The following is a 106898-nucleotide window of genomic DNA, read 5'->3' as shown; positions in this document are numbered from 1 at the left end:
ACCCCGAGCCGGTCCCGCGCCTTCGTGATCGCCGTGGTCGCCGGCACCTTCACCGGCCCGGCACTGTCTGCCAGCCAGTCGTCGGCGACCTTCACCTGCCGCATCACCTCGTCGTAGCCATCCGAGGGGAACAACGCCAACGCGACCACGTACCGGACCATCAGCGCCGCGGGCAGGTCCCGCGTCCGCTTCTCGCGACGACCGGTCTCGGTGACCACCCGGTCGACCAGCGCGTCCGGGAACTGCGCCGCCAGCACCNCCAGCCCGACCCGGTCCACCAACCGGTCCTCGGGCTTCTCCTTCACCTGACCGCGTCTCGGCACCCCTCGAACCTACACGATCAGAACCTAAGTTCCTGGTATTGGGCGCTCGCCACACTCCACCATCACCTCCGCTCGATCCGACCCAGGCGGTGCCAAACCAGGATCTGGATGCCGGCGTGGGCAACTTGACAGAGGTGACATCGCATCCGGGTCCCAGCGCGGACTCTCCTGAAGCGTGAACGCGCTGGCGCCGTAGCGCGGGCCCAACCTTTCGGGGCCGGCGGGTCCTCTGTAGGAATGGAGCCGGTGGCGCCTTTGACCCCGCCGCAGGAACATGGCGCCCGTTCGGCTCCCGGGTTCTCGCGTCCGGACCGCCGCATGCCGGCATGGCGAGGCCCGGCATCCGTTCCCGCCTGGAGAGGTCTCGCCCATGGCAGCTGCCCACCCGGTCACCACCCCGCGTCCGCAGGAGCATCGAGTCCCGTCCACGGCCGCCGTTCCGGTCAGGCAGGTTCCGCCGCACCGGCCCGCTCGGCCCGCTCAGCCAGAACGGGCGGCTCGGCCAGAACGGCCAGAACGTCGCGGGCTCCGGCTGACGCGCCGGGTCGTCCGGTTCGTCGGCAGCGCCGTCGTCGCGGGAATCGCGGGCGCCTTCGCGGCCTATCCGGCCGGGTGCTTCTGGGAGTGGGTCGCGAATCTTCCTGGTTTGCCCATCTGACCAGTGCGTATGCCTGGCTCGGGCGCCGCGCCGGTGACCCGGGCCAGGCGTGGTTGGATGATCTGACTACGACGTCTCCGAATATTTCTTTCGACGCGGCCCAACCTTCTCCGCTCCGCGGTGCTCTGTGCAGGCAGTGGCACAACCGCGAAGCAGCGGGAACGGAGGCCCCAGCAGGATGACGACGACGCACGAACCCGGCGGCGACGCTTCGCCGCAGGCAGCCGGAGCGCCGCGGTGAGCGGCCTGCCCGAGCGATCTCGGGCCCTGTCCTTTCCGAGTGTGTGGCCGAGTGAGGTGGAGAAACTCTTCGACGACAACGCCGCCCGGCTTCGCGGGTATCTGCTCTCCGTCGGCTGCCCCGAACCCGACGTCGACGATGTCATCCAGGACAGCATCCTGATCGTGGCCCGCAGGTATGCGAGTCTCGACCGCCCGGAGATGGTCCGGACCTACTGGTACCGCATCGCCAGCCGCCTGGCGTGGAAGCTCCTGAAGGAGCGGCGCGACCGATCACTTCCCGGTGATCCGGCCGACTATCTTCAGGCACTCCCAGACCCGGTGGAAGGGGCGGTCGATCCGGACGGCCGGCAGGCCGCGCTCGCGCTCGTGCACCGCCTTCCACTGCGACAACGGCAGGTGCTCTGGCTGCGGGTCGTGGTGGGATTCAGCGAGGCCGAGACGGCGGAGGTGCTCCAGATCTCCGTCGGCACCGTGAAGTCGCAGTGCAGTGACGCCAAGAAGAACATGAAGAAGTTCGTGGAGAGCTCCGGGGAAACTCGGGAGGAGGGCACCATCTGATGGACGTCGAATCTCTGCTGAGGACCCTTGCCGACCCCGCAGAGCCGACCGGCGGGGATTCCGGGCGGACTTTCGCCGAGATCATGCAGGGTGCCGACGAGGACCCGCGGGAACGCCGCCGCATCCAGCGCCTCGCCGATCTCCTCGACGTCGAGGACGCCCTCTACGCCCAGGCACTCGAACATCTCGCGGCCGGCGACGACCATGCAGCCGAGCCACTGCTTCGCCTTGCCGCCGACGCCGGCGTCGGCGAGGCCGAGGACCACCTCGCCCGCCTCCTGGCGGACCGCGCTGCCGACGCTGTCACCGCCGAGGCCGGCTCCGACACCCCCCGACCCGGCGGTACAGGCGGTACAGGCGGTACAAGCGGGCAGTTCACCGCACCGGACCGGACCGAGCAGACCTCGGCCGCAGGCGGCCCGGACGATCTACTCCTCTCTGCCGGCCATCCGCGGCCAGAAAGGGAAGGCGCGCCGGAACTTCTGCCGGCATCCCGGTGGACGTCCTGGATCGAGGCGGCGCTGGCCGGACGGCTGGTCAACCCCGGCGGGGTGGAGCACTGTCCCGATGTCCGCGACGATCTCGGCCTGTGGTTCCGTTACTCTGCCGCGACGTTTCTTCCGGTCGATCTCCAAGGATTTTCTCTACTCCGGGTACGGGCATCCAGGGCACGCTCCTTCCGACCCCACGCGGACAGACCTTCCATGCACGTCGTTTGGGCGGAGGAGATGGCAGCCGTTGGGGCGGCATGTACGTTCGACTCCCGTTTTGTGCTGGTTCCGCCGGCCCGCGATCTCCAGCCGATCGATCAGCAGATCCGACGGATCGACCGCGTCAGTCGGCCCGCCGCGAGAACGGTCGCCGACGTCATGCGCAACGACGTCCCCGTTCCGGTGATCACCGCCGGAACGACCGTGCATGCGGCGCTGGAACGGATTTTCGCCGCCGAGGCCCACGTGGCCGCGGTGGAGGCGGGTTCCGAACTCGTCGGCGTCATCCGCCTGTCCGACCTCGCGCAGCGGCTCGCCGCCACGCAGGGCTCCCCGTCGATCGAGCGAATCACCGGCCTGATTCATCCGGCGGACTTCGTGCCTCCGGACGCCCCGCTCGACGCCGTCAGGCGCACCCTCGCCCGCGATCCTGGGGGAATCGTCGTCGTCCGCGGCCGGGATGGCCGCCGGCTCGGATACGTCACCGCCGAACTCCTGCTCACCAGCCCCGACCAGGACGACGGGCCCGCCAACCACACCCTCGACCAGCCGGGCACCGTCACGCCGATTCTTTTTCCGTCGCGTTCACTCCCGACGGGGATCGGTCGCCGCGCAACCGCCACGTGAGGCGGGCGTCAGCGCCTCATGGTCCGGTCGACACCGAGCCGCCCCCACCGACGACGCCCGTGCGTTCGGCGTAGCTGTTGCGGGCAGCAAGCAGGCTGGGCAGGTGTTCGTCGGCCCAGCGGCGGCCGGCCGCGATGAGGTCGAGAAGGCTACGGCCCAGCGACGTCAGCTCGTACTCGACCCGCGGGGGTACCTCCGCGTGGATGGTACGAGTGATCATGCCGTCGCGTTCGAGCGCCCGCAGGGTCTGGGTGAGCACCTTGGGGGTGGCGACGTGCATCGGCACGCGGAGCTCGGAGAATCGGCGGGGGCCCTGCTCCAGGCAGACGATGACCATGGCCGCCCATTTGTCGCCGATGCGGATCGGCATGGCGCCGCTGGGGCAGGCCGGGTGGAACATGTCCGGGCTCAGTGGTTCCATGCTCAGTGGTTCCATCGGTATCCTCGCGGTGTTCGACTATCTTTGCAGTAACCAGTGTTTCACGGGTTACCTTCGCGTCCGCGCCGCCCCGATCAGGCGGTGTCGGCGGCACACAGCCGGACGCGAGGAGATGAACAATGCAGGCCGTCCGCTTTCACGAGTATGGTCCACCCGAGGTCCTGCGGGTCGAGGAGATCGCCGATCCGCGGCCGGGTCCCGGCGAGATGCTCGTCCGGGTCACCGCCGCGGGGATCGGATTCGCTGACGTCCAGATCCGGGCCGGGCTGATGCGCGACGCACTGCCCGATCTGCCGCTGCCCTTCGCACCGGGGTTCGAGGTCGCGGGCACCGTTGTCGGCGTCGGCCATGGCGTCGACCCGGAGGCTGTCGGTCGCCACGTCGTCGGCGCGACGTCCCACGGTGGCTACGCGGAGCTCGCCGTGGTGCCCGCGGCCTCGGTGCTGCGGCGACCCGAGGCATTCGACGACCCGACGGCCCTCGCGCTGTTCGGGCAGGGCTCGACCGCGGTGGGTGTGGTGGCGGCGGCGGGCCTCGGCCCGGCGGACACGGTGCTGGTCGAGGCCGCGACGAGCGGTGTGGGCAGCCTGCTGGTGCAGTTGGCCGCCCGCGCGGGCGCACTGGTGATCGCCACCGCCCGGGGCGCACGGAAACTCGCGCTGGCCCGGGAGCTCGGCGCGGACGTCGCGATCGACCACGACACGCCGGACTGGCACCGGCGCGTCGGCGAGGCCGCGGACAGTGGCGTCTCGGTGGTGTTCGAATGCCTCGGCGGAGTGGCCTCGCGGGCGGCGTTCGACCTGTTGACGCCGGGGCACGGCCGGATGGTGATCTATGGGACGACCAGCGGGCAGCCACCGCGCCTCGACCCGCTCGCCGTGCACCACCGGGGGGTGTCGGTCATCGGCTTCGCCTCGCCTGCGCTGCCTGCGCACCGGCTCACCCAACTGCGGAAACAGGCGTTCACCCTGGGTGGCGGCGACGCGCTGCGGCCGATCATCGGCAGCGTTCTGCCGCTGTCGCAGGCGGCTGCCGCGCACCGGAACGCCGAGGATCGCACCACCGTCGGAAAGAGCATTCTCGTCCCCTGATAGCCCGCTCCTCGATATGCCCGACGGGAATCTGTCGGGCGGACGTTGGCGACGGTCGTCATGCGGCAGCGCGTTCGCCAGGCAACCCGGCTTTTCCGCGCATGTGCACAGCCGCGGCCCGCCGGCGGGACGACGATCCGTAGCCGCGCCCAAAAGTTGGCGAACCGCCGGACCGCCAGGTACGCCGGGGAGGTACCGTGCCGGCGGTCCCGGACCTCGCCCGGGCCGCCCATGACCCCGGTTCGTAGCTTGGAGCGCCTACCTCGTGACGCGTCGCAAGAATGGGACGGCGGCGACCGCCCCGACCGGCAGGCGCCTGCCCGGACCTGCCCTGATCGCGACGCTGACCGCCCTCGTCGGGCTCGTCGACGTCATCGGCGCGATCAGCCACCGGCCGACCCGGTGGACCTGGCTCGGCCGGCTGATCCCCGGGGTGGTGACGCAGGCCGCCACCGGCACCAGCGTGGGCGTAGGCCTGCTGCTCGTCGGTCTGGCCCACGGTCTGCGCCGGCGCAAGCGCCGGGCCTGGCGCGCGGCGGTGGCGCTGTCCGGCGCGGCCGTGCTGCTGGACCTCGCCCGCGGCCTCGCGGTGGTTCCCGCGGCCATCGACCTCGTCCCGTTCGCCGTCCTGGTCGCCGCCCGGCGCCACTTCCCGGCCGCCGGTGACCCACGGACCAGGTGGCGGGCCCTCGGCGCTCTCGCCGCGCTGGGAACCGCGGACCTGATCGTCGGGCTCTCCGTCATCCGGTTCCGCCACGGCGGCGGCGGCCTCGCGGCGCGGCTGGAGCACGTGCTGGCGGGCCTCGTCGGGGTGACCGGACCGGTTCGGTTCGGTCCGGGCGACGGCGACCTTGTCGCGGCGGTCCTGCTCGCCCTCGGCGCGCTCACCGTCGCCGTCCCCGGCTACCTCGCGTTACGCCCGGCCGCCCCGGTCGCCGCGCTGACCGTGGCCGACGAGACCGCGCTGCGGGCGCTGCTGGCCCGCCACGGCGGACGGGACTCGCTGGGCTACGTGGCGCTGCGCCGCGACCGCAGCGTGCTGTGGTCGCCGTCGGGGAAGGCAGCGATCAGCTACCGGGTCGTCGGCGGGGTCGCGCTGGCCGCCGGCGACCCGATCGGCGATCCGGAGGCGTGGCCCGGGGTGATCCGTCCGTTCCTCGACCTCGCCGCCGCCCACGCCTGGGTTCCGGCGGTGCTCGGCTGCGGGCCGGACGGCGGGCGCGCCTACCAGCGGGCGGGCCTGCGGGTGCTGGAGCTCGGCGACGAGGCGGTCGTGCGGACCGCGGCGTTCAGCCTGGACGGGCGGGCGATGCGTGGCGTGCGGCAGGCGGTGGCGCGGGTCGAGCGCGCCGGCTACACCGCCCGGATCGACCGGGCCACGGAGCTGAATCCGGCCGAGCGGGCGGCGCTGGCGGACCGGGCGGCGGCCTGGCGTTCCTGCGGCACCGAACGCGGCTTCTCCATGGCGCTGGGTCGCGTCGGCGCGCCCGAGGACGCCGACTGCGTGATCGTCCGGGCGTTCCAGGGCGGCCGGCTGCGCGGCCTGCTGACCTTCCTGCCCTGGGGGCCGGGCGGCCTGTCCCTGGACGCCGTGCGCCGCGACCGGACCGCCGCGAACGGGCTGACCGAGTTCATGGTCGTGGCCCTGCTGCGCGAGGCCGACCGGCTGGGCGTCACCCGGGTGTCGCTGACCTTCGCCCCCTTCCGCGCCGCCCTGGCCCACGGGGAACGGCTGGGCGCGACCCCCGCACTGCGGCTGTGGCGCGGGTTGCTGCTCGCGGCGTCCCGCAGGTTCCGGATCGAGTCGATCTACCGCTTCAACGCCAAGTTCGACCCTGACTGGCAGCCCCGCTACGGCTGCTACCCGACCACCCGCGACCTTCCCCGCGTCCTGTTCGCCGCCCTGCGCGCCGAGGCCCTGCTCCCCCGGCCCTCGTTCCCCGGACGCCGCCCGCACCTGCCCTCCCCGACAGCCGACGTCAGCAGCACCGACACCAGCAGCACCGACGTCAGCAGCACCACCGACGGGCGCGCCATCGACGGGCGCGAGGACCCCGGCGACGCGCGTGCCGCCGCGCCCGGCACCGCCCCGGGCGCGGGAGCGGAGACGGCCCAGCAGGCGCCGCAGGACTCGTCCGAACGGCCAGGATCCGAGCCCGCGGTGTCCGCGGGATCCGCGCGGGCGGAGTTGCCGGCGCGGTCCACCGGCCGCCGCCGGGAGGGAACTCACCCGACCGACGGTGGCCATTCCCGCGAGGGCCGACACAGCCAGGAGACCGATCAGGCCCACGATGGCGGCCATTCCCGTGACGGCGCCCGCCGCTCCCCACACCGGGCCACCCGACCGCGTTCCCCCCGACCGCGCCACGCCGAGGCCCCCGACCGTTCCCCCTTCAACACCTGACCGCGGTGGTCCGACTCGCCCAGGGGTCAGCTGCCGGTGGGGCGGCAGGGCTTCTGGTCGGCCGTCGAGACTTCGATGTTCGTCGCGGTCGCGGCGAGCGACAGACCCGTGGCGTCGGTCGAGGCGTTGGTGACGGTCAGCTTGAAGGGCAGGTCACCGACGGGAATCGGGATCTGCGGCACGTAGCTGCCGAGGTTGCCGAGCGGGAGCGTCAGGTTGAACAGTCCGCTCAGCGAGATCTCCGACGGCACCAGCGTGACCTTGTTGTCGTGGACGGCGAAGGTGGTCACGCCGCCGACCTGCTGGTCACCGAGCAGCGGGAGGTTCGCGGTCGCGGTGATCTCCAGGCGGCGCCCACCGTCGACCGGGGTGATGTGCACCCGGCCGGGCTGGGTGCGGAGGAAGGCGTTCAGGTCGGCGTACGTCATGTGGACCGCCGCCCTCATGTCGTCGATGCGGATGGTGCCGTCGCCGCCGGTGGCGAGCCTGAAGATCGGGACGTGGACGCCGCGGACGTGTGCGCTGATCCGCTCGATGCGGGGGCCGGTCGTGGGCAGGCCGGTCATGGTCATGCCGACGTCGGAGAATGATCCGGTCAGCACCTGGGTGAGGAACGGGAAGCCGCCGATGCTGACGTCGGAAACCGTCGGCGGGGGGGTGTCACACGGCAGGTCGGCCAGGGCGCCGCTGCGGATCTGGCTGGCCATCTCCCGTTTCGCGAACGCGACGGCGACTCGGTCGGCGACGAGGAACTGCGCGACGAGCGCCACCAGGACGATGAACACGATCCCGGCACGGCGACCGGGGCGCCAGCGCCGGGTGGTGCGGGTCCGACGGGTCGCGGTGACTCGCTCCGGCGAGTCCAACGAGTCCGACGGTTGCGCCGGCAGGTCCGGCGACTCGTCGTCGGCTGCCGTCGCGACGGCTGTGCCCGCGTCGGGATACGCGACGGTGTAACCACCGGTCCGTGACCATTTTTCGCTCCACGGCCTGTCCACCGCATCGTTTCCCTGGTCGGCGTCGACCTCGACCTCCCGTGACCTGGCGGTGTTCCTCAGGCTACCGTCACCGGTGCGCGCGGCGGCCGATTGACATCCTCCTCGGCGTGAACGCGGGGGATTCCAACATCTACCCGTCCGCCAGGAGAGGATGTGTGCAGTGTTGGGGTTCGCGGTTCGCAGGCCGCCTGTTGGCGTCGCCTCCCCGCGCAGTCACCCACGTGGTTGCCCACTGATGCCCCAGGACGCTGTTGCGTGCCGCGTTCACGTCCGCGTGCGCCTGCTGCCCGCAGCCCCGGCAGCGGCAGCGGCAGACGGCTTGACTCTCCCGCGCCGCCCGATCCCGGGTCCCGCAGGTGTTGCAGGTCTGCGACGTCCACGCAGGATTGATCTTCTCGACCCAGTCCTTACGCCGGTCGACCTCCCGGGCTTGCACCCGGGCGATCTGCCCGACCAACCGGGCCCGCCGCTTCGATCCCCGTCTGGCTCGGGCGAGGCGACGCTGCAACCGGACCAGTCGGGCCGCCTCACCGGGGCGCAGCCCGGGGCAGCGCAGCAACTCCCCGGTGCTCAACGCCGCCGACACCGCCACACCCCGGTCGACCCCGACGACCCCACCGGTCCCCGGGGCGCCAATCGGGTCGGGCACCGCGGCGAACGCGACATGCCAGCGACCCGCACGATCCCGCGTGATCCGGTAGGACCTGGCATCCGGAACGGTGCGGCTACGGCGAAACCTGACCCAGCCCACCTTGGGGATCCGCACCTGCGACCAGCGGCGGTTGACCTGCCGCACATCACCCGACCTGACCGCGACGATCCGGAACCCCTCACCCCGCCCGCGCCGACGCCACGTCGGCCGCCGATGCGAACCACCGAAAAAGTTCGCCCTCGCGGCGGCAAAATCCCGCAACGCCTGCTGCTACACGATCACACTCCCAGCAGCCAGCCAGTCACACGCGCCCCGCGCCGCGGTCAACTGCCGGTTCCACTCGGCGTAACCGGGAGCGGGGCCACACCGCGGGTTCCACCACGGCTGCTGCTCCACACACAGGTTCCACACGAACCGCGCATGCCCACAATGCACCAGAAGAGCCTCTTCCTGTGCCACGTCGGGATACAGCCGGAACCTCGACATCAACCGATCCCAACCCACCGGGACCGCGGAGAAGAAGGTCCTGAGATTCCCGGGCGACCCGCACCCCCACATCACCGAAACCATCAAAGAAGACGACTATTCCCCGAACAGGAAAATCATCCACCTGTCACAGGCCGCGTTCGCACAGCAGTTCACCTGATGGTGCATCGCCTATCCCTACCCCGCTCTGCGGGTGCGGGTGCGGGGAGCCGGATTCCTCCCCGGCCTGAAGGCCGGGGCATCCTCCGGAATTCTCGGTGACAGGTGGCGCAACCTTGCGGCTGGCGCTGGTGAGCGCGGCACCGACGTCGGCGCTGCGGGCCGCCCGATTCCCGGTCGACGAGGACCTCGACCCCGATGGCCGGCGCCGCGCCGCGCTCGCGGCCCAGGCCGTGGCGGGCGGCGTGCTGCCCGGCCGGGCGCGGGTGCTCACCGACGGTTCCGCCCGCGCCCGGCAGACCGCTCAGGCGCTAGCCCTTCCCGGCGCCGACCCGCCCGCGGACGTCGACGGGAGCGGGACCGTGCCCGCAGCGGGCATCGAAGCCGCGCTGCGGGACCTGGACGTGGGTGACTGGCGGGGCCGCGGGCTGGACGAGGTGCCCCTGGACAGCCTGCGGCGGTGGCATGAGGACCCGGCGATGACGCCGCCGGGCGGCGAGTCGCGGCTGGACCTGCTCGACCGGGTCGGTGGCTGGCTCGCGCGGTTGGGCGGCGAACCGGGGAATGTCACTGCGGGCAATGTCACTGCGGGAAATGTCATCACGGGCAATGTCATCACGGGCAATGTCATCGCGGTGACCCATCCGGCGGTGGTCCGCGCGGCGCTGCTCCTCGTGCTGCGCTGCCCGCCGGAGGTGTTCTGGCGCATCGACGTCGCCCCGCTGACCGCCACCCTGCTGCACCGTCGCGTCCCCGCCGAACCCGCCGCCGGCTGGACTCTCACCCAGGCCTGCCGTCCCCTCTGACCGTGCCCGGAGCGGCCCGCGCCGGCCGGGCGTGAGGACCGGTGGCGATCAGTGGGCGGCGGCGGGGAGGAAGGGGCGGTTACCGGTGTCGGCGGAGGCAATGGACGCGGGAGCCGGTGCCGCAGCGGGAGCGAACAGGCCGGCGCGGGCGAGCTGCGGCAGGACGCCCTCGCCGAACCAGTACAGCTCCTCCAGATGGGGATAGCCGGAGAAGACGAACTCGTCGATGCCCAGCGCGGCGTACTCGGCGATCCGTTCGGCCACCTCGGCGTGGCTGCCGACCAGCGCGGTGCCCGCGCCGCCGCGCACCAGCCCGACTCCGGCCCACAGGTTCGGGGCGATCTCCAGGGCACGCGGGTCGCGCCAGCTTCCGTCGGCGCGGTGGCGGGCGTGTAGGGCCAGCATCCGCGACTGGCCGATGGATTCGCTGCGGGCCAGGCTGGCCTGCGCGGCGGTGACGACGTCCTCGCCGAGGGCGTCGAGCAGGCGGCGGGCCTCCCGCCAGGCGTCCTCGGCACTGTCGCGGGTGATGACGTGCAGCCGGATGCCGAAGCGGAGGGTGCGGCCGCGCTCCGCGGCGAGCCGTCGGATCCAGGCGATCTTCTCGGTGACGGCGGCCAGCGGCTCGCCCCAGGTCAGGTACACGTCCGCGTGGGTCGCGGCGACGGGGCCGGCTGCGGACGAGGAACCGCCGAAGTACAGCGGCGGGACGGGGTCGGGCAGGGTGGGCAGTCGGGCGGCCTCGACGTCGAGGTGGGTGCCGCGGTGGGTGACGGTCTCCCCCGCCCACAGCCGGCGCACGACGGCGAGGAACTCGTCGCAGCGGGCGTAGCGGGCCTCCTTGTCGAGAGGGTCGCCGTAGGCGCGCTGCTCGTGGGCCTCCCCGCCGGTCACGACGTTGAGCAGCAACCGGCCGGGGGCGTGCGCGCTGAACGTGGCGGCCATCTGGGCGGCGAGCGTCGGACTCAGCAGGCCCGGCCGGAACGCGATGAGGAACGCCAGCCGCTCGGACTCGCGGGCCAGCATCGCCGTCGTCAGCCAGGCGTCCTGACACCACGCCCCGGTCGGGGTGAGCGCGCCGGCGAACCCGAACTCCTCGGCGGCGCGCGCGATCGACGACAGGTAGCCGATGGTGGACCGCCGGTCGCCGGCCGCGACCCCCGCGGGCAGTCCGTGACCCCCGCCGACGATGAAGCGCGAGTCGCCGTAGGTGGGCAGGAACCAGTGCAGCCGCAGCGTCATGTGCGGACACCTCCAGGGATCGCGAGTCCGGCGGGGGCACGCCGGGCGGGGCGTTCAGAGCTGGCCGTGGCGGGGCGGCGGGGTGCCGGACAGCAGCCAGCGGCCGATGTGCTGGACCTTCCAGCGGCTCGGGTCGTGCAGGGTGTGGGTACGACCGTCGCGCCAGTGGCGGGCGAGGTTCAGCGCGCCGGCGGCCGCACGGGTGCCGCCGAGCTCGAACAGCTCCGACGCGGCGCGCACCGCGGCCCGGGCGCCGGCGACCTTGGCCACGGCGGTGGCGACGGACGCCCGCGCGGTGGCCTCGTCGGTCGGGTCGAGCTCGGCGGCGTCGATGGCCGCCGCCGCCTCGCGCAGCAGCGCCTCCGCCGCTCGCACCTCGATCTCCAGCTCACCGGCCTGCTGGACGAGCAGCGGATCGTCGGCGGCCCGCGCCGCGCCGCTTTCGAACCACGGCCGGGCCGTGGCGACCTGCGCGACGGCGGCGTCGAGCGCGCCGCGGGCGATGCCGGTGTCCAGCGCGGCGTGCAGGACCTGCGCGCGGGCACCGTACGTCGTCGGCCCGTCGAACAGCGACGAGAACGGGACGACCTGGCGGGCCTCGACCGCCACCTCGTCGAGACGGACGGTGCCGCTGGCCGTGGTGCGCTGGCCCAGGCCGTCCCAGTCGTCGACGACCTGCACGCCAGCGGCGTCCCGGGGAAGGTAGGCCAGCACCTTGACCGGCGAGCCGTCGGGGCGCGCCGGGGTGTCGGCGAGGACCGCGCGCACAACCAGCCAGTGGGCGAACAGTGCGCCGGTGCAGTAGAACTTCTCCCCGGTGAGCAGGTAGCCGCCGGCGGGGCCGCGGCGCAGCGTGGTGGCGTCGTCGGCGATGGTCCGCCCGCCGCGCTCGGTCTGCGCGTTGGCGAAGCGCCGTCCGGCAAGCGCCTGGGCGAAGTAGAAGGCCTGCTGGTGGGTGTCACCCTGGCGGCGCAGGGCGTCGAGGAAGACGAAGTGGCTGTGCGGGATCTGGGCGAGGCTCGCGTCGGCGGTGGCGAGCAGCCGGAACACCTCGGCCAGCGTCGCCACCGCCACGTCCGCGCCGCCGAAACGGGCCGGCACGGTGATGCCGAGCAGCCCCGAGCTGGACAGCTCCTCGACCTCGACGGCGGGCAGCCGCCGCTCGGCGTCCCGCGTGGCGGCGCCCGCCGCGAACCGTGCCGCGAGCGAGCCCGCGACCTCGACCGCCTCGGCGTCCGAACGCAGCACCGCGGCTGGACGGTCGACGGCCGGCGCGGTCGCGGCGGCGGACGGACGATCGGACACGTCGGCACTCCTGAGGTCGAGGGGCAGCCCTGAGGTCGAGGGGCAGCCCTGGACGGTCGGACCGGTCAGCGGTAGAGCGAGAACTCCGGGGCGCGGCGGTTGAGCGTCCAGTCGCCGACCTCGCGCGCCTTGTAGGCCACCGGGTCGTGGACGGTGTGGGTGCGCAGGTTGCGCCAGTGCCGGTCGAAGCCGTAGGCGCTGGTCGTCGCCCGCGAGCCCTGGATCTCGAACAGCCGGCTCGCCGCCGCCAGCGACACCTTCGTCGTCAGGTACTTCGCCTCGTAGACGGCGATCGCCGCCTCGGCCCGTTCGTCCGCGGTCAGCTCCGGGCCGACGTTCAGGGCGTCCTGCAACGCCGCACCCGCCCGGTCGGCCAGCAGGGCGGCGGCACGGATCTCACTGCGCAGCTCCCCGACGGTCTGCAGGATGTAGGCGTCGTCGGTGGCCCGCTCGACGCCGGCGGTCTCCCACGGCGCGGCGTGCAGGCGGGTCCAGTCGAGTGCCTCCTCCAGCGCGCCCTCGGCGGTGCCGATGTAGAAGTTGACGAACGCGAGCTGCCAGTGCGGCGTGACCAGCGTCTGGTAGGGCGACAGGGTGCGGCCGGTGAGCGGGTCGTCGCCGAGCAGCTCGGCGCGTTCGATGCGGGCGTTGTCGAACACGACGCCGCCGGAGTCGGTGAGCCGCTGGCCGATGTTGTCCCAGTCCTGCAGGGCCTGGAAGCCCTCACGCCCGGCGGGCAGCGAGACGAACACGAGCTCGCCGTCGAGCGCGGCGGTGACGGACAACTGGTCGCCGAGGCTCGCCCCCGAGGCGAACGAACGCCGGCCGGTCAGCCGGAAGGCGTCGCCGTCGCGGGTCAGCACCAGGTCGGAGCCGCCGCGCGGGTTCTGCACGCCGCCCCAGAACAGCTTCTCGGCGCCGTTGCGCCGCGACTGGGCGTCGGCCTGCTCCGGCGTGCCGAACAGCGGAGCGATGCGGGTCTGGGCGTAGTGGTAGCCGAGCAGGTGGGCGATGGACGTGTCGCCGCGGGCGATGCGGCGAGTGAGCTGGGAGGCCTGGGCGTAGTCAAGGCCGTCGCCGCCGTAGGCGACGGGCTCCTGGACGGCGAGCAGGTCGTGGCGGCGCAGCAGTTCGACCTCGGCGCGCGGGGTGCGGTTGGCGCGGTCACGCTCCGCGGCGGTCGCGCGCAGTTCGGCGGCGACGAGATCGGCACGGGCCAGCGCCGCGGTGAAACGCGCCGCGTTGTCGTCGGCGGTCGTGGCGGCGGTCGTCGTGGTGGCGGTCGCGGTGGCGGCGGTCGCGGTCGTGGCTGCGGTTGGGGACGGTCGCCGGTCGGCGTCAAGAGACATGCAGGGCTCCTCGATGAGGGAGATGGACACGTACGTGGTGGTGCGCGTGCACCCCGGAGGCGGAGGCTGGTCACGGACACTGGGCGCTGCCCGTGCGGCGGTAGTCGACGTGGCGCCGCCGGACCAACCGCCGGTGGGCCGCGTGCGGGCGGTCGGCGGGCATCGTCAGGAGGCTCCCCGGACCAGCTCGCCGCGTTCGGCGGCGTCGGCCTCCAGCTCCCGCACGAGCGGCAGGATGCGGCGGCCGAAGTACTCGACGTCCTCCAGGTAGTGCAGGAAACCGAGCAGCAGCAGGTCGACGCCGCGGCGGCGGTAGGCGACGATGCGCTCGGCGATCTGCTCGGGCGTGCCGACGAGGCCGGTGCGGAAGCCGTCGTTGTACTGGACCAGGTCGGCGAACTCCGAGTCCTGCCACATGCCCTTGCCGTCCGAGGTGGACCGGCCTGCCTGCTTCACCGCGGAGCCGAAGCCCTCGACGGCCTCCCGGTCCGCCTTGGCGATGATCTCGCGGAGCACCTCGCGGGCCTCGGTCTCGGTGTCGCGGGCGATGAGGAATCCGTTGAGGCCGAACCGGACGCGCCGGCCGTGGCGGGCCGCCTCGGCGCCGACCTCGGCGATCTGCTCGCTGACGCCGTCGAGGTCGCGGCCGTTGCTGAAGTACCAGTCCGACACCCGGCCCGCCATCGCCCGCGCGGCGGTGGAGTTGCCGCCCTGGAAGATCTCCGGATGCGGCCGGTCGAGGGCCGCCACCGGCTTGGGCTTGAGGTCGAAGTCGTGCAGGCGGTAGAAGTCACCACGGAACTCGGCGTGGTCGTCGGTCCAGATCTCGCGCAGGTAGCGGATGAACTCCTCGCTGCGCCGGTACCGCTCGTCATGCTCCAGCCAGGGCTCGCCGAGCTTGGTGAACTCGTCCTTGAACCAGCCGCTGACGACGTTGACGGCGGCCCGGCCGCCGGAGAGCTGGTCGGCGGTGGCGATGAACTTGGCCAGCACACCCGGATGCCACAGCCCCGGGTGAATCGCGGCGATCACCTTCAGCCGCTCGGTCGCCAGCAGCAACGCCAGGCTGAAGCCGGTCGACTCGTGCTGGTAGGCGGCGCCGTAGGACGCGATGTAGCGGACCTGGCTGAGCGCGTAGTCGAACCCGTTGTTCTCGGCGAGCACGGCGAGGCGCCGGTTGTAGTCGTAACTCCAGTCGGTGCGCTGCTCGATCCTGCTGACCACCAGGCCGCCGCTGACGTTCGGCACCCAGTAGGCGAACTTGATCGGCTCGTGACCGACGTCGACGTCATCTGACATCGGGTAGTACCTCCATGGCGACAGAACGAACAGACGGCAGGACGAATACGAATGACGGCGAGTCCCAGTGCTGCTGAAACGCAGAGTCCCAGGACGGCGTTACCCCAACACGGTGATCTCGCCACGGCGCAACACTGGCGGCACCGCGAAATACCAGCGGTACGGCGCAATACCAGCGGTACGGCGCAATGCCGGTGGTACGGGAATGCGGAGCACGGGAATGCTGGCACTACGCAGAATGCAGCGGCCCCGGAGAAGGGCGAGCCGGCGAGGCCGGCGCGGTGTTACTGACCCGACCGCGGCCGGTGCCGGTGCCGTCGGTCAGGCGGCGGGGCGGGCCCCACATCGTCCGGACCGGCAACAGGGCTCGGCCCGGCGACAGGCACGCCGGGCCAGGGTGGCACGACCAGCGCCCGCATCGACGGACGGCCGGTGCTGCCCGGCGATCCCTATAATGCCCATCGACATGGTGACCAGTCTGACCGCGCCGTCCGGACCGGTCAATCAGGGCTCGGCGAGGGTGCGATAGGGCGGCCCTTGCACCGTCCGGGCAGGAAGGCTGCTGCGGTGCGGATCGAACAGCTCGAGTGCCTCGCCGCGGTCGTCCGCCTCGGGTCGATGCGGGCCGCGAGCGAGGCGTTGCACCTGTCCCAGCCGGCGCTGAGTGAAACCATCCGCAACCTGGAACGCGAGCTCGGCCTGACCCTGCTCGACCGCCGCCGCACCGGCGCGACGATCAGCGCGACCGGCGGCGAGCTGCTGCCCTACATCACCGACGTGTTGGAGTCGGTTGACCGGCTGCGCGCCGCCGCCGACGACCAGCATCGCTCCAGCCGCATGATCCGGATCGGGACAGTGAACGCCGCCACGGTGCCGTTGCTCGCCCCCGCCCTGATCGAGTTCCGCGCCGCCCAGCCGAACACCCAGGTCGAGGTCGTCAACACCCAGCAGGCCGACATCCACCGGCTGCTGCTCGACGGCGGGCTCGATCTCGGCCTGGTCAACCTGATGGACGGCGACGACGTCGCCCCCGACCTGGAGACCGCCGAGCTGTTCCGCGGCCGCGCCGTGCTGTGCTGCCGAACCGACAGCCCGCTGGCGCGCCACACCAGCATCCGACCGGCGCAGTTGCTGTCCGAGCCGTTCATCGCGATGCGCTCGGGCTACCTGATGCACCGCTATGTGCACCGGCTGTTCCGCGACGCCAACCCGGCGCTGTCCTATTCGACCGACGGCGCGGAGATGGGCAAGCTCATGGTCGCCCAGGGCCTGGGCGTGACCGTCCTGCCCGACTACAGCATCGCGGGCGACCCGTTGGAACGCGCCGGCCTGATCACCTATCGCCCGCTCGAGACCGACGACGCCACGGTCATCCTCGTCGTCCAACGCCGCCGGACCCGCCACCTGCCCGCCGCGGTGCGCCGTCTGCAGACCATCCTGCTCACCCAGGCCGCCCAGTACCGAGCCGACCGCCAGGCCGGCTGACCATAAAGCGGCCTTCCTCCGAGCCCCCAGCCGTCCGACGCCTGATCGGGCAGGACCCCTGCCTGTATCAGCTATGGTCAGGCTGGCCGTCTTGATCCTTCTCACCCTTGATCGCCCACAGCCGCACCGTACTATCGTCACTGGCGGTGGCAAGAGTCCGTCCGTCTGGCGAAAACGCCACCGACAACACTCCGTCGGTGTGACCGGTGAGAAGAGCACCGAGCCTGCGCGGGCGACTCAGGTCGGCAACATCCCAAAGCGCAACACACCTATCGTCGCTGGCGGAAGCCAGAGTCCGCCCATCCGGCGCAAACGCCACCGACCACACACCACCGGAGTGGCCAAAGAGGGGCTTTCCCAAAGAACGTGGCCGAGTCGGATCAGCCACATCCCACAGCCGCACCGTCTCATCGTCGCCGGCAGAGGCCAGAGTCCGACCGTCCGGCGCAAACGCCACCGACGACACCCAATCAGTATGGCCAAAGAGAGGATCACCAAGGGCACGCGCTTGACTCGGGTCAGCCACATCCCACAGTCTCACCATCTCATCTCTACTGGCGGTGGCTAATGTTCTCCCGTCCGGCGCAAACGCCACCGACCACACTCCTCCGACATGGCCGGCAAGAGGTCTAAAGATCAGCCTTGGCATAGACTCTTGCGCAACCGAAAGTGGGTCAGGAAAAGATGGTGGCGCGTTCGACACATCACGCCGCGGGAAGGCAGGCTCGGTATCCGGTTTCACCCGACCTTTCAACGAAGCGTTTACAGCCGCAAGAAAACGTAGCCGGGCCACGTCGGCAGGAAGATCGAACAAGTCGATCGACACAACCGTCGCCAGCGTACCCGGACGATCACAGTCGTCGATCCTGACGGGCAGCAACTTCCGGATAAGTCCTTCCGGATCGGCGGCGCGCGCAGCCCTCCACTCCTCGCCTCCATAGACCGACGCAAGATAAGACTCCGAGAGGACCGCGATCGTCCGCGTCGCGCGAGTGACACCCTGTTCCATCTTGACTCGCCAGTCGGATCCAGGTACGAAGTCCCACGCCTGAATCAGCACTCGGTAGTCTGCGGCCTCCAACTGCCAGGCCATCCACTCTGCCCACCGCCGATCAGCAGCGGTGTAGGAGATAAAGAAGTCCCACCCAACCGTGCCGTCATCAACCCCCGACATAACGCAACATCTTCTACCGGATTTGCCGACAGTGGTGCATCACGTCGGATATCGGCGTGGCGTGCGGCGCGTGCGGCACGGTGGCCACCGAGACCGGCACGCGGGGCTAGTAGAAGGCAGGCTCTCGATGCATGAGTACCTTCGGCATGCGCCGCGCCGATCCGAAGGAGATGTCCGCCGTGCCGACAGATAGGGGGAGCCGGATCCGATCCATCGGCACCACCGGCCGCTTGCGGGGGATCCCCGACCGCGGGCCGAACAGCACCGCTCTCCCCCGCGGCCCCAACGACAAACAGGTAAGATCGGCGCGGAGCGCGGAGCGTCGGCCCCGACAGCAAGATCAGAGTTGGAGCGAGGTACTGTCTCGCGAAATACTAAGATTGCAAGAGTGGGAGCAAGAGCCCGACAAGTTGGTGCGGTTCCACGGACACCATGATCGCCGAGGTTCGGATCAGGCGGGACGCTCGGTGTGCGGCTCGTAATCGACTTGCAGCCACTCGGGCTACGGAGCGGCGTCAGCGGTGGCCGACGTCGAGGAGTTCCTCGTGGAAGCCGCCGAAACCGGCGGCACGGTCGACGAGGTGGATCTCCAGGATCCAGCGGCAGGGCCGGCCGTCGACGTCGACCCGCCGCATCGGCTGGTCGCTACCGGGGGTGACGTAGTAGTCGATCTTGTTGCCGGGGATGCGGGCGTGCGGGAACTCGCCGATGAGGTGGCCGGCGAGCGGGCCGCCGTAGGCCCAGCCGGCGTCGGCGGCGAGCTGGCTGACGGCGGCGTACAGCTCGGCGCCGGTGATGTCCGGGCGGGCCTCGAAGTACCGGCGGCCGGCATCGAAGATCCGCGGTAGGTCGGCGAGCAGCCGGTGCTTGACCGGGTCGTCGCCGAGGACGAAGGTGCGGCCGAAGTCGGCCTCCCAGCCGTCGAAGACCGGCCCGAAGTCGCAGAAGACGATGTCGTCGGCGCCGATCGGCCGGTCGGGCGGGTTGTCGGCGTAGGGGTACAGGGTGTTCGGGCCGGCCCGGACGATCCGTTTGTGCCAGTGCCGCTCGACGCCGAACATCTCGTGGGCGAGGTCGCGGATCTGGTCACTGACCTCACGTTCCCCGCGGCCGGGGGTGATCAGGCCCCGCACGGCAACCTCGTCGAACAGCTCCGCCGCGCGGGCCTGCGCGGCGAGCAGGTGGGCCACCCGGTCAGCTTCGAGATCCACGATGGCCCATCGTACGGACGCCGTGGCACCGGCGCCCCAAGTCTCACATGGAGCTGGCAGCCGAGGTGCGCGCGACGTTACCGCCGCCGCCGGCGCGCGCGATGCCCGCGAAACGGGTCGTTCCTACAGTCGGTGCGGACATCGCCCGGCTGTCCCTGGTCAGGGAGGGGACCACCCATGACCGCACCCGCCCATCCGGCCCCGACCCGCCAGGACATGGCAGGTCAGGTGCGGTCGGTCTGCTCCTACTGCGGGGTCGGCTGCGGGATGGTGCTCGACGTCGAGACAGGCGACGACGGCCGGCGCCGCGTCGTCAAGGTCGCGGGCGACCGCGACCATCCGGCCAACCGCGGCCGGCTGTGTACCAAGGGCGCCACCAGCGCGGAGATGCTGGCCGCGCCGGGCCGGCTGACCAGCGCGCTCGTGCGCGGCGACCGGCAGGGCGAGCCGGCGGCGGTCGACGTGGACGCCGCCATCAGCCGGGTCGCCCGGGAGCTGCGCCGGATCGTCGACACCCACGGCCCCGACGCGGTCGCGTTCTACGTCTCGGGGCAGATGTCGCTGGAGGCGCAGTACCTGGCGAACAAGCTGGCGAAGGGGTTCGTCGGCACCAACCAGATCGAGTCGAACTCGCGGCTGTGCATGGCCAGCGCTGGCAGCGGCTACAAGCTGTCGCTCGGCGCGGACGGCCCGCCCGGCTCGTACGAGGACTTCGACCACGCCGAGGTGTTCTTCGTCATCGGCGCGAACATGGCCGACTGTCACCCGATCCTGTTCCTGCGGCTGCTCGACCGGGTCAAGGCCGGTGCCCGGCTCATCGTCGTCGACCCCCGGCGCTCCGCGACGGCCGCCAAGGCCGACCTGTTTCTCCAGATCAACCCGGGCACGGACCTCGCGCTGCTCAACGGCCTGCTCCACCTGCTGGTCACCGGCGGTCACATCGACGAGGCGTTCATCGCCGAGCACACCGAGGGCTGGGCGGCGATGCCGGCGTTCCTCGCGGACTACCCGCCGGACCGGGTCGCGGAGATCACCGGCATCCCGGCGGCGGACATCCGCCGGGCGGCGCAGTGGATCGGCGCGGCCGGGGCGTGGATGAGCCTGTGGACGATGGGCCTGAACCAGTCGACCCACGGCACCTGGAACACCAACGCGCTGTGCAACCTGCACCTGGCGACCGGGGCGATCTGCCGGCCGGGCGCGGGCCCGTTCTCGCTGACCGGCCAGCCGAACGCGATGGGCGGGCGGGAGATGGGCTACATGGGTCCGGGCCTGCCGGGGCAGCGCTCGGTGGTGGCCGCGGACGACCGCGCCTTCGTCGAGCAGCAGTGGGGCCTGCCGGCGGGCACGCTGCGCACCGACGCCGGGCGGGGCACTGTCGACATGTTCGCCCGGATGGCCGCCGGCGAGATCAGGGCCTGCTGGATCATCTGCACGAACCCGGTGGCCTCGGTCGCCAACCGGCGCACGGTGATCGAGGGGCTGGAGGCGGCCGAGTTCGTCGTCGCCCAGGACGCGTTCGCCGAGACGGAGACGAACGCCTACGCCGACGTGCTGCTGCCCGCCGCGATGTGGGCCGAGAGCACCGGCGTCATGATCAATTCGGAACGGAACCTGACCCTGGTGCAGCAGGCCGCCGACCCGCCCGGCCAGGCCATGGCGGACTGGCGGCTCATCGCCCGGGTCGCCGCCGAGATGGGCTACGCCGACGCCTTCACCTACCGCGACGCCGAGGAGGTCTTCGCGGAGATCCGGGCCTTCCACAACCCGCTGACCGGCTACGACCTGCGCGGCGTCAGCTACGACCGGCTGCGCGAGACGCCGGTGCAGTGGCCGGCCGCGGCGGCGGACGGCCCGGCGCGCAACCCCGTCCGGTACCGCAACGACGGGGTCAGCCAGCGCCTCGTCGAACGGCCCGACGGGACACGGCCGCGCCTGGCGTTCGCGACCCCGTCGGGGCGGGCGGTGTTCCATCCGCGTCCGCACCTGCCCGCCGCCGAACTGCCCGACGACGACTTCCCGTTCGTGCTGAACACCGGCCGCGTCCAACACCAGTGGCACACCCTGACCAAGACCGGCAAGGTCGCGAAGCTCAACCGGCTCAACCCGGGCCCGTTCGTCGAGATCCATCCGCGCGACGCCGAGGCCCTCGGGATCGGCGACGGCGACGCGGTCGAGGTCGCCTCCCGGCGCGGACGGGCGGTGCTGCCGGCGGTCGTGACCGACCGGGTGCTTCCCGGGAGCTGCTTCGCCCCGATCCACTGGAACGACCTGTTCGGCGAGTACCTCAGCGTCAACGCGGTCACCTCCGACGCCGTCGACCCGATCTCGTTCCAGCCGGAGCTGAAGGTCTGCGCGGTCTCCCTCATCCGGGTCGCCGCCGCGTCGCCCACCGCGCCGGCCGATCTCCCCGCGGCGAGCGCCCCTCCCGCGGACGCGCGAACCGCGCCGACCGCAGCGGAGACGCCGACCGCAGCGGAGACGCCGACCGCGGCGGAGACGCCGACCGCGGCGGAGACGCTCGGGGAGCTGTTCGGCCTGCGGGCAATCGCCGCGCCGGCCCTCGGCGACGACGAGCGGCGCTACCTCGCGGGTTTCGTCGCCGCCCTGGGCGGTGCGGTCCCGGGGGCACCGGGCGGGGTTCCGGTCCTGCCGCCCGGTTCTCCCCTCTCCCCCGCGCAGGCGGTGTGGGTCAACGGCGCGCTCGCCGGGGCGTTCTCCCGGACCCCCGTGCCCCCGCTCGCCTCCGTGCCCCCGCTCGCCCCCGTGGACGACGCGGAGGACGGGACGGGACCGGGGACGCGGGAGGTCACCGTGCTGTGGGCGTCCCAGACGGGCACCGCCGAGGACTTCGCCGTCACGACCGCCGCCGAGCGGCTCACCACCGCCGGTTGGACGGCGCGGGTGCGGTCCATGGGTGAGTTCTCGCCCGAAGAGCTGCGCGACGGCGGCGACCTGCTCGTCATCACGAGCACCTTCGGCGACGGCGAGGCGCCGGACAACGGCGGCGACTTACTGGAGTCGCTGTCGGCGCCGGATGCGCCCCGCCTGCCGCACCTGCGCTACGCCGTTCTCGCCTTCGGCGACTCCAGCTACGCCGACTTCTGCGGCCACGGCCGACGCGTCGACGAGCGGCTCGGCGAGCTCGGCGCGGTGCGACTGGTGCCCCGGACAGACTGCGAACCGGACTATGAGCAGGACGCCGCGAGCTGGCTTCACGCCGTGCTCGCCGCGCTGGCCCCCGCGGACCACGGCGCCCCCAGGAAGCCGGCCGGCCCTGCGAGGCCCGCCGGCCCGGAGAACCCGGCGGGCACGGCGCCGGCCACCGTCGCAAGCCGGCCCTCCCGCACCGCGCCGACCGCCGCGCCGCTGATCGGCAACGAGCTGCTCAGCCGGCCCGGTTCAGCGAAGGAGGTGCGGCGGTTCGCCTTCCGCACCGCCGGCACCGCGCTGACCTACGAGGTCGGTGACGCCCTCGGCGTCTGGCCGGTGAACGGCGCCGACCTCGTCGCGGAGTGGCTGGAGCGCACCGGTGCCGACCCGGGCCAGCCCGTGCCCGTCAGCGGGGTGGGCGAGATGCCGTTCGCCACGGCGCTGCGCAGCCACCTGGACATCACGGGGATCACTCCGGCGTTGCTGCGGTTCGTCGCCGAGCGCAGCGGTGACCGCGACCTGCACACCCTGCTGCGCCCGGACAACTCCGACGCGCTCGCGCAATGGACGTGGGGACGCCAGGCGGCGGACGTGCTCGCCGAGCTGCCCGTGCGGGCCGGGGCGGCCGAGTGGGCGGGGGTGCTGCGGCGGCTGCAGCCCCGGCTGTACTCGATCTCGTCGAGCCCGCTGGCCCATCCCGGCGAGGTGCATCTGACCGTGTCGGTGGTCCGGTTCGACGGTCGGGGCGGCCGGGCCCGCGGGGGCGTGTGCTCGACGTTCCTCGCCGACGGACCCGGTGAGGCGCCGGTGCCGGTGTTCGTGCAGCGCTCGGCCCACTTCCGTCCGCCGGCCGACCCGGACACGCCGCTGGTGATGATCGGACCGGGGACGGGTGTGGCCCCGTTCCTCGCGTTCCTGCAGGACCGCCGCGCCCGCGGTGCCCGCGGCCGGACGTGGCTGTTCTTCGGCGAGCAGCGCCGGGCCACCGACTTCTACTACGCCGAGGAGCTCGCCGCGCTGCAGGCGGACGGCACGCTGCACCGCCTGGACGTCGCCTTCTCCCGCGACCAGCGGTCGAAGGTCTACGTCCAGGACCGGATGCGCGAGCACAGCGCCCGGCTGTGGTCGTGGTTGCAGGACGGCGCCCACCTCTACGTCTGCGGCGACGCCAGCCGGATGGCCGCGGACGTCGACCGCACGCTGCGCGAGATCGTCGCCCTGCACGGCGGACTCGACGCCGACGACGCCGCCGCCTACGTCCGCCAGCTCACCGCCGACCGCCGCTACCTGCGCGACATCTACTGACCAGCCGCCGCCAACAGGTCATCACGGAGTGTCAACCACGGTCGGACGCGTAGCGCCCTGGACACTGTCCCGCATCTGACGATGCGGCCGTGGGGTGGGGCCGGGACCCGTGGAGAGGACGACGATGCGCTCGGTGCGTACCCTCATGGCCTCCGCCGCTGCGGCGGTGCTGGCGACGATCCCGATGGCGGGGCCGGCGGCGCAGGCCGCGACCGGCGAGCGGGCGGGGCCGCGGCCGGTGGCCGGCGGATCCGACCAACCGGTCGCGCCGGTCGATCTCGGGTTCGCGCCCGACCTGCCCTACCACTCCGCGACGGCGATCAACGACCGCGGGGTGATCGTCGGGACCGCCTCCGGCGGCTCGTACGACCTGCACGGCTTCCGCTGGGCGGCGGGGCGGTCGGCGGCGCTGCCGGACGACGCCCCCGGCCCGTCCGAGATCAACAATGATGATCAGATCGCCGGGTTCGTGCCGCACCGGGACAGGCTCAACACCGGGTTCGTGCTCGGCGCCGGGCGCGGCACCGTCGACACCGGCTTTCCGGTCGGCGGCCAGAACGAACGCGGTGAGGTCGTCGGCGCCCTGCCGGGGCCCGACGGGAACAGGCGCGCGGTGCGCTGGTGGCGCGGCCAGACCATCGACCTCGGCGCCCCGCCCGCAACGTCGAGCGACGGCGTGGCGATCAGCGACGGCGGCCAGATCGCCGTGCGGGTCAGCGACGCGGACGGCAACCACGCCCGCGTGGCCCGCTGGGCCGGCGGCCGGCTCGACGCGCTGCCCACGCTGCCCGGTGGGGGCGCGGCCTGGGCGACGGACATCAACAACCGCGGGGACATCGTCGGCTGGGCGGACACCGCCACCGGCTCCCGTCACGCGGTCGTGTGGCTCGGCCGGCGCCTGATCGACCTCGGCGCCGCCCTGCCCGACCGCACCAGTGAGGCGACGGCCGTCAACGACGCCGGGCAGGTCGTCGGGCAGACGTCCGACGCCGGCGGCCAGCCCGGCCACGGTGTGCGCTGGGACCTCGGGCGGCCGCGAGACCTCGGGACCCTCGGCGGCACGACCAGCGTGCCCATCGCGATCAACGACCGTGGGGACGTGATCGGTGACAGCACCACCGCCGACGGCCACCGCTACGGCTTCCGCTGGTGCGACGGCCGGATGACCGGTCTCGGCGATCTCGGCGGCGGNGAGAGCCACGCCGCGGCGATCAACGACCGCGGTCAGGTCGTCGGCGCCGCGCAGCTCCCCGGCGGCCGTACCCGCGCCGTCCTCTGGCAGTGATCGTCAGGAATCGCGGCCCGGCCTGCCCACGCCCTCGCTGCACGGCCTGGACTCGACGCCCGGACCAGCATCACTACCGCGTGCCGGCCGACGTTGCCCGTCGGCGTCGTCACCGCTATGCGCATCGGGCGCCTCCTCGATGATCCTCTCGGACTGCCGCCCGATCTTTACCCCGACCGGCGGCGCCCCGGGCGCGGGCGGACCGGCCGGGCGGGCGGGGGTGGCGCCGCTCGGCACCGACGCCCCGCGCAGCACCGAGGCGAGGCCGGCGAGCACGCCGAGCCCGGCGGCGACCGCGAACACGATGACGAGCCCGTGGTGGAAGGGCCCGGCGAGCAGCTCGGGGAAGAACTCGCGGCCGGTCAGCGTCGCCCGGTTCGCGGACGGCACGGCGGCCAGTCCGCCGCCGGCCGACAGCAGGTGCTCGACCGGGTTCACGCCGAGGACGGTGGCGAACAGCGACGACACCGGCGGCAGCGCGGCGACATCGTGGGCGACCCCCGCCGGCACGCCCTGCGCGCGCAGGCCGCCGTCCAGCGCGTCCGGCAGGGTGGCCGCGAGACCCGCGATCATCAGCGAGAAGAACACGCCGATGGACAGCGCGGTGCCGGAGTTCTGGAACGTCGCGCGCATCCCCGAGGCGGCGCCGCGCTGCTCCGCCGGCACGCTGCCCATGATCGCCGAGGAGTTGGGGGCGGCGAACATCCCGCCGCCGATCCCGTTCAGCCCGATGAACAGGGCGAACGCCCAGTACGGGAAGTCGACGGGCAGCAGCATCAGGCCGACGAAGCTGCCGGCGAACACGGCCATCCCGGCGGAGGCGAGGCCACGGGCGCCGAACCGGTCGGACAGGAAGCCGCAGACCGGCCCGGCGACGAGGATGCCGACGGTCAACGGCAACAGGTAGATCCCGGCCCACAGGGGCGTGTCCTCGTAGTCGTAGCCGTGCAGCGGCAGCCAGATCCCCTGCAACCAGATGATGAGCATGAACTGCAGGCCGCCGCGGGCGACGGACACGGCGAGCCCGGCGACGTTGCCGGCGGCGAACGCCCTGATCCGGAACAGCCCGAGCGCGAACATCGGATCGGGGTGCCGCCGCTCGACGGCGACGAAGGCGGCGAGCAGCGCCACTCCCCCGACGAGCAGGCCGACGACCGCGGGATTGGTCCAGCCCATGGCGTGCCCGCGGTAGGGCTGCAGGCCCTCGGTGACGGCGATCAGCACGGCGGCCAGGCCGACCGCGAAGGTGATGTTGCCCCACCAGTCGATGCGCCGGGGGCCGCCGCGCGGCGTGGCGGTCTCGCGCAGCCGCCGGTACGCCCACACCGTCCCGAACACCCCGACGGGCACGTTCACCCAGAAGACCGCCCGCCAGTCCAGCACGGCGAGCACGCCGCCGGCGACGAGGCCGACGAACTGGCCGGCGAGCGAGGCGACCTGGTTGATGCCGAGCGCGAAGCCCCGCTGCTCGGCGGGGAAGGCGTCGGTGAGGATCGCGGCGGAGTTCGCGGTCAGCATCGACCCGCCGACCGCCTGCAGCACCCGCCAGCCGATCAGCCACAGCGCCCCGCGGCCGGCGTCGAACGGGTCGAACGACAGCAGGATCGAGGCGAGCGTGAACACCGCGAACCCGGCGTTGTAGATCCGGACCCGGCCGAACAGGTCACCGAGCCGGCCCAGGGCGACGACGAGCACCGCCTGCACAAGCCGGTAGCCCATGATCATCCAGAGCAGGTAGCCGACGTTACCCGGGGCCAGCGGGTCCAGGTGGATGCCGCGGAAGATCGGCGGCAACGCGATGAGAACGATCGACCCGTCGAGCGCGGACATGAACACCGCCGCGGTCGTGTTCGCCAGCACCACCCACCGGTAGTTGTCGTCCACACCCGCCGCCGCGACGGACCTCCCCGCGCCGAACCTCCCTGCGCCGAACCTCCCCGCGCCGAACCTCCCCGCGCCGGATGTCCGCGGCCCGGAGGCCGGCATCAGACGCGTTCCGCGAGGCGTTCGAGCAGCGGCGCGGCCGCGGCGAGCTGGTCCAGTTCGGCCCGGGTGAACCCGGCCGACAGCGCCCCGGTGAGCAGCTCGGTGCGCGCGTCGCGGCGGCTGCGCAGCGCCGCGAGCCCCGACCCGGTCGGTGAGAGGATCACCTGCCGGCCGTCAGCCGGATCGCGACGGCGTTCGACCAGGCCGCGAGCCTCCAGTGCGGCGAGGGTGGCGCCCATGGCCTGCGGGCTGATCTGCTCGAGCCGGGCCAGCGCCGCCGCCGTGGCCGGGCCGCCCCGGTCCAGGCGGGCCAGCGCCGCCGACTCGGGCATCGTCAGCTCCCCCGCGGGCTGGGCCTGGCGCAGCCGGCGCACGAGCATCCCGAGGCTCAGCCGCAGGGCGACGGCGATCTGACGGATGTCAGGAAGGACCTCTGGAAGGTCATCGGGCTGGTCGTCGGGCTGGTCGTCGGGGTCCGAGGGCATTTCATCAGGCTAGGTTGATAAACCTGGACTGACAAAATCTGAACTGCGAGTGTCTGGACTGCCACGCCGGGCGTCAGGCAGCCCCCGAGCCCACGCCGGCGCGGGCCTCGTCGAGTACGCGGGCGAGCAGCCGGGCGGCGAACTGGTCGATCGGCGGCACCAGGTCGGGCGGCAACAGCTCGTACTGGCGGATCAGCCGGGTGACCCGGGCCGCGAGCAGGGTGTGACGCAGCGAGGCGAGCAGGAGGTAGTAATCCATGTCCTCCATCGGCCGGCCGAGGAGCTCGGCGTAGCGGGCCACCGTCGCCGCGCGGTCCGGCAGGCCGGGCAGACGCGCCAACCCGACGCCCTCGCCGAGGTGGCGGTCGAGGTGCAGGAACCAGCCGAGGTCGGTCTCGGGCTGGCCAAGCGACACCATCTCCCAGTCGAGCACGGCCGCGACCCGCTCCCCCTGGAAGATCAGGTTCCCGATCCGGGCGTCCCCCCACACCAGCCGGACGGGATGGCGCTCGGCCGGCGGATGGTCGTGCAGCCAGGCCAGCGCGTCGTCCACCACGCCCCGGGCGGCCTCGTCGACGGCGAAGAACTCCAGGTGACGCTCGTAGGCGGCGAGCTGCTGGACCGCTCCGACCGGGCCGTACTCGGGCTGCCCTGCGAAGTCGAGCCCGAGCCGCTGCGGGTCGAGCCGGTGGATCCCGGCCATCGCGACCAGGCCCGCGTCCCAGACCCTGGCCCGCGCGGCCGGCGCCATCTCGATCATGAAGCCCTGCATGTGGTAGGGCGGGAGGTCGGCGGGCACGTCGCCGTCGACCCGACCGAGCACGACGAACGGCGCGCCGAGCACCTCCGGGTCGAGCTCGTGACCGTACACCGGCGGCACCGGGACGTCGGTGTCGCGGGCCAGGATCTCGGTGACGCGGCACTGCTCGGCGAACCGGTCCCACGGGTAGAGCCGGAACCGCCGCGGCGCCATCCGCACGACCAGCGGCAAGGAGACCCGCTGCCCGTCCGGCCCGATCCGGGTCGCCGGCAGCAACACCAGCTCCCCGGAGAACCCCTGCCCCGACGGCACGGTCGGCTCACCGACCTCCCACCGCACCCCCGCCGTCCCACCACCCGCCGGGCCACCACCCGCCGGGCCGGTGGCATCGGCGGGATGCTCGGCGAGCCAGGCGGCGAGCCGAGCCCGCAGCCGATCCGGATCGGTCTGGAACGGGACGGCCACCGCGCACCCCCTCGCGCCAGACCGGACGGCATGGCGGTCGACCCTCACCTCGGGCGAGACCCGAGGACTGCCCGCGGACGAAAAAATCACACCGAACGGAACATTCTCCCGAGCCAGCCTCCCGCCGACCCCCGCGCCGCGCAAGCACCACAGGCGGTTCCGCGCAACCGCGCCTCACCGCCTGGCCGCGGGGCGCCGCAACCCGCCCGCCGCTGCGCAGGAACCACCGCACCGGCATCGGCGGGCGCGAAACCACCATTACGGTCGCTGCGCTCCGATCCGGACGTCGACGCCCGGCGAGTAGTGCACGAGCGGGTCGCCGGTCGGATGCGGCAGCCCGGCCGCGGTGAGCAGGTGATCGTCGACGTCGAGCAGGTCGGCGCGGTGCAGCGGCCACGGCTCGTGCCAGACCGGGGCGTGGCGGCGCCGCCCGCCGGCGGCGCTGAACAGCCGCCAACGGGCGGTCAGGGAGTGCTCGCGCGGGCCGAGGTCGGCGGCGGCGAACGGCGCACCGATGCGCACCCGCACCCGGCTCTCCGCCGCCGCCGGACGCGGGGCCCGCCGCCGGCACCGGTAGGTGATCTCGTCACCGACCCGGGTCAGCGCCATCGACGACCAGAAGTACGGCAGCCGGAACCGCGTGCGGGCGACGACGACGGCGCCGAGCCGCGCGGCGTCCAGCGAGAGGAACCACACCCCGTGCCGGCCCGCAGCGTCGACCACGTAGGTCCGTACGTTCGTCTCGCAGAACGTCGTCACCGGCCCGAACCCCCGGCCGCCTGCGCTCGCCACCCGCATCCGGAACGGCACCAGTCCCACCCAGGGGGCGCCGTCGAGGACCTCGACCCGCAGGTGCGCGGGCACCAGTCGCGACACCACCGCCGGGTCGAACGCCCAGTGCACGAACGTCAGCTCCGCCCACCGCTGCGTCATCGTGGGTCGCTCGACACGGAACGGGCAGGACCCGCCCGCAGCAGGGACTCCGCCATCCCCCAGGTGGGGGCGGCGGGGGGAGGTCAGGTGCGGTCCTGGATCTCGCGGACGGCGCGGTCGATGTGGTCGGAGTGCTTGTGGTCGGTGCGGTCGTCGACCACGTCGCCGAGCTTGGCGACGGCGGCGTCGATCTTGTCGTCGTGCTCCTCCGCCAGGTCGCCGAGCTTGCCGAGCGCGCCCTTGAAGTCGACCATCGAATGCTCCCCTTCGTCGGATGCCGGGCCCAGGGCCGCGGGCGGGACGCACGGCGTCGTCACCTCCGCGGCGGCCGGGTCGCCGGCACGATCCTGCCGCCGCTCATCCTTCCAGGTGGTGAGGAGCGGTGGCGCCGGAACGGCCACGCCGCCGCAGCAGGAGCAGGGTGGCGTCGTCGTCGTTGTCCGGGTCGCGGCAGGTCCGGAACAGCGAGTCGCCCAGGCCGCGCAGGTCCGGGTGGGCGGCCGCCGCGGGGACGGCCTGGGCGCGCAGCCGCTCGATGCCGACGTCGGGGGCCTCGGTGCGCCGCTCGGTGAGTCCGTCGCTGAACAGGGCCAGCGCGTCCCCGGGCGCGAGGCGCACCTGCGCCGTCCACCCGCCAGCCCCGCCAGCAGCGGCCTCGCCGCCTGTCCCCGGAGGCATCGTGCCCGCCAGGCCGGGGATCGCGGCGCCCACCGGCGGGGCGATCTCGACCTCGACGACGACCGGCTCCCCCACGGTCGGCAGCAGCACCGGCGGCGGGTGACCGGACGAGGCGATCTGCGCGAGCCCGGTCACCGGGTCGGTGACGGCGACGGCGACCGTGGCGATGGCCTCCGGCAGCAGGGCGGCGGCGAGCCGGTCGAGGCGGTGCAGGACGCTGCGGGCGGGCCGCGGGTCGGTGGGGTCGAGGTCGACGACGTAGGCACGCAGGGCGTTGCGCAACTGCGCCATCGTGCCGGCGGCGGCGACGCCGTGGCCGGCGACGTCGCCGACGATGAGGGCCACCCGGCCGTCGGGCATCGGGACCGCGTCGTACCAGTCGCCGCCGACCCGCCCGGCGGCCGCCGGGTCGTACCACGCCTCGATCTCGAAGCCGGGAATCGACGGGAGGCGCTCGGGCAGCAGGCTCTCCTGCATCAGCCGGGCGAGGTCGGCGCCGCGGCGGGCCGGCGGGTACACCAGTCGCAGCAGATGCTGGCGCAGTTCGGCGGCGATCGCGAGGTCGTGGGCCGACCAGGGGCGGGCGCGGCCGCGGACGACCTCGCGCCAGCGGTCGAACGACCGGCGCGGGCTGAGCCGCACCCCGGCGCCCTCCTGGGCGGTCAGCTCCTTGTTGCGCGGATCGCCGCCCCAGTCGACGGTGCGGACGGTCTCCGGGCGGAACCAGGCGACCCCCTCGTCGCCGGACAGTCGGAAGGCGAGGATGCCGCAGGCCACGTCGCGGTGCTCGGCGAGGTGCGGGGCGTCGCGGGGCAGCGCGTCGCAGGCGAGGATGGCGCCCTCGGTGGCGAGGGCGTCGAAGGCCGCCCGCAGCGCCGCGCGGGGCGGGACGGCGCCGAACGTGCGGTACTCGCCGTCGATCGCGACCGCGACCCCGCCGCAGGAGATCAGGTCGGCGAGGTTCGGCCCGCCCGCGGTCAGGACCTCGACCAGCGACGCACCGTCCCCCTGCGCCTCGGCGAGGAGCCGGTCGAGCGCTTCGCGGGTCGCCAGCGTCGCCTCCAGGGTCTGCTCGTTCTCCCGGGACACCAGCCGCAGCGAGAACAGGTGGCCGAGGAACTCGGCGGCGGCGCAGATCTCGTAGCCGGGTTCATGCGGGCCGGAGTAGTGATGGCAGGCGATGAGGCCCCACAACCGACCGTCGCGCAGCAGCGAGATGGACATGGACGCGGTGACGCCCATGTTCTTCAGGTATTCGATGTGGATCGGCGAGACGCTGCGCAGCCAGGCGTCGCTGAGGTCGAGCGGGCCGCCGGTGACCGCGTTCACCGCCGGGACGAGCGGGACCGGCCGATAATCCACGTCCGGGATCAGCCGCAGCCACGACCGCTCATAGAGGGCACGGGCCTGCGCGGGAATGTCCGTGGCCGGATAGTGCAGTCCGCGAAAGCTGTTCAGGCGGTCGAGTTTCGCCTCGGCGACGACCTCACCGTTCCACTCGGCGTCGAACCGGTAGACCATCACCCGATCGAATCCGGTCAGCNGCCGAACCTCCTCGACCACCACGTCGAAGAGGTCGGCGAGCGAACGGGAGCCGTTCAGGCGCAGCACGGACTGTCGGGTCCGTGCGTAGGTCCCGGAATAGGACAGCGGCCGGGCGCTGCGGGCGGGTTGCAGCTCGATGACGACCTGTTCGCCCACGCGGTGCAGCAGGGCGTCGTAACGGCGCAGGTCGTGACCGTCGCCGACGGCGAGGTCGAGCGGGCTTGCCTCGCGCAGGTCGAACGCGGTCCGCACGACGTCACGCACGGCCTTCGCCGCCGAGGCGCCGACGAGCTCCCGCAGCGGCCGGCCGACCGCGGCCGCGGCCTCGTGGCCCAGGGTCTCCGCGGTGTTGGCGGAGACCTGCACCACGGTGAGGTCCTCGTCCGCGCGGACCGCGAGCAGCACGCCATGGGGCTGCACGCTGCCCGGGATGTGGATGGGCTCGCGGTCGCAGTTCGTCAGGTCCACGGGCTCCGGCCGCGGCATCTCCGAGGGCGGCATCCCCGACGACGGCATCCCCGACGACGGCATCCCCGACGACGGCATCCCCGTGAACTCGCCGGCGCCACTCACCGGGCGAATTCCGCCTCGAGGGCGCCGAACAGGGCCGCCGCGGCGCCGGCGCAGGCCTCCACCCGCGCCGCCTCGCCAGCCGTCGCGGCGCGGATCGCCTGGCGGACCTGGCTCCAACGCCGGCCGACCTCGTCGCCGTAGGAGCCGAAGAACGCCGTCGCCGCCGGCGGCACCGCCGTCGTCACGACGTGGCGGACGATGAACCGGCCGCCCAGCGTGGCCCCCTCGAATACGTACAGCACACCCATCGCCGCCGCGATGTCGTCGACCGTCGGTACCCGGGGGCGCGGCCGCGCGGCGAGGGCCGCGTCATCGACGCCGAGCAGCCGCAGATCATGCCGCAGCAGCGGCACCTTTCGCCGCGACGGCCAGTCGGGCAGCGGCGAGCCGGCGCCGGTCAGCATTTCGTCGAGCCGCGGCTCCAACGCGTCATAGTAACCGTGCATCCGCATCAGGACGTCACGATAACGACTGACCGAAAGGTCAGGCGACAGCAGCTCGAGTGCGCTTTCGAGCCGGGTATGTGCCGCGGCCGTGCTCCGCCGCAGCACCGCCATCACATCGGGAAACGCCGGAACGGAACCGCCACCGTCGTGCATAGCGATGCTGCCCCTCAGTACTCGTCGCACTCGGATTACTGCGATATGGCGTCACCTTCGCCTACCGGCAGCATACCGGCGCCGAGGTGACCGCCGTGGGGCTTGGCAACGATGCGAGGACCCCGCACCACGGCGTCAGCGCAGCTCGTCGGCGGTGGTGCGGGCGGCTTCGGTATCGCCGGTGCCGGTCGGGCCGGAATGCTGCTGGCCGGCGGGGCGGACGTGGTCCACGATCGCCGCACAGAAGGCCTTCAGATCATCCGGGCGCCGGCTGCTGATCAGCGTGTTCACTCCCGCGGTGTCGAGGACGACCTCCTCGTCGACCCAGTGGGCGCCGGCGTTGACGAGGTCGGTGCGCACACTCGGCCAGCTCGTGATCCGCCGGCCGCGCACGACCTCGGCGTCGATGAGCGTCCACGGGCCGTGGCAGATCACCGCGACCGGCCGGCCGGCGTCGAAGAAGGCCCGGGTGAATCGGACGGCGTCGCGCTGCGAGCGCAGGAAGTCCGGGTTCGCGACGCCGCCGGGCAGGATCAGGGCGTCGAAGGCGGCGGGGTCGGACTGGTCGACCGTCTCGTCGACGTCGAAGCGGTCGCCCCGGTCGAGGTGGTGGAACGCCTGGATCTTTCCGGGGGCGGTCGACACGAGGACCGGCTCGCCGCCGGCATCCCGGACGGCCTCCCAGGGCTCGGTGAGCTCCACCTGCTCAACGCCGTCGGGGGCCACCAGGAACGCGATGCGGGTGCCCGCGAGATCCTTCGTCATCAGCGTGCTCCTCTCTCGTCCGCTCTTGTCTGCTCTCGTCTGCTCTCGTCCGCGGTCTGCTCTCGGCAGCCCTGCCCGGCCTCGGCCCGGTTACGCAGGTCCGCCACACAACGATCCGGCGGTGACTCTGAGAAACATCACGTTGACGCATGGCCCGACAGCTCCGGCGACCGACCTTAATTTATTACAGAAAGCGACACATCCGCTCCTGTCGGAATGACGACTCATCCCGGAGCATCGGCCATTGAAGACGGCCACATACGATTTCCTCCGACCGGGACATATGATCTTGGGCCGCCGGTATGGCGGGTTCTCCAAGACATGTCCGCCGCATCAGGGAGGCATCCGATAGACCGCAACGAGCTCATCGACCTGACTCGACGGGCGCTCAAAATCGTCACCGACAAGACAACGGACATGACGCCCGAGGAGCGGCGTCAACCGGCGGCCGTGTACACGGAACGGGAACGCTTCGAGGCTGAGCGGGAACTCGTCCTGAACTCGCCGCAGCTCGTCGGCTACCGGTCCGAGCTGCCGAACCCGGGAAGCTTCTGCACGAAGACCGTCATGGACGTTCCCGTGCTGTTGACCCGCGGGTCGGACGGCATTGTGCGAGCCTTTCAGAATGTGTGCGCCCATCGTCAGGCGCCGGTCGCGCAGGGCTGCGGCGAGGCCGAGCGGTTCGTCTGCCCGTATCACGCGTGGACGTACGACAACCGCGGCTGCTTCGTCGGCGGCCCCGGCCGGGAGGGCTTCCCCACCACGATGGCGGGCGGCGTCCGCCTCACCGAGCTGCCCGCCGCCGAGCATTCCGGCTTCCTGTGGGTGGGCCTGCGGCCGGACGCCGGGCCGCTCGACATCGGCGCCCACCTCGGTGATCTCGGCCCGGAGCTCGAGTCCTGGAACATCGGCAACTGGGCGCCGATCGGCGAGAAGACCCTCGATTTTCCGATCAACTGGAAGCTCGCGCTGGACACGTTCGCGGAGAACTATCATTTCGCGACCGTGCACAAGGACACGTTCGCCCTGTTCACCCGGAGCAACTGCGCGCTGTTCGACTCCTACGGCCCGCACCATCGGCTGGTGTTCCCGATGCGTCACATCGGGGATATCGCCGACCAGCCGGAGGAGAGCTGGGAGCCGCTACACAACTTCGTGGTGATCTACGCGTTGTTCCCGAACATCGTCCTGTCGTGCACCGTGGCCAACGGCGAGGTGTTCCGGGTCTACCCCGGCACCGGTCCGGGCCACTCGGTGACCTACCACCAGAACGCCACCCCGATGGATCTCACCGACGAGGCGACCCGCAAGGCGGCGGACGAGATCTTCGAGTACGCCCACAGCACCGTCCGCGACGAGGACTACGTCCTGGCCAGCGACATCCAGCGGACCATGGCGACCGGCGTGCGCCCCGAGCTGGTGTTCGGCCGCAACGAGCCCGGCCTGCACCACCGGCACGCCGCCCTCGATGCCGCCCTCGGCACCGCTCTCGGCCAGCCGATCGCCGAGCCGCTCGGCCGCTGACCCCCGCGCGGGCGCCCCGCCCCCGCCCGCGCCGCCCCGGTCCGTCGCTCACCGCGCACGGACCGGGGCGCCACGCCCGTGTGCCATGAGGTTCCACCGAACCGCGCCAGGCCACTCGCCCGCAAGCCCAACGACGATCTGCGACATGTGGATGTAATGGGCGGGATCTAACGTGCTGGACGCCGAAGTCGCCGGGTGAGTCAAGGGATGCCGATGCCGACCCAGGACGCGGAGACAGCCCTCGCCCGGCTCGCCGGGATGCTGATGTCGGCGTTCGCGCAGGCCCTGGGGCTGCCCGAGGACTACTTCGCCGACCACACCGGCCGGGCCCCGAACGTCATGCGGGCCAACCGCTACCTGCGCCAGCCCGGCTTGCCGGATCCGGCGCCGGGCCAGCTCCGGATGGGCGCCCACGCGGACTACGGCGCCTGCACGGACCTGCTCGCCGACGACATGCCCGGCCTGGAGATCCTCGGCCCGGACGGGGCGTGGCACGGGGTGCGGCCGGTGCCGGGGGCGTTCATCGTCAACATCGGCGATCTGCTCGCTCGCTGGACGAACGACCGATGGCGCTCGACGCTGCACCGGGTCGTGCCGCCACCCGGCGCGCTACCCGGCGGAGACGGTCGCCGACCACCTCATGGGCAAGCTGCTCGGCCCGCGCACGCTGACCCCGTCCGCGGCGACCTCGACCAGCACCGACCGCCTCGCCACCTGACCGCCGCCCCCGCGCGGGGGACGGGTCGGCGCTCGCCCTGGCGTGATGAACGTCAACGCGAATCGCCGGGCGCGCCGGGAACTCCGTCGGCGACAGTCCGCCGGGGACGCCCGCGGCCAGCGGTTTCCGCCGAGGCACTGGTGCGGCAGGGCCGCCGGTCCCCGGCGGGCACGACCTTGGGCCCCCGGCGGGTGCCCGGCGGCGGCGTAGCGTGCCGTGTATGGCATCGGTACCCACTGCACCCGTCGTCGCGACCGGTCTCGTCGGAGGCTATTCGGCCGCCCGTCTCAGCGGGCGCCGGGAACTCGCCGGCGTCGTCCTCGCCGTCGCCGGCGCGGTCTGCGGACGCACCTGGCTGCGCACCCGCGGTCCCGTGGTGACGGGCGTGCTGCTCGGCACGTACACGGCAGCGTTCGGGGCGGCTCACCCGCTCGCGAAGAAGCTCGGAGCCTGGCCCTCCGTCCTCACCGTCGCCGCCACCGCCACCGCCACGACCTACCTGCTCGCCGACCGTCCCACCGCCTCCTCGAACTGACCGCGCCTGCTCGAACTGACTGCGCCTGCTCGACCTGACTACGCCTGCTCGAACTGACTGCGGACGAGCGCCGCGCCGCGGGGCCGCCCGCGGCCGGCGCCGTCCCGCTCAGCAGCGGTAGACCCGGGCGGCGTTGGCGGCGAACAGGCCGTCGCGGGCCGGGGCGGCAAGCTCGTCGACGAGCCGCGCGTACGTCCCGTACAGGTCGTCGAAGCTGCCGAACATGCCATCGACCGGGAAGTTCGACGCGAAGAAGCAGCGGGCCGGGCCGAAGACCTCCAGGCTGTGCGCCACCCACGGCCGGAACGACGCGACGTCGATGCGGTGCAGCGTCATCGCCAGCCCCGACAGCTTGAGGTGCACCCGCGGGCCGAGCCCGGCCAGGCGGGCCAGGCCGTCGCGCCACACCGTGGCGTGCTCCGGGTCCTCCGCCAGCGGCCAGCCGGTGTGCTCGACGACGACGGTGAGGTCCGGGAACGCGGCGAGCGCCGCAGCGGCCGCCCGCATCCCGTCCGGATGGACGACGAGGTCGTAGACCAGGCCGCGGTCCCGGAGCGCGCCGAGCAGGGCGTGCCCGGTGTCGGTGTCGAGGTCGAGACCGGCGCTGGCGCGCACGCCACGGAGACCCGGCGCGCCCGCCTGGGCGTCGAGCTGCGCCACGATCCCGGCGGCGCCGTCCCGCCCGTCGNCCCCGCCGATGATCGCCTGCGGCTGGCCGGTGGCCTTGGCGAGGCGGGCGATCTCGGCGGTCTCGGCCACGAAGTGCTCGGGCGCGGCGGTCACGTGCACGTACGCCTCGACGTTCCAGCGGCTCGCCTCGGCGAGGTACGTCGACTGATCGAACGGCCGGCGCATCCGGTCGGCGTCGGGCATGCCGACGGCGGCGAGCGAGGCGTCGGCGGCGAGGAACGGGTACCACTCGGTGCGCGCCGGATCCCAGTGGTGGACGTGGGCGTCGACGACCCGTTGCGGATGTTCCACAGCAGCCTCCCGGGGACGGGGCCGATCAGCCGAACGGTGCGAGGGCGTCGCGTAGCACGTCGTCGATCCAGGGGCCAGGTTCGGCCCCGGCCAGCGACGCGGTGACGGCCGGCGCCGGGTGCGCGCGCAGGCCCAGCCAGCCGGGCCGGACGACGAGTTCGGCGCCGGCCAACGGCGCCGTGTCCGGCGCGGCGACGAGGCTCGCCACCAGCTCGACGAGCCCGACGCGGTCGGCCGGGTACGGGCTCTCCGCGCTGACCGCGAACTCCAGCAGCCTGCCCCCCGAGCCGCCGGCACCGTCCGGGCCGCCGGCACCGTCCGGGCCGTTGGAGCCGTCCGGGCCGTTGGGGCCGATCGGGCCGGACAGTCCGGGCCCGGCCGGGGTGATCGGGGTGTCGTTGACGGAACGGGCGAGCTGGGTGACGGCCTGGGCGGCGCTGCGGCCGCCGGGGGTCAGCGCGGGCACGACATGCACGACGCGCAGTGCCCGTCCGGTCGCCGCCACGTGCCGCGCGGCGGCGCGGGACCACGCGGCATGCCCGAGGATCGTCGCCGCCGTCCCCGCGTGGCTGGTCAGGATCGCGTGCCAGTCCCCGCCCGGTTCCCCGCCGGCGCTGGTCGCGTCGGCGCCGTGGATGACGACCACGGCGTCGAGCCCGGCCCCCGTGCCCGCCGCGGCCCGGCGGATGCCCTGCTCGGCCGCGGCGAAGCCGGCCGCCGCGTCGCCGGTCCCGGTGTCGCCGACCGGCGCCGCGACGGTGCTGTAACCCCACGGCGCGAGCGCCCCGGTGAGCTGCCCGGTCAGCGCGCGATCGTCCCCGACGACGAGGCAGGCCCGCCCCGCCGAACCGGCCGGCCCGACCACACCGACGGAGCCGGCCGGTTCCGCGGAACCGGCCGGCGCGGCCGAACCTGGAGGCGCGGCTACGAGCGGGGCGGAGCGCGGGTTCGAGCCGCCGGTCGAGCGCTGCTGCGCCTGCGCCGGCGCCAGCACCGGCCGCACGAGCGCGCCCAGCGCGGCGGCCGCGCCCGCGCCGCCCGTCGCCACCGCCTCGACCAGGCGCGGCGGCGCGATCAGGGACAGCTCCGAACCGGCGGAGAACAGCACCCGCCCGCGGCACCAGCCGAACTCCTCACTCGCCAGGCGGGCGGCGGCGGGAGCCATGTGTTCCGGCTGCGGCATCGCGGACAGGTCGAGGCCGCGCGGATCGGCGCCGGCGGCGACGAGGCCCTCGGTCACCATCCGGGTGGCGGCGATGGGCGACAGCGCGTTCACCGCCACCCCCGCCGGCAGGACCGGACCGAGCTGCCAGGTCAGGGCGGCGACGGCCCGCTTGGCGCTGCCGTAGGCCGGCCCGTCGACCGAGGTCCGCGCCAGCCCGACGCCGGAGGTGACGCCCACGATCCGGCCGTACCCGCCGGCCGTCATCCACGGCAGCGCGGCGGCCAGCAGGTTGAGATATCCGCCGAGGTGGACGCCGAGCACCGCCGCCCAGTCCTCCGCCGAGGCGTCGGCGATGCGGGGAAAACGCAGGATCCCGGCCGTGTTGACAACGATGTCCAACGAGCCGAACCGGGCGACCGTCTCCTCGACGAGCCCCCGCACGGCGTCGGCGTCGGTGACGGAGATCGGCGCGGCGACGGCACGCCCGCCCTCCGCCTCGATGCGCCGGACGGTCCGCTCGGCGCTGCGCTCCCCCAGCGGCTCGCCGCGCAGGCCGTCGCCGCTGTCCAGCACGACGACGGTGGCGCCGCGCCGGGCGAGCTCCACCGACACCGCCGAACCGATGCCGCCCCCGCCACCCGTCACGATCGCCACGCGGTCCCGCACCCGGCCGACCTCCCGTCCATTCCGTCAGGTGACGCCGCTCACACGCTAGGAGCGCGACGATTTGTCGTCAACGCGGCGGCTGGCCCTGCCCGCACCCGCGCCAGCACCGACCGGCTCCCGCAGGCCGACCCAGAGGCTGTCGCGGGCCCGCGTGAGGGCGACGTAGAGCTGGCGGCGTTCCAGCACAGCGCGCTCGCGGTAGGCGTCGTCCGACTCGGTGGCGCGTCGCGGGCGCGGGAAGCGGTTGCGGTCCGGGATGTACACGCGGGCGAAATCCAGGCCCTTGGATCGGTGGTAGGTGCCCACCTTCACCGCATGAGACGTCGTCCCGTCGTACCTGGACAGCGGCACCGCCGGGATGCCGGCTCCGAGCAGGATGCGCTCCCAGCGAGCGGCCGCGTCGTTGGTCGGGGCGAGCAGGGCTATGTCGCCGTAGCGGACCCCGCGGCCGTCGTGGGCGTCGACCAGATCCGCGCGCAGCGCCGCGGCCTGTTCGGCCGGGCCGGTGACGGCGACCTCGTCGATCTCACCACCGGGACGGTCGATCTCGACGTCGCGCCGGCCGCGTTCACCGGCGACGTCGAGGTCGTCGAAGCTGTCCCCGGCGACCACCTGCTGGGCGTAGCGCAGAATCGCCTCGCGGTTGCGGTAGTTGCGGGCGAGCACGGTGGACCGCCCGACGACGGACACGCCGGCCTCCGCCAGCGTGAACCCGCCGGGGTAGACGGACTGCTGCCCGTCCCCGACGACCAGCAGGCCGTCCTGTCGGTCGCCGACGAGGGCGTGCAGCAGCTGCAGGCCGACGCAGGTCAGGTCCTGCACCTCGTCGACGATGACGGCGTCGAACTCGCCGCCGGCGCGCTCCCTCGCCAGGTCGCGGGCCAGCAGGAGCACGTCGCCGCGATCGAGGACCCCGCGGGCCGTCCGCAGCCGCTCGTAGTGCTCGTACAGCTCCCACACGGCGCGCCGGTGCGTCGGCTGCAGCGGCATGCTGCGTCCGATCCGGGCAAGCTCGGCGTACTGCTCGAAGCCGGTCAGGCCCCGGCCCTTGATGACGGTCGCGATCTCGTCCCGCCAGTACCCCGGTTCCACCCCGGAACGGCCCAGGACCGACGGGAGGCCGACGCGCCCCCACGCCAGCCAGAAGCAGTTGTCGGCGATTCCCTGCTGGTAGCGGGCACGCTCGCCCCGCTGCTCGAGATGGCGAACGGCGAGAGCGTCGACCGTGGTGAACTCGATCCGGCCGACATGCTCGGGGGCCATCCGGGCCAGCAACGCCCGGTTCACCGGCCCGAGGGTGCGGACCAGCGAGGTGAACAGCACCCGGTCCCCGCGGGCGGCCAGGTACTTGGCCCGGTGCAGCGCGACGACGGTCTTGCCGGTGCCCGCCGCGCCACGGATGCGGGCCGGTCCGGACGAGCGGCGGCAGACCAGCCGGGCCTGCATCGGATGCAGCCAGGTCATCCACGCCTCGATCGGCTCGCGGGCCGCGGCGTCGACGAGCTCCCGCCACAGCTCGTCCCGGCTGAACAGCTCGTCCCGGCTGAACACACCGTCCGCGTCCGCTGCCTGCCTGGCCGGCGGCGCCGTCGCAGCGGCGTCCGCGGCAGCCTCGCGCATCGGCGGGCACGCCTCGTCCAGGCATGCCAGCACCCGCTCCACGACGGCGGGTTCCAGCCGCAGGCCACGCCGCACCAGGTTGCGGGTGAGATCGAGTTCGCCGGTGACCTGCACCCGGTCGAGCTGCTCGGTGCCCCGCCGCCCCACGAGAACCAGCAGCGGCACCACCTCGGTCGGCGGCAGACCGGCGTCCGCCAGCACCTGCTCGACGGCCGCCGTCTGATCGGTCAGCTTGCGCAGTTCGTCCTCGGCGTCCTCGTCGCCCCGCCACAGCCGGCCGCCGTCGACCCTGGCCTCACGCCAGTTCTTCACGTCCACCACGAAGACGCCGCCCGGGCCGACCACCAGCACGTCGATGTTGGCACGGCGGGTGCCGGGCCACCGGCGGTCCGGCAGCACCCGCCACCCGGCGTCGTCCATCCCGACGAGCACCCGGACGACGTCGCGCTCTCCTCGCGCCCCCGCCTCCCAGGCCCGGCGGCTGCGGCGTAGCTCGCGGAGCAGGTCGGTCAGGTGCTGGATCTGCCGTTGGACGCCGTCGATCTCCATCCCGATCAGGACGGCCTGACCGAACGCCGACGGCTCGGCCTGGGGCACGCCCGACCGACCTGGCGACATGTCATCTCCTCCCCACCGAGAGTCACCAGGAATGGTATGCCTATGTTGGCTCTTTAGCGGCGTTTGCCGCCGATGGCGTCCTGTAGCTGCCACACTCCGCAGCCGCACATGGGGCGACCGCACATGGGAAGGAGGGTGCGGCGACGGCGGTTCCACCGCGGGCGCCGCGGTCTACCGGCGACCCGGTCAGGGGCCGGCCTGGACGTTCGCGGTCACGTCGCCCAACAGCTCACCGAGACGCTCCCAGGCGGCGTGGGCGGCCGCGGCGTTGGCGCCGGTCGGCGGGCCCGCGGCGAGCAACTGGACGGTCTTCACCGCCGCGTACAGGTACATCGGGCGGGCCCGCCAGACGGTGAGCTGCGGATAGGTCTCATCCAGCGCGCGATGGGCGGTGCGCCGCAGGGGGATGTCGGGGTTGCGGCGGCCGAGATCCATCCGGTGCAGGATGGTCACGGCCGCGTCGATCTCGTCCGGGTCCGGCCGCCAGGCGCCGGTCCGCAGCGCGGCCTCGGCCTCGGCCAGCGCCTCAGCGGCGGCCACCGCCGGATCGCCGCCACCGAAGGGCACGGGCGGCGGGGCCCAGTCGTCGTCATCATCGGTCACCCGACCACGGTCCCTCACCGACACGGCTCTGGGACGCCGAGTGATGAGGCCCATAGCGGACGAAGAATGCACTGAATTCGGCGTGCACAGCGTGCACGCCGCGCGGTCCGGCGGGTAGGTCACGTCGGCCTCACGGGCTGGCCCGCACGGGCCGGATGGAATGATCGGCACCATGCGACCGAGCAGGCGAGCCCTCGTGATCGCGGCACCGGTCGCGGCGGCCGGCGCCGTCGCCGCCGGACTCGTCGCCGGCGGCGTCGGCCGCTCCTCGACCGCCGACGGGCCCGGCGCGGCAGAGCCTACGACGCCCTCCGCCGCCCGGCGTGCCGGCCCCGAGAGCACGGCACACGGCGCGGCGTCACCGGTCGCGGCGTCACCGGAGCCGGCCACCGGCCCGGCCGTGGTGACCGCCACGACGTTCACCAGCGCAGCCCGGGGCCGGCCGGTCACGATGGTCACCGTCACCCCGGCGGGCGGCGGGCGCGGCCTGCCCGTGTGCCTCGTGCTGCACGGGCGGGGCGACGACGCACGCCGCGCCGTCGGCCTGTTGGGCCTCGACGGCCTGCTGCCGGCCGCGATCGGAGCGGGCGTGGCGCCGTTCGCCCTGGTGACCGTGGACGGCGGCACGACCTACTGGCATCGGCGGGCCGCCGGCGACGATCCGGAGGCGATGATCCTCGACGAGATCCGGCCCCGGCTGGCCACGGCGGGCCTGCGCACGGCCCGGATGGCGGCGCTGGGCTGGTCGATGGGCGGATACGGCGCGCTGCTGCTGGCCCGGCGCCATCCCGACCTCGTGGTCGCGGCGGCGGCGAGCAGCCCGGCGATGTGGCGCAGCTACGGCGCCAGCGCCCCCGGCGCGTTCGACTCCGCCGCCGATTTCGCCGCGCACCGGATCCTGGGGACCGCGCCGGCGCCGGGGGTGGCGTACCGGATCGACTGCGGCGACGACGACCCGTTCGCCGCCGTCTCCCGGCAGGCCGTCGCGGACCTGCGGCCACAGGAACACAGTCTCGGCCCGGGCGGGCACACCCCGACCTACTGGCGCGCGGTCGCCCCGGCCCAGCTCGCCTTCGTCGGCGCCGCCCTGCACCGATCCGCCTGAACCTGGGCTGGCCCGAACAGCACCGCGGAACGTGCCGAACTGGCGGTGGGCGGTATCGGACGGCCATCCGCGCGCGCCGGTGTGCCATCCGCGCGCCGTCGGTGCGACGCCGAGACGGGCGGCGGGCGGCGGGCCGTGTGCGCCGGTGAGCACGCGGCCCGCCCGAGCGGCCCGTCCAGTTCGCACCCGGCGCGGCCGGGAGCCGTGGGACGGGCGGCCCGTGAGAGCCGCCAGCTAGGCGATGGCCTGGACCTTGGCGGCCTGCAGACCCTTCTGGCCCTGCTCGATGTCGAAGCTGACGCGCTGCCCCTCGTCGAGGGACTTGAAGCCCTCGCTCACAATCGAGGAGAAATGGACGAAGACGTCGCCGCCCCCACCGTCCACCGAGATGAAACCGAAGCCCTTTTCGGCGTTGAACCACTTCACGGTTCCTGCTGACACAGTCGCTCCTCTACTGTTCCTGCCGCGGCGCATCCACACGACACACCGCCGTACTTCCGCCGACCGGATCCGCTCCGGTCGATGGCTCGTGCCATCCTGAAGGTGACCGGCGGCACCAAGAAGAGCAACGTCGGCCAGCGTACCCGCATGCGGCGCGTACGCCGAGCGGAACCGACCGTCCGCGGTGCCGTGCACGCCCGTCCGTGGTCCCCGGCGCGGGCGGGGCAGGGCACCCCGGCGGCGGCGGCGGGGCGTGCCGTTGTCGCATAGCATGACGGTATGGCGGTAGACGATCTGTGGACCACCGCCGATATCGCTCATCGGCTGTCGATTTCGGCGCATCGCGCCCGTGGGCTGTGCGCCCGCGACGATTTCCCCTCCCCCATCCACTCCGTGGGCCATTTTGTCCTGTGGCGGGCGCGCGACGTCGAGGCCTGGCTGACCGAGGGCCGTCCTGATCTCTGACGGTCCCGGCCGCGCCGCCGGTGTCCGTCGGTGCGGGTCGCGCAAGACCGGGGACAGCGCGTGCTGGAGGGGCGGCATGTGCCGGAGGGGCGGCATGTGCCGGAGGGGCGGCATGTGCTGGAGGGGCGGCATGTGCTGGGAGAGATAGCCTTCGGGCTGCTCGGAGTCGCACTCGTGGTGACGGCCGCCCTGACGGCCCGCCGGTTCGGCCTGCCGGCGCCCGTGCTGCTGGTCGTGGCGAGCGCGGTCTACGCGCTGCTGCCCGGGCCCACCGTGCGGCTCGAGCCGGACCTCGTCCTCGCACTGATCATTCCACCGCTGCTCTACTCCGCCGCCCTGAGCTCAAGCCTGGTGGAGATCCGCGCCAACCTGCGCGCGGTGGTCTCGCTGTCCGTCCTGCTCGTCGTCGTCACCGCGGTGGTCACCGGGGCGGCGCTCGTCGCCGTGGTGCCGGGCCTGTCGTTCGCCGCCGCCTGCGCTCTCGGGGCAGCGCTGGCGCCGCCCGACGCGGTGTCGGCCCTGTCGATCGGACGGCGGGTGGGCCTGCCGGACCGACTGCGCACCGTCATCGAGGGCGAGAGCCTCTTCAACGACGCGACGGCGCTGACCCTGTACACGGTGGCGGTGGCCGCGGTGGTCGACGGACGGTTCGACGTCCCGCTGGTCGCCGGACGTTTCCTGCTCGCGGTCGTCGGCGGGCTCGCCGTCGGACTCGCCGTGTCCTGGCTGATCGGCCAGCTCCGGCGGCGCATCGAGGACCCCGTGACCGAGACGACCGTCTCCCTGGCGACACCCTTCGCCGCCTACGTGCCGGCGGAGGCGCTGCACGCCTCCGGGGTCCTCGCGGTGGTGACCGCGGGACTGATCCTCGGTTCCCAGTCCCGCAGCCTGCTGTCCGGGCCCGCGCGGCTGCATGCGCGCGCGGTGTGGCGGCTCGTGGACCTGCTGCTGGAGGGCTTCGTCTTCCTGCTGATCGGCCAGCAGCTCGCGGCGGTCATCCCGGCGATCGGTGACTATCCGCGCTCGACCGTCGCGGCCGCGACGGCGGTGACGGTCGGCGCGATCGTGCTGGTCCGGCCGCTGTGGCTGCTGCTACCCGCGATGCTGCCCACCCCCGAGACACCGCCCACTCCCGAGACACCGCCCACTCCCGAGACGCCGCCGACCCCCGAGACGCCGCCGACCCGCCCGCGCTTCCTGTCCCCCCATCCGTACCTCTCGACCCGCGAACTGGTGGCGCTGTCCTGGTCCGGGATGCGCGGAGTGATCTCCCTCGCCGCGGTCTTCGCGCTGCCGCTGTCCGTCAACGGGACCGGGTTCCCGCATCGGGACCTGCTGGTGTTCTGTGCCTACGTCGCGGTGCTGGTGACGCTCGTCGGCCAGGGGCTCACCTTCGGACCGGTCCTGCACCGGCTGGGGGTGCGGCCCGACCTCGACGAGGGCCGGCGGCAGCGCGCCCGCGCCCGGGTCGCGGCGGCCGACGCCGGCCTGCGGACCCTGGCCGCTCTGCATGATCGCGGCCAGCTTCCCGACGATCTCATCCTGCGCCTGCGCACGGTCGCCGAGGAGCGCAAGCGGCGCAGCGAGGACAGCCTGCGCGCGCTGAAGCGCGCCGACGCCGGCCGGCCCCCCACCGCGAGCCTCACGGAGGCGTTCAGCCGGGTCCGCCGCACGATGATCGAGGCGGAACGCGACGAGCTCCAGCTCTGGCGGGACACCGGCCACCTGTCCGACGCCTCCCTGCGCCTGCTCGAGGACGAGCTCGATCACGAGGAGGGCGCGCTGCCCCCGCCGCAACTGCCGCCTTCCTAGACCGTGCCCGCACTGGCCGTGTCCACAGGCAGCCGGGTCCACCGGCAGCCGGGTCCACCGGCAGCCACGTTCCCGGTGAGTCGGGAGGCCCGCGGGGGTGCCGGTCCGGTCAGCGGGAGCCGGGCTCGCTCGGCAGTCCGAGCGCGAGGATGGCGATGTCGTCGTGCGGTGCGCCCTCGGCGAAATCGAGGACCGCGGCCTCGACCGCCGCCGTCAGCCGTTCGGCGGTGACCGGGCCCAGGGCGCCGACCAGGGAGCGGAGTCGTTCGTCGCCGTACTGTTCGCGGCCGCGGCGCGCCTCGGTGACGCCGTCGGTGTACAGCAGGAGCATGTCGCCCGGGTTCAGCCGGATCGGGGTGTCCACCAGCTCGGCGTCGTCGAAAAGCCCGAGCACGAGGCCGTGCACGCCGACCGGCTGTACGTCACCGTCGGCGCGACGCAGCAGGACGGGGGTGTGGCCGGCCGAGCAGAGGGTGAGCCGGCGGCCCGAGCGCGCGTTGCGGACGTCCAGATAGGCGGCGGTCAGAAAACGTTCGCTGTCCGGGCGCTGCGTCAGCAGCGCCGTGTTGAGCTGGCCCAGGATGGCGGCGGGACTGGTGCTGTGGCTCGCTGCCGCCCGGATCGTGTAGTGGGCCAGGGCGGTCACTCGGGCCGCCTCGACGCCCTTGCCGGCGACGTCGCCGAGCACGACGCCCAGACCGGCCGGCCCGGTGTCGAAGACATCGAAGAAGTCGCCGAGCACCTGGGAGCCGTCGCCGGCCGGCCGGTACCGGGCCGACAGGTCCAGGCCCGGCACCTCGGGGAGTCGGGGCGGCAGCAGGCTCGCCTGCAGGGTGCGGGCCAGCTCGGTGGCGCGCGCGAGCGTCGCCCGCAACGCGATCTCGCCGGAGGCCGCCTCGGACAGCGTCTCCAGGATGGTGCGGTCGCGGGCGGTCCACGGGCGCGGATGGTCGTCCGCGACACTGAAGACCCCGACGATCTGACGGTCCGGACCGAAGACCGGATGGCCCGCCCACGCCGCCACCCCGAGCGTGACGTTCATCGGGTTGCCCCGGGTGCGGGTGTCCGCCGCCGTGTCGGGCACGACGATCGGCCCGGCGGCGTCGATGACCAGTGGGCACAACGCCTCGGCGAGCGGGTGACGCCGGCCGGTCCGGGCCGCCGGATCCACGCCGGCCTCGGGCCTGACGCCGGACTCGGGCCTGACGCCGGACTGCGACTTGACGAAGACGTGACGGTCGTCGATCACGGTCAGCATCGCCAGCGGAGCGTCCAGCATCATCGCGGCCAGCCTGGTCAGCCGGTCGAACGGCTCCTCCGGGTCGGTGTCGAGCAGACCGCACCCGCGGACGGCGGCCAGGCGGACGGGGTCGGCCACCCGTGTACCAGGATCCTGCATCGGATGGGCCCGTCCCCTCACCGGCCCGCGTTCCACAGCACACAGACTAGCCGCGCGTACGCACCCTTTCCGGCCACCGATGGGTGACGCCCGGGCCCCGGCACGGCCGGCGACTGGCCATCCCCGCGCGGACGTGCATACTGGAGCTGATGACCGAGTCAGCGGTGCCCCGACGTCGCCTACCCAACAGCCCCTTCAAGGTTCCGGCGGTCCCCGCCCAGGAGCGGTTCTCGGTCGGTGACCGCGTCACGCATGACGTGTACGGGCTCGGCCGGGTCATCGGGGTCACCGGAGACACCTCCGTGGATGTTGATTTCGGCTCCCGGCAGGAGCGCATCCCGAGTCCGTTCAGCCGGATGTACCGGCTCTGACGAGCCGCCCACGGGTCGTGTCGGTCCGCAGGCTTCGCGCCGCGGCCGACGGCTCTGGCGCGGTCGCCATACCGATCGTCGTCCGACGATCCGTCCCCGAAAGCGAGACACCCCTCATCGCCACCTCATCGATCCATCCTTTCTCCGCGCCGCGGACGGCCCGCACGCAGCCGAGGCGCGAGCTTCCGCCGCCCACGACCCGCCCCTTCCGGATCCCGGACTTCGCCCAGCCCGCCGCGGAGGCCAGCGCGCATCCGATCTCGGCCACCCAGGTCGCCAGCGTCGTCTTCCAGGCTCCGCCGGCGGACCCGACGCCGGCCGCGACCGCGCAGGACGCGACCATGCGGGACGCAACCATGCAGGACGCGACCGCGCAGGACGCCGACCAGCCGGCTGCCCCGAACCGGCGCAGGCCCACTGCCGCCCCCGCCCGGCACAACCAGCGGCGGCGTCGCCCCACCCGCTGACCGCTCCACCGCTCAGAACGGCCGTACCACCGTGAAGCGCACGACTGACCCACGTCGTGATCGCCGGGAAAGCGGTCTTCACGTCGATCGACGGTGCCCCGCCCCGGACGAACGCCCGGAAGGCCGGCTCGTCGAGCAGCGTCAACCGAGCTCCAGCAGAAGCCGCCGGAACACACCGTCCGTGATGGCTACCGCGGCGTACTCATCGAGCAGCCTCGGCCGGTCGGTACCGCTGATCGGAATGTCCGCCTCGGGACCCGTCACCGGGCCGACGGCGGACGGTATCCGCGGAACGGCCAAGGACGCACAGCGTTCCCGCCCGAGACGACCGCCAACGTCCTGAGCCGACGCCCCGACAGGTCGGGGCAGGTCAGGTCAGGTCAGGGTGAGCGGTCGACGGAGCGGATGGCGGCGGTGACGGCGGCCAGCGCGAGCAGGCGGACGAGGTCGACGTCGGCCTCGACCCGGCCGGTTGCCGCGGCGACGAAGGCGTCGCCGTCGAGACGGGTGTGCGGCGGGGTGATGGCCCGCGCCAGCCCGTCGTGGGCGCCCTGCGCGACCAGCAGGCAGCTCGTCTTGTCCAGCCGCGCGTTGGTGACCACCACTCCGATCGTGGTGTGGGTCCGCCCGGCGGCGAGGTCGAAGGGTCGCCACTGCGACTCGGCGGCGTCGAGGGGGACGGGATCGCCGCCGTGGTCGATGTCCCCGAACGCGTTGACCACGCACAACGCGGCGACACTGACCTCGCCGCGGCACCGGTACGCGTGGCCGAGCCCGCCGGGGCCGCGGTACTCGGGCCCGCGCCACTGGCTCGCGTACGCCCCTGTGCCGGCGCCGACCCGGCCGCGCAGCACCTGCTCGCCGCCGGTCGCCCGCGCGGCGAGGTAGCCGGCGTCGGCGGTCGGGCGGGCGGTGGGTGCGCCAACGGCGAGGTCGAACAGGGCCAGTGCCGGCACGACCGGCACCGGGCCGCCGCTCGTGGGCACACCGCGACCGCGCTCGGCGTAGTAGCGCATCACCCCGTCGGCGGCGGCCAGGCCGAACGCCGAACCGCCGGTCAGCAGCACGGCGTCGATGCTGGCCAGCGCCATGTGCGGCGCCAGGGCGTCGAGCTCGCGCGAGGCCGGCGCCCCGCCGCGCACCTCCGCCGAGGCCACCGTGCCCACCGGCAGCTCCACCACCGTGCATCCGGTGACGCCCACCGGATCGGTCCAGTGCCCGACCCGCACCCCGTCGACCCCGATCGCCATCGCGCCGAGCCTTGCACGAATCCGTCCCGGGCGACAAATCTCCGAATACGGACCAGGTGGCGGACGGCGCGGCGCCGGGCCCCCGACGGTAGCGTCCGGGGCATGAGCGATGTGCTGATCTCCGCGACGGACCTGGCCCGGCTCCTCGACTCCGCGCGGCCCCCGCGGGTGCTCGACGTCCGCTGGCAGCTCGGTGGTCCGCCCGGGCGGGACGGCTACCTGGCCGGGCACATCCCCGGGGCGGTCTTCGTGGACCTCGAGACCGAGCTCGCCGCGCCGCCCGTGCCCGCGCAGGGCCGTCATCCGCTGCCGGACGTGGCCGCGCTGCAGGGCGCCGCCCGCGGCTGGGGGCTGTCCGCCGGGGACACCGTCGTCGTCTACGACGACTCGGGGGCGATGTCGGCGGCGCGGGCCTGGTGGCTGCTGCGCTGGGCCTCGGTCGAGCCGGTGCTGATCCTCGACGGCGGGCTCGCCGCCTGGACGGCCGCGGGCGGGACGCTCCAGACGGAGCCGGTCCAGCCGCCGCCCGGCGACATCACCCTCGTCCCCGGCGCGCTGCCGACGCTCGACGCCGACGGGGTCGCGGCGCTGGCCCGCGACGGGATCGTGCTCGACGCCCGGGCCGGCGAGCGCTACCGCGGCGAGGTCGAACCGGTCGACCCGGTCGCCGGGCACATCCCCGGCGCCCACAGCGCCCCGACCGGGGACAACCTGAGCGCCGACGGGACGTTCCACTCCCCCGCCGAGCTCGCCCGCCGGTTCGCGGCGCTCGGCGTCACCGGCGAGCGGCCCGTCGGGGTGTACTGCGGCTCGGGCGTGACCGCCGCCCACGAGGTCGCGGCGCTGGCCATCGCCGGTCACCCCGCGGCGCTCTACCCGGGCTCCTGGTCCCAGTGGTCGAACCTGCCCGACCGTCCCGTCGCCACCGGCCCCGAGGAGGGCTGAGCGAGCACGGCGGCCGCGCCGCACCCCGTCATCGCGCGGGGGATTTCCCGATAGTTGCTAGGCTGATCGAGATGGAGGGGAGCATCGAGCGATGACGCTGCTGACACCGGAACTCCGCGACCTGATCTCCAGTGGTCCGCTTGCGCACCTGACGACGATCAATCCGGACGGCAGCCCGCAGGTAAGCGTCATCTGGATCGGCCTGGACGGCGACGACGTCGTCAGCGGCCATATGGGCCGCTACGTGAAGGTGCGCAACGTGGAACGCGATCCCCGCGTGGTGCTTTCCTTCTCCGCGCCGAGGGTGCCGGGAGCCTACCTGGCCGAGTACGCCGTCCTACGCGCGACGGCCACCGTCACGACCGGCGGCGCCTGGGACCTGCTGAACGACCTGGCGAAGGTCTACATAAGCCCGGAGGCCGAATTCCCAGGCTCGAAGGGCGAGGGCCTTGTCCTGCGCTACTCGATTGACCGCGTCGGCGGCATCGGCCCCTGGGCGGCGGCGCGCTGAACCTCGGCCGCCGGTAGGCCGGCGGATGAAGGACGGCATACCCGTGCCCTCACCGAACTCATCGGCCAAAGCCGGGAGCCGCGAACGAACTTTCGTTGCGGCAGGTCGATTTCGCGGGAAACAACATTGCGCTCGTCCGGGGCGAACATCGGCCCGTGATAGCTTGTCGAATGGCAGAATACTGACGTTCCCGACAAGGAGGCCGGATTCGTGTCGAATCTCGCCGACGGCGACGCGCCCCTGGCCGCACCCGCGCTGACGACCCCCGAGCAGTGGCGCGACTATCTGCGCGAGTACAGCGAGACGTATCTGCGCACGGCCGATCCAGACGAGCTCTCCGACGAGCAGATCCAGCATCGTTGGGTAGGTCACGAGCCGGCGGCCGAGCAGACGGTGGCGGCGGCCGAGCAACGCCTGGCGGTCCGTTTCCCGCCGACCTTCCGCAGCTTTCTGGCGACAAGCGACGGATGGCCCAACCTCGCCGGGTGGATCGACGAGCTGCACGCGAGCACCGACGTCGACTGGTTCCGCGACACCGTAGACGGCGCCGGTTTCATCAACCTCTACGGAGAGCCGCATAACGACGGACAGGACCTCGACGACCTGCTGTCGGTCTTCCGTCGATCGCTGGTGATCGCGAGCGGCGAGGACTTCTGGCTGCTCGATCCGGCCGATCCCGGCCCGGACGGCGAATGGGTGGCCTGGGAGTTCACGCCGAAGTACGGCAGCCTGGAACGCTTCGCGAGCTTTGCGGAGATCTTCCACGCCGACCGGGTCTTCATGGAGCAGGAGGCAGCCGAGTAGCCGTCCTGCAGGCGACGGCCACGGTCACCGCCGGCGGCGCCCTGGATCTGCTGAACAGCCTGACGAAGGTCTACGCGAACCCGGACGCCGACTTCCCGGGCCCGAAGGGCGACGGGTTCATCCTGCGCTACTCGATCAACCGGGTCGGCAGCGTCGCCCCCTGGGCGGCGGCGCACTGAATCCTCGGCGTGGACGCGCCGCCCGGCCATCGATCAGGCTGGCAATTTCCCGTCGAACATTGTCACGCCGGCCGGCGGTCGGCGCCGCACCCCATCGATAGCGTCGGCACCGACCCCGCATTCCGGGGTCGGGAGACGGGCCAGCCCCGTATTACGCGGTTTACCGCCGAACCGGAGGAGTTATCGATGACCGATCGCACGGCCAACACGCCCACGCCCACGCCCACCCCGCCACGGGCTGCGATGCTGCTGTACCCCGGGCTCACCCTGCTCGATCTGATCGGCCCGCAGACCGCTCTCGCCCCCGTCATGGAGGTGCATCTGGTCTGGCGGACGCTCGACCCGGTCATGTCCGACACCGGCGTGGCGGTGATCCCGACGACGACCCTGGCCGACTGCCCGCCGGACGTCGACGTCCTGTTCGTCCCCGGCGGACGGGACCAGGCCGCTGCGGCGGACGCCGACGTCCTCGCCTTCCTCGCCGACCGAGGCTCGCGGGCCCGCTACGTCACCGCCGTCTGCGGAGGCTCGTTGCTCCTCGGCGCCGCCGGACTGCTGCGGGGCTACCGGGCTGCCACCCACTGGGCCGGCCGCGACGTGCTGGCCCTGGTCGGCGCCGAGAACGTCAACGACCGTGTCGTGATCGACCGTAACCGGATCACCGGCGGCGGCGTCACCGCCGGCCTTGACTTCGGCCTCACGCTGCTCGCGCGGATGTTCGGCGACGACGTCGCGAAAATGGCCCAGCTCGCCATGGAATACGACCCGCAGCCGCCCTTCGACTGCGGTTCTCCCGAGAAGGCCGGCCCCGCCCTGACCGAGCTGGTGCGGGCCACCACCCGGCAGACCAACGACGACATGATCCGCGTCCTGACCGACCTCGACAGCCGGGGCTGGGGCCGCGGACGGAGCGTCGTCGCGGCCGGTTGACCGGCGGGCCGACCCGGTGCGCTCAGGCGAGGGTCCAGAGCCGGACGGCGCTGTCCTGGCCGCCGCTGGCCAGGGTGCGGCCGCGCCCCGCACAATCATCCGATGTCTGTACAGCGCCGACGTCTGTACAACACGGTTGCGCAGGCTGGCCGCTCCTCCGCCACGGGGCCGGACCTGTCCTCGAGCGCACCCCTGGCACCGCCGACTTGACCACGGGCCACGACCGCGCCATGTTACTCTGAGTAGCAGTTCATGACGCTGGGTGGGGGAACTTGCGATGGCGGGACCGTTGACGGACTCGGCGGGCGCGACAGCGGCCACGACGTCATGATCGGTCGTCGGCCGATCCGTCGCCCCCCGGCCGGCCCGGCGACACCGAAGGGTCTCCCTGACCGGCCGCTGTCGGCGGCTCTGACGACGGCTCTGACGACGGCCGTGCTGCTGGCGATGACGGTCGTCCTGCCGGCGCTGCCTGCCAGGGCGGACGGCGACTCGGCGCAGACCACCGTCGGCCTCATCCTCCTGGGAACACCCGCGCTGGCCGCCACCAAGCGCGGCACCGTGGTGGACGCGGACAGGGACGGCAGGATCGGTCCAGGTGACCGGGTGCACTGGACGATCACGGTCGCGAACACCGGGCACACGGTGGTGTCCGCGGTGACCGTGCACGATCCCAAGGCTGGCCCGGTCCGCTGCCCCGCCCCGTCGCTCCTCCCGAAGCAGGCTGTGACCTGCACCGTTCCCGATCATACGATCACGTCCGCGGAGGTCGCGGCGGGCGTCATCACCAACGTGGCGAACGCGTCCGCAGCCGCTCAGGGTGGGCGGGTGATCGCGCCGCCCGCCTTCGCCAGCGTGCCGATCCCGAGCGGCAAGCCGATCGTCGTCTTCCCGCTCCCGCCGTGGCTACCCGGATTCCCCGGCATCCTTCCCCCTCACCCCGGCTTCGATGGCCCCGACTTCGGTGGCCCCGGCTTCGGTGGCCCCGGCTTCGGTGGCCCCGGCTTCGGTGGCCCCGGCTTCGGTGGCCCCGGCTTCGGTGGCCCCGGCTTCGGTGGCCCCAACTTCGGTGGCCCCGCGGCGGGCGGCGCCATCGTGGGCGGCGGCGCGGTGGCAGGCGGTTCCGGCCCTGGTGACGGCTCCGGCCCTGGCCCGGGTAACGGGTCCGGCGGCGGCCCGGGCCGGACCGAGCCCGGTTCCTCGCAGCGCCACGGTGGTGTGTCGCCGGCGCCGGGGAGCCAGCAGGCTGCTCATCCGCCGGTGGCCGTGGCGGGAGGGCAGCCCGACGAGCCCAGGCGCAGCGGTCTTGAGCTGGTCGTACTCGGCACGGTCACCGCCGGCTGCGCGCTCGCCGCACTCGGGGCGCTCGGGGCCCGGCGGACCAGACGCCGGCGTTGAGGCGCCCGGCCGCCTCGCTGCCCGTCCTCGGTGCCCTGACCCTCGCCGGGATCATGCTGGCCGGGATCGCGCTGATCGTCCTGGGATGGCCGGCCAGACCTGCCCCGGTGGCCGCCCCGCTGCCTGAGACCGGCGGGCCGCACCGGCCCGGGCCATCGCCCGGATCCGGCGGGGCGCGCACGGTCCAGATCCCGCGGCACCAGTCCGATCTGCCGGCATCCAGCCTCCGGATACCAGCGCTCGGCGTCACCGCCAGGATCGGCCGGGCGACCGAGGACCAGGGCGTCCTCACTCCGCCGCAGGCGCCGTCCGAGGTCGGGCTGTGGTCCGGTTCGGCCGCGCTGGACGCCGGCTCCGGGGAGGTGACCCTCGTCGGGCACGTGAACTGGCGGGGAATGCCGCCCTTCGCGTTTGGACGGCTGGCCCACCTGCACGCCGGAGACCTCGTCTACACCAGTGACGCACGCGGGGAGCAGACCGCGTGGCGGGTCAGGCGGGTCTCCGCCCGTGCCAAGGCCGGCGGCGTCGATCCGGCGGCCTTCGCCGGAACGCAGGGCCCACGGCAGCTAGTCATGATCACCTGTGGCGGACCGTTCGACCTCCGGGCCCACTCCTATTCCGACAACGTGTACGTGCGCGCCACCCCCGCGTAAGCGGCGGCCCCGTCAGAGGAGACGGCTGCCATGTCCCGCTCAGCCCACGTCGATGAGCTGGCCGTTGCGGAACATGTCGACGAAGAGCTGGTGGTCACGGTGGACCTGGGCGCCGTAGTCGTGGGCGAAGTCGACCAGCGAGGCGACGAACGCCTTGGCGTCGCGCGAGATCGCACCGTGGATCGCGTCCTCGGTGGAGAAGCTCACCAGGTCGTGCTCGCTCTCGTCGTCCGCGACGGCGTGCATCCGGGCGGTGGAACGGCCGAGGTCGGCGACCAGGGCGAGCATCTGCTCGGGTTCGTTCACCTCCGACCAGTCCAGATCCTGCGCGTACGGCGACACCTCGGCGACGAGCTGGCCGACGCCGTCGAGCTCCGTGTGGCCGAGCCAGGAGTCGCTGTGCGCCTGCAACGCGCGCTGCGACAGCGCCGTGCGGTGCCCCTGGTGTTCGAAGTAGTCGCGGATCCGTTCGTCGGACACGAACCGGCTGACCGCCGGCACCTGCCCCTGCTTCATGTACAGGACGACGTCGTTGTCCAGTGCCTGCGTCTGCCCCTCGACGAGCAGGCTGTACGACGGCAGGCCGGCGCTGCCGATGCCCACCCCGCGGCGGAGCACGACGTCCTTGACCGTCAGCGACACCGGGCGGGTGCGCCGGTCCGGCGGCACCGTGTCCACGTAGCGCTCGAACGCGGCGAGGACGCCCGCCCGGGTGGCCTCGTCCACCGGGCTGATGCCGTCGTCCCGGGCGAACCGACGGTCGTGGCCCTCGACCACGGTGAGCTCGTCGAGCAGTCCCACCCTGGTGGAGCGCCGTGCCTGCTGGAGGAACGCGTGGACCACCCCCGAGGTGGTCGCGAGCGTCAACAGGTCCGACGACGACGCGTCGCCGCCCTCGGCAAGCTCGCGGATCCGGTCGGCGTAGGCGCCCACGCACGCCTCGACGAGCCGGGTGATCACCGCGTCGCTGAGCGCCTTGGCGCGCCCGAGCAGGGCCAGGCTCGCGACGAGGCGCCGCAGGTCCCAGGTGAACGGTCCGACGTAGGCCTCGTCGAAGTCGTTGACGTTGAACACGAGCACGCCGTTGCTGCTCATGTACGTGCCGAAGTTCTCCGCGTGCAGGTCGCCGTGGATCCAGATCCGGCTGGTCCGCTCGTCCAGGAAGGGGTCGTCGAGGGCGTGGACGTCGGCGTAGAACAGCGCCGCCGAGCCCCGGTAGAAGGCGAACGGCGTCGCCGCCATCTTGCGGAACTTCCGCCGGAACGCCCCGGGCTCCGCCGCCATCAGCTCGCCGAAGGCGGCGGCGAAGACGTCGGCGAGGACCTGGGCGCGCTCGGGGTCGGTGCCGGGCGTCGCCATGCTCAGCCCGTCACCTCGCTGGTCTGCATCACCGGGGTGATCGTGGTGTAGTTCGCGACGTCGGCGCCGATCGCCCTGCCGTCGCCGCGGGACATCGCCGCCTTCATCGCCTCGATCGAGGCGAACCGGAAGTGCGCGACGGCGACATACGGGCCGTCCAGCCCGCGGTCGATCTCGACCTCCGAGACGCCCCACATCCCGCTGACCATCGGGATGTGGGAGTCCCGATAGTAGTCGTGGTCGAACGTCGCACCCTCGGTCCTCGGGTACAGCACGCTGAGCCGGATCATGGTGACCGCCCCTCACAGTCGCGGCATCCGCCGATCGGGACGCGCTGGTCCCAGCTTCTCCCAGAACGCCCCACCCGCGCGCGCCACCCGCCCCCGGCCCGCCCGCCACCCGGTCCGCGGGCCACCCGGTCCGCGGGCGGCGCCCTTACTGCCGGGACGCCAGATGGGTGAGGATCCCCGCCGGGGCGTCGGGCGCGATGGCCGCGGCGATCGCCCCGGCGGCGCCGGCGGCGGCCTCCACGGATCGTGGCAGCATCACGCTCTCGTAGGCGCGAACGGCGGCGTCCAGGCTGCCCGCGGGGCCGTCCGGGTTCGGGGCGCCGGCCTGGGCGGCGATGGCCCGGGCGAGGTCGGCGCCGTCGAGCATCGCGAGGTTGGCGCCCATCCCGGAGAACGGCGACATGAGGTGCGCCGCGTCGCCGAGCAGGGTCAGTCCGCGGGTGTGCGGCCAGGTGTGCGGGACGGGCAGGGCGTGGATCGGCCGGTTGAGGTACGGGCCGTCGTTGGCGGTGATGAGCGTGAGCAGGGACGGGCTCCAGCCGGTGAATTCCGCCAGCAGCACCTCGCGGACGCGCCCGGTGTCGGCGAGGTCGACGCCGGCCACCTCGTGCCAGTCAAGCTCGGTGCGCAGGGCGATGTAGACGCGGATGTGGCCGCCGCTGTTGCGCTGGGCGATGAGCCCGCGGTTGTCGTGCAGCGCCATCATCAGTCCCTGGCCGGTGAGGGCCGCGGCCCGCGGGTGGCGCCGGTCGGCGTCGTCGAAGTGGGCCTCGACGAACGTCACGCCCGAGTAGCCCGGGACGGCGCCACCGAGCAGCGCCCGGACCCGGGACCAGGCCCCGTCCGCGCCGATGACCAGGACATGCTCGGCGCACGTGCCGTGGGCGAAGTGGACCGGTGGGCGCCGCCGCCGAGTGGCTCGAGACGGGTCACCGAGTGACCCCACCGGACCGTGCCGGGAACCAGTGCGTCCAGCAGGAGGGCGCGGAGCTGCCCGCGATCGATCTCCGGGGCACCATCGTCCCCCCGATCGGGGACAAGGTCGAGCAGCACTCCGGCGTCGCGACCGAGCACGCGCATCTGCTGCCCCTCCGGCCGGGCCAGCGCATGGAAGGCGTCGAGCAGGCCGGCTGCGGCGAGCGCGACCTGGCCGGAGTCGGCGTGCATGTCGAGGCTGCCGCCCTGTGGACGAGCGTCGACCGAGGCGTCGAGGTCGTAGACGGTGACGTCGATGCCGTGGCGCTGCAGGACCCGGGCGCAGGTCAGGCCGCCGGGGCCGGCGCCGACGACGGCGATCTTGGTGGGGTGGACAGACACTTCCATGATCGTGCTCCTGTCATGTCGATGGGCGGCGAGCGAGGGCGGGGACGGCAGCGCTATGGCTCCGCCTCCGCCGGTCCGCCGTCTCCGGACACGCCCAGAAAATCAGAACGACTTCAAAAGTGCAACGGATACATTTTTTGAGCAGCTCAACCATGCGGTACTGTGGCGGCGTGGAGCAGACGACCCCGTCGGTGGGACGCCGGGAGCGCAAGAAGGCGGCCACCCGTCAGGCGCTGGCCGACGCGGCGCTGGCGCTGTTCCTGGAGCGTGGATTCGACGCGGTCGGGGTCCGCGAGATCGCCGAGGCGGCGGACGTGTCGGTGACGACGCTGTTCAAGCACTTCCCCGAGGGCAAGGTGGCGCTGCTGTTCGACGAGGACGCCGACCGCGAGGCCGCCCTCGTCGCCGCCGTCCGCGACCGCCCGGCCGGCCAGTCGATCCCCCAGGCCCTGCGCAACCACCTGACCAGCGCCCGGTCGGCCGAGCGCCGCGCCGACCCGCGCCTGCGCGACTTCCACGCCCTGGTCGACGGCACGCCCGAGCTGCGCGAGCACTCCCGCCGGATGTGGCTGCGCCACGAGACCGCGCTGGCGGCGGCGATCGCCGAGTCCAGCGGACTGCCCGCGGATGACCCGGCATGCCTGGCCCTCGCCCACTTCGCCCTGGCGGCCGCCCATCTCGCCGCCGCGCGCATCGGCATCGGCCCCGAGGCGGAACCGGCGGCCGACGGGAACCCCGGTAACGCCGCCCTGGAGCGGATCTTCGCGTTGTTGGAGCATGGATGGACGGCGGTGGCCGCATCCCCGCCCGACTCCGCGTGATCCCATCGCCGGTTCTACCGACCCAATTCGCGTGGTCGACCCGCTTTGTCGTTCCCCTGTCCTCACTGTTCTCCGGCTGAATACCGGTTTCCGTCGCGACGATGGGGGAACAGCGCCTCGACCAGCCGCTTCAAGGTGCGGTTCGGGGTCGGCCGTCGTACTTTCGAGGTGGGCGCGAGCTTCGCGAATTCCGCGCCTGGTCGACAACCAGGGGAGCACAATCATGACGCAGACCAGTAAGGACCGCGCAGTCGTCGACTGGACGGACCTGGGCAAGGACCTGTGGTCCTTCCTGACCGGCAAGGGCGCCGCGATCAACTACCAGTTTGTCGACATGCTCGTCGAGGTTCCGCGGGACACCGGGCCCGACGCCGCGCGCGCGACCTGGCGTCTGCACGGCACACTGCGGATCGCCACCTCGGACAACGACTCGCCCGGCGCCTTCACCAACGGCGCCGCGCGCTAGTGACAGCCCGATTCTCCGGTGACGTCGCCTTCAGCGTCGAGGACGGCTCCGGGCCGGTCGGCGGACGCTTCGAAGCGTCCGGCGACCGTATCCGGATCACCACCGGTCAGCCGGGGCAGCTGTGGTCGGTCGCGGGGGACCTCCTCGCCGCCCTCCCGGCTGGCGTGTTGCCGGCCACGGTTCCCGCCGGACGCGCCGGCCTGCGCCACGTCGCCGACGTCCTCGCCGCCGAGGGCATGACGGTCGAGATCCACGGACCGGCCGGTCCCCTCGTCACCATCGGGGCCGACGTCGACTCCCGCCTCGGGGGTCTGACCGTGGGCAGCCGCCGGGTGGAGCCGAGCATCCCCGCCGCCCTGCCCGGACACCCGCACGCGACCGGGCGGGCCGCCGCGGTGGGATTCGTGGCGTTCGCCGCGTTCGTGGCCGGGTTCGCGGCGCGCGCCCGGCTCCGCCACCGGCCGGGCTGACGGCAGACCTGCACCGCAACCCGCGACCGGCGGCGGAGCCACATGAGCGCGGCTCCCCGACGGGAGCCACCGCTCGGCCGCCGCTACGCGCCGATCGCGGAGAACAGCAGGGGAAGTGAGGCGTGCAGTTCCTGGGTCCAGTAGCTCCAGATGTGGACGCCGGGGCTGTAGAAGTGGGTGGTGAGCAGCGGATCGCCGGTGGCTCCGGGGTGCGCGGCGACGTAGGCGTCGTTGAGCTTCTGAGTGAAGGCCTGGCTCTCGGAGTTGACGATCGCCTCCGTGTTGGTGGAGCCGGGGTCGGGATCGTTCGGACCCCTGGTGCCGTCACCGGACGAGACGTAGATCGGGATGCCGGTCAGCTTGTCGGCCAGGTAGTACGGGTCGTGCTGCTGCCAGGTCGCCGCCCCGGACGTGGTCGTCGGGTCGCCCCACAGCGTCCGGACGTCCTTGCCGGCCGACCACACCTGCGTCCTGATGGTCGGGTAGTCGGCGTAGGGGTGCAGGGCGCCGCTGTAGGACGCCACCGCCTTGAAGTCGTCGGGATGCCGGGCCGCGTAGGACACCGCGCCGAACCCACCCATCGACAGGCCGGCGATTGCCCGGTCGGGACCGGCATGGTAGTTGCGTTCGAGCAACTGCCGCAGCTCGACCAGGTGGAAGGTCTCCCACTTCTGCGGATCGGCGATCCAGTCGCTGTAGTAACCGACGTTCCCGCCGTCGGGCATGACGACTATCACGCCGTGTCCGGCGGTCTGGCTTTCGACGTCGGTATTGGTGGTCCAGTCGACGTGGCCGGACGTCCCGCTGCCCGCGCCGTGCAGCAGATACAGCGTCGGCCAGGTCCGATCGGCCTGCGGGTCATAGCCGGTCGGCAGCAGGATTCGCACGATCTCGTTCGCGTTCATGGCCGCCGAATGAACGGTGAGGTCGATCAGGCGCGCATCGTCCGACGTCGGATAGGTGACACAGGTGACGGACGATCCGTCGTCGCTGGTGGCCCCGAGCGCCGTACACGACGCCGCCTGCGCCGGGGAACCCACTATGACCAGGCCGATCAGCGCACTCACCGCGACCACCGCGGGCAGCGTGATCCGCCGTCTCCAACTCCGTGCTCTCATGGCCCCGACGCTAGTGCGAAATGGTAATTAGGCCCCACAAAAGGGCTAGTTCGGACTAATGCGATGAAAAGCGTACGAAGTATGGCGAATAGCAAGATCGGGCGGATGGCCGTTGCGAGCCACGCCGACGCCAGCCGAGAATCGGTGCGCCCCCGGTCGAGATGGTCCTCCGGCGCAGGCCTGGGGGCGGCGAGTCGCGTCCGTCACACCGTTCGTCGCCCCGCCCGAGAGGCGGGCGCACGCAGGTTGCGCCGGCGTGTGACGATGGACGGGGATGTCGGGCCGGGTCGGCGGACCGCCGCGTTGTTCGGCGGTCGACACAGGTGGAAGCGGGAGGGTGGCATGTCACAGCGCCGTCCGCCGGACGCGAATCCCTTCGAGTCGAAGCTGTCGGCCTTCCTCGTCCAGCCGGACGGCACCCGCGCGCCGCTGCCCGCGGCGCTCCGCTTCGATCGGGCCGATCCGTTCGCCGTCAGCCTGCGGCTACGGACGAGTACCGTGCAGACAGTCACCTGGACCTTCGCTCGTCAGCTCCTGATCGACGGCGCCCGGCGGCCGACCGGTGTCGGCGCCGTGGAGGTGCGCCCGGCGTTCCACGACGGGACCCGCCTGCTGGTCCTGTCGCTGAAGTCGGCGTCCCGGCACACCGAGGTCCAGCTCCGCCACGAACAGGTCGCCGCGTTCATCAACGACACGTTGGCGGCGGTTCCCTCCGGCGCGGAAGGCGACCACGTCGACTGGAACGCCGAACTGGACAGGTTTCACGACGACGGTCCGTAGCCCGCACGCCGAGTACGCGAGCACCGTGGGCGCCATGAAGGCGCGGGTGCGCCGGCGCGGGTCCGGCCCCGCGGCCGACTTCACCGAGCCCTACCCGGTCGAGTTCCCGGCGGACTCCGCGGGTTGAGGCAGGTTCGTTGAGCAAGGTGGGAGGAAGACGCGTGTCGGGTCAGGTCGTCCGGCGCGGGTGCGCGGCGACGATGACGGCGATCTCGGGATGGCCGGTGGGATGCAGCAGATGTGCCGCCGCCGGTTCGCCGGCCAGGTCGAACATCGGATGGCCGAACGCGCCGATTCCCCGGCAGTCCCACACCAGGCCCAGGGCCGGATGGTCCGCACGCAGCAGCGCGCCGATCTCGGCGATCCGCGGGTCACCGGCATGCAGGTCGGCGGCCATGCGGAACTGCCGTGCCACCGGCAGCAGCAGCTCGGCGGGCGCCGACGCGGCGGCGAGCAGCGAGAGCACGTGCCGGCGTGCCGGCTCGTACCCGGCAGGATCGCCCCAGACCCGCGCCCAGGCCGCGTTGGTGGCGACGATGTCGAGATGGTGGTCGAGCAGAGCCGCCGGGCTCGCCGGCCAGCCGTCCAGCAGGCCGGCGAGCCCACGCAGATGCTCGCCGGGCGGGGCGATCGCCGGCGGCTCGGGCGCCACCAGCCGGCGAAGGTGCCGCCGGCCCACCTCGTCGAGGCGCAGCACCCGGCCGACGGCGTCGAGGACCTGCGCCGAGGCCGTCGCCCGGCCCTGCTCCAGCCCGGTGTACCAGGTCAGGCTGACGCCGGCCAGGGACGCGAGTTCCTCGCGGCGCAGCCCCTGGACGCGGCGACGCCCACCGGCGGGGAGTCCGACGCTGGCCGGTTCGACCAGCCTGCGGTACGCCCGCAGGCAGGCCCCGAGCTCACGTCGCCGAGCAGCCGCCGTGTCTGCTGTGGCCGTCGTGGCCGTCGTGGCCGTCGTGGCCGTCGTGGCCGTCGTGGCCGTCCAGGGTGTCACTTCCACTGGCACCATCAGCAGGCTCCTGGTCTGCGTTCCAACCTTCGACCACGCTGGTGGACGTGATTCGTATCGGCGTCAACCTTGCTGCCGGCCTCGGCACTCCCGGTTCCGGCAACCTCATCGACGACCTTGTGGCGATCGCCCGGACGGTGGCCGCCGCCGGGGTGTCCACCGCCTGGCTGCCGCAGGGCTACGGCTACGACGCCATCGGTGTACTGACCGCGGTGGCCCGCGAGGTGCCGGGCATCGAGCTGGGCACCTCCGTCGTCGTCGTCCAGCCGCGCCATCCCCGGGTGCTGGCCGGGCAGGCGTTGACGGCGCAGGCTGCGGCGCACGGCCGGTTCACCCTGGGGCTCGGCGTCAGCCACCCCGGGCTGTTGGAGATCTACGGGCAGCCATTCCACCGGCCGGTCGCCGCGCTGCGCACCCACCTCGACACCCTGCTGCCGATCCTCGACGGACGCCGTGTTCCCGGCGCCACGGGAATCGGATCCGACCCCGCCGGCAGCGCCGTGCCCGGCGCGAGGGTCCGCGTCCCGGTGCTGCTCGGCGCTCTCGGCCCCACGATGCTGCGGCTGGCCGGGGAACGCACCGACGGCACGATTACCTTCCTGGCCGGACCCCGCACCATCGGTGACCACGTGGTCCCGCTGATCGGCGCGGGCGCCCGGGACGCCGGCCGGCCGGCGCCGCGCGTCGTCGTCGGGCTGCCGGTGGCGGTGACGTCCGCACCGGACCGGATTCGCACCGAGCTCAACGCCGAGTACGCCGACTACGCGGCACTGCCGTCCTACCGCACGGCCCTCGACCGCGACGGTTTCACCGAGCCGGGCGCGATCGCCGTCGTAGGCGACGAGAGTGCGGTCGTCGACCGGCTGGCCGCCTATGCCGCGCTCGGCGCCACCGATGTGCTGGTGAGCCTGGTCGGCACGGCCGAGGAACGCGCGCGGACCCTGCACCTGCTCGGCGCCGGCCCGCTCGTCCACGCGAACCAGCCGGCCTCGCCGCGCCGCGGGATCTGACGCCGCAGCCGCTTACCCATCCTCGCGCCCACCGGTGCGCCTCCTTCCACGGCAGGCGGCCGTCACCGTCCCGTTCCCGCGGTCTGGACCGGTGGGGTGCGCAGGACGGCGCGGGCGGGGAGCAGGCTGCCGGCCATGGCCAGGAGCAGGCCCGAGCCCAGCAGAGCGGCGGCCCACTGCGGTGGCACGTACGGCGTGCTGGTCCCGCTGATGCCCCGGCTGAAGGGCACCAGCGTGACGGCGGTGATGGCGGCGCCGACGACGAGGGCGATGGCGGTGATGAGGACGGTGACGGCCTCCGCAGCGAGACGTCCGCGACCACGCCGACCACGCCGACCACGCCGGGGAGGGCACGTAGCCGGGCGGCGAGGTCCGCCGTGGGGCGTACCCGCTCCGGCAGGGCCATGTGCTCGGTGTTTCTCCCATCCCCCGAGCCGTAGGCGAAGGCCAGGTACTGCCGGCGCGCGACCACCAAGGGGACGTCCCGGTAGCGCTCGGTGGGCGGTGAATGGCGGCGCTCATGCAGCGCCTCGGGAGTCCGCTTCCTGTCCTGCTTTCACGCTGCGTGACGTCGCGATGTGGCTAGAGCCGGGCGCTGCACGGACGACGGCCCGCGGTTCGGGGCAGATGCGTGGGAGAGCCGCCACCGTGGTTCTTCTGTACGGTTCGGCGTCCGATTTGTCCGTACAGAACAACCACGTGGCTCCGTTCCCACGCACACCTCTCGCGGGGCGGTTCCGGCGAACCGTCCGGCGGCGAGACGGCACCGTCGGACATCACAGGCCGTCACCGAACACCGGAAAAGGCGCAGGTGAGCGGCTGCGCTAGGCCCCCGGGCGTCCCGTACACGAGCATCTGCCGGTCATCAGGACGCGGAGCGTTCCTCGATCTCGGCGGGCTCGGGCCGGAAGGAGGGGATCTGCTCGCCCGCTTCGATCGGGATCGGGAGGCGGTTCTGCGGCGGGGCAAGCGGGCAGGGAGCGTACGGGGTGTAGGCGCACTGCAGGTTCCCCGCGCGGTTGAGGCGGGTGCGCCAGAGCGAGTCCGGCCCCGCGGGCGACCCGGCGCGGGCGGCGGAGATCCTCGTCGCCCTGGCCCGGCGCCGCGACATCCCGGAGCACCTGCCGCTGGGCGTGAACGCCGCCGAGGGGTCGATCGCCCTGGACCGCCGCCTCCTGGCGGCGGACCTCGCCTGGCACGACGTGAGCCGTTCGGCCGACTTCACCGAGCCCTACCCGGTCGAGTTCCCACCGGACTCCGTGCTCTGACGGAGCTCGGAGGCACGCCGTGCGGTCCGCTCTTCCCATTCCCCCGGCGCCTCCTGTACCCCGGCGCTTCCTGGACGAGTAAGTCCGATCCGGGGCGGGGCGGATTGCGGCGAGGGGTTCTGGTCCGAGGCTACTCAACGTCGATCATCTGCGACCCCGAGTAGATAGGACGTCCAGACCGGCGTGGAACCGCAGCACCTGGGCTCGATGATCGCCGAGGATCGGGCGGGCAGCTTCGATCAGGCCGGCGAGCTCGGCGGCGCGCTCGCGGCTCGGCTCGTGGAACGTCGCGGCCGCCTCCCTGACCAGCCACGCGGTCACGTCGGCCCGCGCGCTGGCACGCAGCCGTTCGTCGGCGTCGCCGAGCAGTCTCAGGTTGGTGGCCAGCCGCTGCCAGGCATCCCCGGCGATCAGCAGCCGGTAACCGGCGAGCCGCAGGGACGGCGGGTTGTCCGCGTCGAGCAGCCCTTCCAGGACGGCCGGTGCGACGGCGCCGATCTGACCCCGCAGAGACGCCACCGCCTGGCGGGCGACCGCGGGCGACTCGTCCCGCAGCATCGGCACCAGCTCGGCTGGCCGAGTGACCCCGAGGCGCCGCAGCGCGCGGATCGCCTCCGCCCGGACGCGGGCCCGCGGATGCGCCAGCCATCGTGCGACGACGTCGGCGTCGTCAGCCACGCCGGTCTCCCCGAGCCCCGCGACGACCCCGAGCTCCCCGGTGACCTCGAGCCCCGCGATCACCCCGAGCTCCGGTGCCTGCCGCGCGGCGAGCCGGCGGTAGTGCTCGGCCGGATCCCCGCCCGTGCGGCGCACAGCCGCCTGCGCGATGCCCCGCACCAGCGGATGCCGATCGGCCAACGCCGCCTCGGCCACGTCGAGGTCACCGGTCACGATCAGCGCCTGCAGCGCCTCGGCCCGGACCAGCGCGGTGCGGCTGGCCAGCATCGCGTGCAGGTGCGCCGGACCGGCCGCGGCCCGGACCGCGGCCCGGGCGCACATCGTTCGGATCGGCAGGTCACCCTCCCTGATCGCCGCCGTCGTCAGCCGGTCGAGGCTCAACTGGCCGGCGGCGATCGCGGCGCAGTAGGCGGCCCGCCGCGTTCCGCGGTCCCGGGCCGACAGCAGCGGGTCCAGCCGCTGCGCCGGCAGGTCCCGCAGCACCTGGTCGACCCGCTGCGCCAACCAGCCGCCCGCACGCCGTCCGCGCAGCGCGAACGCCAGCTCCGCCAGCGTGCTCAGCGCCGGCCCGCCCGGCGGCGACGGCCAACCCTCGACAACCGACCGCGCCCGGCTCCGCACCTCGGCCACCCAGTCGCAGGCACGAAGCGCGAGCACCGCGACCGCCGCCGGGTGTTCGCAGTCGGCCAGGCGGACGACCGCCGCCTCGCGGATCCGCCCGTCATGGTGGCAGCCGGCCACGACCAGCCGCAGCTCGTCCACCTCGCCGTCGGCCAGGTCCGCCGCGAGGCGCCGCGACCAGGCCGGCGCCCACCACCACCGCTGCCGCAACGCCTGGTCCACCGCCAACCACCACGGTGCCCCGGCCGTGCCGAGCGCGGTCACGACCGCCGCCCGCAGGGCCGGGTCGCCGTCGCGGGCCACGATCAGCAGCGCGGTCGCGAACTCCGCCGGACCGACGTTCGGATCGGCTCCCCCGGCCGCGGCAAGGACCCGCTCGGTCGTCGCGGGTGCCGGCAGATGATCCCGCTCGCCCCACCCGTCGGAGGCGGCGGCGACGGCGGGGCGGCGCAGCCACCGCCGCAACCGCCTACCCATCCTCGGGGCCACAGGTGCGCCTGCTTGCCCGGCAGGCGGCCATCACCGTCCCGTTCCCGCGGTCTGGACCGGTGGGGTGCGCAGGACGGCACGGGCGGGAAGCAGGCTGCCGGCCATGGCCAGGAGCAGGCCCGAGCCCAGCAGAGCGGCGGCCCACTGCGGTGGCACATACGGTGTGCCGGTCCCGCTGATGCCCCGGCTGAAGGGCACCAGCGTGACGGCGGTGATGGCGGCGCCGACGACGAGGGCGATGGCGGTGATGAGGACGGCCTCCCAGCGCACCATGCGTAGCACCTGGCGGCGGGTGGCGCCGGTCAGTCGCAGAGTGGCGAACTCCCGGCCGCGTTCGAGGGTGGCCGTGACCAGGGTGTTGACGACGGCGATCGCGGCGAACGCGAGGAGCAGGGCGACCAGGAGGTAGTTGGTCCAGGCGTTGAGGTCTTCCTGCCGCTGTTCGGCGTCGGTGAGGGCGGCATGGTCATGGACGTGCAACCCGGGGTAGGCGGTGGTCAGTGTCTGCCAGTCGAGGTGGGCTCCGGGTGCGGTGTCGACCAGGACGGTCTGGATCAGGGGGCTGGTGGTGTGGGTGGCGACGACCGCGTACGGCAGGAGGTAGTCGCCGAACCCGATGTTGCGCCGGTAGACGGCGACCAGTCGCAGGTCGCGTCGGGTGCCGTCGCCGAGCCACAGCCGGACCGTACGGCCCACGTGTTTGCCGTGGGCCTGATCGGCGCTCAGGGCGACGGTGTCGCCGCGCAGGTCGGCCAGTGAGCCGGCGGTGACGTCGAGGTCGAGCAGGCCGGAGGTGCCACCGGGGGTGCCAGGCGCGCCGCCGAAGGTGACGGCCTGGGCGGCGTAGCCATCCGATCCGCCGGTGACGACGGTGGTGGGGGTGAGGCCGGCCGCCGCGGTGACGCCGGGGGTGGCGCGGACGGTGTCGACGAAGCCGGCCGGCAGTCCCTGCCGGGTGGTCAACGCCTGGTCGGCCAGGACGCGGTCGCGGCCCTGCACCTCGCTGGCGTGGGAGCGGCTGGTCTGGAGAAACAGCAGTGTTCCGCCCAGCGCGGTGCACAGCACGAGAGGGGTGAACACCGCGGTGACCCGGCGGGTGTGGGCCCTGCTGTTGGCCACGGCGAGGAAGCCGGAGGTGCGGGACAGGCCGCGGATGAAGGGGCCGAGCAGGGCGAGGGTCAGGCGGGCCACCAGCGGTCCGAGCAGGCCGGCGGCGAACAGGTGGAGCAGGACGGCTCCGGCGGCGATGGCGGTGAGCACGCCGCCGGTGAGGAAGCGGGTCGTGGCGACCACGGCGATCCCGCCGGCCGCGCACAGCAGCCCGAGCAGGAACCGGCCGAAGCCGAGGCGGGCAGGCGGCGCGGAGGCATCGGACAGGGCCTGCGCCGGGCGCAGGCGACCCGCGCGCAGCCCGCTTACCAGGACGGCGAGCTGCGCGGTGAGCACGGTGGCGCCCGCAGCGACGAGCAGCGGGATCCATCCCACGTCCAGGCGCATCGCTGCGGGCGCCACCCCGTGGTCGACCAGGACGGCGCGAAGAACCCAGGCCAGCGCGGCGCCGCCCACCAGGCCAGGCAGGCAGGCGAGCAGGCTGAGCGCCAGGGTCTCCCCGCCGACCAGGCGGCGGATCTGGCGTCCGGTGGCACCGACCGCGCGCAGCAGGGCCAGTTCGCGCCGGCGCTGCTGCACCGACAACGCCAGGGTGCCGGCGAGGACGAACAGCGCGACCGCCATCGAGATGCCGCCGAAGGTCGCGCTGAGCGCGACGACGTTCTCCAGGGCGCTGTCCACGTCGAGGAACTCGGCGGTGCCCCGGCCGTCGCCGGTGCGCACCGACAGCGGCAGGCCCCGCACGGCCCGGCGGACCGCCTTGGCCACGGCGGTGGAGTCGGCATCGGGGGCGGGATAGACACCGAAGACGTCCACCAGGCCCGCGGTGAGGCGGCTCGCCTCGGCGTCGGAGACGAAGACGGCGGGCCTCGGATCGGCGCTGTGGGGGGCGGCGACACCGACGACGGTGTAACCGCCTGCTACCCGGTCGGTGGCGGCCACGGTCACCCGGCTTCCGGGGGCGAGATGCGCGCCGCGGGCGAGGTCTGTGTCGACCACCACCTCCCCGGGGCCGGCCGGTGCGCGTCCCTTCGTCAACCGGTAGGGGGTGAGCCGGGCGCTGCCCCAGCCGTGGAGCTGCACGGTGTCGGGGGTGATGATCTCGGTTCCGGCTATGGCCAGTCCGACGGGCAGCGAGACGTCCGGGACCACCCCGGCCACGCCGGGGACGGCACGCAGCCGGTCGGCGAGGTCCGCCGCGGGGCGCACCCGCTCCGGCAGGGCCACGTGCTCGGTGTTCTTCCCGTCCCCCGAGCCGTAGGTGAAGGCCAGTGACTGCCTGCCCGCGACCACTAGGGGAACGTCCCGGTAGCGCTCGGTCGGCGGATGGGAGGTGAGCGCGGACTGGAACAATAGCCCGCACGCGGTGATCAGCGCACAGGTACACACCAGGGCGACGACCGAGCCGAGGAAGACGGACCTGCGCGTCCGCAGGGTCCGCAGCGCCAACCAGAGCACCGTCACCCCCCGAGCCCGAGCAGGCGCCGGGCCACCGCCTCCGCCGACGGGTGGGGCACGGTGTCCACGATGCGGCCGTCGGAGAGGAACACGACCTCGTCGGCGAACACGATCTCCGGACAGGTGACCAGCGCCCGGGCGATGGCCACCCGCTGCTGCTGCCCGCCGGACAGCGCCGCCGGGCGGTGTCGGACCCGCTCCTGCAGGCCGGTGCGCGCCACCGCCTCGCGCACCCAGGCGCGGTCGGCGCGGGTTCCGGACAACCGGAACGGCAGCGTGATGTTCTCCAGCGCCGTCACCGCGGCCAGACCACCGCCATAGGACTTGACGACCCGCTCCAGCCCAACCACATCCGCGTCACCGTGCATGACCCATATCTTCCTGCCCCACCGCAACCGCGCGCGTACGCTCGCGACAATCTCGTGGGTGCCCCGCGTGCCGCCAAGGTCGAGGGATGGAGAGATTCCGCCGTTCACCCGTTCACCCCAACCGGGAGGTCGGGGCTGCTGGAAGGGACGTCCGACCGGCCGGTCCAGCGGCATCTGCCGGACCTACTACACCCAGCCATTCCTGGCCCGGATCGCCCAGGACAGCATCGCGTTCCTCGCGCAGTTCGCCGAGCACACCGACGGCGGCATCGACATCCGCGACGGCGACGGCGGCACCGGCGGCGGCCTCCAATGCCACCGCGAGGATCTTGACCAGGCGGTTGTGCCGCTTGGACGCGCCGGGGCTCACGACGACCATGCCCGTCCACGATCTCGATGCCCGCGCACTGCTCCTCGGACCACGACTCGTACTCCCCCGCCGTGATCCGCTGATGCATCCAGACAAGGCTGATCATCCCCGACGTGCTGGCGGGCCTCCTTCGGAGGGCCGGACAGACCACATCCGTTCACCCAGCGTAACGCCGATTTCGCCGCCCCCGATCTGTGGATGGCCGGCTCAACCCGACCTGACCTGAGCCTCGCCGCGGTTCCGCGGAACCGCGGACCCGGCCGGCGGCCCCGCGACCGATCGAGCAGTCATGCCGACCCGACTCGACGCCGACCCCCGACTCGATGCCGACCCCCGACTCGATGCCGGCCCCCGACTCGATGCCGGCCACAGAGCAGGCGTCGAATTTTCGTCCGGGTGCCGTGTCGATCGGCGGCTGTGCCGTTCGACCTGGTGGTGAGAGGGTCGGTAGGCGACCCGTGCTCGAGGAGGTCAACGATGGCGAAGTACATGCTGATCATGCGGGCCACGGACGAGTCCCTGGCGAAGATGATGTCGACACCCTTCGAGGAGATGCTCGAGACGGTGGGCCGTTTCAACGAGGAGCTGATCCGGGCCGGCGTACTCGTCGCCGCCGAGGGCCTCGACGATCCGGCCCAGGGCGTGGTGGTCGACTTCGGCGGCGAGACTCCGGTGGTCACCGACGGCCCCTACGGCGAGACGAAGGAGCTGTTCGGCGGCTTCTACCTGATCGACGTCGCGTCGAAGGAGGAGGCGGTGCAGTGGGCCCGGCGCCTGCCGGCGAGTGCCGGCGCAAAGTGCGAGATCCGCCGGGTGCCGACCATCGACGAGTTCCCGCAGGACAACGAGTGGGTCATCAGGGAGCGGGCGTGGCGCGAGCGGACCGGCCAGCTCTGATGCCCGCGGCCGTCGATGGTCCGCCGCGTGACGAGTCGGCCCGGCGGGCCGTCGAGGCCGTCTGGCGGATGTCCTCCGCCCGGATCGTCGGCGCGCTGGCCCGCTACACCGGGGACGTCGACCTCGCCGAGGATGTCGCGCAGGAGGCGGTGGCCCAGGCGCTCGTCGCCTGGTCGCGCGACGGCGTGCCGGCGAACCCGGTGGGCTGGCTACTCACGACCGCCCGGCGGCGCGCCATCGACGGTTTCCGCCGCCGGTCGGCCCTCGACGAGCGCCACGCCCTGCTCGCCGGCCAGCTCGCCGAGGGCGAGACCAGCTCGAGCCTGTACTCGGCCTCGGGCTCTGCCTCGGCCTCGGGCTCGGCCTCGGGCTCGGTGCCACCGGCGGACCGGTCGGACGACCTGCCGTGGGATCCCGACCGGATCGACGACGACGTCCTCGCGCTGACGTTCGTCGCCTGCCACCCGGTGCTCTCCCCCGAGGCCCGCGTGGCGTTGACGCTGCGCGCGGTCGGCGGGCTGACGAGCGAGGAGATAGCCCGGGCGTTCCTGGTACCCGTCGCGACGGTCCAGGCGCGGATCACCCGGGCGAAGAAGACCCTCAGCGCGGCCAGGGTGCCGTTCGCCCTGCCGCCGGCCGAGGAACGACGCGGCCGGCTCGGTGGTGTCCTGAGCGTGCTCTACGTGATCTTCACGGAGGGCTCGACGGCGACCACCGGGGACAGCCTGCTGCGCCCCGACCTCGCCTACGAGGCCATCCGGCTGGCCCGGACGCTGGCCGCCCTGATGCCCGCCGAACCGGAGGTGCACGGGCTGCTCGCCCTGTGCGAACTCACCGCCGCCCGCTTCCCCGCCCGCACCGGTCCCGACGGCGAGGCCGTGCTCCTGGCGGATCAGGACCGGCGCCGCTGGGACCGCTCGGCGATCCGCCGCGGCCTGGCCGCCCTCGACCGGGCCGCGGCGCTCGGGGCCGCCGGCCTCGGACCGTACGGGCTGCAGGCGGCGATCGCCGGCTGCCACGCGTCAGCGCCGTCGGTTCCGGAGACCGACTGGGAGCGGATCGTGCTCCTCTACGAGGCGCTCGGCCGCGTCGCTCCGTCCCCCGTCGTCGAACTCAACCGAGCCGTCGCCGTCGCGATGGCGCAGGGACCGCGGCAGGCACTGGCCATCGTCGACGACCTCGTCGCCACCGACCGGCTGGCGGGGTCGTACCTGCTCCCGAGCGTGCGCGGCGAGCTGCTCGGCCGGCTCGGCCGAACGACGGAGGCCCGATCCGAGCTGGAACTCGCCGCCCGACTCTGCCGCAACGCCCGCGAACGAGCGGTCCTCATACACAAGGCGGCCGCGCTGGCGTGACCGTCTTCCGCGGTTCCGCGGTTCCGCGCCGCGGGGTCGATGTTCACCCTGTCCGGAAGAAAAAGGGCACCTCAGATCGACCGCTCCACTCATCTGATCGAGCGATCCTGCGCCGCTGCGGGCGGCGGCCTCACCAGCGATGAATGGCGGAGCTATGCCCCCGTGTCCCGGACAAGAGCACCTGCCGGTAATCAGGACGCGGGGTGCTCCCCGGTCTCGGCGGGCTCGGGACGGAAGGTGGGGATCTGCTCGCCCGCCTCGATCGGGATCGTGAGGCGGTTCTGCGGCGGGGCGAGCGGGCAGGGGGCGTACGGGGTGTAGGCGCACTGCAGGTTTCCGGCGCGGTTGAAGTCGAGCACGAGCTGCATGCTGCCCGGGACGGGCAGGGGCGTGATCAGCCGGCGGCTGGCGCGGTAGGTGGTGACGCCGCTCGTCGCATCGGTGAACAGGATGAGTCCGGCGCCCGCGAGATGCTCGGCGCGCAGGAGGATCAGCCGCAGCTCGGCACCGTCGAGGGCGAAGACGGCTTCTCCGATGGCCTCGTGGGTGTGCACGATGCCGTCGACCGCCGCGGCGACCTCGATCGGGCGCGGGGCGGAATACGGCGCGAACTCGGCCGGGATCACCCAGGCGGGGTCGTAGTCGAACGCCGGCGTCCGGACGTAGGTCTCGCGCAGCGGGTGCCGGGGATCGAGCGAGCGGAGCAGGTCGTGCCCGCCGCGGCGGGACAGCTCGACGACGACGTCGCCGAACGACGCCGCCCTGCGGAACTCCCGCTCGCGGACGGGGCCGAAGACATGGCGCCCGGTCACGGCTTCACCGTCGACGGTGAGGGACTCTCCCTCGTCGAGCTCGACGATCGGCCCCTGTTCGCCCGTGGCCCACCGTCCCGGGAAGCCCTCGACGCGGCCGGGCTCGCCGTCGAGGAAGTGCAGTGCGCTGTAGGCGAGGAATCCGTATGGCTCGCGCCGCTGCTGCTCCGCCTCCTCCCGCCACGCGTCCCATTCGGCTCGCGCGGTCTCGGTTGCAGTTGCGGTCTCGGTGGCGGTCGCGGTCTCGGTGGCAGTCGCGGTCTCGGTGGCAGTCGCGGTCTCGGTGGCAGTGGTCATGGTCGATTCCTCACCTTCGATGGTCCGTGCACGTTGACGTCGTTGCCGGTCACGCCGTCGTTGCCGGTCACGCCGTCGTTGCCGGTCACGCCGTCGGGGCCCGGTCGTGCGCCGGGAGACGCGGGAAGATCTCCTGCGCGATCAGCCGAAGTCCGTCGCGGAACTGGGGGGAGGACTGCGGCAGCGGGACGCTGAACAGGTAGTCGGTCGACCGCGTGAACGCGGCGTCCTGCAGGAGCTGCTCGACGACGTCGTCCGGGTCGCCGTACTTCACGTTCGACCTGGTCAGGAACTCCTCGGCCGTGGCCGGCGGGCCGCCCGGGGTGACGTACTGGCCGGGGTTGCGGCGCAGCTCGGAGTCGAGCAGAGCGATCGCGTCGCGCTTGGACGCCGCCGGGAGCACGACGCGGGAGATGCCGATCCGCGGGCTGCGCTCACCGGTGTGGGCGTCGAGGTAGTCGCTGATGAGACCCGCCTGGACCTCGCCGGCGTCCCCGGACGGGACGAGGCGGTGCAGGAGCAGCCGGTCACCGGCGCGCCCGATCTCGGCCGCCGTCCGCGGGTTCCCGGTCGCCTGCCACAGCCGCGGCAGCAGCCCGGCCGGCGGCGGGTACACGCTCACCTCCTTGTCGCCGGCGGCGATCGTGCCACCGAGGGCCCGACGCAGGTCGGCGAGCGCGTGGGCGTACAGCGACTCGCGGTCGTCCTCGGACAGGTTGAAAGCCTCGAAGGCGACGGTGGAGAAACCCCCGCCGTTGCTCTTGCCGACGCCGAACTCCAGCCGCTCGCCGCTGAGCGCGTCGACCAGCGCCGCCGTTTCGGCCAACCGGATCGGGTTGTCGAAGGTGAGCGGGACCACCGCGGTTCCCAGCCTGATCGTCGTCGTGGTCTGCGACGCCGCCGCGAGGAAGGTGAGCGCGGACGGGAGCCCGATGAGGGTGAAGTGCGCCTCCGCGGCCCAGGCCGTCTCGTAGCCGAGTTCCTCCGCGAGGCGGATGACCTCGAGCGACTGGTTGTACGTGCGGGCGGGCTCGCCGTCCGCGGGGATCGTCAGGAACAGCGACAGGCCGCGCTGCGGAGACGACGTCACGTCCACGGTCACCGTCAGGACCTCCAATGCAGGATTGTGGTGAAGTGCGGGCCGCCGACCAGCGCCCGGGGAACGGACCGCGAGCAGCGGGTCCTCACCGTTCGGTCGAGTCGACGAGTTGGCGGGAGTCGGCGGTGCGGGCCGGGGCTTGGGCCTGGGGCTGAGCCGGGGGCTGGGCTGAGAGCTGGCCGCGGCCGTAGACCAGATCCAGCACCGCGCCCGCGTCGAGGCCGCCGAGGTCGCTGCCGTCGCCGCGCCAGGCGACGTGATGGTCCGGCCGGACGAGCGCGTACGGGGCGCCGTACAGCTCGCGCGCCGCCGGATCCGGCAGGTGGATGACCTCGAGCTCGATGCCCCGGGCGTCGGCCGCCGCCTCGAAGGCGCCGACGGTGCTGGCGGTGCCGACGGTGCTGGCGGTGCTGGCGGTGCTGGCGGTGCCGGTGGTGCCGGTGTCGTCGGCGAGGACGAGCAGCGCGACGTGGGAGCCGATCCGGTCGTAGAGGGTGAACCCGAAGGGGTCGAGGTTGCCGTTCGGCGCCCGGTGGCCCGGTCGCGCGTCGTCGGCGTACGCGAAGGCATCCCAGGGCGCCTCGGCCTCGATCTGCCCATCCTCGTACCGGATGACCGACGAGGCGTCGTACCGCTCGTCGAAGACCACCCCGAGCGGCAGGCTGCGGCCCGCCCCGAGGATCTCGCCGATCTCGGCGCGCCGGCGGGCCGCGTCCGGGCTGGTGTCGGCGTCGGCCGGGACCCCGAGGGCGCGGACATGCTCGTACGCGGCCGTGTGCCGCTGATCCTCCGCCAGGGCGTAGTCGGCGATCCGCCAGTTGTGCGGGCGGCGCTCCTCGTCGTAGGAGTCGAGCAGGCGCGGGCCGGCCTGGCCGCGCAGCACGGCCGCGAGCTTCCAGCCGAGGTTCACCACGTCGCCGAAGCCCTCGCACAGGTTGCCGCCCGGCGTGCGGACATGCGCCGCGTCGCCCACCAGCGCGACCCGGTCGCGGTAGAAGGTGTCGGCGATGCGGGTGCTTTTGAAGAACGGGGTGAGCGACACGACCTCGAGGTCGACGTCGAAGCCGAACGCCGCCCGGGCCTGTTTGATCAGCTCGTCCGTGGTCGGATCACGGTCGAGCGGGTACGGCCCGGCGTACGCCCGCCAGTCCGTCTCGTTCAGGGCCGCGAGGAACCCGCAGTAGCGGTCGTTGTAGATCACGGCGGTGGCGGGCGGGAACGCCCCGAGCGCGGCCGAGGTGTCCGAGGTGGTCCGCACGACGAACCGGAAGTACCGCTCCTCGGCGTAGCTGCCCGAGCGCGGAATCTGTGCCAGCGTGCGGACCGTGCTTGTCCCGCCGTCGGCGCCGACGACGTACCGGGAGCGGATCGTGCGCCGCCGGCCGGTCTCGACCTCGACCACCGTCGTCGTCACGCCGTCGGGGTCGCTCGCCAGGTCCTCGACTCGCCAGCCGCCCGAGACCGCGGTGCCGATCTCCGCGAGCCGGTCGAGGAAGACGCGCTGCAACACCGTCTGCGGCCGGCGCAGCATGGTCTCGGTGGAGTACCGGCCGGTCGTGCCGAGCCCGAACGACCGCAGGGTGGTCCCCGCGAGCTGGTGCCCGGCGAGCGAGGTGAGCAGGAGATTGCCGGTGTTCCACTCCGGCGGGAAGGTCCACGCGTGCTGGATCCGTTGCAGCAGCCCCCACCCGCGGATGACCTCGAGCGCGCGGGGCGTGTACCCGGCGGCGCCGGCCCGGACCAGCGTCGCCCCGGGCGCGGCATCCACCACCGCGGCCCCCACCCCGTGCCGGTGGAGCTCGAGGGCGGTGCCGAGGCCGTTGGGTCCGGCGCCGACCACGAGGACGTCGACCCGCTCGGCGGGGTCGGTCCGCGGGAACACGAGGGCGTCGACCTGCCGCTTGCCGCGACTGATCTCGTTGCGTGCGGGCATGGCTACCGCCGCCCCCCGTCGCGGACCGGATCGCTGGACTCCCCCGTCGCGGCGGCGCCGCGCGCCGCGCCGGAGATCCCGAGGTTGTCCCGCAGGGTGTCGTGGGCGTACTCGCGCCGGAACCGGCCGCGGTCCTGCAGCTCCGTCACCACGCCGTCGATGAACTCGACGAAGCCCGCGGGCTGGACGTCGATGTTGATGACGAAGCCGTCCGACGCCCGGGTGTCGACCCATTCCACGATGTCGTCGGCGACCTGCTCCGGGGTGCCCACGATCATTCGCTGGCCGCCGGAGAGGTTGTGGAACAGCAACTGGCGGATGGTGAGCCCCCGGCGTCGCGCCTCGGCGACGAGCTGGTCCCGACGCGCGGTCACCGCCGGCGCGGCCGCGCGCGCCGCCAGCTCGGAGTAGGGCAACTGCGCGTCGAGGTCGAGCCCGGAGACGTCGAACTCCAACTGTGCGGTGAGGAGCTCGACCAGCGGCCCCACGGCGAGCAGCTCGTCCAGCTCCCGCTTGCGCTCGCGGGCCGCGGCCTCGGTCGCCCCGAGGACGGTGAACAGACCTGGCAGGACGAGGAGATCGTCGGGATCCCGCCCGTTCTTCGCCGCGAGCCCCTTGACCTCGGCCGAGAACTCCCGCGACAGCTCCGGAAGCCGCTGCGAGGTGAACAGCGCGTCCGCCCAGCGGGCGCCCAGTTCCTTGCTCTGTCTCGACGCCCCGGCCTGGAAGAGCACCGGGCGGCGGCCCTGGTAGCCGCCGGGCAGCGGGAGCACCCCGGACGTCCGGTAGAACTCGCCCGCGACGTCCACCGGCCGGGTGCGCCGCGCGTCGATGTAAAGGTCGGCCTCCGCGTCGGCGACCACCGCCTCCTCGGGAAGCGAGGCCCACAGTGCGTCGACGGCGGCGATGAACTCCTCGGCCTTGCGGTAGCGCGCCTGCGGTTCGAGGATCTCGTCGACGCCGAGCGCGGAGCGGGTGACGTCCTCCTGGCTGGTGATGATGTTCCAGCCGGCGCGTCCCTTGCTGACGTGGTCGAGGGTCGCGATCGAGCGGGCGAGCAGGAACGGGTTGCCGTGGATGGCCGGGTTGGTCGACACGAGTCCGATGTGCTCGGTCTCGCGCGCCAGCGCGGCGAGCAGGACGGTCGGATCCGTCCCGCGCCAGGGCCGACGGTAGGAGGCGGCGTCGAGCGAACCAAGGCGGTCCGCGATGAAGATCGCATCGAAGCGGGCCCGTTCGGCGAGCCGCGCGATCTCGGTGTAGTAGTCGATGCCGGCGATCCAGTCCGAGGTCGGCGGCAGGGTCTTCCAGGCCGCGTCGTGGCGGCCGGTCGCCTGCAGGTTCAGGCAGAGCCGCACCTGTCTTGTCATGGTCTTCCCTTGTGATCGTCGGGATCAGGTGGTCGGCGGCGTCAGGTGGTCGGCGGCGTCAGGAGACGGCGAGTCCGGCCCGCAACCGTTCGCGCTGCACGCGGTCGGTCGGTCCGGAGGTGAGGGTCGGCGCCGAGCCCACGAGCAGCCGGGTGTAGGGGTGCGTGGGGGCGGTGACGATGCGCGCGGTGTCGCCGGCCTCGACGATCCGGCTGCGGTAGAGCACGATCGTCCGGTCGGAGATCCCCGCGACCGACCCGAGATCGTGGGAGATGAACAGCATCGCGACGTCGACGGTGGAGCGCAGTTCGCGGAGCAGTTCGAGGATCGCGACGCGGTTGGCCGAGTCCAGGGCACTCACCGGCTCGTCCAGGATCAGCAGGCGCGGCTCGCCGATGAGCGCGCGGGCGATCGCCACCCGCTGGCGCTGCCCGCCGGAGAGCTCGCCGGGGAACCGGTCCAGCAGTGACTCGTCGAGCCGGACAGCGCGGAACTGACGGCGGACGGCGGCGTCGATCGCCGCCCGGTCGAACCCGCCGCGGATGCGCAGCGGTTCCGCGACGGACGCGGCGACGGTGTGCTCCGGATCGAGGCTGCGCAGCGGATCCTGGAACACGTACTGGACGACACCGTCGCGGCCGAACGCCCGCCGCTCCCGCCCCGACAGGTGGGTGACGTCGCGTCCGCCGACGTGCACGGAGCCGGCCGTGGCCCGCACCAGGCCGAGCACCGCGCGCGCGAGGGTGGACTTGCCCGCCCCGGACTCGCCGATGACGCCGACGGTCTCGCCCGGGCGGATCACCAGCGAGGCGTCCTCGAGCGCCTGCTTGCGCCCGCGGCCACGGCCGAAGTGGACGCCCAGCCCGTCGACCCGCAGGACCGGCTCCGTCGACTCAGGCGCGCTCGAACTCCTGGGCGCCGGTACCGACACCGATACCGACACCGGCTCCAACACCGACACCGACACCGGCTCCGACACCGGCAGGCGCGGACCGGAGGCGGAGGAGGCGGCGGCGCTCAGGCCGTACTGCTCGTGCTCGGCGACCAGCAGCCGCGTGTATTCGTGCTGCGGAGCGTGCAGGATCGCGGCCGTGGGGCCCTGCTCGACGACGTGCCCCTCACGCATGACGAGCACCTCGTCGCAGAGCTGCGCCACGACGGCGAGATCGTGCGAGACGACGATGAGCGACAGCCCGATCCGTTCCTTCAGCTCGACGAGCAGGTCGAGGATGCCGGCCTGCACCGTGGTGTCGAGCGCGGTCGTCGCCTCGTCCGCGATGAGCACCTCGGGCTCGAGGGAGATCGCGATGGCGATGAGAACGCGTTGCAGCATCCCGCCGGACAGCTCGTGCACGTACTGCTCGTAGACGTAGTCGGGATCACGCAGGTGGACGGCGTCGAGCAGCTCGATGGCCCGCTGCTTCGCCGCGGCCCGGCTGAGCCCCTGCTTGACCCGCAGTACCTCCTGGACCTGCTTGCCGACCCGGATCGACGGGTTGAGGTACGACGCCGGGTCCTGGAAGACGGCGCTGATCGAGGTGCCGCGCAGGGCCGTCCACTCCGGCCGGGACAGGCCGGTGACGTCGCGGCCGAGCAGCTCGATCGAGCCGCCTGCGACCTCGATGTGCTCCGGCAGGACGCCGAGCACGGCCTTGCAGGTCAGCGACTTGCCGCTGCCGGACTCCCCGACGATGCCGACGACCCCGCCGCGCCTCAGCCGCAGGCTCACGCCGTGCACCAGCTCCTCGTCGGCGGCGTCGTTGTGGATCCGCACATCGGTCAGCGTGAGCACCGTGTCGCGGTCGACCGCGTCTCGGTCGGCGGGACCAGCCACGCTCGGCGTCATCTGCTGCTCCTCAGTCATGGCCGGGACGGATCTGCCGGGTCCGCCAGGTCTGCCAGGGCGGCGAGCCGCCGTGTCCGGTTGGACCTGGCGGTCTTCGCGCCGGTCAGGGCGCGGCCGGTCTCGCCCGCGGCGTCCCGGATGGCGTCCGCGAGGAGGTTGCAGGCCAGGACGGCGGCGAGGATGAGCAGGGTCGGGAAGATCGGTGCGTACGGCTTCTGAGCGAGGTAACCCAGATCGGACGCGAGGATCCCGCCCCAGGTCGGGGTGGGCGGCTGGATCCCGATCCCGAGGAAGGTCAGGCTCGAGATCACCACCAGCCCGATGCCGAGGGTGGTGGCCAGGGTGACGGCGATCGACGGCAGCACCTTGGACCACACGTGACTGCGGACGATCCAGGACGTCGACGCCCCGGCGATGGAGGCCGCCTCCACGTACTGCGACCGGGCGACGGACATCGTCGCCGCCCGGCTTACCCGGTAGAACACGGGCGCGAGGAGCATGCCGACAACGATCATGGCCTGGGTGATCCCGTTGCCGAGCAACGCCGTCATGGCGACCGCGAAGACGAGGAACGGCAGGGCGATGAACGTGTCGACGACCCGCAGGCTCAGCCACTCGAACACCGAGCCGAGATAGACCGACAGGATGCCGGGGATCGTGCCGAGCACCAGGGCGATCCCGGCGACCTCCAGCGCGCTCACGATGCTCAGCGGCGCGCCGGCGAGGATGCGACTGAGCACGTCGCGGCCGATGTAGTCGGTGCCCAGCCAGTGCTTGGCCGAGGGCCCCGCGAGCGTCTGGTCGCCGCCCTTGAGCGGGTCGTAGGGCGCCAGGACGGGGCCCAGCACGGTCACGAGGGCGATGATCGCGAGCAGCGCGAGGGCGACCCGCGCGGTCGTGAGCCGCAACACGGTTCTGATCACGCCTCAGACTCCCCGGTCGGCGTCAGGGGTGACGCGGTTGAGCACGATGTTGACGAGCAGGTTGAACACCACGACGAGGACGACCGAGACGACGAGCACGCCTTGGACGGCCGGCACGTCGCCGCGGACCGCGGCCTGGCTGGCGTACACGCCGTACCCGGAGAGCCCGAAGATCGCCTCGATGATCACCGCGCCGCCCAGCAGGTTGGGGAACTTCAGGCCGAGGACCGCCAACGCCGGCGCGATGCCGTTGCGCAGCACGTGCACGAAGAAGATCCGGCGCGGGCCGAGGCCGCGCACGATCGCGCCGGTGACGTAGTTCCCGCGGTAGGCCGACACCAGGCCGTTGCGCAGCTGCCGAGCCACGTCGGCGGCCGTGTCGAAGCTGAGCGCGATCGCGGGGAGGAGGAGATGGCTCAGCCACGGGCCCAGCCCGGCCTGGATCGGCACGTAGCCGGCGGCCGGCAGGAGCTGCAGGCTCACCGCGAACACCGCCGCCAGCCCGATCCCCACGATGAACGGCGGCAGCACCGAGATGACCGTGGTGAAGGTGGTGATCGCCCGGTCGGGCCAGCGGGTGTGGAAGTGGGCGGCGAGCGCGCCGAGCAGGAATCCGAACACGATGCCGAGGACGAGGGCGACCCCGGCGGCCGAGAGCGTGATCGCGGCCCGCTGGCCGAGCGCGTGCGCCACGCTGAGCCCGTTGTACCAGCTCGTTCCCAGGTCGCCGTGCAGGACCGAGCCGAGCCAGTCCCCGTACTGGACGAGAAAGGGGCGGTCGAGGCCCCACTTGTGCTCGATGACCGCCACGGCCTGCGGGGAGGCCGCGTCGCCGAGCTGCAGGTAGGCGGGGCTGCGCCCGCTGAGATGCCCGAGCAGGTAGGTGAGGAAGGTGCCGAGCAGGAACACCGGAACGAAGATCGCGAGCAGCCGGGCGGTCGAGGCGGCCGCCCGGCCGATCCGGTGAGCGACCACGCCACGATGGGCGGCAGGCGGCGCGGTGAGCGCGGGCGGTGGTGCGGACACTGGCTTCTACTCCCGTTGATCTTTCGTCGTGCGGGCTACTCGCTGGTCGGCGGGGTCGGTCGGGTCGGCGGGGTCGGTCGGGTCGGCGGGGTCGGTCGGGCAGGCGGGGCCCGTCTGCACGGACCCCGCCTGCGCCGGTTCAGTCGCCGTGGGTGAAGGTGACGCCCTTCCAGCTCAGGAAGCCGTCGATCGCGGGCAGGTCGGACAGCGACTTCTTCTTGGCGATGGCGGAGGCGTAGGTGTAGAGCGACACCGTGGAGCCGTTCTCGTAGCCGGCCTTCGCGGCGGCCTGCAGGCGGGACGGGTAGTCCGGCGAGTCGAGGGGCGTGGCCCGGACCGCCTTGAGCGCCTGCTGGAAGGGCGCGGACGTGTACGGCGAGCTCAGGTTGAGCACCCCGCCGGTGTCGTAGTGCTCGGTGAGCGCCTGGACGTGGGAGTCACGGCCGACGTAGCCGAAGATCGACGCGGCGAGCGTCTTGCCGTAGTACCCCTTGCCCCAGTTGGCGAAGTCGGTCAGCTTGATGGTCGTCCTGATGCCGACGGCCTTGAGCTGCCCCTGGAGGACTTCCGCAACCTGGTCGAAGTTGGTGGCGACGCCGGCGATGTCGAAGGAGATGGCACCGTCCGCGTAGCCGGCCTTCGCCAGGATCTCCCGAGCCCGGGCCGGGTTGTAGGGGTGCTCGGAGTCCAGCGCGTCGACGTAGGCCGGGTGCCCCTTGGGGAAGGGCTGGTGGCTGGGCTCGCCCTCACCGAATCCGAGCTTGGTGGCGAACTCGGCGGGGTTGACGGCGTAGCGGATCGCCTCGACGACCTTCGGGTCAGTGAACGGCGCCTTGTTGACGTTGAGGCTCAGGAAGGTCGACCCCCACTGGCGGTTGACTCCCGCCAGGATGTCGAAACCCGCGCTGCGGGCCTGCTGGATCTGCGAGCCGTCGATCTGGGCGAAGTTGTACACGCCGGACTGCAGGCCCGGCACGAGCGTGTTCGCGTCGATGCCGAAGTTGATCTCGATCCGCTTGACGTGGATGTTCGCCGCGTCCCAGTAGCCGTCCCACTTCTCCAGGACGATCTTCGATTCGGGGACGATCTCCACGACCTTGTACGGACCGGCGCCGACCGGGTTCGTCTGGCTGAGCTTGACCGGATCCGCCTGCGCGGCCGCCTTGCTGGGCAGCATGCCGCCGCGCACGGAGAGCAGGCGGGGGATCTGGTAGTCCTGCTGGCCGAGGTCGAGCCGCACCGTGAGGTCGTCGATCACGGTCGCCGACTTGACGTTGTTGTACGACCCCTTCAGCGCCGAGTTCTGCTGCGACTTGATCCGGTCGATGTGGAACTTGACGGCCTCGGCGTTGACCGGCGTCCCGTCCTGGAAGGTCAGCTTGGGCTTCAGCCGGATGGTGATCTGGTCGCCGGCCTGGTTGTACGAGTAGCTCTCGGCGAGAGCCGGCTTCACCTCACGCTTCTCGTTCAGCGTGAACAGCGACTCGTAGATGGGCGTGAGGTAGTTCGTCGCCCCGGTCGATCCGGTGACGACCGGGTCCCAGGCAGTCGCGATCTGCTTGGTCCCCCAGTGGACCGTGTCCGAGCCGCTCCCCCCGCCGGCGGCCGCGCTGGTCGAGCATCCGGCCAGAAGTGCGCCGGCCGTCACCAGTGCGGTGAGCACGCCGATGCGCCGCTTCCTCGTTCTGATCATGTCTCTCCGATCGGGGGATCGTTCGGGTGCCGCCATGGCTGTGCCGGCGGTCGTCGCACGACGGGCGTGATGGTTCGCGCGACGGGAGGGAGGTCCCGTCGCTGTTGTCGACGTCGTTGTCGGGGTTGCCGTCCTCGGCCCGACCGTCCGGCCGGGTCTGGGGGCCCGGCGACGGCGCATCAGGGGGACGTGTCCGAACCCGGCGCCACGCCTCTGGAGCGCGGGTGGACTGTGGAGGGGGAACTACTCAGGAGGGGCCGCTGTTCGGGAGGGGCCGCTGTTCGGGAGGGGATCTGTGCGTGTGGAGCGCTCACGCTCGGGGGCACCGCCTGGGGGCCCCGCCCCTCATCGACAGATGGCGCTACCGGTACGCATGAAGTCGACCTCACGACAGGTGACGAGCGGCATGAGCGCGCGAAGGCCCGGCACCAGGCCCGGCACATCCGCCCTCGGTTCCTCGATCGTCACGCGACCGATCAAAGCCGGCCGGAGCGGCGATGTCAACCCATGTTGTAATGATTCTGTGCAGGTAACCCGATGCAACCCCAGCATGACGTGCGACAGCGACCCCGCATCTCATGCCATCATCCCTTGACGATGACCTGCAGGTTCCGGCAGTCCAAGGAGTCCCTTGACCAGATCCGTTGCGGCCGAACCCACCCCGATGCGCACGACCGCCCGCTCCAGGCCGGTCGACACCGGCAGCCTCTGTCTCGACCTCGTCGCCACCCGCACCCCGGGCGGCCCGGATCTGCTCACCGCGACAGCCGGCGCGGCGGCGTGGCTCGGCACGTTCGACCTGCCGACCCCGGCGGCCGGGCTCACGTCGCGTGACCTGGACCGGATCCAGGAACTGCGCGCCGCCGTGGACCGCCTCGTCCAGGCCCGGCTCGCCGGCACCGGCCCCGATCCCGAGGATGTCGGGCACCTCAACACCTGCGCCGCGGCGCCGACGCCGACATCCTTCCTCCGCGGGGATGCGTGGGCGCGGATCGAGGTCCCGCAGCCCGACCTGGCCGGCGTGCTGTCCGTTCTCGCGCGCGACGCGGTCCACCTGTTGACCACGAGCGAGCCGAGCCGCCTGCGCTCCTGCGAGGGCTGCGGGCTCGCCTTCTACGACCGCTCACCCTCCGGCGGCCGGCGCTGGTGCTCGATGAAGCGCTGCGGCGAGCGCACCGCCTCCGCCAACTACCGCAGACGCCACGCCGATGCCGACAACGGCGGTGCCCCTGACGGCCAGCCGACCCACGCATCGAGTCAACAATTCGGATGATCTGCGGCCGCGCCGGCGGCATCGTGACCGTGCTCGGACTGGCTGAGCCCACCGGTTGCAACGTGACCATGCCGTGGCAGCACGACGGTCACGGCAGTGCGTGCTTGGCTGCTTCGGGCAGCGGCAGGCCGAGCCGCTCCCGCAAGGTGGCTTCCTGATATTCGTGGGGCCACAGCCCTCGGCGTCGCAGGATCGGGATGACGTGGTCGACGAAGGCGGGCAGGCCGTCGGCGATCACATCCGGCATGAGGGTGAAGCCGTCCGCGGCGCCGCCCCGGTACCAGTCCTCGATGATGTCGGCGACCCGTTCGGGTGGCCCGGCCGCGACGAGGTGGCCGCCCCAGCGCGGGCGCAGCAGGTCGCGCACGCTGAGCCCACGGTGGGCCCGTTCCAGCAGCCCGAGGTCGAGGACTCCGACCGCGCCGTCCACGCCCAGCGGCGGCAGCAGGTGGGGCGGGATGGGACGGTCGGGGTCCAGGGTCTCCGGGTCGAGGATGTCCGGGTCGAGGCGGAGTTTGTCGGCGAGGACAGCCCGCGCGCTGTCGCGATAGGCGAGCTCGTCGAGACGGCGCAGCCGATCGGCGGCTTCGGCGTCGCTGCTGGCGATGGAGGTCATCAGGCCGGGCAGGATGGTGATGGAGGCGGGGTCGCGGCCGTAGCCGGCCGCCCGGCCGCGGATGTCGGCGGCATACGCGCGGGCGGCGTCAAGGCTGGTGGCGCCGGAGAAGACGGCGTCGGCGGTGCGGGCGGCGAGGTCGCGTCCGGGGTCGGAGGCGCCGGCCTGGAAGATGACGGGATACCCCTGCTCGGACGGTGGGAGCGGCAGCGGTCCGCGGACCACGAAGGTGGCGCCGCGATGGTCGATCGGAACCAGCTTGCCGCGGTCGGTGAACGCGCCGGTGGCGACGTCGGCGAGCAGCGCGCCGGGCCGCCAGCTGGCCCACAGGGCGCGCACGACGTCGACGAACTCGTTGCCGCGGCCGTAGCGGTCCGCCCGGTCGGCGATGCGGGCCTCCCCGAAGTTCTCGGCGATGACGGGTACGAAGGTGGTGACGGCGTTCCAGCCGACTCGGCCGTGGCTGACGAGGTCGAGGGAGTGGAATCGGCGGGCGATGTTGTAGGGCTCGTTGAAGCTGGTCGACGCGGTGCCGACCAGGCCGATGTGCGTGGTGGCGCGGGCGATCGCGGTGAGGATGACGGTCGGTTCGAGGTAGTACGCCTCCTGGGGGTGGTCGGTGAGATCACCCCACAGCCCGGGCACATCGGAGAGGAAGACCGCGTCGAGCAGGCCGCGTTCGGCGACCTGGGCGGCCTCGACCCACCGGTCGACGCTGGCGAAGGTGTAGGGGTCGGCCTCCGGCCAGCGCCAGGCGCCCGGGTGCACCCCGGTGGCGGCGCCGACCAGGTGTACCGTCAGGTGGAGACGGCGGGAGCCGGTCATCGGGTGGCGAAGTCGAGCACCTCGTCGCGGGCGAGTTCGAGGTCGCCGAGGGCGAAGAAGGTGGGCGGCAGGCCGGCGAGGTCGGTCGCGCGGGCGGGAGCGGCATAGGCCGGGATCGACTCACCGCCGGGTGGGCCGGCCGGGCCGAGGTAGCTGGTCCAGCCACGCAGCGAGGCCGCGCGGTGCCAGGTGCGTTCGTCGTTGATCGCGTGGCTGGAGGCGGTGCGGTGCCGGTCGTCCAGTACCGGGGCGTGCAGGAGGAGCAGCGACGGAAGCGGCTGCCCATGATCGCGCAGGTACAGGGCCAGGCCGGCGGCGATCGCCGCGCCGGCGCTGGAGCCGACGATGGCTGATCGCGTTGGATCGACCCCGAGCTGCGCGGCCGTGTCGTGCAGCCACTGCCAGGCGGCCGCGGCGTCCTGGAGCGCCGCCGGGTAGGGGTGGGTCGGGGCGAGTCGGTAGCCGACCGAGACCACGACTGCCTCGGCTGCGCGCGCATACCAGTCGCAGTGCGGGTCGAACTGCTCCAGCTCGCCCATGGTGAATCCGCTACCGTGGACGAACAGCACCGCCGGAGCCGGGTCGGGCCCGTCAGCCGGGCGGTAGCTGCGTACCGGAACCCGATGGCCCGGATCGACGCCCACCACCGCGTCCTGCGGGAACGTGGCCGGGCCACCCGGCCAGAGTTGATCAAGAACCCGTCGTTGTGGTGGATGCAGGAATCGTGCGCGCAGTTGCGGGTCCAGACGCTCGGGCAGCGGCGTGCTCATCGCGCGGCCGTGGGCTGGGCCGTGCGCCTCCTGCTGTCGGGTCACGACCGCTCCTCCGCACCCCAGGCAACTTTTCCTGTCCGGATATTATGTTGAACGATCGAGTTTAATATATCAGTCAGCGTGTAACGCCGGAGCGATAACCTGGCCGGGTGACCACAGGGAGGAACGCGTCGACACCGCTGCGCGGCCGGATCGACAAGCGGGCTGCCATCCTCGACGCGGCGCTGCGGGTGTTCGTTCAGGAGGGCTACGGCCTGGCGCGCGTCGAGACCATCGCCGAACGGGCCGGCGTCGCCAAGCCGACCGTGTACAACCACTTCCGGGACAAGGAGAACCTCTTCCGCACGGTCATCCTCGATGGGGCGCAGCGCACCGGCGACCGGATCGTGGCCGCGCTCGACCTCCTCCCCGACGACGGGGCGGACCTGGCCGGCGCCCTCACCCGGGTGGCCCGCAACGTCATCGACTGTCAGCTCAACGACGAGGGCTGGGCCCTGCAACGCCTCATGTACGCCGAGGCCGCCCGCTTCCCCGACCTGTTCGACGATGCCCTGCGCCTTGGCGGCGCCCACGTGCACATCGCCCTCGCCGGGCGCCTGGCCCGACTGGCCCATCGCGGTCACCTCGACATCGACGACGCCGACCTCGCCGCCGGCCACTTCCTCGCCCTCGTCTCCGGCGATCTCCCGACGCTGTCCGCTCTCGGCACCCGCGCCGTCACCGACCACGACCTGCAGGCCGCCATCGCCGCCGGCGTCAACACCTTCCTGCGCGCCTTCAACGCCACTCCCCCGGACCCGAACCGCCGGCCGGCACCAACCACCCGCGCCTCGACCTCGCGGTAGCGCCGGCACCCGGCCGTCGCCGGATTCTCGGGCCGGTCGCTCGCAGTCGTCCTTGACCTCGGCGCGGGTTAGCTGAGACACGCCAGCAGGCGCTGGCAGGCGGACGGATCGCCTGTGACGGTGTAGCTGTCCGCCCTGATGGTTGACCCCCGGTAAGCCGGCGCAGGCGGACGTTGTCCTCCACCCCCGGGGGGAGGGACGGTCGCCGCGATCTCCACCCACGGTCGAGCCGCGAAACCCACCGGTACGGCGATGACCGGGAGATCGAAGGATCGGATTCTGTCGGCCATGGGAATTTCAGTGACGGCGGGCGCGGCGGTCACGCCGAGCGCCGCGATCAGCGTCGAAGGTCTGACGAAGCGTTACGGCAGGCACACCGCCATCGAGAACATGTCATTCGGCGTCCGCGGCGGGGCGGTCACCGGCTTCTTCGGGCCCAACGGCGCCGGCAAGACGACGGTGCTCAAAGTGATCAGTGGGCTGGCCCGGCCGAGTGCCGGGCAGGTGCTGCTGAACGGCCGCGAGGCGCGCACGCCGGAAGCGCGCACGTTGGGGGTCTTCATCGAGCCCTGTGGCGCACACCCGGGTCGCTCGGCGCGGGCGCACCTGCGTTCGCTGGCGGCCCTGGCCGGGCTGCCCAGGGCGCGAGTCACCGAGATGGTCGAGTTGGTCGGCCTTGGGCAGGCCGGGCGTCGCAGGGTCGGAAAGTACTCGCTCGGTATGCGGCAGCGGCTTGGCCTGGCGGCGGCGCTGCTCGCCGATCCGGACATCCTGGTGCTGGACGAGCCGATGAACGGGCTGGATCCGCGCGGGATCCAGTGGTTGCGCACCCTGCTGCGCGAACGGGCCGACGCGGGCCGCACCGTCGTGTTGTCGAGTCATTCGCTGACCGAGGTCGAGCGCACGGTCGACGATGTCATCGTCATCGACCGAGGGCGTCTTGTGCATCAGGGCCGGATGGCTTCGATCGCCGAGAGTGGCTTCTCCCTCGAGGACGTCTTTCTTAGGCTGACCGAAGGCGAGGACGCGTGACCGGCCGGCTGGTCAGGGGCGAGCTGATCAACATTCTGACCACGCGCACGCCGCTGGTCTTCGCGGCGGCCTCGGTCGCGCTGACGGCCGCGAACGTCCTGATTGTCACGCTTGCCTCGGGGACGCTCGACGAGGTGGGAGAGAAGGAGGAGGCCCTGTCCGGGATGCCGATCCTGTTGCTGCTGCTCGGGGCGGTCGGTGTCGCCGGCGAGTTCCGGCACCGCACCGCGGCTCCCGCGGCGCTGGCCTCGGGCGCCTCGCGGGAACGTCTGCTGCTCGCGCGGGCCACGGCGTACGCGATCGTGAGTCTGGTCGTCGGGTCGGCCATGGTGGCGGTGTCGCTGGGGGCCGGGCTGCCGCTGTTGGCTCGGCAGCCCGGCCCCGGCCTGAGTGCCCGCGAGGCGACCGCGGTGGCGGTGGGCCTGCTGACGTCGTCGGTGCTCGCGACGATGATCGGCGTGGCCGTCGGCGCGCTGGTTCGCAACCAGGTCCTGGCCGCGGCCGGCGCACTGATCCTCACCTTCGTCGTGAACCCGCTGCTCGACCTCGTCCGGCAGGACGCGTCGGACTACACCCCGTTCGGCGCGGTGGGGGTGCTGACCCGGATGTCCCACGGGCCGGATCGCCTCTCCCTGACTGCGGCGGCGATCGTCCTGGGCGCCTGGACGGTGGGGCTCATGTGCGCGGCGTTGGCCGGGGAACGCCGGCGCGACCTGGCATGACCATCCGGCGCGGGCTGGTGTTCGATCTCGTCGTCACGGTGGCCGCCACGATCGCCGAGCTCAGCCTTCTCCTCAACGACGACCACACCGCGCGGGTGTCGACGGTGCTGCTGGCGGTTGTGTCCGGCGGTGCGCTCACAGCGCGCCGCCGGGCGCCGTGGGTGGTGCTCCTCGCGACGCTCGCTCTGGCTGCCGCGCTGGTGGCTGCCGGTGACGCACCGGGCGGTGTGCCTGTCCTGGTAGCGCTCTTCACGATCGCCGAGGGTGACGACTGGCGCCGCGCGCTCGTCGCGCTCGTGCCCACCGCGGTGCTCCTGGCCGCGCTGTCGATCGTGTCCGTCCCGGTGACGGCCGCGGTGTGGGCGTTGGGCGCGTACGCGCGGACCCGCCGTCGCTACGTGCGCGCGCTCGAGGAGCGCGCCGAGGACCTTCAGCGTGAGCGGGAGTATCTGGCCCGGATCGCGGTCCACGAGGAGCGCGCGTCGATCGCCCGCGAGCTGCACGACATCGTCGCCCATTCGGTGACCGTGATGCTGCTCGGCGTGCGCGGCGCCCGGGACGTGCTGCATACCAGGCCGGACCGGGCCGACGAAACGCTGGCGCGGGTCGAGACGAGCGGGGAGCAGGGCCTCGCCGAGCTTCGGCGGATGCTGACCGTGCTGCGCGCACCCGGCGCCTCCGCCGACTCCCGCCCCATGCCCGCGCTGACGGACCTGGATGAGCTGGTCGGCGACTACCGTGCCGCCGGGCTGCCCGTCGAGCTACGGGTGACGGGGAAGCCCAGAGCGCTGTCCGGCGGACTGGAGCTGTCCGTCTACCGCATCACCGAGGAAGCGCTGACCAATGTGCTGAAACATGCCCGTCCGAGCCAGGTGACGGTCACGCTGGCCTACCGGGACGGAAGCATTGACGTGGCGGTGACCGACGACGGTGCGACCGGGTTGGCGCGGGCGCCGGTCGGTGATGAGGACCCGCGGGACGCCTCGATGACCAGCGAGCCGGCCCGGCACGGCCTCGTCGGGATGCGGGAGCGGGTCGCGGTGCTCGGTGGCGAGCTGGAGTTCGGCCACCGGCCCGGTGGCGGGTTCCGCGTGGCGGCCCGCCTGCCGACGGGCGGTGGGGCAGGAGCGCCCGCCGCGCCGGCCCGTCGAACCACCGGGGAGTGAGGAGGGGAGTCGGATGACCATCCGCCTGTTGATCGTGGACGACCAGGAGCTGATCCGGACGGGCCTGCGGCTGATACTCGAAACCCAGGAGGACTTCGAGGTGGTCGGCGAGGCCGCCGACGGCCGGGAGGCGCTCGCACGGGCCGAGGAACTGCGACCTGATGTCGTCCTGCTCGACATTCGCATGCCGCGCATGGACGGCGTGGAGACCACCGCCCACCTGACCGCCGACGGGCCCACCCCGCCGCCGCGCGTCCTCATCCTGACCACCTTCGACCTGGACGAGTACGTCTTCGGCGCGCTGCGCGCCGGGGCGGCCGGATTCCTGCTCAAGGACGCCTCCCGCGAACGCCTGATCGAGGCGATCCGGGTCCTGCATGCCGGTGACGCGCTGCTGTCACCGTCTGTCACCCGGAGGCTGGTCGAGGCCTTCGCCGGCCGCATCCGCCCGCCGACCCCACCCGGCCTGCTCAACGCCCTGACGCCACGCGAGCGGGAGGTACTGGTCCTGGTCGCCCGAGGACTGTCGAACACCGAAATAGCCGGGCGCCTGGTCGTGACCGAGGCGACCGTGAAGAGCCACCTGGGTGCCGTGCTCGCCAAGCTCGGACTGCGTGACCGGGTGCAGGCCGTGGTGCTCGCCTACGAGAACGGCGTCGTCGTCGCGGGCGAGCCGGCGTAAGCCCGGCCGCCGATGACGAACCGGGCCGCGGGGCTGCCAATCGGATCACACACCTCGTTCCGTCGATCTGGGCTACGACCTCCCCCACCTGCGCCTAACCTGATAAGGACTGGAATTGACGCAGAAGGAGATCTCTATGCCCAGGTGTCCGCACACGTCCTGTCGACGGTCCCGATGAGTGCGCCGGTGGTCGTCGCGGTGGTGGGTGGCGGGGCGAGCGGTTGCCTCGCCGCCGCCCAGCTGGCAAGGTCCGTGGCGGTTACCGGCCGCAGGTTCACAATATTGCTCGTCGAACCGGACGACGTCGGCGAGGGCCTGGCGTATCGGACCCGGGATCCGCGGCACCGGCTCAATGTCCCGGCCGCGAAGATGAGCGCATTCGACGATGATCCGCAGCACTTCCTGCGCTGGCTTCGTCGGCACGTCGCGGTCGACTTTCCAGCCAGGGGTTACGCACCCCGCCAGTTCTACGCCGACTACCTCCGCCACACGCTGGAGGAGACGCTGCGCGCCGCGAGCGGGGTGCACTGCGAGCGGGTGCGCGCTCGCGCGACGGACCTCCGCCGGCATGGCCGCCGGCTGCGCCTCACGCTCGACGACGGGACCAGCCATCCGGTCGACGGTGTCGTCCTCGCGCTCGGGCACGGCGCCGCGACGACGTCGTGGGCCCCGCCGGCGCTGGCCCGGTCGCCGCGGTTCGTCGGTGATCCATGGCGGGCGGATTCCCAGCCCCACGTCCCGGCTGGCAGCGACGTGCTGCTCGTCGGCTCGGGCCTGACGATGGCCGACATGGCCCAGCGCTGGAGCCGGGCCGGCGTGCGCCTGCATGTGACCTCGCGTCACGGGCTGCTTCCGCTCCCCCACGTGCTGGACCCGGCGCCGCCGCTGGCCGCCCCGGAGTTGCCCGCCGGACCGGTGAGCCTCGCCCAGGCCCGCCGGCTTGTCTTCGATCACATCCGCGCGGCCGGTGGCGACTGGCGGCGGGGCGTGGACGCGATGCGCCCGGTGACGGCCGAGCTGTGGTCGCGCCTGGACGCGGCTGCCCGGTCGAGCTTCGTCGCCACGACGATGCGGCGCTGGGACCAGGTGCGCCACCGCGTCGACCCCGCCATCCACGCCTGGCTGGAGCAGCGCCGCGCCGAGGGATCGCTGGTCGTGCACGCCGCGCAGGTCGTCGACGCTTCCGACACCGCGGCCGGCGTCGAGGTCTCGCTCAGCGACGGCTCGCGGGTACTCGCCGCGGCCGTGGTCAACTGCACCGGTGCGGGCGCCGGCGTGCGGACCAGCCATGATCCCCTGGTCATGAACCTGCTTGCCACCGGCCTGGCGACCCCGGACAGCCTGGACCTGGGCTTCGCCACCGAGGCGTCCGGGCGGCTGGTCGCGGCCGACGGACCCCGGCCGGCGATCTGGGCCATCGGACCGTTGCGGCGCGGCGAGCTGTGGGAGAGCACGGCGATCCCCGAGATCCGCGGCCAGGCGGCCTCGGTCGCCCGCGCCGTCGTGGCCGCCCTGCCTGGGCCACAGGGCGTCCGGCGGGTGCGCGACCCCTACGGCCTGCCCCTCACCGCCAGCCCGGAGGCGGCCGGTCGCTATGTCGCCGGGCTCGGACGGATCCTGCGGGTACAGTCCGGAGCCGAAGCGCTGGTGGCCGAAGCGGTCGCGGCCGACCCCCAGTTCGCCCTCGGGCAGGCGGTGCTGGCGCTGCTCGGTGCCGAGTGGGGCGCCGACGTCGACGTGGAAACGGCTCTGCGGAACGCGCAACGCCACGCCGGCCGGGCCGACGAGCGTGAGCGACGCTTCATCGAGGTCGTCGCCGCCCGCATCCGCGAGCCGGGGGGAGCCGGTTCGGCCGCGGCACTGCTCAGCTACATCCACGCCTACCCGGAAGATGCCCTGGCCGTCAGCATCGCTGTGCCGACGATCGCGTTCAGCGGCGCGACGGAGCTCCCGGCCGAGGCCTGGGCCCTGGTCGAAGGCCTGGCTGCCGTCTACCGCGACGACTGGTGGTACCGGGGGCTGCTCGCCTTCACCCGCCAGGAGCAGGAGCGCTGGGACGAGGCGGCCGAACTCGCCGCACTGGCGCTGGCCGTCGAACCGACCGCCGGCCACGCCGTCCACGCGAAGACCCACGTCCACTACGAGACCGGCGACCATGAGGCGGGGCTGGCCTGGTTGGACGCCTGGATCTCGACCTGCGGGTCGGATTCGTCGCATCGGGCGCACTTCTCCTGGCACGCGGCCCTGCACGAACTCGCCCTCGGTGACGACAGCGCGATCCGGGCGCGTTTCTCGACCCAGCTCGCGCCGCCGGCCGTCTCCGGCGTCCGGGCGCTGATCGACTCGGCGTCGCTGCTGTGGCGCGGCTTCGCGGCCGGCGCCTGGACGTCGGTGGAACTCGGACCGGTGTTGGAGACCGTTCCCGCCGCGTTGCTCGTCGATCCGCCGACGCCCTTCGTCGGGCTCCACTCGGCGGTCGCCCTCGCCGCCGTGGGGGACTGCCGCCGACTCGCGCAACTGCGCCGGTCCGCGGCCGCCCGGAGCAACGCGGTGTTCACCGACACCGTCGCGCCGCTGGCCGACGCCCTGATGCATCTCCTGCACGGTGATCCCGACCGGGCGACCGACGCGCTGATCGCGTTGCCCGGCGTCGAGCGGCTCGGGGGCAGCGCCGCCCAGCGCGAGATCGTCGAGGACACCACGATCTACTGTGCCATCCAGGCCAACCGGCCCGACATCGCCCAGTCGCTTCTGCGGACTCGACTCGACCGCCGCTGCTCCCCCCGCGACGTCCACCGCCGTGCGCAGCTCCTCACGAGCCAGCAGACCGGACGCCCGTCACCGACCGACTGACCCGAGCGAACCGAGTGACCGGTGCTTCACCCGGGCCGGCGGCGGCAGCCCCGCCGCCGGCCCGGGAGTCCGAACACTCGTGCGGCGACCACCGCTCACGCCGCCGACAGCGCTATCGCGGAGAGATCCGCTCGAACTTGGTCCAGCCGCGCCAGCCGCGTTCCTCGAGCCGCGCCAGGAGCCGACGGGCGATCGGCACCGAGTTGAGGAAGACCGCGTCGAGGAGCTCCGCGAGCTCATCGGTCATCTCCTGGTCGCGGCTATCCCATCCCTCGGCATCGGCGGCCTCGAGAGAGGCGACGAGCCGGTCGGCCAACGCCGTCAACCGCGGGTCGTCCACCTCCCAGTCGATCATCGCGACGAAATCCCAGTAGAGGTCGACCGTCGCCGGGTCGTCGAGCTGCTGCTGCTTCATTTTCATGTAGAGCGGCATGTGCTCCGGGAGTTTGGCGGCCACCAGGATCCAGGCGTCCCGCTCGCCCTCGATCATCAGGTCCGGCAGTCCGAGCTCGCGCAGCCGGTCGAGGTACGCCACCGCCTCCGGCGGCAGGGCCAGGCTGTCTCCGGCTGCCAGCTGCGCGATCCGCTCGCGGTGCCGCTGCCGCTGCCTGATCTCCGCGCGCAGGCGCCGGTCGATGTCGGCGACGGCGGCCGCGAACTCCTCCTCGCCCGCGGCCAACAGCTCGCGGACGCGCGCGAGCGGCACGCCGGCGTCGGCGAGGGTCCGGATCCTGACGAGCTCGACGACGGCGTGGGCGTCGTAGCGCCGGTAGCCGGAGTGGTCGCGCTTCGGCTCCGGCAGGAGACCCTTGGCGTGGTAGTGCCGCACCGCGCGCACGGTGACGCCCGCGTACGACGCCAGTTGGCTGATCGTGAGCACCGCGCCAGTGTCCTATTTCCCGGGCACGCGGAGGAACAGCCGACGCGACCAGAGGTAGCCGAGCAGCGCGATGGCGACGCACCAGCCGATCGCGAGCCACCGGTCGGAGTCCGTCGCGGCGCCCGTGGCGAGCGCGCGGAGGGTGTTGATCATCGGGGTGAACGGCTGGTACTCCGCGAACTGGCGCAGCCCGGTCGGCATCGCGTCGGTCGGCACGAAGGCGCTGCTGACGAACGGCAGGATCATCAGGAACAGCGGGGTGTTACTGGCCGTCTCGACGCTGTCCGCCGCCAGGCCCAGGCCGACGGTCAGCCAGGTGAGCGAGAACGCGATGAGGATCAGCAGCCCGATCACACCGAGCCAGCCGAGCGGGCCGGCAGCGGAGCGGAACCCGAGGAGGAACGCGAACGCCGTCACGATCACCACGGCGAAGCCGGTCCTGATGACAGCGCCCAGCACGTGGCCGGTGAGCACCGACACCCGGGCGATGTTCATCGTGCGGAACCGGGCGATGATCCCGGTGGTCATGTCGGTCGCGGTCGAGATCGCGGTGCCGAGCGCGACGCTGGCGACGGTCATGAACAGGATGCCCGGCGTGATGAAGACGAGGTAGCCCCTGCGGTCTCCGCCACCCGCCTGGCCCGTCTGGCCCGGCAGGCCGGCGCCCAGGGTCCCGCCGAACACGTACACGAACAGCAGCAGGAACAGGATCGGCTGTGCGACCAGAATGATCGACAACGAAGGGTAGCGGCGGATGTGCCGCAGGTTGCGCCGCAGCATCGTCGCCGAGTCACGGACGATGTAGGTGGTGCTCATGCGGGGATCCGCTCGGATGCGGGCGCCTCGGATGCGGGCGCCTCGGATGCGCGGCCGGTGAGCGCGAGGAACACGTCGTCGAGGTCGGCGGAGGAGACCGTCAGGCCGGCGACGCCATCGTCGTCGAGGCCGTCGAGCACGCGGCGCAGCCCGGCGATGCTGCCGTCGCCCGGCACCTGCAGGGTGAGTGCCTCGGCGTCGGTGGTGGCCTCCGGGTGCGCCGCCGCTGCCGCGGCCAGCCCCGCGGCGTCGGTGAACTGCACCGACACGTGCCCGCCGGGCACCCGCCGCTTCAGTTCCGCCGCCGTGCCCTCGGCGACCAGGCGGCCACCGTCGAGGACCCCGATCCGGTCGGCCAGCTCGTCGGCCTCCTCGAGGTACTGCGTCGTCAGCAGCACCGTCACGCCGTCGGCGACCTGCTCGCGCACGATCGCCCACAGGGCGCGACGGCTGCGCGGGTCGAGACCGGCCGTCGGCTCATCGAGGAAGATCAGCCGGGGCCGGGCGATGAGCGTCATCGCCAGATCCAGCCGCCGCTTCATGCCGCCCGAGTAGGTCTGTGCCCGCCGGTCGGCCGCGTCGACGAGGTCGAAGCGCTCCAGCATCACGGTCACGGCGGCGGTCGCGGTCGCCCGGTCCAGGTGCGCCAGGTCGGCCATCAGCCGCAGGTTCTCAGCTCCGGTGAGCAGCTCGTCGATCGCCGAGAACTGCCCGGTGACACCGATCGCGGCGCGCACCCCGGCGGGCTCGCGTCGGACGTCGAAGCCGGCGACGCGGATCTCGCCGTCACCGGGGGTCAGCAAGGTGGAGAGGATGTTGACGATGGTCGTCTTGCCGGCGCCGTTGGGTCCGAGCAGGGCGTAGACGGTGCCCTCCGGGACGGTCAGGTCGACGCCGTCCAGCACGGTGTGGTCGCCGTAGGACTTGGTGAGTCCGGAAGCCTCGATCGCGGGGCTGGTAGCGGTCATGCCGCCATGCTGGAACCCCGACGCAGGGTCAAGGTCAAGCCGGCGCCCGCAGAAACCTTTCAGGACAACTCGCAGGCAGCGGCAGAAGCCCAGGAACATGGCCCGGTTCTGGCGGACTTCGCGGGAGGATCTAGGTCGAGGAGAGCGCACCCCAGATCGGCATGCTGCAGGCGGCGGCGGTGATCGCGGTCGCCACTGCGAGAACGGCTGTGGTCAGCAGCGGTGCGGCCTGCCGCCGCAGTCGAACGGTGAGCTGCGAGCTACCGCCCGGGGTGGCCCTGACCTCCTGCAGGATAACGAAGATCAGCACCAGCAGGAATACCAGCGCGTCCTGCAGCGCGAAGAGAAGGTAGCCCTCGTTGGAGCCGGGCCCGTACGCGGCAAGGTAGCACCAGCATGCGGCGAGAGGCAGGATCACCATGGCGATGTACGGCGCGACCATCCGCAGCGAGATCGCGTTGCCGTCGCCGTCCACCCCCTTCTTGGTGATCATATAAGGCTTCTTGACTCGTAGCACGACCTGGACGAGCGCGGAAAGAACGATGATCCAGCGGGCGGCGTGTAGCACCATTCCCCGCCAGGTGAGCCGCACACCGGCTGGCAGGTGCCAGGGCCGGCTCCACAGCCAGATAGCTGCGGCCATGGCGGTCATCGGGAAGCTGTGGCCGACGAAGTCGAGGTAGTGCACCTTCGCGATGCGCTGATTCAGGCAGAGGGAGATCAGCGGCAATGTGAACAGGATGAGCATCGACAGTGACCAGAAGGTGTACCAGGTCTGCGCGAAAAGGAACTGCATCGCCTGACGTGGCTTGTACTGCCGGAGCAGTCGGGGCGTGTGGCGAAGCAGTACCTCGATCATCGAGTAGGCCCAGGCGAACTGCTGCGACAGGTAGGTCTCAAATGTTTCCGGCCCGTCGCCGACCGCGAGGATGTCGGGGACGAAGACCCCCTGATATCCGCGGGCGGCGAGGCAGACGGTGTCGAGGTGGTCCTCGGCTCGAGTCGGCTGAAACCCGCCTATCTCGCGGATCGCGGCGGTGTCGTACGTGCAGTGGCTACCGATGATGAACGGTGTTCGGGAGAATCCGTAGAAACCCATCTGGAGCGGTCCCTGGAGACCGAGTTCCTGTTCGGCGGCGCCCCGCGCGGTCCAGTGGGTGAAGTTACCGTAGACGCTGGGCGCCTGTACCCATTTCACCTTCGAGTCGGCGAAATAACCGAGGACCCTGTCCAGGTAGTCCGGATTCGGGATGTGGTCGATGTCAAGCTGCGTGAAATGGCTGTAATTGTGCCCATAGGCGTCGAGCCAGCTGTTGACGTTGCCGGCCTTCGTCTTCCGCTTGAAGGGTGGGAACCGCCGGTTCCAGCCGGCCACGCCCACCTTTCCCCAACGGGCCTCGTCGTGGCGCGAGAAATACTTGACCCCCATGGATCGGGCCAACGCCTCTATTTCTGGAGAGGAAATTTTGTCGACGAGTATCCAGCTGTCGTGAGGATAGCTGATTCGACTCATGGCGACGAGTTGGCGACGCACGATGTCCAGCGACTCCGAGCCGGGCACGGTGAGACTCAGAACGGCTACCCGTCCGATCGGCGCGGCGCGCTCGGCGTGGGCCACTGGAATCGGGGTCGGTCGCCGCATGTGTCCCACGAAAAGCATGTACATCGACGACAGGAGCACGCCCACGTAGAAAAAAGAAAATGACATGAGTATGAACAGCGGAAGCGAGCCGACGTGATCCCCGCGCAGCCACCATACCCAGAAGAAGAGCACAGCGAGGATCCACCCGGCCACGATCAGCCAGTACTGCCGTCGCTGCCGGCGACTCATCGGGGAGGTGGACTGGACGCGGATCTCGGACTGCCCCGGGGCCACCTCCGCCCGACGCGGCGCGGAAGGACGGTATTCCAGGGGCATGGTGAGCTGTCCCACGCCGTCGGCCAAAAATGCGGTCGCGTTCTCCCCGCGTAGCGGACTCCGCACCGTTCCCCCAATCCGCGCACGGTCGGCGCACGGCAAAAAGACCAATAACGGAGCGCGCGTGATCGGCCCGAGAAAGGACGACCAGTTCCCGGCCGGCAGATCAGCATCCAAACGGGGTTCGCCCCGTGGTCGGCTACGCTGTCGCGCGATTGGCCGAGCTACTCAACGAAGGCAAGGGTCACGTCACGCGACGCTTCCGCGCGCCCGTGTGGTCGGCAGGCCGAAGACCCTGTCGCACGTTGCCCCCCAGTCCCTGCGCCCCACGAGGATCGCGACATATTGATCGAGGACCCTCGGACTGTTCGTTACGCTAAGGCATCATCTGTCAATTAGCAAAATTTGCACTATCGGCGATAAGGGGTGCACGGAGGGTGACTTTTCATCGGAGATGTACCGATTCGATACTATTCCTCCGTAATCAGCATGACTTCCGCCGCCGAAGCAGGCCTACGTCCGTTGCGGTTGCGGGCATCACACACACGAACGCAGGCTTCTCGTCCTGGAAAGACACGACGGACACCCTCCGGGCGGGCCCGGGGTGGGTCTGCGGTCCACCCGACGCGATCGAGCGCTCGGCTGGGGGGAGTGGACGCTGGTGCAGGTCAGAGGCGTACGGATGATCCACCTGGCCAGCGCGGCGATCGTGGTCGGGCTGCTGATCGTCGTCGTCATGGTCGCGCCGTGGCGGCCCNCGCCGTCCGCCGGAGTCCCCGGCGTCCGAGGCGCGGACATCTCTTTCACGCTGCAGGAGGAGGCCGCCGGCACGGCCTTCTCCGACGGAGGTGAACGTCTGCCGATCGAGCGGATACTCGCGGCCCACGGCGCGAACTACGTCCGGTTACGGGTATGGGTCAATCCACCCCCGGGATACAGCGACGAGCGGTCGGCACTCGAGCTGGCGCGGAGAGCGAAGGACGCTGGCCTGAAGATCCTGCTCGTGCCCCACTACTCGGACTTCTGGGCCGACCCATACAGCCAGCAAACACCGGCCGCCTGGCACGGAGCCGACCTCGCCGCCATGCTCGGCACGGTCAGAACCTATACACGTGACCTGGTCGCGACATTCGCCGAACACGGCACACCGGTCGATATGATCCAGATCGGGAACGAGATCACCAACGGCATGCTCTGGCCACTCGGCGCAGTCCAACACGGCGCGGCGCAGGACTGGTCACCTTTCGCCACGCTGGTCAACAGTGCGATCACCGGTGCCCGCGAAGGTGAGCCCCACCGTCACCTGTCCGTCGTCCTCCACATTGACAGCGGCGGCGACGCCAGCCGTTCACAGTACTTCTTCGACAAACTCATGCACGCCGGGGTCACAGCTTTCGATGTGATCGGCCTCACCTATTATCCGTACTGGAACGGCTCGCTGGCGGATCTGCGTGCGAACCTCGCGAACCTGGCCGCGCGCTACCACAAGAAGATTCTCATCGTGGAGACCGCCTACCCATGGACCCTGGCCGGAACGAAACCCGGCGACTGGGTCAGAACGGCCGATCAGCTACCGGACCGAAAAACTCTTCCCGCTACGGCGGAAGGCCAGGAGAACTACTTCAGGCAACTCCGGCGGCTACTCCAGGAAGTGCCAGACCATCGCGGGCTGGGATTCTTTGTCTGGGAGCCCGGCTGGCTTACCGTCGACCCGAAGGCCGGCGAACGAATTCCGACCGCCAACCTGGCGATGTTCGACGGGCACGGAGCCGCCCTGCCCAGCCTCGACGCATTCTCCGCGCAGGATGGGTCCGCCGCACGACCACGACCACGACCATCGGAATGATGTCGGCGCAGCTTCGACACCTGATCAGCTATCCGAGCGATGTCCCTCGCGCCGGCATTCCATCCGCGATTGCTGCTGGTCGGCCGTTTCTATTCGCGCGATCGGCGCAACATCGACCGCGTACGGGCAGGTCGGTGGCGAACCGGAAGATCATGTTTTCGTGGCGGCGGAACCCGTGGATCAGCGTCCGGGCGTCGACGGCCAGCGGGCTTCGTTTCCCGGAGTTGTCGGTGTCACCGCAGGCGAGCGCGCCGGGCTGCCCCCACGCGGCTATATTCCTGGGGGCAGCCGCACCAGACCCGGAGCACGAAATGACCCAGCCTTCCCCGGAGCAGGACTGGACGGCAATCGTCCGCTACGGGCCGTTCTGCCTCACCGTCACCCACGGGGTGACCCCCCGGAACCTGCTGGAGCGTTACGAGGCCGATCCGACGACAGCCCGCCTCCTTGCCTTCGGCGAGACCGACGCCGTCGTCCAGCCCGGCCCAGACCGGACGATCCTCACCAGTGGAACCCTCGGGGACTGGACGTTCGGCTTCGAGACCATGAGTGTCGAAGGCGTCATGCCCGAGACCCTCGCCGCGCTGTCCCGCGGCACGCAGACACTGGCCCTCAACGACTCCGCCAACGCCATGCACACCCTGAAGCACTGGGTCGACGGGCAACCCCAGGAAAGCTTCGAAATCGGGAACCCGGTCACCCGGCGCGCCGCCGGCCCCCATCCGCTCTGGGACGCCACCGAACGCCACCGGGCCACCCATCCCGACCAGTCGGACATCGTCGCCGCTCTGCGGGCCGTGAACGACCACCTCGGCGGGCACCTCGCCCCCCGCATGCTCGCACGCCCGCTGCTCACCGCCATGCTGCCCGAGCGTCGTCCCCCGCTCTCCGCACCCAGACCCGCCCTCCCACTCGTCCACCCAAGAGAATCGACGCCGCTCGGCCAATACCTCGGCACCCTCCGCCCGCCCGAGGAGAGATGACGCCGTTTCCGGCAGACAGAAGCAGCGCCGGGAGTCCACCCCGGCGAGAACCGCAACATGTTCACTTCATCGCGTCGCCTCCCTGTCCGACGCGGCCACCGGTGCGCCGACGGCCTGGCGTTGGGGGTCCCGCCGTATACAGGTGACGGCTCCGGAGGTGTCTGCTGGGAGCACAGGGCGTCGCCGACCCGATGCAGCAGGACCCTCCAGTCCCGGCGGCTCGGGAGCCGGGAGTGTCAAGTTAACGGCTTTGGCTCACGTGCGGTGGTGACGCCGGGTAGCAGGCATCACGATCCGTCAGATATACGGATTCGTCCAAAGATAGCGGGGCTCGACGCCGTCGCCGCTTGTGGCGGACGGCCTGATCGTCGACCGGAGCTGCTTGTGGATCGTCAGGTTTGAGCCGCACCGCCCCGATCTCCTCGAGGGCTGCCTCGCCGGCACCGGCCCGACCTGGGACACGTCATGATCCCGGCCAGAACCAGCATGACCCAGCAACATCATGATCCAGCGAAACCACACATTAAAGATCAGTATTGTGGCGGCATGGGATTGCTGGGGGATCTGATCAAGATCGTGTCCGACCTGGTGACGAGCAGTCACCGCCGGGGGGAGGCGCCCTCACGGGAGGCGGGACGGGAAGGTCGGCGGCGGTCGACATCAACGCCGACGGCCCGTTCCTCCTCGCCATCCTCCTCGCCATCCTCGGTGGCAGCCGCGCGCAGTCACCCGGCCCGGGAGCGGGCGGGGTCGTCCCGCGCGCAGGCGGAGGTCTCGCCGGGCGAGTCCGGGCCGGACGCCACCAGGGAGGTCGATCCGGATCGCATCGGGCCGGTGCGGATGAGCTACGCGCCGCAGTCGGACGGGGCCCCGGATCCCGGCGAGATCGTCTGGACGTGGGTGCCGTTCGAGGAGAACGACGGACGGGGCAAGGATCGGCCGGTCCTCGTGGTGGCCGTCGAATCCGCGGGCACCTACCTGGCCGTGCAGCTCACCAGCAAGGATCATGACGGCGAGGGCGACTTCGTGTCCGTCGGCGCGGGCGGGTGGGACAGCGAGCACCGACCGTCCTGGGTCAACCTGGACCGGGTGATCCGGGTGCACGAGGGCGGGATGCGCCGAGAGTCGACGGCCCTGCCGCGCGAGCCGTTCGAGCGGGTCACGGACCGGCTGCGGCAGCGCTACGGCTGGCGCTAGCTAAGACGACACAAGCTGCAGATGTGTGCAAACCATGAGGGGTGGCTACCCCGGGTAGCCACCCCTCATGAACCAATGTTCCGCGCGAACCTTTCCATTAGATCAGTCCGCCTCTCTGACCCTTCATCGACCCAACGGTCACCAGGCCAATAGATTAAAACTATTTATTCAGGTCAAACGCTTGGCGAGTTTCTGGCGTCGGCGACTGCCCCAGTCTCGCAGGTCGGTCCACGTGGTGAGCTCGCCGAAGGTCACGAACGTGATCAGCGGCCGGCGGCCGATCAGACGGGTCGCCATGAGCCCGCTGAGTCTGCGCTTGTGGCTCAAGGAAGCGACGTCGGTGTCCAGGACGACGAGCTGCACGGCGGCGACTCAGGCGACGTCGCGGCGACGCTCGGCGTAGGCGAACGCGAGGAACTCGTCGAGCTCCTCGTCGGAGTCGAAGGTGTCGGCCGCCAGGTCGTCGAGAGACCGGATGGGTGATGTACCTCGCGCGGCCAGGAGCTCCTCGGCGGTGACCGGAGAGCGCAGCGGCGGGTACGGCGGAGGGCCGGTTTCCGGAGTGCTCATGGACGCGGCCTCCTCGCGGGTGTTTCCGGCTGGCTGCGAACCAGGACCAGCATATGGCAGCGCCCAGGTCGCGATCTGTGACCGGCTGTAGTCGGCGGAAGCCGTCGCCTTGTCGCGCACACCGGCAGACATCGGGGCGGACATCGGGCACCCGGCCTCTTCGGGGCGTTCCCCTACCTGCCGGGCCAGGCTGGCTACAACAAGCTGCTACGACCAGTGTTACCACTGGTCAAGGGCATGATCGGGCTTGTGGCGGCGGACAGTGAATTCTGGTTCGACAACCACTGGATCAGCGATGCGACCACCGTGCCGTGCGGAATGTCGCGGCCGACGGTGCAGCACGTGCAGCACGTGGAGCTGGCCGGCTACAGCTACTGCGCGTCGCACTCCCGATTCCACCGGGGGCTGAAGCTGTACGGGGAATTGCCACCTCGTACCATCCTGCCCTCGGCGGTGTGGAATCCTCACGGTGGGCGAAGACGGCCCGCCGTGATGTCAGGAGCATCGCAAGCCTGGTGTTCCCACCCCCGGGTGCTCACCTATTTCACCGTGCTGAGGAGATCTGGGCTGGTGCGAGTTTCGATGTTTCGCCGCCGTTGGGTGGCGGGGTGCGCCGCGGTGCTGGCGTTCGGCCTGACCGCGTGTTCCGGCTCGTCGAGTGGGTCCGGTGGGGTGAGCCCGTCGGCCACGGGGTCCGCCACCGAGTCGCGTTACGCGACGCCGCTGAAGGGGATCTGCCCCTCCACGGTTGTCATCCAGGCGAACTGGTGGCCTGGCCTTCCCGACGGGTACCTGTACCAGCTTCTAGGCCCCAACCCGACGATCGACGTGAGCAAGAACCGGGTTGAGGGACCGCTGGGTGCTACCGGCGTGAGGCTCCAGGTGCGCGCCGGCGGGCCGGCGACGGGTTTCCAGCCGGTGACCTCGCTGCTGGCTCAGGACGACAGCATCCTGGCCGGCTATGTGGGAACGGACGAGGCTGTGCAGGCCTCCGGGAGGCAGCCGCCGGTCGCCGTCTTCGCGCCCTACGAGAAGTCTCCGCTGGCGCTGATCTGGGGCGACCCGGCGTGGAACTTCACCAACGTCGCCGAGATCCGCCAGTCGGGCGCGACGGTGCTGGCCAGCGCGAGCGGGACGTCCTTTCCCGACGTCTTCGTCCGGGAGGGGTCGCTGGCCAAGTCCCAGGTCGACACCTCCTATCAGGGGTCCCCGGACCGGTTCGTCGCCGCCGATGGCAAGATCGTGCAGCAGGCTTTCGTCACCAACGAGCCCTACCTGCTCCAGCACGACGTCAAGGCGTGGGGCAAGCCGGTGAAGCACCTACTTCTGCAGGACGAATACCCTGCGTACATCTCCGCGTTGGCCGTTCGGCCGGACAAGGTGTCGACCCAGCGCGCCTGCCTGGCCAAGCTGGTGCCGCTGTTGCAGCGGGCGCAGCGGGACTACGTCGCTAATCCGGCGCCGGTGAACCAGCTCCTGCTGAAGGTCGTCAGTACGCTGCACACGGGCGGGTTCACCCTTTCGTCGGGGCTGCTCGCGTACGGCAACGCCACGCAGAAGCAACTCGGGTTGATCGCCGATGGTAGTGACGGAGTGCTGGGCAGCTTCGACACGGCCCGGGTAGGGACGCTGATCGGCCGGCTGGTCCCGGTCTTCACTGCGAAGGGCAGTACGCCGAAGGCGGGGCTGGTTCCTTCGGACCTGGTGACCAACGAGTTCCTCGACAAGGCAGTGACGTTGAAGTAAGGGACGCCGGCGGCAACGGAAGAAGAGTGACGTCCGGGGCGGGGCCGCCCCGGACGGTCCCTATGATGAGCATCGGGTTCTTGTGACCACGCGGCGAAGGGAACGTTACTCATGAGCGACGCTTCGGCACCCGTTGTCGACATCACCGTGCCGCACTCGGCGCGGGTGTGGAACTACTGGCTGGGCGGGAAGGACCACTATCCGGTGGACCGCGAGTTCGGCGACCGGCTCTACGAGTTGCTCCCCGAGATTGTGCAGCTCGCCCGGCAAGCTCGGGCCTTTCTGGGCCGCGCGGTCACCTACCTGGCCGGTGAGGTGGGTATCCGGCAGTTCCTCGACATCGGTACCGGCCTGCCGACGGCCGACAACACCCATGAGGTAGCGCAGCGGATCGCCCCCGACTCGCGGATCGTCTACGTCGACCACGATCCGCTGGTCCTGGCGCACGCGCGGGCCCTGCTGGTCGGCACGCCCGAGGGGGCTACCAACTACGTCGACGCCGACGTCCGCGAGCCGAAGAAGATCCTCCAGGCCGCCCGCGAGACCCTGGACTTCACCCGGCCGATCGGCTTGATCATGCTCGGGATCATGGGAAACGTGGCCGACCTCGACGAGGCATACGCGATCGTGCGCGAACTGCGCGAATCCCTGCCCTCCGGCAGCTATCTTGTGTTCAAGGACGGCACCTACGCCATCATGGGCGAGGACCGTGCCGACGCCATCCACCATCTCCACGAGCACGAGAGCTTTCCGTACCACATGCGCACCCCCGAGCAGGTGGCCCGTTTTCTCGACGGTTTCGAACTCGTCGAGCCGGGTCTGGTCTCGACGCCGTTGTGGCGGCCAGACCCCTCGGCCGAACCGCCCCTGGCGATCGACGACCTGTGTGGCATCGGCCGGAAGCCCTGACGTCCGCCAACCGGGCGGAGGCGGACGTCACGCAGCGTGATACGAGGCGATTTTTTTGATGACCTTTACCGTGTCGTCGGGCGTCGTGCTCTTGAGTGCCAGATTGTCCATGGCGAGCGTGTAGCGGGTGACGTCGTCCGGCTTGTCGAGATAGACGGAGCCCGTGAGATGCTCCAGGTAGACGACATCGGCGATATCCGGCTCACCGAACCGCAGAATGCTGAACGCGCCCCCCTCGGCGGGGTGGGGGCCGACATTGAATGGAATCACCTGGATGGTGATGTTCGGGTTCGCGTTCAGGGCGATCAGGTGTTCGAGCTGGCCTTGCATGACGGCCGGCCCGGCGACCGAGCGCCACAGTGCCGCCTCGTCAATGATCGCCCATGCCCGGGGCGGATCTGGCCGGTCGAGAATGGCCTGCCGACTTATCCGCGCCTGGACCCGACGTTCGACGGCGTCGGCGCCGTCCACCTGGCGGGCTCCGGCCATGACGGCGCGGGCGTAATCCTTGGTCTGGAGGAGGCCGGGGATGAATTGAAGCTCGTAGGTCCGGATCAGGATCGCCGCTTCCTCCAGGCCCAGGTAGGGCTGAAACCATCCCGGCATCACGTCGGTGAAACCCTGCCACCAACCGGGCTCGTTGGCCTGACGGGCGAGTTCGAGCAACGGCGAGCGGTCCCTCTCGTCCGTGACGCCATACAGTGTCAGCAAGTCGGCCACATCGCGTTCCTTGAAACTGACCCGACCCAACTCCAACCGACTGATCTTCGACTCGGAGGCCCGGATGCTGTAGCCAGCATCCACCCGGCTAATGCCTTTCGCTTCCCGGATTCTCCGTAGCTGTGTGCCCAGTACAACGCGGCGCACTATCGGCCCGCCCGCCCGTTGCAGCGTCATTCCCCCGCCCTCATCCGGCCGCCCTCATGCGGCCACGTTCCCTTCAGCGTACCGGATGATGATGGAAGTCATGTAGCCGGGTTCACCCACAGCGCCGGGACAACCGAGCTGGCGGCCCTCGCTCCGGGACTGTTTCCCGGCCATGACACCGGGGACGGCATCAGGGTGCGTCCGGTAACGCCTCGTGCCCGGGGCTACGATTCGCTCAGATTAA

The 106898-nt window shown here is 72.2% G+C and carries 90 protein-coding genes and 10 pseudogenes; 43 read left to right on the top strand and 57 right to left on the bottom strand.

Going from position 1 to position 106898, the window contains the following annotated elements:
• A pseudogene (locus FF36_RS16230) lies at nucleotides 1-258 on the bottom strand (transposase domain-containing protein); the annotation flags it as partial.
• A gap of 960 nt (nucleotides 259-1218) precedes the next feature.
• Between FF36_RS16230 and FF36_RS16225 the strand changes: the two are divergent.
• Nucleotides 1219-1782, top strand: a complete 564-nt coding sequence (locus tag FF36_RS16225; protein ID WP_044885914.1) for an RNA polymerase sigma factor — start codon at nucleotides 1219-1221, stop codon at nucleotides 1780-1782.
• Complete coding sequence (locus FF36_RS16220; RefSeq protein ID WP_044885913.1) at nucleotides 1782-3119, top strand: CBS domain-containing protein; 1338 nt, start codon at nucleotides 1782-1784, stop codon at nucleotides 3117-3119. The genes FF36_RS16225 and FF36_RS16220 overlap by 1 nt, the downstream gene beginning before the upstream one ends.
• 16 nt (nucleotides 3120-3135) lie before the next feature.
• Here FF36_RS16220 and FF36_RS16215 read toward each other — a convergent pair whose 3' ends face one another.
• Nucleotides 3136-3555 (bottom strand): winged helix-turn-helix transcriptional regulator, encoded by a 420-nt coding sequence (locus tag FF36_RS16215; protein ID WP_236705980.1) that lies wholly within the window; start codon nucleotides 3553-3555, stop codon nucleotides 3136-3138.
• A 122-nt stretch (nucleotides 3556-3677) separates the two neighbouring features.
• On the opposite strand from FF36_RS16215, the gene FF36_RS16210 reads away from it, so the two are divergent.
• A complete protein-coding gene (locus FF36_RS16210) occupies nucleotides 3678-4649 on the top strand; it encodes a quinone oxidoreductase family protein (RefSeq protein ID WP_044885911.1) in 972 nt (323 codons plus the stop codon).
• A gap of 265 nt (nucleotides 4650-4914) precedes the next feature.
• The gene (locus FF36_RS16205; protein ID WP_044885910.1) at nucleotides 4915-7053 is read left to right on the top strand and encodes a phosphatidylglycerol lysyltransferase domain-containing protein; all 2139 of its coding nucleotides are present in this window, start codon (nucleotides 4915-4917) and stop codon (nucleotides 7051-7053) included.
• Between the two features lie 26 nt (nucleotides 7054-7079).
• Here FF36_RS16205 and FF36_RS16200 read toward each other — a convergent pair whose 3' ends face one another.
• Together FF36_RS16200 and FF36_RS16195 are read right to left on the bottom strand one after the other, a co-directional pair.
• Nucleotides 7080-8051 (bottom strand): LmeA family phospholipid-binding protein, encoded by a 972-nt coding sequence (locus FF36_RS16200; protein ID WP_242422548.1) that lies wholly within the window; start codon nucleotides 8049-8051, stop codon nucleotides 7080-7082.
• 130 nt (nucleotides 8052-8181) lie between these two features.
• A pseudogene (locus FF36_RS16195) lies at nucleotides 8182-9189 on the bottom strand (RNA-guided endonuclease InsQ/TnpB family protein).
• Between the two features lie 257 nt (nucleotides 9190-9446).
• Here FF36_RS16195 and FF36_RS16190 point away from each other — a divergent pair.
• The gene (locus tag FF36_RS16190; RefSeq protein ID WP_044885909.1) at nucleotides 9447-10154 is read left to right on the top strand and encodes a histidine phosphatase family protein; all 708 of its coding nucleotides are present in this window, start codon (nucleotides 9447-9449) and stop codon (nucleotides 10152-10154) included.
• A gap of 48 nt (nucleotides 10155-10202) precedes the next feature.
• Here the strand turns inward: FF36_RS16190 and FF36_RS16185 are convergent, their stop codons facing one another.
• The 4 genes from FF36_RS16185 to sfnG form a co-directional block, all read right to left on the bottom strand.
• On the bottom strand, nucleotides 10203-11396 hold the full coding sequence (locus FF36_RS16185; protein ID WP_044885908.1) for an LLM class flavin-dependent oxidoreductase: 1194 nt from the start codon (nucleotides 11394-11396) through the stop codon (nucleotides 10203-10205).
• Nucleotides 11397-11450: 54 nt separating this feature from the next.
• On the bottom strand, nucleotides 11451-12701 hold the full coding sequence (locus FF36_RS16180; protein WP_082121962.1) for an SfnB family sulfur acquisition oxidoreductase: 1251 nt from the start codon (nucleotides 12699-12701) through the stop codon (nucleotides 11451-11453).
• Between the two features lie 65 nt (nucleotides 12702-12766).
• Nucleotides 12767-14050, bottom strand: coding sequence for an acyl-CoA dehydrogenase family protein (locus FF36_RS16175; RefSeq protein WP_052681160.1), 1284 nt, complete (start codon nucleotides 14048-14050; stop codon nucleotides 12767-12769).
• Nucleotides 14051-14215: 165 nt separating this feature from the next.
• The gene (sfnG, locus tag FF36_RS16170) at nucleotides 14216-15349 is read right to left on the bottom strand and encodes a dimethylsulfone monooxygenase SfnG (RefSeq protein ID WP_044885907.1); all 1134 of its coding nucleotides are present in this window, start codon (nucleotides 15347-15349) and stop codon (nucleotides 14216-14218) included.
• Between the two features lie 567 nt (nucleotides 15350-15916).
• On the opposite strand from sfnG, the gene FF36_RS16165 reads away from it, so the two are divergent.
• A complete protein-coding gene (locus tag FF36_RS16165; RefSeq protein WP_044885906.1) occupies nucleotides 15917-16834 on the top strand; it encodes a LysR family transcriptional regulator in 918 nt (305 codons plus the stop codon).
• A 67-nt stretch (nucleotides 16835-16901) separates the two neighbouring features.
• Here the strand turns inward: FF36_RS16165 and FF36_RS32880 are convergent, their stop codons facing one another.
• Nucleotides 16902-18008, bottom strand: a complete 1107-nt coding sequence (locus FF36_RS32880) for a toll/interleukin-1 receptor domain-containing protein (protein WP_082121961.1) — start codon at nucleotides 18006-18008, stop codon at nucleotides 16902-16904.
• A 515-nt stretch (nucleotides 18009-18523) separates the two neighbouring features.
• Nucleotides 18524-19219, bottom strand: coding sequence for a M24 family metallopeptidase (locus FF36_RS16160; protein WP_095212182.1), 696 nt, complete (start codon nucleotides 19217-19219; stop codon nucleotides 18524-18526).
• 177 nt (nucleotides 19220-19396) lie between these two features.
• On the opposite strand from FF36_RS16160, the gene FF36_RS16155 reads away from it, so the two are divergent.
• Together FF36_RS16155 and FF36_RS40870 are read left to right on the top strand one after the other, a co-directional pair.
• Nucleotides 19397-23677: a bifunctional nitrate reductase/sulfite reductase flavoprotein subunit alpha gene (locus tag FF36_RS16155; RefSeq protein ID WP_044885904.1), complete on the top strand. Its 4281-nt coding sequence runs from the start codon at nucleotides 19397-19399 to the stop codon at nucleotides 23675-23677.
• Nucleotides 23678-23801: 124 nt separating this feature from the next.
• Nucleotides 23802-24868, top strand: a pseudogene (locus FF36_RS40870) (hypothetical protein); the annotation flags it as partial.
• Nucleotides 24869-24965: 97 nt separating this feature from the next.
• On the opposite strand, the gene FF36_RS16145 reads toward FF36_RS40870, so the two are convergent.
• The 9 genes and pseudogenes from FF36_RS16145 to FF36_RS16110 all read right to left on the bottom strand — a co-directional run bounded on the left by FF36_RS16145 (nucleotide 24966) and on the right by FF36_RS16110 (nucleotide 33751).
• On the bottom strand, nucleotides 24966-26948 hold the full coding sequence (locus FF36_RS16145; protein ID WP_044885902.1) for an MFS transporter: 1983 nt from the start codon (nucleotides 26946-26948) through the stop codon (nucleotides 24966-24968).
• Nucleotides 26948-27433 carry a MarR family winged helix-turn-helix transcriptional regulator gene (locus FF36_RS16140; protein WP_242418806.1) on the bottom strand — a complete coding sequence of 162 codons (486 nt, stop codon included), beginning with the start codon at nucleotides 27431-27433 and terminating at the stop codon, nucleotides 26948-26950. The genes FF36_RS16145 and FF36_RS16140 overlap by 1 nt, the downstream gene beginning before the upstream one ends.
• A gap of 73 nt (nucleotides 27434-27506) precedes the next feature.
• Entirely contained in the window at nucleotides 27507-28658 is a 1152-nt protein-coding gene (locus FF36_RS16135) for a phosphotransferase family protein (protein WP_044885901.1), read from the bottom strand.
• Between the two features lie 258 nt (nucleotides 28659-28916).
• The gene (locus FF36_RS16130) at nucleotides 28917-29591 is read right to left on the bottom strand and encodes a YqjF family protein (RefSeq protein WP_044885900.1); all 675 of its coding nucleotides are present in this window, start codon (nucleotides 29589-29591) and stop codon (nucleotides 28917-28919) included.
• Nucleotides 29592-29674: 83 nt separating this feature from the next.
• Complete coding sequence (locus FF36_RS32875) at nucleotides 29675-29845, bottom strand: antitoxin (RefSeq protein WP_009742703.1); 171 nt, start codon at nucleotides 29843-29845, stop codon at nucleotides 29675-29677.
• A 103-nt stretch (nucleotides 29846-29948) separates the two neighbouring features.
• Nucleotides 29949-31812: pseudogene (locus FF36_RS16120) on the bottom strand (SpoIIE family protein phosphatase); the annotation flags it as partial.
• Between the two features lies 1 nt (nucleotide 31813).
• A pseudogene (locus tag FF36_RS38150) lies at nucleotides 31814-32300 on the bottom strand (SpoIIE family protein phosphatase); the annotation flags it as partial.
• A gap of 83 nt (nucleotides 32301-32383) precedes the next feature.
• Complete coding sequence (locus FF36_RS16115) at nucleotides 32384-32944, bottom strand: biliverdin-producing heme oxygenase (protein WP_236705990.1); 561 nt, start codon at nucleotides 32942-32944, stop codon at nucleotides 32384-32386.
• Between the two features lie 177 nt (nucleotides 32945-33121).
• Complete coding sequence (locus FF36_RS16110) at nucleotides 33122-33751, bottom strand: type 1 glutamine amidotransferase domain-containing protein (protein ID WP_082121960.1); 630 nt, start codon at nucleotides 33749-33751, stop codon at nucleotides 33122-33124.
• A gap of 321 nt (nucleotides 33752-34072) precedes the next feature.
• Between FF36_RS16110 and FF36_RS16105 the strand changes: the two genes are divergently transcribed.
• The 3 genes and pseudogenes from FF36_RS16105 (at nucleotide 34073) to FF36_RS16095 (ending at nucleotide 36528) form a co-directional block, all read left to right on the top strand.
• On the top strand, nucleotides 34073-35275 hold the full coding sequence (locus FF36_RS16105; RefSeq protein WP_199865411.1) for an aromatic ring-hydroxylating oxygenase subunit alpha: 1203 nt from the start codon (nucleotides 34073-34075) through the stop codon (nucleotides 35273-35275).
• Between the two features lie 207 nt (nucleotides 35276-35482).
• Nucleotides 35483-35863: pseudogene (locus FF36_RS40400) on the top strand (2OG-Fe(II) oxygenase family protein); the annotation flags it as partial.
• A gap of 350 nt (nucleotides 35864-36213) precedes the next feature.
• Complete coding sequence (locus FF36_RS16095; RefSeq protein WP_044885896.1) at nucleotides 36214-36528, top strand: hypothetical protein; 315 nt, start codon at nucleotides 36214-36216, stop codon at nucleotides 36526-36528.
• A 108-nt stretch (nucleotides 36529-36636) separates the two neighbouring features.
• Here the strand turns inward: FF36_RS16095 and FF36_RS16090 are convergent.
• The 5 genes and pseudogenes from FF36_RS16090 to FF36_RS16075 form a co-directional block, all read right to left on the bottom strand.
• Nucleotides 36637-37216, bottom strand: a pseudogene (locus FF36_RS16090) (amidohydrolase family protein); the annotation flags it as partial.
• Between the two features lies 1 nt (nucleotide 37217).
• Nucleotides 37218-37509, bottom strand: a pseudogene (locus FF36_RS38140) (amidohydrolase family protein); the annotation flags it as partial.
• Between the two features lie 25 nt (nucleotides 37510-37534).
• A complete protein-coding gene (locus tag FF36_RS16085; RefSeq protein ID WP_044885894.1) occupies nucleotides 37535-39340 on the bottom strand; it encodes an SDR family NAD(P)-dependent oxidoreductase in 1806 nt (601 codons plus the stop codon).
• A gap of 45 nt (nucleotides 39341-39385) precedes the next feature.
• Nucleotides 39386-41578, bottom strand: coding sequence for an NERD domain-containing protein (locus FF36_RS16080; protein WP_044885893.1), 2193 nt, complete (start codon nucleotides 41576-41578; stop codon nucleotides 39386-39388).
• A gap of 186 nt (nucleotides 41579-41764) precedes the next feature.
• Nucleotides 41765-42181: a hypothetical protein gene (locus FF36_RS16075; protein ID WP_044885892.1), complete on the bottom strand. Its 417-nt coding sequence runs from the start codon at nucleotides 42179-42181 to the stop codon at nucleotides 41765-41767.
• A 172-nt stretch (nucleotides 42182-42353) separates the two neighbouring features.
• On the opposite strand from FF36_RS16075, the gene FF36_RS16070 reads away from it, so the two are divergent.
• Nucleotides 42354-43286, top strand: coding sequence for an alpha/beta hydrolase-fold protein (locus FF36_RS16070; protein WP_052681165.1), 933 nt, complete (start codon nucleotides 42354-42356; stop codon nucleotides 43284-43286).
• A gap of 234 nt (nucleotides 43287-43520) precedes the next feature.
• Here FF36_RS16070 and FF36_RS16065 read toward each other — a convergent pair whose 3' ends face one another.
• The gene (locus FF36_RS16065; protein WP_082121958.1) at nucleotides 43521-43727 is read right to left on the bottom strand and encodes a cold-shock protein; all 207 of its coding nucleotides are present in this window, start codon (nucleotides 43725-43727) and stop codon (nucleotides 43521-43523) included.
• A gap of 279 nt (nucleotides 43728-44006) precedes the next feature.
• Here FF36_RS16065 and FF36_RS16060 point away from each other — a divergent pair, with 279 nt between their 5' ends.
• Together FF36_RS16060 and FF36_RS16055 are read left to right on the top strand one after the other, a co-directional pair.
• On the top strand, nucleotides 44007-44192 hold the full coding sequence (locus FF36_RS16060) for a helix-turn-helix transcriptional regulator (protein WP_044885890.1): 186 nt from the start codon (nucleotides 44007-44009) through the stop codon (nucleotides 44190-44192).
• 30 nt (nucleotides 44193-44222) lie between these two features.
• A complete protein-coding gene (locus FF36_RS16055) occupies nucleotides 44223-46004 on the top strand; it encodes a cation:proton antiporter (protein WP_242422547.1) in 1782 nt (593 codons plus the stop codon).
• Nucleotides 46005-46113: 109 nt separating this feature from the next.
• On the opposite strand, the gene FF36_RS16050 is transcribed toward FF36_RS16055, so the two are convergent.
• Entirely contained in the window at nucleotides 46114-47382 is a 1269-nt protein-coding gene (locus FF36_RS16050; protein ID WP_242422546.1) for a PP2C family protein-serine/threonine phosphatase, read from the bottom strand.
• A gap of 170 nt (nucleotides 47383-47552) precedes the next feature.
• On the opposite strand from FF36_RS16050, the gene FF36_RS16045 reads away from it, so the two are divergent.
• Complete coding sequence (locus FF36_RS16045; protein ID WP_041940919.1) at nucleotides 47553-47774, top strand: hypothetical protein; 222 nt, start codon at nucleotides 47553-47555, stop codon at nucleotides 47772-47774.
• Nucleotides 47775-47791: 17 nt separating this feature from the next.
• Nucleotides 47792-48241, top strand: coding sequence for a hypothetical protein (locus FF36_RS16040; protein ID WP_044885887.1), 450 nt, complete (start codon nucleotides 47792-47794; stop codon nucleotides 48239-48241).
• Between the two features lie 141 nt (nucleotides 48242-48382).
• Here the strand turns inward: FF36_RS16040 and FF36_RS40010 are convergent, their stop codons facing one another.
• Together FF36_RS40010 and FF36_RS16035 are read right to left on the bottom strand one after the other, a co-directional pair.
• Complete coding sequence (locus tag FF36_RS40010; protein WP_255648666.1) at nucleotides 48383-48505, bottom strand: hypothetical protein; 123 nt, start codon at nucleotides 48503-48505, stop codon at nucleotides 48383-48385.
• Nucleotides 48506-48621: 116 nt separating this feature from the next.
• Entirely contained in the window at nucleotides 48622-49491 is an 870-nt protein-coding gene (locus tag FF36_RS16035; RefSeq protein ID WP_044885886.1) for a P1 family peptidase, read from the bottom strand.
• Nucleotides 49492-49593: 102 nt separating this feature from the next.
• On the opposite strand from FF36_RS16035, the gene FF36_RS16030 reads away from it, so the two are divergent.
• The 6 genes from FF36_RS16030 to FF36_RS16005 all read left to right on the top strand — a co-directional run bounded on the left by FF36_RS16030 (nucleotide 49594) and on the right by FF36_RS16005 (nucleotide 54911).
• Nucleotides 49594-50436, top strand: a complete 843-nt coding sequence (locus tag FF36_RS16030) for a sulfurtransferase (RefSeq protein WP_044885885.1) — start codon at nucleotides 49594-49596, stop codon at nucleotides 50434-50436.
• Nucleotides 50437-50527: 91 nt separating this feature from the next.
• Entirely contained in the window at nucleotides 50528-50947 is a 420-nt protein-coding gene (locus FF36_RS16025) for a PPOX class F420-dependent oxidoreductase (protein WP_044885884.1), read from the top strand.
• Nucleotides 50948-51157: 210 nt separating this feature from the next.
• A complete protein-coding gene (locus FF36_RS16020; protein ID WP_044885883.1) occupies nucleotides 51158-51751 on the top strand; it encodes an SMI1/KNR4 family protein in 594 nt (197 codons plus the stop codon).
• Nucleotides 51752-52116: 365 nt separating this feature from the next.
• Nucleotides 52117-52860 (top strand): DJ-1/PfpI family protein, encoded by a 744-nt coding sequence (locus FF36_RS16015; protein ID WP_044885882.1) that lies wholly within the window; start codon nucleotides 52117-52119, stop codon nucleotides 52858-52860.
• A gap of 435 nt (nucleotides 52861-53295) precedes the next feature.
• On the top strand, nucleotides 53296-54258 hold the full coding sequence (locus tag FF36_RS16010) for a DUF7507 domain-containing protein (RefSeq protein WP_157871720.1): 963 nt from the start codon (nucleotides 53296-53298) through the stop codon (nucleotides 54256-54258).
• Nucleotides 54255-54911, top strand: a complete 657-nt coding sequence (locus FF36_RS16005) for a class F sortase (RefSeq protein ID WP_052681159.1) — start codon at nucleotides 54255-54257, stop codon at nucleotides 54909-54911. Before FF36_RS16010 ends, FF36_RS16005 begins: the two co-directional genes overlap by 4 nt.
• Before the next feature lie 39 nt (nucleotides 54912-54950).
• Here FF36_RS16005 and FF36_RS16000 read toward each other — a convergent pair whose 3' ends face one another.
• From FF36_RS16000 to FF36_RS41480, 4 genes are all read right to left on the bottom strand, one after another.
• Nucleotides 54951-56270 carry a DUF2252 domain-containing protein gene (locus tag FF36_RS16000; protein ID WP_044885880.1) on the bottom strand — a complete coding sequence of 440 codons (1320 nt, stop codon included), beginning with the start codon at nucleotides 56268-56270 and terminating at the stop codon, nucleotides 54951-54953.
• Nucleotides 56271-56272: 2 nt separating this feature from the next.
• On the bottom strand, nucleotides 56273-56560 hold the full coding sequence (locus FF36_RS15995) for an EthD family reductase (RefSeq protein ID WP_044885879.1): 288 nt from the start codon (nucleotides 56558-56560) through the stop codon (nucleotides 56273-56275).
• A gap of 145 nt (nucleotides 56561-56705) precedes the next feature.
• On the bottom strand, nucleotides 56706-57344 hold the full coding sequence (locus tag FF36_RS41485) for an FAD-dependent oxidoreductase (protein ID WP_199865410.1): 639 nt from the start codon (nucleotides 57342-57344) through the stop codon (nucleotides 56706-56708).
• On the bottom strand, nucleotides 57341-57883 hold the full coding sequence (locus FF36_RS41480) for an FAD-dependent oxidoreductase (RefSeq protein ID WP_199865409.1): 543 nt from the start codon (nucleotides 57881-57883) through the stop codon (nucleotides 57341-57343). Before FF36_RS41480 ends, FF36_RS41485 begins: the two co-directional genes overlap by 4 nt.
• Nucleotides 57884-58020: 137 nt before the next feature.
• Here FF36_RS41480 and FF36_RS15985 point away from each other — a divergent pair, with 137 nt between their 5' ends.
• The 3 genes from FF36_RS15985 (at nucleotide 58021) to FF36_RS15975 (ending at nucleotide 59640) form a co-directional block, all read left to right on the top strand.
• Nucleotides 58021-58704, top strand: a complete 684-nt coding sequence (locus tag FF36_RS15985; RefSeq protein ID WP_242422545.1) for a TetR/AcrR family transcriptional regulator — start codon at nucleotides 58021-58023, stop codon at nucleotides 58702-58704.
• 223 nt (nucleotides 58705-58927) lie between these two features.
• Nucleotides 58928-59170 carry a hypothetical protein gene (locus tag FF36_RS15980; protein WP_044885877.1) on the top strand — a complete coding sequence of 81 codons (243 nt, stop codon included), beginning with the start codon at nucleotides 58928-58930 and terminating at the stop codon, nucleotides 59168-59170.
• Entirely contained in the window at nucleotides 59170-59640 is a 471-nt protein-coding gene (locus tag FF36_RS15975; RefSeq protein WP_044885876.1) for a hypothetical protein, read from the top strand. The genes FF36_RS15980 and FF36_RS15975 overlap by 1 nt, the downstream gene beginning before the upstream one ends.
• Nucleotides 59641-59723: 83 nt before the next feature.
• Here FF36_RS15975 and FF36_RS15970 read toward each other — a convergent pair whose 3' ends face one another.
• Nucleotides 59724-60707: an alpha/beta hydrolase gene (locus tag FF36_RS15970; RefSeq protein WP_242422544.1), complete on the bottom strand. Its 984-nt coding sequence runs from the start codon at nucleotides 60705-60707 to the stop codon at nucleotides 59724-59726.
• A gap of 393 nt (nucleotides 60708-61100) precedes the next feature.
• Between FF36_RS15970 and FF36_RS35475 the strand changes: the two genes are divergently transcribed.
• Nucleotides 61101-61538, top strand: a complete 438-nt coding sequence (locus FF36_RS35475; protein WP_044885874.1) for an SsgA family sporulation/cell division regulator — start codon at nucleotides 61101-61103, stop codon at nucleotides 61536-61538.
• 169 nt (nucleotides 61539-61707) lie between these two features.
• Here FF36_RS35475 and FF36_RS31575 read toward each other — a convergent pair whose 3' ends face one another.
• Nucleotides 61708-62544: a helix-turn-helix domain-containing protein gene (locus FF36_RS31575; RefSeq protein WP_082121956.1), complete on the bottom strand. Its 837-nt coding sequence runs from the start codon at nucleotides 62542-62544 to the stop codon at nucleotides 61708-61710.
• 41 nt (nucleotides 62545-62585) lie between these two features.
• On the opposite strand from FF36_RS31575, the gene FF36_RS15955 reads away from it, so the two are divergent.
• The gene (locus FF36_RS15955) at nucleotides 62586-63554 is read left to right on the top strand and encodes an LLM class F420-dependent oxidoreductase (protein WP_236705976.1); all 969 of its coding nucleotides are present in this window, start codon (nucleotides 62586-62588) and stop codon (nucleotides 63552-63554) included.
• Between the two features lie 62 nt (nucleotides 63555-63616).
• On the opposite strand, the gene FF36_RS35470 is transcribed toward FF36_RS15955, so the two are convergent.
• Nucleotides 63617-63784, bottom strand: a complete 168-nt coding sequence (locus FF36_RS35470) for a hypothetical protein (protein WP_157866950.1) — start codon at nucleotides 63782-63784, stop codon at nucleotides 63617-63619.
• A gap of 635 nt (nucleotides 63785-64419) precedes the next feature.
• Nucleotides 64420-64665, bottom strand: coding sequence for a DUF1684 domain-containing protein (locus FF36_RS38135; RefSeq protein ID WP_095212178.1), 246 nt, complete (start codon nucleotides 64663-64665; stop codon nucleotides 64420-64422).
• Between FF36_RS38135 and FF36_RS15950 the strand changes: the two genes are divergently transcribed.
• Complete coding sequence (locus FF36_RS15950) at nucleotides 64583-64822, top strand: Rossmann-fold NAD(P)-binding domain-containing protein (protein WP_044885872.1); 240 nt, start codon at nucleotides 64583-64585, stop codon at nucleotides 64820-64822. The two genes, FF36_RS38135 and FF36_RS15950, sit on opposite strands and share 83 nt — an antisense overlap.
• A 144-nt stretch (nucleotides 64823-64966) precedes the next feature.
• On the opposite strand, the gene FF36_RS38130 is transcribed toward FF36_RS15950, so the two are convergent.
• The 4 genes and pseudogenes from FF36_RS38130 to FF36_RS32855 all read right to left on the bottom strand — a co-directional run.
• Nucleotides 64967-66586 (bottom strand): HEAT repeat domain-containing protein, encoded by a 1620-nt coding sequence (locus FF36_RS38130; RefSeq protein WP_242422543.1) that lies wholly within the window; start codon nucleotides 66584-66586, stop codon nucleotides 64967-64969.
• 54 nt (nucleotides 66587-66640) lie between these two features.
• Nucleotides 66641-69169: an FtsX-like permease family protein gene (locus FF36_RS15940; RefSeq protein WP_206778458.1), complete on the bottom strand. Its 2529-nt coding sequence runs from the start codon at nucleotides 69167-69169 to the stop codon at nucleotides 66641-66643.
• An 11-nt stretch (nucleotides 69170-69180) separates the two neighbouring features.
• Nucleotides 69181-69546, bottom strand: a complete 366-nt coding sequence (locus FF36_RS15935) for an ATP-binding cassette domain-containing protein (protein WP_044885870.1) — start codon at nucleotides 69544-69546, stop codon at nucleotides 69181-69183.
• Between the two features lie 295 nt (nucleotides 69547-69841).
• A pseudogene (locus FF36_RS32855) lies at nucleotides 69842-70022 on the bottom strand (Uma2 family endonuclease); the annotation flags it as partial.
• Nucleotides 70023-70393: 371 nt separating this feature from the next.
• On the opposite strand from FF36_RS32855, the gene FF36_RS15925 reads away from it, so the two are divergent.
• Together FF36_RS15925 and FF36_RS15920 are read left to right on the top strand one after the other, a co-directional pair.
• Nucleotides 70394-70813 carry a YciI family protein gene (locus FF36_RS15925; protein ID WP_044885868.1) on the top strand — a complete coding sequence of 140 codons (420 nt, stop codon included), beginning with the start codon at nucleotides 70394-70396 and terminating at the stop codon, nucleotides 70811-70813.
• Entirely contained in the window at nucleotides 70813-72168 is a 1356-nt protein-coding gene (locus FF36_RS15920; protein WP_199865413.1) for an RNA polymerase sigma factor, read from the top strand. The genes FF36_RS15925 and FF36_RS15920 overlap by 1 nt, the downstream gene beginning before the upstream one ends.
• Nucleotides 72169-72359: 191 nt before the next feature.
• On the opposite strand, the gene FF36_RS15915 is transcribed toward FF36_RS15920, so the two are convergent.
• The 8 genes from FF36_RS15915 to FF36_RS15880 all read right to left on the bottom strand — a co-directional run bounded on the left by FF36_RS15915 (nucleotide 72360) and on the right by FF36_RS15880 (nucleotide 83167).
• A complete protein-coding gene (locus FF36_RS15915) occupies nucleotides 72360-73277 on the bottom strand; it encodes a DUF1684 domain-containing protein (protein ID WP_044885866.1) in 918 nt (305 codons plus the stop codon).
• Nucleotides 73278-73362: 85 nt separating this feature from the next.
• Entirely contained in the window at nucleotides 73363-74379 is a 1017-nt protein-coding gene (locus tag FF36_RS15910) for an LLM class flavin-dependent oxidoreductase (RefSeq protein ID WP_044885923.1), read from the bottom strand.
• Nucleotides 74380-74461: 82 nt separating this feature from the next.
• Nucleotides 74462-76309, bottom strand: a complete 1848-nt coding sequence (locus tag FF36_RS15905) for an FAD-dependent monooxygenase (RefSeq protein WP_044885865.1) — start codon at nucleotides 76307-76309, stop codon at nucleotides 74462-74464.
• Between the two features lie 2 nt (nucleotides 76310-76311).
• Complete coding sequence (locus tag FF36_RS15900) at nucleotides 76312-77679, bottom strand: NtaA/DmoA family FMN-dependent monooxygenase (RefSeq protein WP_044885864.1); 1368 nt, start codon at nucleotides 77677-77679, stop codon at nucleotides 76312-76314.
• A 58-nt stretch (nucleotides 77680-77737) separates the two neighbouring features.
• On the bottom strand, nucleotides 77738-79525 hold the full coding sequence (gene nikE, locus FF36_RS15895) for a nickel ABC transporter ATP-binding protein NikE (RefSeq protein WP_044885922.1): 1788 nt from the start codon (nucleotides 79523-79525) through the stop codon (nucleotides 77738-77740).
• Between the two features lie 14 nt (nucleotides 79526-79539).
• On the bottom strand, nucleotides 79540-80448 hold the full coding sequence (locus FF36_RS15890) for an ABC transporter permease (RefSeq protein WP_044885863.1): 909 nt from the start codon (nucleotides 80446-80448) through the stop codon (nucleotides 79540-79542).
• Nucleotides 80449-80451: 3 nt separating this feature from the next.
• On the bottom strand, nucleotides 80452-81474 hold the full coding sequence (locus FF36_RS15885; protein WP_044885862.1) for an ABC transporter permease: 1023 nt from the start codon (nucleotides 81472-81474) through the stop codon (nucleotides 80452-80454).
• A gap of 139 nt (nucleotides 81475-81613) precedes the next feature.
• Nucleotides 81614-83167: an ABC transporter substrate-binding protein gene (locus FF36_RS15880; RefSeq protein ID WP_044885861.1), complete on the bottom strand. Its 1554-nt coding sequence runs from the start codon at nucleotides 83165-83167 to the stop codon at nucleotides 81614-81616.
• A 631-nt stretch (nucleotides 83168-83798) separates the two neighbouring features.
• On the opposite strand from FF36_RS15880, the gene FF36_RS15875 reads away from it, so the two are divergent.
• On the top strand, nucleotides 83799-84440 hold the full coding sequence (locus tag FF36_RS15875; protein WP_044885860.1) for a CGNR zinc finger domain-containing protein: 642 nt from the start codon (nucleotides 83799-83801) through the stop codon (nucleotides 84438-84440).
• Between the two features lie 88 nt (nucleotides 84441-84528).
• Here FF36_RS15875 and FF36_RS15870 read toward each other — a convergent pair whose 3' ends face one another.
• Together FF36_RS15870 and FF36_RS15865 are read right to left on the bottom strand one after the other, a co-directional pair.
• A complete protein-coding gene (locus FF36_RS15870) occupies nucleotides 84529-85881 on the bottom strand; it encodes an NtaA/DmoA family FMN-dependent monooxygenase (protein WP_044885859.1) in 1353 nt (450 codons plus the stop codon).
• Nucleotides 85878-86696: an alpha/beta hydrolase fold domain-containing protein gene (locus FF36_RS15865; RefSeq protein ID WP_082121955.1), complete on the bottom strand. Its 819-nt coding sequence runs from the start codon at nucleotides 86694-86696 to the stop codon at nucleotides 85878-85880. Before FF36_RS15865 ends, FF36_RS15870 begins: the two co-directional genes overlap by 4 nt.
• A gap of 107 nt (nucleotides 86697-86803) precedes the next feature.
• Between FF36_RS15865 and FF36_RS15860 the strand changes: the two genes are divergently transcribed.
• The 6 genes from FF36_RS15860 to FF36_RS15835 all read left to right on the top strand — a co-directional run bounded on the left by FF36_RS15860 (nucleotide 86804) and on the right by FF36_RS15835 (nucleotide 93954).
• Nucleotides 86804-87499, top strand: a complete 696-nt coding sequence (locus FF36_RS15860; protein WP_044885858.1) for a TetR/AcrR family transcriptional regulator — start codon at nucleotides 86804-86806, stop codon at nucleotides 87497-87499.
• A gap of 300 nt (nucleotides 87500-87799) precedes the next feature.
• On the top strand, nucleotides 87800-88531 hold the full coding sequence (locus FF36_RS15855) for an ABC transporter ATP-binding protein (RefSeq protein ID WP_236705972.1): 732 nt from the start codon (nucleotides 87800-87802) through the stop codon (nucleotides 88529-88531).
• Nucleotides 88528-89253, top strand: a complete 726-nt coding sequence (locus FF36_RS15850) for an ABC transporter permease subunit (RefSeq protein WP_044885856.1) — start codon at nucleotides 88528-88530, stop codon at nucleotides 89251-89253. The genes FF36_RS15855 and FF36_RS15850 overlap by 4 nt, the downstream gene beginning before the upstream one ends.
• Nucleotides 89250-90419 carry a sensor histidine kinase gene (locus FF36_RS15845; protein WP_044885855.1) on the top strand — a complete coding sequence of 390 codons (1170 nt, stop codon included), beginning with the start codon at nucleotides 89250-89252 and terminating at the stop codon, nucleotides 90417-90419. Before FF36_RS15850 ends, FF36_RS15845 begins: the two co-directional genes overlap by 4 nt.
• Before the next feature lie 13 nt (nucleotides 90420-90432).
• Nucleotides 90433-91101: a response regulator gene (locus FF36_RS15840; RefSeq protein ID WP_044885854.1), complete on the top strand. Its 669-nt coding sequence runs from the start codon at nucleotides 90433-90435 to the stop codon at nucleotides 91099-91101.
• Nucleotides 91102-91275: 174 nt separating this feature from the next.
• On the top strand, nucleotides 91276-93954 hold the full coding sequence (locus FF36_RS15835) for an FAD/NAD(P)-binding protein (protein WP_044885920.1): 2679 nt from the start codon (nucleotides 91276-91278) through the stop codon (nucleotides 93952-93954).
• Between the two features lie 112 nt (nucleotides 93955-94066).
• On the opposite strand, the gene FF36_RS15830 is transcribed toward FF36_RS15835, so the two are convergent.
• The 4 genes from FF36_RS15830 to FF36_RS15815 form a co-directional block, all read right to left on the bottom strand.
• Nucleotides 94067-94834 carry a MerR family transcriptional regulator gene (locus FF36_RS15830; RefSeq protein WP_044885853.1) on the bottom strand — a complete coding sequence of 256 codons (768 nt, stop codon included), beginning with the start codon at nucleotides 94832-94834 and terminating at the stop codon, nucleotides 94067-94069.
• Between the two features lie 12 nt (nucleotides 94835-94846).
• Nucleotides 94847-95650: an ABC transporter permease gene (locus tag FF36_RS15825; protein ID WP_044885852.1), complete on the bottom strand. Its 804-nt coding sequence runs from the start codon at nucleotides 95648-95650 to the stop codon at nucleotides 94847-94849.
• A complete protein-coding gene (locus FF36_RS15820) occupies nucleotides 95647-96618 on the bottom strand; it encodes an ABC transporter ATP-binding protein (RefSeq protein ID WP_044885851.1) in 972 nt (323 codons plus the stop codon). The genes FF36_RS15825 and FF36_RS15820 overlap by 4 nt, the downstream gene beginning before the upstream one ends.
• A 130-nt stretch (nucleotides 96619-96748) precedes the next feature.
• Nucleotides 96749-98713: a glycosyltransferase family 2 protein gene (locus FF36_RS15815; RefSeq protein ID WP_242418797.1), complete on the bottom strand. Its 1965-nt coding sequence runs from the start codon at nucleotides 98711-98713 to the stop codon at nucleotides 96749-96751.
• Between the two features lie 619 nt (nucleotides 98714-99332).
• Here FF36_RS15815 and FF36_RS15810 point away from each other — a divergent pair.
• The 3 genes from FF36_RS15810 to FF36_RS15800 all read left to right on the top strand — a co-directional run bounded on the left by FF36_RS15810 (nucleotide 99333) and on the right by FF36_RS15800 (nucleotide 102562).
• Nucleotides 99333-100382, top strand: coding sequence for a glycoside hydrolase family 53 protein (locus FF36_RS15810; protein ID WP_277912944.1), 1050 nt, complete (start codon nucleotides 99333-99335; stop codon nucleotides 100380-100382).
• A 311-nt stretch (nucleotides 100383-100693) separates the two neighbouring features.
• Nucleotides 100694-101365: a DUF6461 domain-containing protein gene (locus FF36_RS15805; RefSeq protein ID WP_044885849.1), complete on the top strand. Its 672-nt coding sequence runs from the start codon at nucleotides 100694-100696 to the stop codon at nucleotides 101363-101365.
• A 546-nt stretch (nucleotides 101366-101911) separates the two neighbouring features.
• The gene (locus tag FF36_RS15800; RefSeq protein WP_199865408.1) at nucleotides 101912-102562 is read left to right on the top strand and encodes a type II toxin-antitoxin system PemK/MazF family toxin; all 651 of its coding nucleotides are present in this window, start codon (nucleotides 101912-101914) and stop codon (nucleotides 102560-102562) included.
• A 168-nt stretch (nucleotides 102563-102730) separates the two neighbouring features.
• Here the strand turns inward: FF36_RS15800 and FF36_RS15795 are convergent, their stop codons facing one another.
• Nucleotides 102731-102925 (bottom strand): PIN domain-containing protein, encoded by a 195-nt coding sequence (locus FF36_RS15795; RefSeq protein WP_199865407.1) that lies wholly within the window; start codon nucleotides 102923-102925, stop codon nucleotides 102731-102733.
• 9 nt (nucleotides 102926-102934) lie between these two features.
• Nucleotides 102935-103132, bottom strand: coding sequence for a hypothetical protein (locus FF36_RS15790; protein WP_044885917.1), 198 nt, complete (start codon nucleotides 103130-103132; stop codon nucleotides 102935-102937).
• 168 nt (nucleotides 103133-103300) lie between these two features.
• On the opposite strand from FF36_RS15790, the pseudogene FF36_RS41475 reads away from it, so the two are divergent.
• The 3 genes and pseudogenes from FF36_RS41475 to FF36_RS15780 form a co-directional block, all read left to right on the top strand.
• Nucleotides 103301-103549: pseudogene (locus FF36_RS41475) on the top strand (IS982 family transposase); the annotation flags it as partial.
• 75 nt (nucleotides 103550-103624) lie between these two features.
• On the top strand, nucleotides 103625-104878 hold the full coding sequence (locus tag FF36_RS15785; RefSeq protein ID WP_479686786.1) for a substrate-binding domain-containing protein: 1254 nt from the start codon (nucleotides 103625-103627) through the stop codon (nucleotides 104876-104878).
• Nucleotides 104879-104989: 111 nt separating this feature from the next.
• Nucleotides 104990-105787, top strand: coding sequence for an SAM-dependent methyltransferase (locus FF36_RS15780; RefSeq protein ID WP_044885847.1), 798 nt, complete (start codon nucleotides 104990-104992; stop codon nucleotides 105785-105787).
• A gap of 27 nt (nucleotides 105788-105814) precedes the next feature.
• Here the strand turns inward: FF36_RS15780 and FF36_RS15775 are convergent, their stop codons facing one another.
• A complete protein-coding gene (locus FF36_RS15775; protein ID WP_044885846.1) occupies nucleotides 105815-106684 on the bottom strand; it encodes a Scr1 family TA system antitoxin-like transcriptional regulator in 870 nt (289 codons plus the stop codon).
• Nucleotides 106685-106898 lie beyond the last annotated feature (214 nt).

Source organism: Frankia torreyi, assembly GCF_000948395.1.
Taxonomy (GTDB): domain Bacteria; phylum Actinomycetota; class Actinomycetes; order Frankiales; family Frankiaceae; genus Frankia; species Frankia torreyi.
This window is presented reverse-complemented; position numbering and strand designations above follow the sequence as displayed.

Coding starts and splice junctions, on each gene's coding strand:
- FF36_RS16220 (WP_044885913.1), top strand. CDS start 1,782: ATGGACGTCGAATCTCTGCTGAGGACCCTTGCCGACCCCGCAGAGCCG.
- FF36_RS16215 (WP_236705980.1), bottom strand. CDS start 3,555: ATGGAACCACTGAGCATGGAACCACTGAGCCCGGACATGTTCCACCCG.
- FF36_RS16210 (WP_044885911.1), top strand. CDS start 3,678: ATGCAGGCCGTCCGCTTTCACGAGTATGGTCCACCCGAGGTCCTGCGG.
- FF36_RS16185 (WP_044885908.1), bottom strand. CDS start 11,396: ATGACGCTGCGGCTGCACTGGTTCCTGCCCACCTACGGCGACTCGCGC.
- FF36_RS16175 (WP_052681160.1), bottom strand. CDS start 14,050: ATGTCTCTTGACGCCGACCGGCGACCGTCCCCAACCGCAGCCACGACC.
- sfnG (WP_044885907.1), bottom strand. CDS start 15,349: ATGTCAGATGACGTCGACGTCGGTCACGAGCCGATCAAGTTCGCCTAC.
- FF36_RS32880 (WP_082121961.1), bottom strand. CDS start 18,008: ATGTCGGGGGTTGATGACGGCACGGTTGGGTGGGACTTCTTTATCTCC.
- FF36_RS16155 (WP_044885904.1), top strand. CDS start 19,397: ATGACCGCACCCGCCCATCCGGCCCCGACCCGCCAGGACATGGCAGGT.
- FF36_RS16145 (WP_044885902.1), bottom strand. CDS start 26,948: ATGCCGGCCTCCGGGCCGCGGACATCCGGCGCGGGGAGGTTCGGCGCG.
- FF36_RS16140 (WP_242418806.1), bottom strand. CDS start 27,433: ATGCCCTCGGACCCCGACGACCAGCCCGACGACCAGCCCGATGACCTT.
- FF36_RS16130 (WP_044885900.1), bottom strand. CDS start 29,591: ATGACGCAGCGGTGGGCGGAGCTGACGTTCGTGCACTGGGCGTTCGAC.
- FF36_RS32875 (WP_009742703.1), bottom strand. CDS start 29,845: ATGGTCGACTTCAAGGGCGCGCTCGGCAAGCTCGGCGACCTGGCGGAG.
- FF36_RS16115 (WP_236705990.1), bottom strand. CDS start 32,944: ATGGCGGTGCTGCGGCGGAGCACGGCCGCGGCACATACCCGGCTCGAA.
- FF36_RS16110 (WP_082121960.1), bottom strand. CDS start 33,751: ATGACGAAGGATCTCGCGGGCACCCGCATCGCGTTCCTGGTGGCCCCC.
- FF36_RS16105 (WP_199865411.1), top strand. CDS start 34,073: ATGTCCGCCGCATCAGGGAGGCATCCGATAGACCGCAACGAGCTCATC.
- FF36_RS16095 (WP_044885896.1), top strand. CDS start 36,214: ATGGCATCGGTACCCACTGCACCCGTCGTCGCGACCGGTCTCGTCGGA.
- FF36_RS16080 (WP_044885893.1), bottom strand. CDS start 41,578: ATGTCGCCAGGTCGGTCGGGCGTGCCCCAGGCCGAGCCGTCGGCGTTC.
- FF36_RS16070 (WP_052681165.1), top strand. CDS start 42,354: ATGCGACCGAGCAGGCGAGCCCTCGTGATCGCGGCACCGGTCGCGGCG.
- FF36_RS16060 (WP_044885890.1), top strand. CDS start 44,007: ATGGCGGTAGACGATCTGTGGACCACCGCCGATATCGCTCATCGGCTG.
- FF36_RS16045 (WP_041940919.1), top strand. CDS start 47,553: ATGACCGAGTCAGCGGTGCCCCGACGTCGCCTACCCAACAGCCCCTTC.
- FF36_RS16035 (WP_044885886.1), bottom strand. CDS start 49,491: ATGGCGATCGGGGTCGACGGGGTGCGGGTCGGGCACTGGACCGATCCG.
- FF36_RS16030 (WP_044885885.1), top strand. CDS start 49,594: ATGAGCGATGTGCTGATCTCCGCGACGGACCTGGCCCGGCTCCTCGAC.
- FF36_RS16025 (WP_044885884.1), top strand. CDS start 50,528: ATGACGCTGCTGACACCGGAACTCCGCGACCTGATCTCCAGTGGTCCG.
- FF36_RS16015 (WP_044885882.1), top strand. CDS start 52,117: ATGACCGATCGCACGGCCAACACGCCCACGCCCACGCCCACCCCGCCA.
- FF36_RS16000 (WP_044885880.1), bottom strand. CDS start 56,270: ATGGCGACGCCCGGCACCGACCCCGAGCGCGCCCAGGTCCTCGCCGAC.
- FF36_RS15995 (WP_044885879.1), bottom strand. CDS start 56,560: ATGATCCGGCTCAGCGTGCTGTACCCGAGGACCGAGGGTGCGACGTTC.
- FF36_RS41480 (WP_199865409.1), bottom strand. CDS start 57,883: ATGGAAGTGTCTGTCCACCCCACCAAGATCGCCGTCGTCGGCGCCGGC.
- FF36_RS15980 (WP_044885877.1), top strand. CDS start 58,928: ATGACGCAGACCAGTAAGGACCGCGCAGTCGTCGACTGGACGGACCTG.
- FF36_RS35475 (WP_044885874.1), top strand. CDS start 61,101: ATGTCACAGCGCCGTCCGCCGGACGCGAATCCCTTCGAGTCGAAGCTG.
- FF36_RS31575 (WP_082121956.1), bottom strand. CDS start 62,544: ATGGTGCCAGTGGAAGTGACACCCTGGACGGCCACGACGGCCACGACG.
- FF36_RS38135 (WP_095212178.1), bottom strand. CDS start 64,665: ATGTCGCGGCGCCGGGCCAGGGCGACGAGGATCTCCGCCGCCCGCGCC.
- FF36_RS15935 (WP_044885870.1), bottom strand. CDS start 69,546: ATGCACGGTGACGCGGATGTGGTTGGGCTGGAGCGGGTCGTCAAGTCC.
- FF36_RS15925 (WP_044885868.1), top strand. CDS start 70,394: ATGGCGAAGTACATGCTGATCATGCGGGCCACGGACGAGTCCCTGGCG.
- FF36_RS15920 (WP_199865413.1), top strand. CDS start 70,813: ATGCCCGCGGCCGTCGATGGTCCGCCGCGTGACGAGTCGGCCCGGCGG.
- FF36_RS15915 (WP_044885866.1), bottom strand. CDS start 73,277: ATGACCACTGCCACCGAGACCGCGACTGCCACCGAGACCGCGACTGCC.
- FF36_RS15905 (WP_044885865.1), bottom strand. CDS start 76,309: ATGCCCGCACGCAACGAGATCAGTCGCGGCAAGCGGCAGGTCGACGCC.
- FF36_RS15900 (WP_044885864.1), bottom strand. CDS start 77,679: ATGACAAGACAGGTGCGGCTCTGCCTGAACCTGCAGGCGACCGGCCGC.
- nikE (WP_044885922.1), bottom strand. CDS start 79,525: ATGACGCCGAGCGTGGCTGGTCCCGCCGACCGAGACGCGGTCGACCGC.
- FF36_RS15880 (WP_044885861.1), bottom strand. CDS start 83,167: ATGATCAGAACGAGGAAGCGGCGCATCGGCGTGCTCACCGCACTGGTG.
- FF36_RS15870 (WP_044885859.1), bottom strand. CDS start 85,881: ATGACCGGCTCCCGCCGTCTCCACCTGACGGTACACCTGGTCGGCGCC.
- FF36_RS15845 (WP_044885855.1), top strand. CDS start 89,250: ATGACCATCCGGCGCGGGCTGGTGTTCGATCTCGTCGTCACGGTGGCC.
- FF36_RS15840 (WP_044885854.1), top strand. CDS start 90,433: ATGACCATCCGCCTGTTGATCGTGGACGACCAGGAGCTGATCCGGACG.
- FF36_RS15835 (WP_044885920.1), top strand. CDS start 91,276: ATGAGTGCGCCGGTGGTCGTCGCGGTGGTGGGTGGCGGGGCGAGCGGT.
- FF36_RS15825 (WP_044885852.1), bottom strand. CDS start 95,650: ATGAGCACCACCTACATCGTCCGTGACTCGGCGACGATGCTGCGGCGC.
- FF36_RS15820 (WP_044885851.1), bottom strand. CDS start 96,618: ATGACCGCTACCAGCCCCGCGATCGAGGCTTCCGGACTCACCAAGTCC.
- FF36_RS15805 (WP_044885849.1), top strand. CDS start 100,694: ATGACCCAGCCTTCCCCGGAGCAGGACTGGACGGCAATCGTCCGCTAC.
- FF36_RS15800 (WP_199865408.1), top strand. CDS start 101,912: ATGGGATTGCTGGGGGATCTGATCAAGATCGTGTCCGACCTGGTGACG.
- FF36_RS15790 (WP_044885917.1), bottom strand. CDS start 103,132: ATGAGCACTCCGGAAACCGGCCCTCCGCCGTACCCGCCGCTGCGCTCT.
- FF36_RS15785 (WP_479686786.1), top strand. CDS start 103,625: ATGTCAGGAGCATCGCAAGCCTGGTGTTCCCACCCCCGGGTGCTCACC.
- FF36_RS15780 (WP_044885847.1), top strand. CDS start 104,990: ATGAGCGACGCTTCGGCACCCGTTGTCGACATCACCGTGCCGCACTCG.
- FF36_RS15775 (WP_044885846.1), bottom strand. CDS start 106,684: ATGACGCTGCAACGGGCGGGCGGGCCGATAGTGCGCCGCGTTGTACTG.